102 protein-coding genes and 1 tRNA gene (1 of these 103 running past the window's edge) are annotated in these 115,343 nt (G+C 71.1%); 59 read left to right on the forward strand and 44 right to left on the reverse strand.

Annotated elements, in window-relative coordinates; all coding sequences use genetic code 11:
- Positions 1-164 precede the first annotated feature (164 nt).
- A complete protein-coding gene (locus ACFYNU_RS04995) occupies positions 165-461 on the forward strand; it encodes a hypothetical protein (RefSeq protein ID WP_356586400.1) in 297 nt (98 codons plus the stop codon).
- Between the two features lie 239 nt (positions 462-700).
- Here the strand turns inward: ACFYNU_RS04995 and ACFYNU_RS05000 are convergent, their stop codons facing one another.
- The 10 genes from ACFYNU_RS05000 to ACFYNU_RS05045 form a co-directional block, all read right to left on the reverse strand.
- Positions 701-1,252 (reverse strand): Clp protease N-terminal domain-containing protein, encoded by a 552-nt coding sequence (locus ACFYNU_RS05000; protein ID WP_356586402.1) that lies wholly within the window; start codon positions 1,250-1,252, stop codon positions 701-703.
- Positions 1,252-1,461, reverse strand: coding sequence for a helix-turn-helix domain-containing protein (locus tag ACFYNU_RS05005; protein ID WP_189105502.1), 210 nt, complete (start codon positions 1,459-1,461; stop codon positions 1,252-1,254). Before ACFYNU_RS05005 ends, ACFYNU_RS05000 begins: the two co-directional genes overlap by 1 nt.
- Positions 1,462-1,471: 10 nt before the next feature.
- A complete protein-coding gene (locus ACFYNU_RS05010; RefSeq protein WP_356586404.1) occupies positions 1,472-1,846 on the reverse strand; it encodes a hypothetical protein in 375 nt (124 codons plus the stop codon).
- A 10-nt stretch (positions 1,847-1,856) separates the two neighbouring features.
- The gene (locus tag ACFYNU_RS05015; RefSeq protein WP_356586406.1) at positions 1,857-2,819 is read right to left on the reverse strand and encodes a zinc-binding dehydrogenase; all 963 of its coding nucleotides are present in this window, start codon (positions 2,817-2,819) and stop codon (positions 1,857-1,859) included.
- A gap of 79 nt (positions 2,820-2,898) precedes the next feature.
- Positions 2,899-4,455 carry an alkaline phosphatase D family protein gene (locus ACFYNU_RS05020; protein ID WP_356586408.1) on the reverse strand — a complete coding sequence of 519 codons (1,557 nt, stop codon included), beginning with the start codon at positions 4,453-4,455 and terminating at the stop codon, positions 2,899-2,901.
- Positions 4,452-5,033, reverse strand: coding sequence for a phosphoesterase (locus tag ACFYNU_RS05025; protein WP_356586410.1), 582 nt, complete (start codon positions 5,031-5,033; stop codon positions 4,452-4,454). Before ACFYNU_RS05025 ends, ACFYNU_RS05020 begins: the two co-directional genes overlap by 4 nt.
- Before the next feature lie 319 nt (positions 5,034-5,352).
- Positions 5,353-5,886, reverse strand: a complete 534-nt coding sequence (locus ACFYNU_RS05030; RefSeq protein ID WP_356586412.1) for a hypothetical protein — start codon at positions 5,884-5,886, stop codon at positions 5,353-5,355.
- Between the two features lie 366 nt (positions 5,887-6,252).
- Complete coding sequence (locus ACFYNU_RS05035; RefSeq protein ID WP_356586414.1) at positions 6,253-7,257, reverse strand: helix-turn-helix transcriptional regulator; 1,005 nt, start codon at positions 7,255-7,257, stop codon at positions 6,253-6,255.
- A 1-nt stretch (position 7,258) separates the two neighbouring features.
- The gene (locus ACFYNU_RS05040) at positions 7,259-8,164 is read right to left on the reverse strand and encodes a DUF4097 family beta strand repeat-containing protein (protein ID WP_356586416.1); all 906 of its coding nucleotides are present in this window, start codon (positions 8,162-8,164) and stop codon (positions 7,259-7,261) included.
- 135 nt (positions 8,165-8,299) lie between these two features.
- Positions 8,300-8,482 carry a DUF6104 family protein gene (locus ACFYNU_RS05045; RefSeq protein ID WP_023538710.1) on the reverse strand — a complete coding sequence of 61 codons (183 nt, stop codon included), beginning with the start codon at positions 8,480-8,482 and terminating at the stop codon, positions 8,300-8,302.
- 71 nt (positions 8,483-8,553) lie between these two features.
- On the opposite strand from ACFYNU_RS05045, the gene ACFYNU_RS05050 reads away from it, so the two are divergent.
- From ACFYNU_RS05050 to fxsT, 7 genes are all read left to right on the forward strand, one after another.
- Entirely contained in the window at positions 8,554-8,964 is a 411-nt protein-coding gene (locus ACFYNU_RS05050) for a CU044_2847 family protein (protein ID WP_356586418.1), read from the forward strand.
- 163 nt (positions 8,965-9,127) lie between these two features.
- The gene (locus ACFYNU_RS05055; RefSeq protein ID WP_356586420.1) at positions 9,128-11,194 is read left to right on the forward strand and encodes a trypsin-like peptidase domain-containing protein; all 2,067 of its coding nucleotides are present in this window, start codon (positions 9,128-9,130) and stop codon (positions 11,192-11,194) included.
- A 112-nt stretch (positions 11,195-11,306) separates the two neighbouring features.
- Positions 11,307-12,395 (forward strand): MoxR family ATPase, encoded by a 1,089-nt coding sequence (locus tag ACFYNU_RS05060; protein ID WP_356586422.1) that lies wholly within the window; start codon positions 11,307-11,309, stop codon positions 12,393-12,395.
- A gap of 4 nt (positions 12,396-12,399) precedes the next feature.
- Positions 12,400-15,450, forward strand: coding sequence for an SAV_2336 N-terminal domain-related protein (locus tag ACFYNU_RS05065; protein WP_356586424.1), 3,051 nt, complete (start codon positions 12,400-12,402; stop codon positions 15,448-15,450).
- A gap of 762 nt (positions 15,451-16,212) precedes the next feature.
- Positions 16,213-16,404: a hypothetical protein gene (locus ACFYNU_RS05070; RefSeq protein WP_356586426.1), complete on the forward strand. Its 192-nt coding sequence runs from the start codon at positions 16,213-16,215 to the stop codon at positions 16,402-16,404.
- Positions 16,405-16,456: 52 nt separating this feature from the next.
- Positions 16,457-17,731: an aKG-HExxH-type peptide beta-hydroxylase gene (locus tag ACFYNU_RS05075; protein WP_356586428.1), complete on the forward strand. Its 1,275-nt coding sequence runs from the start codon at positions 16,457-16,459 to the stop codon at positions 17,729-17,731.
- 56 nt (positions 17,732-17,787) lie between these two features.
- Positions 17,788-20,811: an FxSxx-COOH system tetratricopeptide repeat protein gene (fxsT, locus tag ACFYNU_RS05080; RefSeq protein ID WP_356586430.1), complete on the forward strand. Its 3,024-nt coding sequence runs from the start codon at positions 17,788-17,790 to the stop codon at positions 20,809-20,811.
- Positions 20,812-20,916: 105 nt separating this feature from the next.
- Here the strand turns inward: fxsT and ACFYNU_RS05085 are convergent, their stop codons facing one another.
- From ACFYNU_RS05085 to ACFYNU_RS05105, 5 genes are all read right to left on the reverse strand, one after another.
- A complete protein-coding gene (locus tag ACFYNU_RS05085; protein ID WP_356586432.1) occupies positions 20,917-24,801 on the reverse strand; it encodes a multifunctional oxoglutarate decarboxylase/oxoglutarate dehydrogenase thiamine pyrophosphate-binding subunit/dihydrolipoyllysine-residue succinyltransferase subunit in 3,885 nt (1,294 codons plus the stop codon).
- Positions 24,802-25,103: 302 nt separating this feature from the next.
- A complete protein-coding gene (locus ACFYNU_RS05090; protein WP_051433837.1) occupies positions 25,104-26,126 on the reverse strand; it encodes an ATP-binding protein in 1,023 nt (340 codons plus the stop codon).
- A 242-nt stretch (positions 26,127-26,368) separates the two neighbouring features.
- Complete coding sequence (locus ACFYNU_RS05095) at positions 26,369-27,106, reverse strand: response regulator transcription factor (protein WP_023538700.1); 738 nt, start codon at positions 27,104-27,106, stop codon at positions 26,369-26,371.
- 110 nt (positions 27,107-27,216) lie between these two features.
- Positions 27,217-27,990, reverse strand: coding sequence for a spermidine synthase (locus tag ACFYNU_RS05100; protein WP_356586435.1), 774 nt, complete (start codon positions 27,988-27,990; stop codon positions 27,217-27,219).
- A 286-nt stretch (positions 27,991-28,276) separates the two neighbouring features.
- The gene (locus ACFYNU_RS05105; protein ID WP_356586437.1) at positions 28,277-29,050 is read right to left on the reverse strand and encodes an alpha/beta hydrolase; all 774 of its coding nucleotides are present in this window, start codon (positions 29,048-29,050) and stop codon (positions 28,277-28,279) included.
- A 272-nt stretch (positions 29,051-29,322) separates the two neighbouring features.
- Here ACFYNU_RS05105 and ACFYNU_RS05110 point away from each other — a divergent pair, with 272 nt between their 5' ends.
- The 7 genes from ACFYNU_RS05110 to ACFYNU_RS05140 all read left to right on the forward strand — a co-directional run bounded on the left by ACFYNU_RS05110 (position 29,323) and on the right by ACFYNU_RS05140 (position 35,022).
- Positions 29,323-29,649, forward strand: a complete 327-nt coding sequence (locus ACFYNU_RS05110) for a hypothetical protein (RefSeq protein ID WP_388765161.1) — start codon at positions 29,323-29,325, stop codon at positions 29,647-29,649.
- 202 nt (positions 29,650-29,851) lie between these two features.
- Entirely contained in the window at positions 29,852-30,823 is a 972-nt protein-coding gene (locus ACFYNU_RS05115; protein WP_356586441.1) for an aldo/keto reductase, read from the forward strand.
- A 114-nt stretch (positions 30,824-30,937) separates the two neighbouring features.
- Positions 30,938-32,062, forward strand: coding sequence for a Gfo/Idh/MocA family oxidoreductase (locus tag ACFYNU_RS05120; protein WP_356586443.1), 1,125 nt, complete (start codon positions 30,938-30,940; stop codon positions 32,060-32,062).
- 159 nt (positions 32,063-32,221) lie between these two features.
- Positions 32,222-32,992 carry an SDR family oxidoreductase gene (locus tag ACFYNU_RS05125; RefSeq protein WP_356586445.1) on the forward strand — a complete coding sequence of 257 codons (771 nt, stop codon included), beginning with the start codon at positions 32,222-32,224 and terminating at the stop codon, positions 32,990-32,992.
- A 258-nt stretch (positions 32,993-33,250) separates the two neighbouring features.
- The gene (locus ACFYNU_RS05130; protein WP_356586447.1) at positions 33,251-33,940 is read left to right on the forward strand and encodes a type 1 glutamine amidotransferase domain-containing protein; all 690 of its coding nucleotides are present in this window, start codon (positions 33,251-33,253) and stop codon (positions 33,938-33,940) included.
- Positions 33,941-34,005: 65 nt separating this feature from the next.
- Entirely contained in the window at positions 34,006-34,386 is a 381-nt protein-coding gene (locus tag ACFYNU_RS05135) for a nuclear transport factor 2 family protein (RefSeq protein ID WP_356586449.1), read from the forward strand.
- A 192-nt stretch (positions 34,387-34,578) separates the two neighbouring features.
- Positions 34,579-35,022 carry a MarR family transcriptional regulator gene (locus tag ACFYNU_RS05140; protein WP_356586593.1) on the forward strand — a complete coding sequence of 148 codons (444 nt, stop codon included), beginning with the start codon at positions 34,579-34,581 and terminating at the stop codon, positions 35,020-35,022.
- 13 nt (positions 35,023-35,035) lie between these two features.
- Here ACFYNU_RS05140 and ACFYNU_RS05145 read toward each other — a convergent pair whose 3' ends face one another.
- Positions 35,036-36,187, reverse strand: coding sequence for an FAD-dependent oxidoreductase (locus ACFYNU_RS05145; protein ID WP_356586451.1), 1,152 nt, complete (start codon positions 36,185-36,187; stop codon positions 35,036-35,038).
- 213 nt (positions 36,188-36,400) lie between these two features.
- Between ACFYNU_RS05145 and lon the strand changes: the two genes are divergently transcribed.
- Positions 36,401-38,818: an endopeptidase La gene (gene lon, locus ACFYNU_RS05150; RefSeq protein WP_356586453.1), complete on the forward strand. Its 2,418-nt coding sequence runs from the start codon at positions 36,401-36,403 to the stop codon at positions 38,816-38,818.
- A 155-nt stretch (positions 38,819-38,973) separates the two neighbouring features.
- Here lon and ACFYNU_RS05155 read toward each other — a convergent pair whose 3' ends face one another.
- Entirely contained in the window at positions 38,974-39,819 is an 846-nt protein-coding gene (locus tag ACFYNU_RS05155) for a lysozyme (protein WP_356586455.1), read from the reverse strand.
- Between the two features lie 229 nt (positions 39,820-40,048).
- On the opposite strand from ACFYNU_RS05155, the gene ACFYNU_RS05160 reads away from it, so the two are divergent.
- Positions 40,049-40,543, forward strand: a complete 495-nt coding sequence (locus ACFYNU_RS05160) for a MarR family transcriptional regulator (RefSeq protein WP_356586595.1) — start codon at positions 40,049-40,051, stop codon at positions 40,541-40,543.
- A gap of 78 nt (positions 40,544-40,621) precedes the next feature.
- Here the strand turns inward: ACFYNU_RS05160 and ACFYNU_RS05165 are convergent, their stop codons facing one another.
- Positions 40,622-41,404 carry a protein phosphatase 2C domain-containing protein gene (locus tag ACFYNU_RS05165; protein WP_356586457.1) on the reverse strand — a complete coding sequence of 261 codons (783 nt, stop codon included), beginning with the start codon at positions 41,402-41,404 and terminating at the stop codon, positions 40,622-40,624.
- Between the two features lie 443 nt (positions 41,405-41,847).
- Between ACFYNU_RS05165 and ACFYNU_RS05170 the strand changes: the two genes are divergently transcribed.
- Genes ACFYNU_RS05170 through ACFYNU_RS05190 form a run of 5 tightly spaced genes read left to right on the forward strand, consistent with a single transcriptional unit; the run spans position 41,848 to position 47,687 of the window.
- On the forward strand, positions 41,848-44,748 hold the full coding sequence (locus ACFYNU_RS05170; RefSeq protein WP_388765337.1) for a nitrate- and nitrite sensing domain-containing protein: 2,901 nt from the start codon (positions 41,848-41,850) through the stop codon (positions 44,746-44,748).
- Positions 44,745-45,227, forward strand: a complete 483-nt coding sequence (locus ACFYNU_RS05175; RefSeq protein ID WP_356586461.1) for a roadblock/LC7 domain-containing protein — start codon at positions 44,745-44,747, stop codon at positions 45,225-45,227. Before ACFYNU_RS05170 ends, ACFYNU_RS05175 begins: the two co-directional genes overlap by 4 nt.
- Positions 45,224-45,685, forward strand: coding sequence for a DUF742 domain-containing protein (locus tag ACFYNU_RS05180; RefSeq protein WP_356586463.1), 462 nt, complete (start codon positions 45,224-45,226; stop codon positions 45,683-45,685). Before ACFYNU_RS05175 ends, ACFYNU_RS05180 begins: the two co-directional genes overlap by 4 nt.
- Entirely contained in the window at positions 45,666-46,343 is a 678-nt protein-coding gene (locus ACFYNU_RS05185; protein ID WP_356586465.1) for an ATP/GTP-binding protein, read from the forward strand. Before ACFYNU_RS05180 ends, ACFYNU_RS05185 begins: the two co-directional genes overlap by 20 nt.
- 48 nt (positions 46,344-46,391) lie before the next feature.
- A complete protein-coding gene (locus ACFYNU_RS05190; RefSeq protein ID WP_356586467.1) occupies positions 46,392-47,687 on the forward strand; it encodes a styrene monooxygenase/indole monooxygenase family protein in 1,296 nt (431 codons plus the stop codon).
- 10 nt (positions 47,688-47,697) lie between these two features.
- Here the strand turns inward: ACFYNU_RS05190 and ACFYNU_RS05195 are convergent, their stop codons facing one another.
- The 3 genes from ACFYNU_RS05195 to ACFYNU_RS05205 form a co-directional block, all read right to left on the reverse strand.
- Positions 47,698-48,945: an NlpC/P60 family protein gene (locus ACFYNU_RS05195; RefSeq protein WP_356586469.1), complete on the reverse strand. Its 1,248-nt coding sequence runs from the start codon at positions 48,943-48,945 to the stop codon at positions 47,698-47,700.
- Between the two features lie 214 nt (positions 48,946-49,159).
- Positions 49,160-51,706 (reverse strand): PQQ-binding-like beta-propeller repeat protein, encoded by a 2,547-nt coding sequence (locus tag ACFYNU_RS05200; RefSeq protein ID WP_356586471.1) that lies wholly within the window; start codon positions 51,704-51,706, stop codon positions 49,160-49,162.
- 317 nt (positions 51,707-52,023) lie between these two features.
- Complete coding sequence (locus ACFYNU_RS05205; RefSeq protein WP_356586473.1) at positions 52,024-52,296, reverse strand: hypothetical protein; 273 nt, start codon at positions 52,294-52,296, stop codon at positions 52,024-52,026.
- 258 nt (positions 52,297-52,554) lie between these two features.
- On the opposite strand from ACFYNU_RS05205, the gene ACFYNU_RS05210 reads away from it, so the two are divergent.
- Entirely contained in the window at positions 52,555-53,049 is a 495-nt protein-coding gene (locus ACFYNU_RS05210) for a hypothetical protein (protein ID WP_356586475.1), read from the forward strand.
- A 29-nt stretch (positions 53,050-53,078) separates the two neighbouring features.
- Here the strand turns inward: ACFYNU_RS05210 and ACFYNU_RS05215 are convergent, their stop codons facing one another.
- Positions 53,079-54,038, reverse strand: a complete 960-nt coding sequence (locus tag ACFYNU_RS05215; RefSeq protein ID WP_356586477.1) for a diiron oxygenase — start codon at positions 54,036-54,038, stop codon at positions 53,079-53,081.
- A 170-nt stretch (positions 54,039-54,208) separates the two neighbouring features.
- Between ACFYNU_RS05215 and ACFYNU_RS05220 the strand changes: the two genes are divergently transcribed.
- Positions 54,209-55,375 carry a ferritin-like domain-containing protein gene (locus tag ACFYNU_RS05220; protein ID WP_356586479.1) on the forward strand — a complete coding sequence of 389 codons (1,167 nt, stop codon included), beginning with the start codon at positions 54,209-54,211 and terminating at the stop codon, positions 55,373-55,375.
- Here the strand turns inward: ACFYNU_RS05220 and ACFYNU_RS05225 are convergent.
- Both ACFYNU_RS05225 and ACFYNU_RS05230 read right to left on the reverse strand, forming a co-directional pair.
- Entirely contained in the window at positions 55,359-56,222 is an 864-nt protein-coding gene (locus ACFYNU_RS05225) for an alpha/beta hydrolase (RefSeq protein ID WP_356586481.1), read from the reverse strand. The genes ACFYNU_RS05220 and ACFYNU_RS05225 overlap by 17 nt on opposite strands.
- A 34-nt stretch (positions 56,223-56,256) precedes the next feature.
- Positions 56,257-57,405 carry an amidase family protein gene (locus tag ACFYNU_RS05230; RefSeq protein ID WP_356586483.1) on the reverse strand — a complete coding sequence of 383 codons (1,149 nt, stop codon included), beginning with the start codon at positions 57,403-57,405 and terminating at the stop codon, positions 56,257-56,259.
- Between the two features lie 96 nt (positions 57,406-57,501).
- On the opposite strand from ACFYNU_RS05230, the gene ACFYNU_RS05235 reads away from it, so the two are divergent.
- On the forward strand, positions 57,502-57,789 hold the full coding sequence (locus tag ACFYNU_RS05235) for a hypothetical protein (RefSeq protein ID WP_356586485.1): 288 nt from the start codon (positions 57,502-57,504) through the stop codon (positions 57,787-57,789).
- Between the two features lie 33 nt (positions 57,790-57,822).
- Here ACFYNU_RS05235 and ACFYNU_RS05240 read toward each other — a convergent pair whose 3' ends face one another.
- The 5 genes from ACFYNU_RS05240 to ligD form a co-directional block, all read right to left on the reverse strand.
- Complete coding sequence (locus ACFYNU_RS05240) at positions 57,823-59,280, reverse strand: penicillin-binding transpeptidase domain-containing protein (protein ID WP_356586487.1); 1,458 nt, start codon at positions 59,278-59,280, stop codon at positions 57,823-57,825.
- Positions 59,277-60,758 (reverse strand): FtsW/RodA/SpoVE family cell cycle protein, encoded by a 1,482-nt coding sequence (locus tag ACFYNU_RS05245; RefSeq protein ID WP_356586489.1) that lies wholly within the window; start codon positions 60,756-60,758, stop codon positions 59,277-59,279. The genes ACFYNU_RS05240 and ACFYNU_RS05245 overlap by 4 nt, the downstream gene beginning before the upstream one ends.
- A 150-nt stretch (positions 60,759-60,908) precedes the next feature.
- The gene (locus ACFYNU_RS05250; RefSeq protein WP_356586491.1) at positions 60,909-61,424 is read right to left on the reverse strand and encodes an SH3 domain-containing protein; all 516 of its coding nucleotides are present in this window, start codon (positions 61,422-61,424) and stop codon (positions 60,909-60,911) included.
- A gap of 133 nt (positions 61,425-61,557) precedes the next feature.
- Positions 61,558-61,959 carry a zinc-ribbon domain-containing protein gene (locus ACFYNU_RS05255; RefSeq protein WP_356586493.1) on the reverse strand — a complete coding sequence of 134 codons (402 nt, stop codon included), beginning with the start codon at positions 61,957-61,959 and terminating at the stop codon, positions 61,558-61,560.
- 92 nt (positions 61,960-62,051) lie between these two features.
- On the reverse strand, positions 62,052-62,936 hold the full coding sequence (gene ligD / locus ACFYNU_RS05260) for a non-homologous end-joining DNA ligase (protein WP_356586495.1): 885 nt from the start codon (positions 62,934-62,936) through the stop codon (positions 62,052-62,054).
- 40 nt (positions 62,937-62,976) lie between these two features.
- Between ligD and ACFYNU_RS05265 the strand changes: the two genes are divergently transcribed.
- Positions 62,977-64,017, forward strand: coding sequence for a Ku protein (locus ACFYNU_RS05265; RefSeq protein WP_356586497.1), 1,041 nt, complete (start codon positions 62,977-62,979; stop codon positions 64,015-64,017).
- A gap of 52 nt (positions 64,018-64,069) precedes the next feature.
- On the opposite strand, the gene ACFYNU_RS05270 is transcribed toward ACFYNU_RS05265, so the two are convergent.
- Complete coding sequence (locus ACFYNU_RS05270) at positions 64,070-64,576, reverse strand: hemerythrin domain-containing protein (RefSeq protein ID WP_356586499.1); 507 nt, start codon at positions 64,574-64,576, stop codon at positions 64,070-64,072.
- Positions 64,577-64,761: 185 nt separating this feature from the next.
- Between ACFYNU_RS05270 and ACFYNU_RS05275 the strand changes: the two genes are divergently transcribed.
- A complete protein-coding gene (locus ACFYNU_RS05275; protein ID WP_356586501.1) occupies positions 64,762-67,446 on the forward strand; it encodes a glycoside hydrolase family 97 catalytic domain-containing protein in 2,685 nt (894 codons plus the stop codon).
- A 31-nt stretch (positions 67,447-67,477) separates the two neighbouring features.
- Here the strand turns inward: ACFYNU_RS05275 and ACFYNU_RS05280 are convergent, their stop codons facing one another.
- Positions 67,478-67,762: a hypothetical protein gene (locus ACFYNU_RS05280; RefSeq protein ID WP_356586503.1), complete on the reverse strand. Its 285-nt coding sequence runs from the start codon at positions 67,760-67,762 to the stop codon at positions 67,478-67,480.
- 123 nt (positions 67,763-67,885) lie between these two features.
- On the opposite strand from ACFYNU_RS05280, the gene ACFYNU_RS05285 reads away from it, so the two are divergent.
- Positions 67,886-69,103 (forward strand): FAD-dependent monooxygenase, encoded by a 1,218-nt coding sequence (locus ACFYNU_RS05285; protein WP_356586505.1) that lies wholly within the window; start codon positions 67,886-67,888, stop codon positions 69,101-69,103.
- 99 nt (positions 69,104-69,202) lie between these two features.
- Here ACFYNU_RS05285 and ACFYNU_RS05290 read toward each other — a convergent pair whose 3' ends face one another.
- The 6 genes from ACFYNU_RS05290 to ACFYNU_RS05315 form a co-directional block, all read right to left on the reverse strand.
- Complete coding sequence (locus ACFYNU_RS05290) at positions 69,203-69,940, reverse strand: ABC transporter ATP-binding protein (protein ID WP_356586507.1); 738 nt, start codon at positions 69,938-69,940, stop codon at positions 69,203-69,205.
- Positions 69,941-69,950: 10 nt separating this feature from the next.
- Entirely contained in the window at positions 69,951-70,781 is an 831-nt protein-coding gene (locus ACFYNU_RS05295; RefSeq protein ID WP_356586509.1) for an ABC transporter ATP-binding protein, read from the reverse strand.
- Positions 70,778-72,910 (reverse strand): ABC transporter permease, encoded by a 2,133-nt coding sequence (locus ACFYNU_RS05300; RefSeq protein WP_356586511.1) that lies wholly within the window; start codon positions 72,908-72,910, stop codon positions 70,778-70,780. The genes ACFYNU_RS05295 and ACFYNU_RS05300 overlap by 4 nt, the downstream gene beginning before the upstream one ends.
- Before the next feature lie 2 nt (positions 72,911-72,912).
- Positions 72,913-74,118: an ABC transporter substrate-binding protein gene (locus ACFYNU_RS05305; RefSeq protein WP_356586513.1), complete on the reverse strand. Its 1,206-nt coding sequence runs from the start codon at positions 74,116-74,118 to the stop codon at positions 72,913-72,915.
- Between the two features lie 109 nt (positions 74,119-74,227).
- Entirely contained in the window at positions 74,228-74,632 is a 405-nt protein-coding gene (locus tag ACFYNU_RS05310) for a roadblock/LC7 domain-containing protein (protein WP_023538660.1), read from the reverse strand.
- Positions 74,629-77,112 carry a nitrate- and nitrite sensing domain-containing protein gene (locus ACFYNU_RS05315; RefSeq protein WP_356586516.1) on the reverse strand — a complete coding sequence of 828 codons (2,484 nt, stop codon included), beginning with the start codon at positions 77,110-77,112 and terminating at the stop codon, positions 74,629-74,631. The genes ACFYNU_RS05310 and ACFYNU_RS05315 overlap by 4 nt, the downstream gene beginning before the upstream one ends.
- 655 nt (positions 77,113-77,767) lie before the next feature.
- On the opposite strand from ACFYNU_RS05315, the gene ACFYNU_RS05320 reads away from it, so the two are divergent.
- Positions 77,768-78,259 carry a hypothetical protein gene (locus ACFYNU_RS05320; RefSeq protein ID WP_356586518.1) on the forward strand — a complete coding sequence of 164 codons (492 nt, stop codon included), beginning with the start codon at positions 77,768-77,770 and terminating at the stop codon, positions 78,257-78,259.
- A 122-nt stretch (positions 78,260-78,381) separates the two neighbouring features.
- Here the strand turns inward: ACFYNU_RS05320 and ACFYNU_RS05325 are convergent.
- Positions 78,382-78,453 (reverse strand) — tRNA-Arg (locus tag ACFYNU_RS05325).
- 126 nt (positions 78,454-78,579) lie between these two features.
- Between ACFYNU_RS05325 and ACFYNU_RS05330 the strand changes: the two genes are divergently transcribed.
- The 25 genes from ACFYNU_RS05330 to ACFYNU_RS05450 all read left to right on the forward strand — a co-directional run bounded on the left by ACFYNU_RS05330 (position 78,580) and on the right by ACFYNU_RS05450 (position 105,291).
- On the forward strand, positions 78,580-79,074 hold the full coding sequence (locus tag ACFYNU_RS05330) for a response regulator (protein ID WP_356586520.1): 495 nt from the start codon (positions 78,580-78,582) through the stop codon (positions 79,072-79,074).
- Positions 79,075-79,184: 110 nt separating this feature from the next.
- Positions 79,185-80,213 carry an ArgS-related anticodon-binding protein NrtL gene (gene nrtL, locus ACFYNU_RS05335; protein ID WP_356586522.1) on the forward strand — a complete coding sequence of 343 codons (1,029 nt, stop codon included), beginning with the start codon at positions 79,185-79,187 and terminating at the stop codon, positions 80,211-80,213.
- 15 nt (positions 80,214-80,228) lie between these two features.
- The gene (gene lysA / locus ACFYNU_RS05340; RefSeq protein ID WP_356586524.1) at positions 80,229-81,620 is read left to right on the forward strand and encodes a diaminopimelate decarboxylase; all 1,392 of its coding nucleotides are present in this window, start codon (positions 80,229-80,231) and stop codon (positions 81,618-81,620) included.
- Positions 81,621-81,761: 141 nt separating this feature from the next.
- A complete protein-coding gene (locus ACFYNU_RS05345; protein ID WP_356586526.1) occupies positions 81,762-83,072 on the forward strand; it encodes a homoserine dehydrogenase in 1,311 nt (436 codons plus the stop codon).
- Positions 83,073-83,079: 7 nt separating this feature from the next.
- Entirely contained in the window at positions 83,080-84,150 is a 1,071-nt protein-coding gene (gene thrC / locus ACFYNU_RS05350) for a threonine synthase (protein WP_356586529.1), read from the forward strand.
- A 323-nt stretch (positions 84,151-84,473) separates the two neighbouring features.
- Positions 84,474-85,394: a homoserine kinase gene (thrB, locus tag ACFYNU_RS05355; RefSeq protein WP_356586531.1), complete on the forward strand. Its 921-nt coding sequence runs from the start codon at positions 84,474-84,476 to the stop codon at positions 85,392-85,394.
- A gap of 392 nt (positions 85,395-85,786) precedes the next feature.
- Positions 85,787-87,859 (forward strand): transcription termination factor Rho, encoded by a 2,073-nt coding sequence (gene rho / locus ACFYNU_RS05360; protein WP_356586533.1) that lies wholly within the window; start codon positions 85,787-85,789, stop codon positions 87,857-87,859.
- 231 nt (positions 87,860-88,090) lie between these two features.
- Entirely contained in the window at positions 88,091-89,725 is a 1,635-nt protein-coding gene (locus ACFYNU_RS05365; protein WP_356586535.1) for a trypsin-like serine protease, read from the forward strand.
- A gap of 122 nt (positions 89,726-89,847) precedes the next feature.
- A complete protein-coding gene (locus ACFYNU_RS05370) occupies positions 89,848-90,948 on the forward strand; it encodes an LCP family protein (protein ID WP_356586537.1) in 1,101 nt (366 codons plus the stop codon).
- 209 nt (positions 90,949-91,157) lie between these two features.
- Positions 91,158-91,385 (forward strand): 50S ribosomal protein L31, encoded by a 228-nt coding sequence (rpmE, locus tag ACFYNU_RS05375; RefSeq protein ID WP_023538649.1) that lies wholly within the window; start codon positions 91,158-91,160, stop codon positions 91,383-91,385.
- 113 nt (positions 91,386-91,498) lie between these two features.
- The gene (gene prfA / locus ACFYNU_RS05380) at positions 91,499-92,590 is read left to right on the forward strand and encodes a peptide chain release factor 1 (protein ID WP_356586540.1); all 1,092 of its coding nucleotides are present in this window, start codon (positions 91,499-91,501) and stop codon (positions 92,588-92,590) included.
- 131 nt (positions 92,591-92,721) lie between these two features.
- A complete protein-coding gene (gene prmC, locus ACFYNU_RS05385) occupies positions 92,722-93,561 on the forward strand; it encodes a peptide chain release factor N(5)-glutamine methyltransferase (RefSeq protein ID WP_356586597.1) in 840 nt (279 codons plus the stop codon).
- Between the two features lie 89 nt (positions 93,562-93,650).
- On the forward strand, positions 93,651-94,298 hold the full coding sequence (locus tag ACFYNU_RS05390; RefSeq protein ID WP_023538646.1) for an L-threonylcarbamoyladenylate synthase: 648 nt from the start codon (positions 93,651-93,653) through the stop codon (positions 94,296-94,298).
- Positions 94,295-94,936, forward strand: a complete 642-nt coding sequence (locus tag ACFYNU_RS05395; protein ID WP_023538645.1) for a low molecular weight phosphatase family protein — start codon at positions 94,295-94,297, stop codon at positions 94,934-94,936. Before ACFYNU_RS05390 ends, ACFYNU_RS05395 begins: the two co-directional genes overlap by 4 nt.
- Before the next feature lie 187 nt (positions 94,937-95,123).
- Entirely contained in the window at positions 95,124-96,539 is a 1,416-nt protein-coding gene (locus tag ACFYNU_RS05400) for an MraY family glycosyltransferase (RefSeq protein WP_356586543.1), read from the forward strand.
- A 265-nt stretch (positions 96,540-96,804) separates the two neighbouring features.
- On the forward strand, positions 96,805-97,242 hold the full coding sequence (locus ACFYNU_RS05405) for a hypothetical protein (protein WP_356586545.1): 438 nt from the start codon (positions 96,805-96,807) through the stop codon (positions 97,240-97,242).
- Between the two features lie 210 nt (positions 97,243-97,452).
- Positions 97,453-98,280, forward strand: coding sequence for a F0F1 ATP synthase subunit A (atpB, locus tag ACFYNU_RS05410; RefSeq protein WP_388765341.1), 828 nt, complete (start codon positions 97,453-97,455; stop codon positions 98,278-98,280).
- Between the two features lie 92 nt (positions 98,281-98,372).
- On the forward strand, positions 98,373-98,627 hold the full coding sequence (atpE, locus tag ACFYNU_RS05415; protein ID WP_078075070.1) for an ATP synthase F0 subunit C: 255 nt from the start codon (positions 98,373-98,375) through the stop codon (positions 98,625-98,627).
- A 41-nt stretch (positions 98,628-98,668) separates the two neighbouring features.
- On the forward strand, positions 98,669-99,223 hold the full coding sequence (locus ACFYNU_RS05420; protein WP_356586549.1) for a F0F1 ATP synthase subunit B: 555 nt from the start codon (positions 98,669-98,671) through the stop codon (positions 99,221-99,223).
- Positions 99,220-100,035 carry a F0F1 ATP synthase subunit delta gene (locus tag ACFYNU_RS05425; RefSeq protein ID WP_356586551.1) on the forward strand — a complete coding sequence of 272 codons (816 nt, stop codon included), beginning with the start codon at positions 99,220-99,222 and terminating at the stop codon, positions 100,033-100,035. Before ACFYNU_RS05420 ends, ACFYNU_RS05425 begins: the two co-directional genes overlap by 4 nt.
- 161 nt (positions 100,036-100,196) lie before the next feature.
- Positions 100,197-101,795: a F0F1 ATP synthase subunit alpha gene (gene atpA, locus ACFYNU_RS05430; RefSeq protein ID WP_356586553.1), complete on the forward strand. Its 1,599-nt coding sequence runs from the start codon at positions 100,197-100,199 to the stop codon at positions 101,793-101,795.
- A gap of 20 nt (positions 101,796-101,815) precedes the next feature.
- Positions 101,816-102,739: a F0F1 ATP synthase subunit gamma gene (locus tag ACFYNU_RS05435; RefSeq protein WP_356586555.1), complete on the forward strand. Its 924-nt coding sequence runs from the start codon at positions 101,816-101,818 to the stop codon at positions 102,737-102,739.
- Complete coding sequence (gene atpD, locus ACFYNU_RS05440) at positions 102,739-104,193, forward strand: F0F1 ATP synthase subunit beta (RefSeq protein WP_356586557.1); 1,455 nt, start codon at positions 102,739-102,741, stop codon at positions 104,191-104,193. The genes ACFYNU_RS05435 and atpD overlap by 1 nt, the downstream gene beginning before the upstream one ends.
- 141 nt (positions 104,194-104,334) lie before the next feature.
- Positions 104,335-104,709, forward strand: a complete 375-nt coding sequence (locus tag ACFYNU_RS05445; protein WP_023538635.1) for a F0F1 ATP synthase subunit epsilon — start codon at positions 104,335-104,337, stop codon at positions 104,707-104,709.
- A gap of 135 nt (positions 104,710-104,844) precedes the next feature.
- Positions 104,845-105,291: a DUF2550 domain-containing protein gene (locus ACFYNU_RS05450; protein WP_356586560.1), complete on the forward strand. Its 447-nt coding sequence runs from the start codon at positions 104,845-104,847 to the stop codon at positions 105,289-105,291.
- Positions 105,292-105,363: 72 nt separating this feature from the next.
- Here the strand turns inward: ACFYNU_RS05450 and ACFYNU_RS05455 are convergent, their stop codons facing one another.
- From ACFYNU_RS05455 to ACFYNU_RS05465, 3 genes are all read right to left on the reverse strand, one after another.
- Positions 105,364-107,226: a glycosyl hydrolase family 18 protein gene (locus ACFYNU_RS05455; protein ID WP_388765193.1), complete on the reverse strand. Its 1,863-nt coding sequence runs from the start codon at positions 107,224-107,226 to the stop codon at positions 105,364-105,366.
- 162 nt (positions 107,227-107,388) lie between these two features.
- Complete coding sequence (locus ACFYNU_RS05460; protein WP_356586562.1) at positions 107,389-108,039, reverse strand: response regulator transcription factor; 651 nt, start codon at positions 108,037-108,039, stop codon at positions 107,389-107,391.
- The gene (locus ACFYNU_RS05465; RefSeq protein WP_356586564.1) at positions 108,036-109,268 is read right to left on the reverse strand and encodes a histidine kinase; all 1,233 of its coding nucleotides are present in this window, start codon (positions 109,266-109,268) and stop codon (positions 108,036-108,038) included. The genes ACFYNU_RS05460 and ACFYNU_RS05465 overlap by 4 nt, the downstream gene beginning before the upstream one ends.
- Positions 109,269-109,419: 151 nt before the next feature.
- Between ACFYNU_RS05465 and ACFYNU_RS05470 the strand changes: the two genes are divergently transcribed.
- Entirely contained in the window at positions 109,420-109,998 is a 579-nt protein-coding gene (locus tag ACFYNU_RS05470; RefSeq protein WP_356586566.1) for a hypothetical protein, read from the forward strand.
- A gap of 12 nt (positions 109,999-110,010) precedes the next feature.
- Here ACFYNU_RS05470 and ACFYNU_RS05475 read toward each other — a convergent pair whose 3' ends face one another.
- The 3 genes from ACFYNU_RS05475 to ACFYNU_RS05485 form a co-directional block, all read right to left on the reverse strand.
- Positions 110,011-110,583: a cob(I)yrinic acid a,c-diamide adenosyltransferase gene (locus ACFYNU_RS05475; protein WP_356586568.1), complete on the reverse strand. Its 573-nt coding sequence runs from the start codon at positions 110,581-110,583 to the stop codon at positions 110,011-110,013.
- 93 nt (positions 110,584-110,676) lie between these two features.
- Entirely contained in the window at positions 110,677-111,432 is a 756-nt protein-coding gene (locus ACFYNU_RS05480; RefSeq protein ID WP_356586601.1) for an ABC transporter permease, read from the reverse strand.
- 24 nt (positions 111,433-111,456) lie between these two features.
- Complete coding sequence (locus ACFYNU_RS05485) at positions 111,457-112,239, reverse strand: ATP-binding cassette domain-containing protein (protein WP_356586570.1); 783 nt, start codon at positions 112,237-112,239, stop codon at positions 111,457-111,459.
- A 105-nt stretch (positions 112,240-112,344) separates the two neighbouring features.
- Here ACFYNU_RS05485 and ACFYNU_RS05490 point away from each other — a divergent pair, with 105 nt between their 5' ends.
- The 4 genes from ACFYNU_RS05490 to ACFYNU_RS05505 all read left to right on the forward strand — a co-directional run.
- Complete coding sequence (locus ACFYNU_RS05490; protein WP_356586572.1) at positions 112,345-112,983, forward strand: TetR/AcrR family transcriptional regulator; 639 nt, start codon at positions 112,345-112,347, stop codon at positions 112,981-112,983.
- 166 nt (positions 112,984-113,149) lie between these two features.
- Positions 113,150-113,998 (forward strand): 3-hydroxyacyl-CoA dehydrogenase family protein, encoded by an 849-nt coding sequence (locus ACFYNU_RS05495; protein ID WP_356586574.1) that lies wholly within the window; start codon positions 113,150-113,152, stop codon positions 113,996-113,998.
- A gap of 223 nt (positions 113,999-114,221) precedes the next feature.
- Positions 114,222-114,545, forward strand: a complete 324-nt coding sequence (locus ACFYNU_RS05500; RefSeq protein WP_356586576.1) for an STAS domain-containing protein — start codon at positions 114,222-114,224, stop codon at positions 114,543-114,545.
- A gap of 272 nt (positions 114,546-114,817) precedes the next feature.
- A protein-coding gene (locus tag ACFYNU_RS05505; protein WP_356586578.1) for an ATP-binding protein crosses the window boundary here: on the forward strand, positions 114,818-115,343 show its 5' end (the start). 1,982 nt of this gene lie beyond the right edge of the window; only the first 526 of its 2,508 coding nucleotides appear in the window; its start codon is at positions 114,818-114,820; its stop codon lies beyond the right edge, outside the window.

Consider the following 115,343-nt stretch of genomic DNA (forward strand, 5'->3'; position numbering starts at 1 on the left):
ATTCCTCGCCGAGGCGCAGTGCCGCCTGGTCCACGGCGTGGACCGGGAAGGCGTAGCGTCCGGCGCATTCGGCGATGGCGGGGCCGCGGCGGCCGCCACGCCCCGGACCCCTGCGGGAGCACGTACGACCGGCGCCCAACTCCCGGGCGTGGAAGACTCCTTGGGTGCCCACCTGGATAACCGCGCGCCGTCTCGGCGCCACCGCCGTTCTGTACGCCGTCTTCGTCGGCGGCTGGTATCTCGGCCAGCCGCTCGCGGGCGTCGGCTGTGACAGCCCCGAGCCGGCGTACGTGGCCGAGGGGCCGAACAGGATCGTGGAGCCCGGCGAGATCTCCGACGGAATCACCTCGACGGTCAGGCAGGTCGCCACCATCACGGTCATCGACACCGCCTCGGTCGTGGACTGCGGCCCGACGCCCCGGCCCCGGCTGATGGCCTGGGTGGTCGGGGACTGGCGCTGAGGCGTACGCGCGCCAGGACCCGGGGGCGGGTCCGGAACGTCGCGTCTGGCCCGCGACGCCTGGCACGGCGCCTCTCCCCCGTGGGCCCCAGGGGGCCACGGGAGGTGCCCCGGTGTCGGAGTCGGCCGAGTACGCCCGGTACGAGGCCGATCCTCCGCCTCGCGACGCACCGCACCAGCCGCTGCGGGCCCCGCCCCGCGGGCGGACGACGCCACTTGCCGGACGCGCCCCAGGACCGGCTAGCCGGGTGCTCCGAACAGCGCCCGTTCCACCGCGCCGTACGTCCCCCCGTGGTCCGCGAGCACGTCCGACACCACGCCCGGCCGGGCCGTCAGCGCCAGCAGGATGTGGCCGTCGCTGATCTCCTTGTCGCCCCGGCCCAGCGCGACCCGCAGCGACTGCTCCAGCGTCTTCTTCGCGTCGGGCGTGAACTTCTTGTGCGACGACCACCCCCGCTTCGCCGTCCCTCCGCGTCCCATCGCGCCCGCGCCGTGCGTCTCCTCGACCTTCGAGACGATCCGCCCGACGTCGATCCCGATCCCGGCGAGCGCGGCCTCGTCGGCCTGTGACATGCCGCCCCGTCGGCGCGCTTCCGCCAGCGCCGCCTCCACCGAGGCGCGCCGGTCCAGGATGCCGAGCGAGGCGAAGGCGAACGCCGAGCGCGTCCCCTCCGATTCGAGCAGGGCGAGCAGCATGTGCTCGTCGGTGATCCGGGGCGACCCCGTACGTTCGGCCTGGCCGACGGCGCCCGTCACCACGGCGCGGGCGCCCTTCGTGAAGCGTTCGAACATCACTGCCTCCCGTACTTCTTGTGTACCGCCTGCCTGCTGACACCGAGCTGGGTCGCGATCTCCTGCCACGACCAGCCCTGGTTGCGGGCGCTGCGTACCTGCACCGCTTCGAGCTGTTCGAGCAGCCGCCGCAGGGCGGCGACCGCTCTCAGCCCGACGCGGGGGTCGCGGTCGCCCGCCCGTTCGGCGAGATCCGTTGCGTCGGTCATGGCTGTCAATCTACGTTGACAAGCCATCCGTGTCAATCAAAGTTGACACTCGGCCGCGCAGAAGCCGCCCCAGGCGCCGCAGTACGGAGCGGCGGCGGGCGACGGGCCGGCGGCGCGGACCCGCGTACGAGAAACCGGCCGCCGGGTCACGGCCCGCCGGATCGTCCGGCGACGGCAGCGGCGACTGCCGCTCCGCCGCCGCCTGGATCTCGTAGTGCGCGTCGTGCGCGGTCACCCGGAACGCCTCGTCGTAGCTGGCCATCGCCGCCGTGATCGCGGCGCCCGCGCTGCCCCGGCGCCGCACGAGCAGCGCGAGCCAGCTGAAGAAGCCCATGACCACCGCGAGACAGCCGGCGACCACCAGCAACGGCAGCAGTGAGTTCACCGGTGGCTCCTCAGCCGGTCAGTACGATCTTGCCGAACAGATCGCCCGCCGCCATCCGTTCGAAGCCCTCGCGGGCCCGGTCCAGCGGCAGGACGGTGTCGATCACCGGGCGGATGCCCGTCGCCGTACAGAAGGCCAGCAGGTCCTCCAGCTCGTCCTTCGTGCCCATCGTCGAGCCGACGATCCTCAGCTCCAGGAAGAAGACCCGGGTCAGCTCCGCGTGCGAGGGCCGGTCACCGCTGGTGGCGCCGGAGATCACCAAAGTGCCGCCGGGACGGAGGGACTTGATCGAGTGCGACCACGTCGCGGCGCCGACCGTCTCCATGACGGCGTCCACCCGGTGCGGCAGCCGGGCGCCCGGCTCGAAGGCGTCGGTGGCGCCCAGTTCGACGGCGCGCTTGCGCTTCGCCTCGTCGCGGCTGGTCGCGTACACCCGCAGCCCCGCGGCCTTGCCGAGGACGATCGCGGCGGTCGCGACACCGCCGCCGGCGCCCTGGACGAGGACCGAGTCCCCGGGGCGTACACCGGCGTTGGTGAACAGCATTCGGTACGCGGTCAGCCAGGCCGTCGGCAGACAGGTGGCTTCCTCGAAGCTCAGCCCGGCGGGCTTGGGCAGCAGATTCCAGGTGGGGACCGAGACCTGCTCGGCGAAGGTGCCCTGGTAGACCTCGGTGAGCAGCGAGCGGGGTTCGCGGGGACCGACGCCGTGGCCGGTCTGTCCGATGACGGAGTGGATGACGACCTCGTTGCCGTCCTCGTCGATCCCGGCGGCGTCGCAGCCGAGGATCATGGGCAACCGGTCCTGCGAGAACCCCACCCCGCGCAGGGTCCAGAGATCGTGATGGTTGAGCGAGGCGGCCTTGACGGTCACGGTGGACCAGCCGGGGCGCGGCTCGGGAGCCGGGCGTTCGCCCAACTCAAGGCCGGTCAGGGGCTGGTCGGGGTCGATGCGGGCTGCGTAGGCGGCGAACATGACCCCGACCCTAGAGCGGGGGCGGGACGCGCGGAACCACACGGGCGTGTGAGTCGGGTCCCGCCCCCCTCGTAAGGCCTCAGTCCCTGCGGTACTGCGCGGGCGACGACTTCGTCGCCGGGTCCTCGTACGCGCCCGCCGTGCCCCGGTCCACATGGAACGTGGTCAGGGTGGAGACGGGCGAGGCCGGGTCGCGGCGGTCCTCGATGACCCGCATATGGGTGCTGAACCGTTCCGGCGTGACCTCGTACACGTCGTAGCCGTAACGATTCCCCTCGAAGTACTGGAGGTGCGGGTTGCCCGCGCCCATCAGCGGCCCGTTGGTGGCGTTCCACTGCGCGTCGTACGCGCTGGAGCTCACCGAGTGGGCCGTGAACTCCGTGCCGAGGACCGGCGATTCGGTGTTGTCGTAGTCCGGCCGGATGTCGTCCACGAACGCGGAGTGCCAGTCACCCGTGAGGACCACGAGGTCTTCGAGGCCGCTGTTGTGGACATGCCCCAGCACCTCCTCGCGCTCGGCGAGGAAGCCGTCCCACTGGTCGGTGAACATGAAGCCGCCGCCTGGACGGCCGCGCAGCTGGCTGAGCATGATCGAGTTGGCCCAGATGTGCCAGCTGTCGGGCGCGCGGTCGACGGTCCTCTTCAGCCAGGCCTTCTGGTCGGCGCCCAGGATGGTGCCGTCGGGCAGGTTCTGCGCGGAGCGGTACTGCCGCAGGTCGAGCACGGCCAGCTCCAGCAGATCGCCCCAGCGGCGCACCCGGTGGACGTCGATGTCCGGCAGCACCGAGTCACCGGCGCCGCGGTGCGGCAGGTGCTCGTACCACGCCTGGTACGCCGCGGCCCGGCGCTGCATGAACGGGGCCCCGCCGCCCGTACCGCTGTAGTCGTTCGCGACCTCGTGGTCGTCCCACGTCAGGAACCACGGGTGCGCGGCGTGCGCGGCGCGCAGCGACGGGTCGCCCTTGTAGAGGGCGTGACGCATCCGGTAGTCGTGCAGCGAATAGATGGCCGGACCGTTGTGGTCCCGGATGTCGCTGCCCTCGGGGCCGTGCTCGTATATGTAGTCGCCGAGGTGGATGACGAAGTCCAGGTCCTCGCGGGCGAGGGCGGCCAGCGCGGCGTAATGACCCTGCGGATAGTTCTGGCAGTTGGCGGTGGCGAAGCGGGCGCTCCGCACCCGGCCGGTGGGGGCGGTACGGGTACGGCCCACGCGGCTGGTCCTGCCCAGCGCGGTGAACGCGTAGTAGTACGTACGGCCCGGCCGCAGACCGCCCACCGGCACATGCACGCTGTGCGCGAGCGTCGCGGACGCGGGGACGGTGCCGCGCGCGACGACGCGGCGCAGGGCGCGGTCCTCGGCGACGACCCAGCGTACGTCGACGACCTCGGCGAGCGGCTGCTCGCCCGGCTCGGCGAACGGCTCGGGCGCGAGCCGCGTCCAGAGCACCACGCTCGTGGGCTGCGGGTCGCCGGACCCGACCCCGAGCGTGAACGGCGCGGCGTCGTACGTCGAACCGAGCGCCTCCGCCGCCTCCCGGGCCTGGGCGGGCGAGAGTCCGGAGGCCAGCGGCCAGACCACGTTGAGCGCGCCGGCGGCGCCGGCCGCCTTGAGCAGATCACGTCTGTTGAGGGTCACGAGCGCCTTCCCGAGGCCGCGAGGCTGAGTGAGATCGCGTCGGCGTAGCCGTCGTTGGACGTACCCCCGCCGCTGCGCGTGAACGAGAGCTGTACGCGGGCGGACCGCGCGCCCGGCGGCACGGCGGCCTCGGCGCGCCGCTCCAACAGGCCGGTGGCGCCGCCCCGTTCGCCGGCGGTGACGGGGCCGAGGACGGACAGCGCGAGCGGGGTCCCGGCCCGGTCCCGGAACTCGACGGACAGCCTGACACCGTCCTCCTGCCCGGCGTACCCCCCGAGCCAGCCGCTCAGCACGTACCGCACGCGCCCGGCGTCGACGGCCCCGTGCCCGGTGGAGCCGGCGGCGGGCAGGGCCACCTCCTGGACGAGCGTGGTGAGGGGACTGTTCCCGCCGGAGAAGAACCGCGCCCCGGCGCCGCCGCCCGGCCCGGGATCGGCGGGCGTGGGATAGCCCTCGCCGACGTCGTACCCGACGATCGCGGGCGCCCCCTGCCGCACCCCCCACCCGACGACCCGCTCGACGGGCTCGGCGGTACCTCCGGACCCCTTCTCGGCGTCACCGTTGACCAGCAGATTCACAAGCGCCTCCTCGAACGGGATGTGTAGCGCGAGGATCCCACCAGGCGTGGGTGAATGGGCGGGGTCGGTTGGGTTGCGCGGGCGGGGCGGCGCCTTCCCCGCCCCCTACACCGACGGGGGATCGGCGGCGGCCAACCGCAGCACCGCCTGGTAGTCGGGCAGGGCCAACTCCTCGGCGCCGGCGGGGACATGACCGCCCCGGGGGGTCCTCCGGTTCTCCCACGCAGAGCTGGACGGCCTCCCACGCGGTGAAGCCGGCGTCCCGTGCCTGCTTCAGACGTCTCCGCCACGGGCCGTGGCCACGGGCAGTGCCGGGTGTTCAGTCGGTGACGAACCAGTTGTCCTTGAGGTACTCCACGGTGGAGCTGCCCAGCTCGTCCTCCGCGAACGTCGCGGAGGACTTGACCGACTCGGTCGGCATCTCGAACTTGTCGGGCGCCAGCTCCACCACACGCCCCGGGTCGACCGTCGCCGTTTGCAGGGCCTTCTTCTGCGCCGGGGAGATCATCTGGAAGGTGATGAGGAACGTCGACGTGCACGGACCGAACCCCTGGTCCTCGGCCTGCTTCGCCGCGGGGCCGGCCACCTCGCAGACCGTGTCGATGTCCTCCCGGCCCACGGCGTGCAGGAACTCCTCGTACCGCTCGATCGCCCCCGCCTTCGTCCTGGGCGCGGGCTGATCGCCGGTCGGGGTCGCTGACGGTGTGATCGACGGCTTCGCGGGCGGCGTGGACGCGGCCGGCGTGGACGTGGTCGCCCGCGTCGGCTTCGTGTCCGCGTCACTCGGCGATTTCTCGGGACCGCACGCGGACGTCACCAGCACCACACCGGCCGCCATCGCCACGCTCGCCATCGTCCGCGCCTTCATCGGGTCCCCCGCTCGCCTCCGACCGACAACACATCAAGACCTCACGCAGGATCCGGGGGAACGGTTCCCGGGCCGCGCGAGGGGAGGGGGACGCGCAGGGGGCGTGGTCGGACACTCAGGCTGACTTGTGCCGCGTGGACGACCTGGGTCGTCGGGTCCAACGAGCGTTGCACGCGGCGTAAGTCACGCCGTCCGGCCATGGCCCCGGAGCGGCACCCGGCAACGCACCGCAACCCACCCAGCCCGTCCGGCGCTTGAGGACGAGACCGACCACCGGGCGGCACCGGGAAACGAAACCCCGGCCACCACCCGCCCCGGCGCCCGCGCCCCAGCGCCCGCGCCCCCGCGCCCCTACGCCGGAGGCTTCCGCAGCAGCGCCCCGATGTGGGCCGCCGCCGTCGACAAGTGGCGGCGGGCCTCTGCCAGTTGGGCCTCCGTCACACCGTGGTCCCGGGCCGCGTCGCGTACGTCGTCGCGGAAGCGGTCCAGCAGCCGGTCCAGGTCGCGGGCCGGGTCGCCGGTCGGCGGGGTGTCCGCCGCCCAGGCGGGGTCGGGGTCCGGGGCCGCCGCGTCCGGTTTGGCGTACCCCGGCCACGCCGAGCCCTTCGCCAGACCGCCGAGGTGCGTCGACAGTTCGGACAGGCCCTCCCGTACGCCCGTCGGCCAGTCGCCGCGCGAGAAGTGGCCCTGGACCTGGTCCTGGACCTGCTTGGCGATACGCAGCATCTCCTCGCGCGCCGTCTCCTGCGCCTCCTTGGCCTGGCGGCGCGCCTGCTGTGCGTCCTCACGCGCCCGGCGCGACTCGTCCTTCGCCCGGCGCGCCTGTTCCTTCCACTCCTGCTTCGCGCGGCGCAGTTCCTCCTTCGCCGCCCGCCAGGACTCGCCGTCCCCCGGCCAGCCGTCCTTGTCGCCGGCCGCGCCGGCCGCGCCCGACGCACCGGCCGCACCGCCCGGCCCGCCCCCCGACGCCGACGCGGACGCCGCCGCCGCGCGCATCTCATCGCGCAACTGGCCCGCCGCGCCCCGTACGTCGTCGCGGATCTCCGCGGCGAGTTCGGAGACGGACTCGCGGATCTCCAGTTCCAGGTCCGCCAGTTCACCGCTGCGGCCCGCCAACTCGTCGCGGCCCGCCTCCGTGATCGAGTAGACCTTGCGGCCCCCCTCGGTGGCGTGTGTGACCAGGCCCTCGGCCTCCAGTTTGGACAGCCGCGGGTAGACCGTGCCGGCCGAGGGCGCGTACAGGCCCTGGAAGCGCTCCTCCAGCAGCCGGATCACCTCGTAGCCGTGGCGCGGTGCCTCGTCGAGCAGCTTGAGCAGGTAGAGGCGGAGGCGGCCGTGGGCGAAGACCGGGGGCATGTCAGAGCTCCTTCGTGGCGGCGGGGGACGGGTGGCCGGTGTCGTACGTGTCGTCCGTCGGTGCTTCCGTCGGTTCTTCCGCTGGTGGCCTGCGGAGCAGCGCGATCGAGCCGGACACCGTCACCGCTCTGAGCCGGCCGGTACCCGCCCCGAGCGTCCCGGTGATCTTCTTCGCGCCCCACTGCCCGCCGACCCGCAGATCGTCGAACGCGTTGGAGACGGATCCGCTCGCCGTGTTCGCCTCGACCGTGGCGTCCGTCGGGTGCGGCAGCCGGATGGCGACCTCGCCCGAGACCGTGTTGACCTGGATGTCGGTGGGCTTGCCGGGTTGCAGGTCGATGACCATGTCACCGCTGATGCTGTCCGCCCGTACCGCGGGTCCCGCGCAGTCCACGACGGTCAGATCGCCCGAGACCGAGTGGAAGTGCAGGTCGCCGGTGACGGCCTGGGCCTCCACGTTCCCGGCGACGGTCTCCGCGTCGACCCGGCCGGCCAGACCGACGAGGGTCGTGTCGCCGTTCACGCCGCGTACCTCCGTGCGCCCCTTGATGCCGGAGATCACGGTCCCGGCCCCGACGGCACCGACCTCGACGTCGGCCCCGGCCGGGACGGTGAGCGAGACGACGGCGTGGCGCCGGCGGCTCTTCTGGTCGAGCCACTTGAGGACGTTCTGCCAGTGCAGATCCTCGTACGTGAGGGTGAGCGTGCCGCCCGAGCGGGTCACGATCAGCGGCGGGCCGTGGATCTCGGAGACTTCCAGGCGCGCGCCGCGCTGTCCGTCGGGCGCGGTGTCGTCGACGCCGACGACATTGACGGTGCCGTTCACGAGGCGCACCCTGAGCGCCGTCACCGGATCGTCGAACGTGAGCCTCGAAGGCTCGCTGACTTCCCACGTCGACTCTGCCATGGTGCTGACTCCCCTGTACCCGGCCGCCATGACGCAACATATCGCGTCTCTTGCTGAACACGATATATCGTGGATGGGGGAAGTCAAGACCTATCGCGATGGGCGGTCGGCAAGACTGCTGAGCTGCCCGCGGTCCTACTCGTCATCCTCTTCGTCGTCGAGACGCGCGAGCCACGTCGCCAGCCGCTCCACCGGAACCTCGAAGTCCGGGTTGAGATCGACGAACGTACGCAGCTGCTCGGCCAGCCACTCGAAGGTGACCTCCTCCTCGCCGCGCCGCTTCTCCAGCTCCTCGATCCCGCGATCAGTGAAATACATACGACCAGCGTAACTACCTGATGAGGAGGGGAGGTATCGCACAACAGGCCGGACGGCGCGAGGGGGGAGACGTGGCGTTGGAGCACGACGTACAGGAGGTGGTCCTGCCCGGTGGGCAGGTCATTCTCGCCAGGGTCGCGGTGCTGCGGCCGGACGAGTCGGCGTTCGAGGACGTCGGGGCCGTCGACCGGCTCCGGTCGGGTGTCGCCCGCGTCAACGAGGTGATCGCCGCCGTCGGCGCGACCGTGGTGGACGCCGCGCGGGCGGCGGGACCGAGCGAGATCAGTGCCACGTTCGGGATCGAACTGGCGGTCAAACCGGGCCTCGGGGTGGCCGCCGTCCTCGCCGACGGGGAGGCGAAGGCCTCCATCTCCGTCACCCTCACCTGGCAGCCGGGCCGGGAGTCGGGGCAGCCGGCGCCGGACGGTCCACCGGACCCGCCGGGGGCGGAACCACTCCACACTTCGGGATCATCCGGCTAGCCTCGTCCCACTTGCCTCAACTTCGGGGGAACGGGGTGCGGATGAAAGAGGCTCGGACCGGCCGCGGATCGCGGCGCGCGGGGGTATCGGCGGGGCGACGCGCCGGGCGACGCGCGGGACAACGCGCCCTTCCAACGCCCTCGTACTCCCCGTGTGTTGACGCATGAGCTCCCTCGAAGACCCCGTGAGCCGGGGAGTCGTCCGCATCGGCCCCGGGGCCGACGGGTATGACGCAGGCAGTGCCGATTTCTGGGGCAGCGGCTTCTTTGTCGCCCCCGAATGGGTCGTGACCTGCGCGCATGTCGTGGACAAGAGGGTGGGTGCGATGGAGCGGGAGCCAGGGGGCGCAGTCACGGTCACCACCCACGACGACGACCGTCTGGACGGCGAGATCGCCCATGTCCTGCCCGGTCACGACCTCGCGCTCGTCCGGGTGCCGGGCGCGGATTTCGCCGACTGCCTCTGGCTCAGCGACCGTTCGGCGTCCACACCCGCCGAGGTCGAGCTGTACGGCTGGGCGGCGACGCTGGGGGCGCACGGCGGCGAGGAGTTCGTCGCCACGACGGCGATCGCCACCGGCGGACGCCGGGGCAAGGCGCTGTGGCTCAAGAGCGCCCTGGTGCTGCCGGGTTGCTCGGGCGGCCCCGTCATCGACACCCGCTACGGGTCGGTCGTCGGCGTCATCAAGGGCAAGAAGCAGGGTGACGCGACGCTCGGCCGCGCCGAGCCCATCACCGTGCTGCGCACCCTCGGCGACGAGGTGGCGGGCGGGGCCGGATCCCCGTGGGCGGAGGTCGTCGGCGCCCATGACCGGTATCACCTGCGGCGGTTCGAGGGCCGCGGCGACTGCTGGCCCCGGCTGCACCACCGTCTCGCGCTGGCCCAGGGCCGCCCGCACAGCTTCACACCGCAGTCACGCGCCCAGTTGTACGGGCTGTTCGCCGAGGCCGAACCGCCCTCGGGGCCCGGAGAGGTGCTGCATCTGGTGAACGGCGCGATGCGCCGCATGCTGCGCAGCACCCAGCGCATCGAGTCCAACGACCCCCGCACCTGGCGTGAGGGCGCGGGGCTGCTGCACGATCCGCGCGAGGGCACCGAGGCCGTGCCGGCGGGACAGGACCTCGAACAGGAAGGTGTGGTCCTGTACGCGGCGATGGTCCATCTGACCCTGCGCGCGCGCCGGGGCGCCGCCGGTTCGCAGAGACTCCGCGACTGGGTCCACAAGGCCGCCGACGCGCTGGAGAACGAGGTCATCCGCGAGGAGATCCTGGAGATACTCGCCGGCGCCGACCGCGAGGACGGCGACCACGACGACAACGACACCGACGGCAACGGCACGGCCGCCGGTCTGGAGGCCGCCCACGACGACGTCCTCGTCGTCATCGAGCCCGAGATCTACGGCACCCACCCCTGGCGGGTGCAACTGCTGGACTCCGACGGCGGTACGACCACCGTCAGATACGACGAGGAGGGCGTCCCGCGCCACGGCCTTGAGGCCGCCGTACGCCAAGGGCTGAGCGAGGCCCTGGCCCGTGCCGACGCCGGGAGTTACGTCGCGGCCGTCGACTTCCTGCTGCCCCGCGCGCTCTTCGACGAGCCCGTCGACGAATGGCGCTCCCGGCTGCCGCGCGCCGACGAGCCACCCAGCGTGCACACGCTCCCGATCGGGCTGCGCAGGGTCGTCGCCCTGCGCGACCAGTTGCGCCGGCGCGACGGGGTGACACCGGAGTGGAACCGCGGCAGACGCGCCACCGACCGGGGCCCCCTGGAGGCCGTACCGCTCTGTCTGGACGTACCGGACCGGGGGCACACGGCCACGGCGCCGGAGGGCGAGGAGGCGGCGTACGCGCGGCTGTCGGTCAGCACGGCGGGCGTCGCGGGCGCGTCCCTGCCGGTGTACTGCGCCAGTACGGCCACCGGACGCGGATCGCGGGTCCTGACCCGAGCCTTCCACGCCGGCCATGTCGCGGTGCTGTGCCGGCGCACCGGCGAGGACGGCCACGACGACTGCGCGGAATTCCACCGCAGGGCCGCCCAGTTGGTACGGGAGGCCCCCACCGGCAGCGAACTGCGCGAGCGCGTAAGGGTGTTGCGCAACCTCAGCTCCGGCCCCGACCGGGACGGGCGGGCCGATCCGGACGCCGCCTGGGCACGGGACCTCGTCCTCATCTACGATCCGCCACACAGGCCGGCGCTTCCCGACGAACCACTGCACGCTCCACCGCTATGACAGACGTATGCCCCCAACTCACCTGCTGCGGACGGGGTACGGACGGCCAGGCGGGGTACGGACGTCCAGGATGCCGGGCGCACGCCGGGCTGACATCGATGAGGAGCCTACTGTGAGCGACTGGCGCATCTACCGGGGAGCGGGGCTGCCGCACGACGGTGCGCGGCAATTACCGGACCCGCCCCCCTGGCGAGAGTTCACCGCGCGAAGCCCCGACGGCGCGCCGGCCGGCCCCGACGGTCTCGACGGGGGCCCCGACGGCGACCTCGACGGTGCGAACGGCACGCCCGCCGGACCCGACACCGAAGAGGTCGACAACGCCCGCCGGCTGGGCGTCAAACGCCGCCTCGTAGAGTCGTTCCACCCCCGCCCCGAAGAGGTCGAGGCCGTCAACGCGGCCCTCCAGCTGCGCCGTCCGCTGCTCGTCACCGGCAACCCCGGCACCGGAAAGTCGACCCTCGCGCACGCCGTCGCCCACGAACTGCGGCTCGGCCGCGTGCTCCGCTGGCCCATCGTCAGCCGCACCACCCTCCAGGACGGCCTCTACCACTACGACGCGATCGGCCGGCTCCAGGACGTACAGCTCGACCGCGCGGTCTCCGGCGACGGAGTACGGCAGCCGCCCATCGGGTCGTACATAAGGCTCGGCCCGCTCGGTACGGCGCTGCTGCCGTCCGCCGACGGACTGCCCCGCGTGCTCCTCATCGACGAGTTCGACAAGAGCGACATCGACCTGCCGAACGATCTCCTGAACGTCCTGGAAGAGGGCGAGTTCACGATCCGTGAGCTGGAGCGGCGCGTCGAGCGCGAGCCGGCCACCGACGTCCTCACCGACGACGGGACCACGGTGACCGTCACGGGTGGCCGGGTACGGTGCACCGCCTTCCCGTTCATCGTCCTCACCTCCAACGGCGAACGGGACTTCCCCGCCGCCCTGTTGCGCCGCTGCATCCAGCACGAGCTGAAACCGCCCGGCGAGAAACAGCTCGCCGCGATGGTCGCGGCGCATCTCGGCGAGGAGGCCCTGGAGGAGGGCGCCGAGCTGATCGAGCGGTTCCTCCAGCGCGAGCCCGGCGAGGTCGTCGCCACCGACCAGCTGCTCAACGCGCTGTACGTGACCCAGCGGGCGGCCGACGCCGAACAGGTCACCCGCAAGAGGCTCGCCGAGATGCTGCTCCGCCCTCTCGACCGTCCGAGGTGATGGCGTGACCACTCCGGGCGCCACCCCCGACCCGCCCCCCGGTGCCACGCCACGCCCGCCCCCGGACCCATCGCCGCCGGACCCCTCGCCGCAGACCGCCCCGTCGTCCGCACCGTCGACCACCCGGTCCGACGGGCTGGCCGAGCTGGTCGGCCGGCTGCGCGCGGCGGGCCGCGAGGTGTCCGCCAGAGAGCTGGCCGAGGCCGTCTGGCTGGCGCGTCTGACGGCCCCGCAGCCGCGGACAGGGGATCGTCCGGAGCATCATGAACCGCCGCCCGCCCGCCCGACCGGGTCCGACGAGGCCGTCCGGCCGCCCGCCGACGAGCCGGAGCACCGGCCCGAACCGCCGCCCCGCAGCGCCGAACACACCGCGCCGCTCTCGCTGTACGCCCCGTCGCCCACCGACGCCGTCCCGACCAGGTCCTTCCCGATACGGGCCCCCGCCACCGGCGCCCTCTCCGGCCTGCTCGGTCTGCAACGCGCGCTGCGACCGCTGCGCGGCTACCGCCCGCCCGTCCCCCCGGCCCTCGGCACGGAACTGGACGAGGAGGCGACCGCCGAGCGCAGCGCCGCCGACGGCTTCCTGCGCCCCGTACGCCGCCCGGCCGCGCACCGGGAGGCCGAGATCCAGCTCCTGATGGACGCCTCCCCGACCGCGTCCGTGTGGCAACCGACCCTGGATCGGCTGCGCCAGGCCTGCGAACGGCTCGGCGCGTTCCGCGACGTCCAGGTGCACTATCTGCACCAGGGACCGGACGGCTCCGCGATGGCCGGCACCGGACCCGACCCCCATCTGACCCGGCTGCGCCCCGCCGACCAGCACCGCGACGTCACCGGGCGCCGGCTCACCCTCGTCATCAGCGACTGCGTGGGCCCGCTGTGGCAGTCCGGCGGCGCCCAACGCCTGCTGCACCGCTGGGCCGAGGTCTCCCAGATCGCCGTCGTCCAGCCGCTGCCGCCACGCCTGTGGGACCGTACAGCGCTGCCCGCCGACCCGGGGATGCTCGTGCACGAGCCCGGCGTGGGGCGCGGCATGCGATTCGTCGCCGACGAGCGGCACGGCCGCGCCGCGCCGCCCGCCGGGGCGCTCCCGGTGCCCGTCCTGCTGCCCACCGACCGGGTGCTCGGGCGCTGGGCCCAGCTGCTCGGCGGCACCGGCACCCGTACGATGCGCGGCGCGGCGGGCTGGGTGCTGCCGCACCACCCGGCGCAGTCGGCGTCAGGGCCGTACGCCGGAGCGCGCACCCCGCAGGCGCGGCTACGCGACTTCCGCTCCGGCGCGTCGCCCGGCGCGCTGGAGCTGGCGGTGCATCTCGCGGCCGTACCGCTCTATCTGCCTGTCATGCAGCTCGTCCAGGAGGCGCTGCTCCCCGACACCGGCCCCATGCAGCTGGCCGAAGTGCTCCTCGGCGGGCTCCTGGAGCGGCTGCCCGACACCGTCGACGTACCGGGGCCGCGTTACGACTTCGCGCCCGGCGTACGTGAACTGCTGCTGGAGATGCTCGACCGGGGCGCCGCCGAACTGGTCCTCAAATACCTGTCGGAGTACGTCACCCGGCGCTTCGGCAAGGGCATGCGCAACTTCCCGGCGCTGGCCGTCGCCCGCCTCCAGGGGCAGGACATCGGCGAGCCGACGGTGCCGGAGGACCCGGACGGCGGGCCGCAGGCCGAGGAGGAGCTGTTCGCCCAGGTCCCGGCGCGCGTGGTGCGCTGGTACCGGCCCGTACGGCCGGTGCCCGGCAGGCTGGACGAGGTGGAGCGGCTGCTCGGGCTGTGGCGCGACCGGCGCGACCGGCAGATGCTCTTCGACGCGCAGGCGCTCGCCGAGGCTGCGCTGGCCGCCGACGGCGACGGGCGCTCCCGGCATCTGCTGGGGCGGGTGCTGTTCGCCCGCGCCAACACGGCGGAGGCGCGTCGCGATCCCAAAGAGGCGCACAAGCTGCTCGTACGCGCCGAGGGGCTGCTGACCGGGCACGAGCCGGCGACGGCGGTCGCCCGCGCGGACGTCCGGCACGAGCTGTGGCGCCAGGACCACGACATCCGCTGGCTGCGCGCGGCGGTGGCCGGACTGGCCGAGATGCCCGACGGGGGAGACCTCGCCACCGAGACCGCACGGCGGCTGCGGATGGGCCGGGTCCTGCTCGACCTCGCGAGGACGGTGCCCGAACGCGACGAGCCCGCCGCCGCGGCGGTGGCCGAACTACGGCTCGCCATCGGCCTGCTGGACGACCTGGAGGCGCCGCCGCACCGGCGCGCCGGCGCACTCCTCGACCTGGTGGCCGCCCTGCGGCTGACACGCGGGCACGACACGGCGGAACTGCTCACGCTCAACGAGGCGGCGGAGTCGGCGGCCGAGGACAGTGCCCCGCTGCTGCTGCGCGCCCGGCGCCAGCGGGCCCGGATCCACCGCGAGGCGCGGGACTGGGAGGCGGCGGCGACCGCGTACCGGCAGGCCGAGCACAGCTCTCCGCGCGACAGCCACGTCCGGTGCGAACTCCTCGCCGAATGGGGCGAGATGCTGCTCATCGAGACCGGCCGCCCCGACCGGGCGGAGGGCATCCTGCGCGAGGCCCTCACGAACGTCTCGTCCAAGGCCCCGCTGCGCTGGAACCTCCATCTGCTGCTCGGTACCGCCCTGTTGGACCGCTACCGCGACAGCCGGCTGGGGGGCTTCCTGCCCGACGTGTACGAGGGCTGCCACCTCCTTGAGCTGTCCGCCCGCCGCGCCGCCGACCCGGCCACCCGGGCCCGCTCCTGGCTGACGCTGGCGGGCGCGCGCCTCGAACTGCCGGACCCGCAGGCGCACCTCGCCTCGGCGGAGTCGGACTACGGGCGGGCGCTGCGCGAGATCTCCGAACCGCCCTCGCTCACCGCCGCCCGCGCGCTGCACGGCCGCGGCGAACTGTACGAGCGGATGGCCCGTCCCTTCGCGGCTCTGGCCGACTACCGCGCGGCGGACCGCCACTGGCGCGGCCTGACGGAACAGGGCACCCCCATCCCGGAGGACGAGGCCCGGGCGACCCGCGAACGGGCGGCGGCACTGAGCCGCGTCTGATACCCGACGCCGGCCGGTGAGTGCGTGTCGGCGCCGGACCGGGGTCGCCCCGGCGCCGGGTGGGTGCGTACGCGCGCCTGCGGCCCGCAGGCCATCCTCGTGCGACGCGGGGCGCCTTCCGTGCCCGGTCGGGTACGAGGGGAGTGCCTGCCGTAGCGGCGGCTCCCGTGCCGAGTGGGTGCGTGCCTGCGGCCCGCTTTCGGGCGGGCCGTCGGTGCGGGGCGTCGGCGTGCGACGCGAGGTGATGCGCTCCTGTGCCCGGATGGCTACGGGAGGGGTGCCTGCCGTAGCGGCGGCTCCCGTGCCGGGTGGGTGCGTGCCTGCCGGCGTCGGCCGGGGGCCGGAACCCACGTGCGAGGTGCCTCCCGCGCACCCCTCGGCCGGCCCGGCGCCCGCCCGGCCGAGGGGTTCCGGGGGCCCGGCGCCGGGTCGGTAGGCGGGGTGACCGGCTTGTCTTGGCGCTCGTGGGCGTACGCGACCGGCGCATGCATCCGCGCGCCCGGTATGCGCTCCCCATCGGTGTCCCCGAAGTCACCTCAAGCGGCCGGAACACCAACTCCCCGCGTGGCGAACGGGTTTCCGAATCGTGACCGTCGGGAAGTACAACCCTCACGGCATCGCCTCCTGGGGCGTGTGGTGAAAGTAGCGTCGTCCGCCCACCGGGCGGGGCTCACGCCCGCCGCGCGGGTCGCACGCCCTGATCCGGGCGGGACTTTCAGCACCAGGCGTCGGGGGCATCGGGGGTACTGGGAGGAGCAGGGCGTGCTGGAGCAACGTATGGCCGGATCCGCGGCGCAGGTCGGTAGGATTCCGGGCAACCCGGTGCTCCCCGATCTCACCGGTGTCGACCTGCGCACCCTTCAGTGCCTGGACGACGCCGCGCTGACGGCCGCCGTCGAGGACGTGCTCCGCTGCCCCGGCTCGTTCACCGACATGTGGAAAGACTCGGAGTGAACCGGCTGACGGGGCAGCGGGATCCGGCCAGTCTCGCAGCGGAGCGGAGGTAATGGCTCCGGCTCCTGGGGCCTTCACGGTCCCGCCCGACACCCTCGTACGGATCGCCGCCACCCGTCAGCGGTCGTGCGACCTGGATCTGCTGCACGCCGCACTGCACAGCCGCCGGCTGGTCCTGTTCAAAGCCCTCCTCGCCCGGGTCGGCCGGGGCGAGTTACCGCCCGCCGCCCGTGCCGCGTTCGACCGGGACTGGCGCCTTCTGGAGCGGGCCGAGTCGCCCGCACCGGCCGCCGCCCGCCGCCTCCTCGACTATCCCGCCGTCGGCGGCTGGATCGTGGACGCCCTCAACGCGCCCGGCCCGGAGGGCCTCACCGCCGCGCTCCACCCCCTCGGCGGCATCGCCGTCGGGACGGCGCTGCGCACCGGAGCCCGGCTCGACACCGTGCTGCCCACGGCCGGCGGGCGGCTCGTGCTGCCCGGCGTCGGCGCCCAGGACGCCCGCGCACCCCGCGTACGGGTCCGCTCGGGCCCGCACGGCACCCTGCTCACCCCCGTGGGCAACTCGGCCCGGTCCGTGCTGCTGCGCCCCGACGGCCGGGGCGCGGGGGCGGGCTGGAGCTGTCTGGCCGTGCTGCCCGGCAGCGCCGGCCGGCTGGACGACCTCGGCACCGGACAGACCCTCGTCCCGGACACGGGACCCCGCCCCTCCCGCGCCGCCTGGCTCGCGCGCTGGCGCGCCGCCGTCGCGCTCCTGACGTCCGCCGACCCGTGGCGCGCCGCCGAAGTCACCGGGCTCGTACGGTCCGTGGTCCCGATGACACCGGCCGGCGACGGCGCCTCCAGCGGCACCCTCAGGGCCGCCCCCTGGGCCGTACACACCGCGCTGCCCGACACCGCGCGGCGGTTCGCGGAGGTGCTCGTGCACGAACTCGCCCACAGCAAGCTCGCCGTCCTCGCCGACCTCGTCGCGCTGCACCGCGCCGACGGCTCGGCCGTCCACCACGTTCCGTGGCGCAAGGACCCGCGCCCGCTCGACGGCGTGCTCCAGGGGACCTACGCGCATCTCGCCCTCGCCGACCTCTGGTCGCGCGTCGCCGAGCGCCCCGGCGCCGCCCCCGCCGCCCGCCATGTGGCCCGCGCGCGCCGCGAGGAGTACCGGGCACAGGTCGCCGAAGCGCTCCCCGTTCTGCTGGACAGTCACCAACTGACCGAGCACGGTGTGCGGTTCACCGTGTCGATGAAACAGCATCTGACCTCGCTGGGCAGGGGCTCGAATAGCCCGTACGCACTGTCCGATTCCCTGTCCGGTGACGGTGACGTTCGGTAACCTTTCAGACGCGCCGTCAGGGAATGGCGCAGCTCGATGATTGAGGAGACGCGCGCATGGTCGCTCAGCGGCACCAGACGGGGGACGGCGGCCCGGATCAGGAGTCCCAGCATTTCGTCATCGCCTTCCCGGGCCATCACCGTCCGTGGGCCACCTGGATCGCCCGCCGGCTCGAAGCCCACGGCCATCGCGTCACGTCGCACCGCTGGGACCCGGACCGCGACCAGGCGCTGGAGGACGCGCTCGGTGACCTGCTGCTGGCCAGAGGCCGGGTCCTGCTGGTGCTCAGCGAGTGGTTCTTCCAGCTGGGACCGCGCCCCGAGGGCGAGTGGAACGACGTGCTGCGCGGCTTCGTCGCGGCCAACGCCGACCGGTTCGCCGCCGTCAACCTGACCAACCGCTCGCTGCTCCCCGCCACCGCCGTCCTCGAACCGGTCGACCTGTGGGGCATCGGCGAGCAGGAGGCCGAGCGGCGCCTGCTCGTACGTCTCTCCCTCGAACCGACCGCGCCGCGCGCCGACGCCCTGCCCGCGCCCTCCCGCTACCCCAGCGACCCGCCCGCCGTCTGGGGAGAAGTGCCGCGCCGCAACGCACGGTTCACCGGCCGGGAGGATCTGCTCAACCGCGTCCAGGAATCCCTCACGGACGTCGAGCCCGGCGCCTCCGTATGCGCCCTGGTCGGTATGTCGGGCATCGGCAAGACCCAGCTCGCCGCCGAGTACGCCCACCGCTTCAGCCCCGACTACGACGTCGTGTGGTGGGTCAACTCCGACCAGCGCGGCACCCAGCGCGACCGGTACGGCGAGCTGGCACCGGCGCTCGGACTGCGCAGCGGCTCCGAGCCCGGCGAGCGGATCCGCGCGGTGCGCGACGCGCTGCGCCGCGGCGACCCGCACAGCCGCTGGCTGGTGATCTTCGACGGCTGGGAGGACGTGGAGGAGGCCGCCGCCATCCTGCCGCGCGGCGGCACCGGCCATGTGCTGATCACCTCCCGCAACCACGGCTGGCGCACCGTCGGCGAGGTCGTGGAGGTGCCCGTCTTCAGCCGCGCCGAGTCGACCGGCTATCTGATGCGCAGGGCCCCGCACATCACGGCGGCGGAGGCCGACGCGGTCGCCGTGGAGTACCAGGACCTGCCGCTCCAGATGGCCCACGCGGCGGCCCTGCTGGGCGAGTTGCGGATGCCCGTACCGGACTATCTCGACAAGGTCCACAGCGGCGAGATCAACCCCCTGGACGAGGTGTCCGAGCTGGGCGACTACCCCAGCTCCTCGCTCACCTCGTGGTCCATGCTCTTCAACCGGGTCCGTGAGTCCGAGCCGCGCGCGCTCGAACTTCTGAAGCTGTGCGCCTGTTTCGCGCCCGGCCGGATCCCCATCGGCCTGGTGCGCGGCGTGGCCCCCGACGACCTCCCGGAGCAGCTGCGCTGGATCGCCGACAACACCCCCGACTGGCCGCGCGCGCTGGACACTCTCGCCAACTACTCGGTCATCACCAAGGATTCACGCAGCCCCTCCGTCTCGGAGGGCCGCGACGCGGGACCCCGCCAGGAGTCCGTCCATATGCACCGCGTCGTGCACGGCATCGTCAGCCGGCTCACCGCGGGCGACGACCGCGAGATCCACCGCGGCGTGGTGCGTCAGGTGCTCGTCGGCAGTGACCCCGGCGACCCCTCCGACAGCAGGAACTGGCCGCGCTACGCGGAGATCCTGCCCCAGCTCGACTTCTCGGGCGCGCTGGAGAGCACCCATCCGCGCACCCTCCAACTCGTCCTGGGCTGCCTGCGGTACTGCTACATGAGCGGCGAGTACACCGTCGGCATGGACCTGTCCCGGCGGGTCCGGGACAAGTGGGTCGACCTGTTCGCCCCCGACTCCGAGCACATGCTGGAGCTGGCCGCGCGGACCACGGTGATCCTGCGCGCCAGCGGCCGGTTCCACGAGGCGTACGACCGGGACAGCTCCGTCCTCGACCTGCTGCTCGCCCAGCCGGAGCCCGACCCGATCAGGCTGATGGCCGCCAACAGCGGTCTCAGCTCCGACCTGCGCTTCCTCGGCCGCTACCCGGAGGCGTACCGGCTCCAGCGCGATGTGGTCGACGTCAGCCGGGAGTTGCTGGGCGCCGACGAGTGGACCACCCTGCGGGCCCAGCACCAGATGGGCGTGGCCCTGCGGCTCCTCGGCCAGTTCGACAAGGCGTACGAGATCGACCTCGACACCTTGCGCAAACGGGAGTCCGTGCTGCGCGCCCGGCACCCCGACACGCTGCACTCCGTCAACGCCTGCGCGCGCGACCTGCGGCTCCTCGGGCGCTACCACGACGCCCTCGCCCGCCAGGAGCTGGGCGTACGGACCCAGATCCAGGTCCTCGGCGAGCTGCACCCGCAGACGCTGTGGGCGCAGCACAACCTCGTCCTGTGCAGGCGCAGGGCGGGCACGAAGGGTGAGGACATCGGCCCGCTGATGGCCGACCTGCTCGCCCGCCACGAGCGGGTGTACGGCAAGGGCCACCACAACAACCTGATGCTCGTCACCGACTACGGCAACTACCTGCGCGTCCACGGTGATCTGGGCCAGGCCCGGGATCTGCTGGCCGAGGCCGAGGACACCTACCGCTCCCTGGTCGGCCAGGCCCACCCCGTACCGACCGGCATGCAGTCCAACGTCGGCCTCCTCATGCAGGCGGAGGGCAACAGGGACGGCGCGCTCGTCCTCTTCGAGCAGGCGCTGACCGGCCTGCGCACCCTCCTGGGCGACGACCACCCGTGGACGCTGGGCTGTGCGCTCAACGCGGCGGGCGGGCGCAATCTCACCGGCCGGCTGGAGGAGGCCGCCGAGCTGAGCCGGGAGACGCTGCGGCGCTCCCGGGCCGCGCTGGGCGACGACCATCCGATGACGCTCTCCAGCCAGACGGCGCTCGCGGCCGATCTGCGGGCGCTCCAGCAGCGCGAGGAGGCCGACAAGGTCGAGGAGGACGCGCTCCAGAAGCTGACACGCACCATGGGCGCGCAGCACCAGCACACGCTGTCGGCGCGCCAACGGGTGCGGCCCTACTGGGACTTCGAGCCGTATCTGGGCTGAGTTCCGGGCCGGGTTTTGGGCCGGGTCCACCGCGTACGCGGAAGGGCCCGGCACCGCTTTCGCGCGGTGCCGGGCCCTTCTACGTACTACGTGTCACGGCCTCCGTCAGGCGTCGAAGACCTCGGCGCACAGCTGCGCCTGCTCCGCCTGGTGCCGCTTGGCGGAACCGACCGCCGGCGACGAGGACGCGGTGCGCGAGATACGGCGCAGCCGCTCCTCGTGCGGGATGTCCGCGCCGACCGCCAGGTCCAGGTGGTCGATCAGGTTGAGCGCGATGAACGGCCACGCACCCTGGTTCGCCGGCTCCTCCTGCGCCCACAGGTACTTCTCGGCGTTCGGGTACTTCGCGATCTCCGCCTGCAACTCCGCGCCCGGCAGCGGGTACAGCCGCTCCAGCCGGATGATCACCGTGTCCGTCAGTTCGCGCTTCTGCCGCTCGGCGTCCAGGTCGTAGTAGACCTTGCCCGCGCAGAAGACGACCTTGCGGACGGCTCCCGGATCGATCGTGCCCGCCTCGGTCATCGAGTCGCCGATCACCGGGCGGAAACCGCCGGTGGTGAACTCCTCGATCTTCGACGTCGCCGCCTTCAGCCGCAGCAGCAGCTTCGGGGTGAAGACGACGAGCGGCTTGTGGTGCGGGTTGTGGACCTGCCAGCGCAGCAGATGGAAGTAGTTCGACGGCAGGGTCGGCATGGCGACCGTCATGTTGTTCTGCGCGCACATCTGGAGGAAGCGCTCCGGGCGGGCGGACGAGTGGTCCGGGCCCTGGCCCTCGTAGCCGTGCGGCAGCAGCAGCGTGACGCCCGAGGTCTGGCCCCACTTCTGCTCCGCCGACGAGATGAACTCGTCGACGACGGTCTGCGCCCCGTTGACGAAGTCGCCGAACTGGGCCTCCCACATGACCAGCGACTCAGGACGGGCCAGCGAGTAGCCGTACTCGAAGCCCATCGCCGCGTACTCGCTCAGCAGCGAGTCGTAGACGTTGTAGCGGGCCTGGTCCTCGCCCAGGTACAGCAGCGGGGTGTAGTCCTCGCCGGTCTCCTGGTCCACCAGCACCGCGTGGCGCTGGCCGAACGTGCCACGGCGGGTGTCCTGGCCCGACAGCCGGACCGGGGTGCCCTCCATCAGCAGCGAGCCGATGGCGAGCGTCTCGCCGGTGCCCCAGTCGATCGTGCCGTCCTCGACCGACGCCGCGCGCCGCTGCATCTGCGGCATCAGCCGCGGGTGCACCGTGATGTGGTCGGGGATGTTGACCTGGGACTCGGCGATCCGCTTGACGACCTCCTGCGAGATCGCCGTCGTGACCGCGACGGGGAACTCCGCCTGGGCGTCCGGGACATGGGTCGGAGCCGGGTGCGACGTGGCCTCGCGGACCTCGGCGAACACCTTCTCCAACTGCCCCTGGAAGTCCTGGAGCGCCTGCTCGGCCTCTTCCAGCGTGATGTCGCCGCGACCGATCAGCGACTCGGTGTAGAGCTTGCGCACCGAGCGCTTCTTGTCGATCAGGGTGACCATCTGCGGGTTGGTGAACTGCGGGTTGTCGCCCTCGTTGTGACCGCGGCGGCGGTAGCAGATGAGGTCGATCACGACGTCCTTGTTGAACGTCTGGCGGAACTCGAACGCGAGCCGCGCCACCCGGACACACGCCTCCGGGTCGTCACCGTTGACGTGGATGATCGGCGCCTCGATCATGCGCGCGACGTCGGTGGCGTACATCGAGGAGCGCGAGGCCTCCGGGGCGGCGGTGAAGCCGACCTGGTTGTTGATCACCACGTGCACCGTGCCGCCGGTGCGGTAGCCGCGCAGCTGCGACATGTTGAGCGTCTCGGCGACGACACCCTGGCCCGCGAAGGCCGCGTCGCCGTGCAGCGCGACGGGCAGCACGGTGAAGTCCGTGCCCGCCTTGTTGATGATGTCCTGCTTGGCGCGCGCGATGCCTTCGAGGACCGGGTCGACCGCCTCCAGGTGCGAGGGGTTCGCCGCCAGCGAGACCTTGATCTGCTCGCCGTCGAGACCGGTGAACGTGCCCTCGGCGCCCAGGTGGTACTTCACGTCGCCGGAGCCGTGCATCGACTTCGGGTCGAGGTTGCCCTCGAACTCGCGGAAGATCTGCGCGTACGACTTGCCGACGATGTTCGCCAGGACGTTGAGCCGGCCGCGGTGGGCCATGCCGATGACGACCTCGTCGAGCCGCGACTCGGCCGCCGAGTCGATGACCGCGTCGAGCAGCGGGATGACGGACTCGCCGCCCTCCAGCGAGAACCGCTTCTGGCCCACGTACTTGGTCTGGAGGAACGTCTCGAACGCCTCGGCGGCGTTGAGCCTGCGCAGGATCCGCAGCTGCTCCTCGCGCTCCGGCTTGGAGTTGGAGCGCTCGATGCGGTCCTGGAGCCACTTGCGCTGCTTCGGGTCCTGGATGTGCATGAACTCCACACCCGTGGTGCGGCAGTACGAGTTGCGCAGCACACCCAGGATGTCGCGCAGCTTCATCATCGACTGACCGGCGAAGCCGCCGACCGCGAACTCCCGCTCCAGGTCCCACAGGGTGAGGCCGTGCTCGGTGATGTCCAGGTCGGGGTGCTTGCGCTGGCGGTACTCCAACGGGTCGGTGTCGGCCATGACATGGCCGCGCACCCGGTAGGAGTGGATCAGCTCGAAGACGCGCGCGGGCTTGGTGACGTCCTCGTCGTGCGAGGCGTCGATGTCCTTGAGCCAGCGGACCGGCTCGTACGGGATCCGCAGCGCCTGGAAGATCTCGTCGTAGAACTCGTTCTCGCCGAGCAGCAGTTGACTGACGATCCGCAGGAACTCGCCGGACGCGGCGCCCTGGATGACCCGGTGGTCGTACGTGGAGGTCAGCGTCATGACCTTGGAGATGCCCAGCTTGTTCAGGGTGTCCTGCGACGTGCCCTGGAACTCCGCCGGGTAGTCCATCGATCCGACGCCCATGATGACCGACTGACCGGGCATCAGACGCGGCACGGAGTGCACCGTGCCGAGGCCGCCCGGGTTGGTCAGCGAGACGGTGACGCCCGTGAAGTCGTCCATCGTCAGCTTGTTGCCGCGGGCGCGGCGGACGATGTCCTCGTACGCCTGCCAGAACTCGAAGAAGTTGAGCGTCTCGGCCTTCTTGATGCCGGCGACGACGAGCTGGCGGTCGCCGTTCGGCTTCACCAGGTCGATGGCCAGACCGAAGTTGATGTGCTCCGGCTTGACCAGGGTCGGCTTGCCGTCCTTCTCCGTGAAGGAGTGGTTCATCATCGGCATGGCCTTGATGGCCTGCACCATCGCGTACCCGATGAGGTGCGTGAAGGAGATCTTGCCGCCGCGCGCCCGCTTCAGGTGGTTGTTGATGACGATGCGGTTGTCGAAGAGCAGCTTCACCGGGACGGCGCGCACGGACGTGGCCGTGGGCAGCTCCAGCGAGGCGTTCATGTTCTTCGCGACGGCGGCCGACGGGCCGCGCAGCGTCACGTACTCGGGGCCAGTGGGCTCCTCGGCCGGCGCCTGCGGCTCGGCCGCGGGCTTGGCGGCCGGCTTGGCGGCGGGCGCCGCCTTGGCCGGCGCGGGAGCCGCGGCGGCGGGCTTCGCCGGAGCGGCGGGGGCGGCGGCGGGCGCCTGGGACTCGGCCTTGGGGGCCTGGGCCTGCGCGGGAGCCGCCGCCACGGGACGCGCCGGGGCGGCGGGAGCCGTGGTGGTGGTCGTGGCGGCGCCGGTCGTGGCGGTCGGTGCGGCGCTCACAGCAGCCCCCGCGGCTGCGGTGGATGTCGCGGCCGGCTCCGGGGTCTTGTCCGCCGCACCGGTGTTGCCCGGCTTGTAGTCGGCGAAGAAGTCCCACCAGGCACGGTCGACCGAGTTCGGGTCCTGGAGGTACTGCTGGTAGATCTCGTCGACGAGCCATTCGTTCGGCCCGAAGGCGGCGGCAGGATTGCTTTCCTGCCCCGTTCGGTCGGTCGAGACGCTTGAGTTACTGGGGGACTGAGACGACACGGCGGCAACCGCCCTCTTCCGCTTCACAAGGTGATGGACAGCGGGAATCAAGGCTACGCCTACCGGACCGAGAGGAGCAGACCGGGCGGGGGCAACGTCATGCAAGTCACACCGGAAGGCGGGTTTCGGCGTAGGAATTGGCGGGAAACAAGCCAGGTTTCCTTGAAGCTGTCCTCGGAACTACGGACGCACCATGGGACCGACACCGCCTATTCCGCCCCTGAACAGGGGCCGCGTCGGCAACGCCTGACCGAAAAGCCCATGGAACGGGCTCTTCCGGTGCCTCCGGTCCGAACCCTACGTCAACCCCGCGCCCGGGGGATTCCCGGAAGTGTCACCTGGATGAGACACCCGCGTACGGATTCGGCCACCCCGATACGCCCGCCGTGCAGATCGACCGCCCAACTCGCGATCGCCAGCCCCAGTCCCGTACCGCCGTCACTGCCCGGACCGTGCGGCGACGGCGCGCTGCCCCGGTTGAAACGCTCGAAGACCCGGTGCCGCTCCGGCTCCGGAATCCCCGGCCCCTCGTCCTGGATCTCCAGATCCAGCGACTCCGGACCGTGCCCGCGCCGCGCCCGCACCGTCACCCGGCCGTGCGGCGGGCTGTGCTTGACCGCGTTGTCGATGAGATTCGCCACCACCTGGTGCAGCCGCTCCGCGTCCGCGTGCGCCGTCAGCTCCGGCGGCGACACATCCAGATGCAGATGCACGTCCGTACGGGTGTGATTGCCCGACCCCGAACTCAGCGCGCGCTGCGAGGCCGCGAGATTGGCCTCCTTCAGCACCCCGGACAGATACGGCCACACCTCGAAGCGCCGCGCCTTGAGCGGCAGTACGCCGTTGTCGAGCCGGGAGAGATCCAGCAGCGTCTCGACGAGCCTGCCCAGGCGCTCCGTCTGCTTCAGCGCGGTGCGCATCGTCTCCGGGTCGGCGGCGGACACCCCGTCCACCACGTTCTCCAGCACGGCGCGCAGCGCCGCGATCGGCGTACGCAGCTCGTGCGACACATTGGCGACCAGCTCCTTGCGGTGCCGGTCCACGGCCTCCAGGTCGTCCGCCATGCGATTGATGGTGGAGGCCAGGTCGCCCAGCTCGTCCCGGCGGTCCGCGCCGCTGACGCGCCGCGTGTAGTCACCGTGCGAGATGCCCTTCGCGACGGTGTTCATCTCGTCCAGCGGGGCCGTCAGACCGTGCGCCACGAACTGCGTGATCAACAGCGTCGCGATCATCGAGAACACCGTGATGAAGCGCAACTCCGTCTCGGTGCGCAGCGCCACCATCAGCAGGCCCGTGGTGATGAGCACGGAGACCACGACGAGCATGCCGAGCTTCGTCTTGATCGAGAACGGCCGCAGACCGCCGCCGTCGGGCCCGCCGAGCGACCCGTGACCGGCCCTGATGCGGGCCGGGCCCTTGCGCGCGGGACCCTGCGGGTCGTGCCGGGGGCCGCTCCTGGCGCCGCCCCTGACCGGCCGGGAGGCACGCGCGGAGCGCGGCGTACAGCCGGCCCGGCCCGTACGCCCCGAGCCCTCGTCCCGCTCGCCTCTGCCGCCCGGCGACCGGCTCATGGCGCCGGTGTCTCCAGGGCGTACCCCACCCCGTGCACCGTACGGATCCGCTCCGCGCCGATCTTCCGGCGCAGCGCCTTGATGTGGCTGTCGACCGTACGGGTGCCCGAGGCGTCCGCCCAGTCCCACACCTCCGCCAGCAGCTGCTCCCGCGAGAGCACCGCGCGCGGTGTGTTCGCCAGACAGACCAGCAGGTCGAACTCGGTGGGCGTCAGATGGACGTCCTCGCCGCGCACCCGCACCCGGCGCTGCGCGTGGTCGATCTCCAGCTCACCGAGCCGCAGGATGCCGCTGCGCGGCGTCACGGCGGCCAGCGCCGCGCGTTCCACCCTTCGCAGCAGCACATGCACCCGGGCCGCCAGCTCCCGCATCGAGAACGGCTTGGTCATGTAGTCGTCGGCCCCGACACCGAGCCCCACGAGCATGTCGGTCTCGTCGTCGCGCGCCGTCAGCATCAGCACCGGCACCGGACGCTGCGCCTGGACGCGGCGGCAGACCTCCAGACCGTCGAAGCCGGGCAGCATCACGTCGAGCACCATCAGATCCGGCTGCCACGCCTCGGCGGCGTCCACCGCGGCCGGGCCGTCGACGGCCGTCTGGACGACGAAGCCCTCGGCACGCAGCCGGGCCGCGATGGCGTCCACGATCGTCGCGTCGTCCTCGACCACGAGCACACGGCGCTGCGCGCCGGGAGTGGCCGCGACCCCGTTCTGGCTGGTGTGTGTCTGCTCCATCGCCCCGCCCCTGGTACGTTCCGCGATCCGTGTTCCTCGATCCACCGTCTGCGCGCAGTTGGTGGATCCCGTGTGTGAGGAGCAGCGTAGAGGCACCGGAGGGCTCCCGGCTACGCAGGGCGAACGGCGAGGTGGACCGCGTCAGGGACGCCCCGGGCAACTTGGATCTCTTCCGTCCTAACCCCGGTGAAACCGGCATTCCGCAGTGCTTCCTCGAAGGCCGGGGAGGGCTGCGCGGACCAGACGGCGAGCACTCCGCCGGGGTTGAGCCGGGCCCGGCAGGCGGCCAGTCCGCCAGGTGTGTAAAGGCTCGCGTTCTCGTCCGTGACGGTCCAGTCCGGCCCGTTGTCGATGTCGAGGCAGAGGGCGTCGTAGGTGTCGAAGGGCTCGTCGCCGGGCTCGCCGGGGGCCTCCGTCGTGTCGGAGTCCTCGACCTCCGTACGGATGTAGGCGACAAGATCGGTGTGGAGGATCACAGTGCGGGGGTCGCCGAGCGCGGCGCCGGAGATCCGGGCGAGCGGTCCCTGGTGGTGCCAGTCGATGACGGCCTGCTCGCGCTCGACCACCACGATCCGGCCCCAGCGCTCGTCGGCGGCGGCGTGTGCGAGGGAGAAGCCGACGCCGAGCCCGCCGATGAGCACGGAGGGCCGGCCGTCGCGGCGGTCGGGGGCGAGGGCGGCCTGCGCGGCGTCGATCAGCAGGCGCTCGGACCGGCCGTCGGAGGTGTCCATCAGGAACGTGCCGTTGGCGATGATCTCGTGGATGTCACCGCCGCCGGGATCGCTGCTCGGCCGCCTCCTCAGGACGACCTCGCCGTACGGGCCGTCACGCCGGTCGAGGGTGACGGGGCGGTCGTCGGCCGCTTCGGAGGTGGGGTCGGGCACGGGGGTGTCTCCTCGGTTCAGCGGCGGACATGTCCGCTGACATGCCCGCCGACATCCTCGCGGGGGGAGCGGGGCGACGACAAACGGGGGCGGTGAGGGGAGTGGTCGCGCGGGTGCGGGTGCGTCGTGCGGGTGCGCGTGTGGGTGTGCCGTGCGGGTACGGGCGCCCGGTCCGGGCGGAGCGACTGCGAGGCGTGGGAGGAGTCCGGCGCGCGCCCGGTTCCGCCTCGGTCTCCCCGAAGACGCGTGGGCCGGACCGGGCGCGGTACGTCACCTCCACGGGGTGTCACGCCGGGAGGCCCTCCCAGAACTCCGCGAGGACCTTCGCGCCCCGCGCGGGATCCTCCAGCATCCACCAGTGCCCGAGCCCCGTGAGCGTCGCCGACCGGGCGCCGGCCCGCTCGGCGGCCCGGTGCCGCTGCGCCGGACTGCCGACCGCGTGGTCCTCGGTGGCGATCAGTACCAGGCCCGGGCGGGCGGCGGCCGAGGCCAGGTCACGGCCTCTGTCCGCCAGCGCGGGCTGCCGGGCGGAACGGTAGAGGGAGAGGATGGCCTCACCCATCTCCGCGCCCTGACCGGCCGCGATCTTCCCGGCAGTCGGCGCCGGGATGCCCCACTGGGCCATGGTCGCCGCACGGTCGGGAAGCTCCGCCCCGAAGACTTCTGCGACGGTGCGCTCACCCTCGCCCGGCGTCAGCCAGATCTGCGCATGGGGGTGCCACACGTAGTCGGGCTCGAAGAGGCCGGCCACGTCCGAGACCCAGCTGTGCAGAAGATCCGGACGGCTGATCGCCACATTGACGGCGTGCACGCCGCCGAAGTCGTGACCGACAAGGTCCACAGGTGCGCCGAACGCGGAAAGCTCCCCCACCAGCCAGTCCCGGTAGCCCTCAACGGTGGCGCTGAAACCGTCGGGCCGGGGCGCTCCGAAAGCGGGCGGCGACAGCGGCACCACATCACGGTGCCCGAGCTTCTCAAGCTCCTCCAGCAGCGGCTCCCAGACGGCGGAGGTCTCGGGAACTCCGTGAACGAGAACCTTGGTACGTGTCTCCTTGCCCATCTTCGCTCCTGATGCTCGATGTGTTCGCTCCGGGGGCGTCCCGACGGCGCGCTGAAGCGGTCCGTGCGCCGCGCCCGGAGCAGCTGGTTGGAGTCGGGGTGTTGCTGTGGTGAGAGGGGATGAGCGGGAGGGCATCGGTCAGCCGAGACGGGAGATGGCCGAATCCCTCACTGTCTCGATGCCGTTCCGATCCGTTCGCTGTCGATCCTGCGGGAGATCGGGGAGACTATCCATGACGCACAGTCCGTCGTTCTTTACGTATCGTCCAGTAGGTGTCGTCGGTGCTCGGTGCTCGGTTTCGGAGATCCGGTGGCCGACTCGACGGCCCCGGCGGCGCACTGGTGCAGAACCACCTCGCACAGATCCTGCTCGTCCACATGCTCCGCGCCCACGCCGGCCAGACCGACCGGCCCACCGGCTGGCTGGGCGCCCTCAACGAGGACGGCATCGGCGCCGCCCTGCGCGCCGTGCATGAAAGCGCCTTCAGCACCGCCTTCCGCCGCGTCGTCGGCACATCACCCGCACAATTCCGCAACCAAGCACGACAGCCACCACGCCCGGCCGCGAACGGCAACCGGCGTGCCCGCCAACGCAGTTGAGCGTGGAACTGCCGACGCCGCAACGAGGCTGAGCGGGCGGTGCTTCCGCGGCAGGCGCGTCCGGCGCCGCCTTGTCTACCGCTGCGCTGTCTGTCGTGCGGCAACACCAACAGGAGTTGTTGACGCTTCAAGTCGACTGGTGTAATTATTGACGCATCAAGTTCGAACGGAACGCCACATCGATCCAGGAAAGGACTACGGGATGCAGGTCACATCATTGGGCGGGCTCGAGGTCTCGCGTATCGGGCTCGGTGCGATGGGCATGTCGGCGTTCTACACGGGCGCCGGACGTGAGGAAGCCCAGTCGATCCGCACCATCCACCGCGCGCTGGACCTCGGTGTCACGCATCTGGACACCGCTGAGGTGTACGGGCCCTACGTGAACGAGGAACTGGTGGGCCGCGCGATCAGGGGCCGCCGGGACCAGGTCGTGCTCGCCACCAAGTTCGGTCTCGTCTCCCACACCGGCCGACCCGGTCTCGACGGCACCCCCGCCAACATCCGAGCGGCCGTCGACGGCTCGCTCCGGCGGCTGGGAATCGACCACATCGACCTCTACTACCAGCACCGGACCGACCCCGGCACCCCCGTCGAGGAGACCGTGGGAGCACTGAGCGCCCTGGTGACGGCGGGCAAGGTGCGCCACATCGGACTGTCCGAGGCGTCCGCGGCGACGATCCGCCGCGCCCATGCCGTCCATCCGGTGTCCGCCGTCCAGACCGAGTACTCGCTGTGGACACGCGACCCCGAACCGGACGTGCTGCCCACGCTGCGAGAGCTCGGGATCGGACTGGTCCCCTACTCGCCGCTCGGGCACGGCTTCCTCACCGGCGACATCCGCTCCCTCGACGGCCTGGACACCAACGACTGGCGGCGCACCAATCCCCGTTTCACCGGGGACAACTTCGTACGCAACCTGCGCATCGTCGACCAGGTGGTCGAGATCGCCGCCGACGTCGGAGCGACGCCCGCGCAGGTCGCCCTGGCCTGGCTGCTCGCCCAGGGCGAGGGCATCGCGCCCATTCCGGGAACGAAGCGCATCGACCGGCTGGAGGAGAACACCGCCGCCGACAGCATCCGGCTCACTCCCGACCACCTCGCCCGCCTGCGGGATCTGACGCCCGCGTCCGGCGCCCGCCACGCCGAGCCCGACATGGCCGTGATCGACCTCTAGAAGCGACGCCTGGCACCCGCCCCCCCCATGAAGCAGGGGCGACCCTCGCGGCACGGCCCGCCCGTACCGCGACCGAAGCCAAACGAACGACGAACGACGAACGACGAACCACGAATGACGAACGACGAACGAACGGAACTGGACATCGTGCAGAACAAAGTGATCCGTGTCGGCATCATCGGAGCCGATACGAAAGCGAGCTGGGCAGGCGCATCCCACATCCCCGCACTCGCGGCGCAGCCGCAGTTCTCCCTGGAGGCCGTGGCGACCCGGCACGAAGACAGCGCACGCCGCGCCGCCGAGACCTTCGGCGCCAAGCGGTGGTTCGCCGACCCCTACGCGCTCATAGAAGACCCCTCGATCGACCTCGTCACCGTCGCGGTCAAGGTCCCGGCCCACCGCGAACTGGTCCTCGCCGCCCTGGCGGCGAACAAGGCCGTGTACTCGGAATCCCCCCTGGGCACCACCGTGGCACAGGCGGAAGAGATGGCCGGCGCGGCCGGCTCGCTCCACACCGCGATCGGCCTGCAAGGCCGCCTCAACCCCTCCGTACGCCGCGCCGCGGACATCATCGCGCAGGGCCGCCTCGGCCGGCTGCTCTCGGCACGGGTCACCGCGACGACCTTCGGAAACGGCCCGGAATCGGCCAGCGCCTACGAGTACTTCGACAAGGCAGCGGCAGGCGCCGGCTTCCTGACCATCGCGGCAGGCCACGTCCTGGACGTCATCGAAACGGTCCTCGGCGACATCACCGAAATCGACGCGCGCACCGAACTCCTCTGGCCGGAGGTCAAATTGGCCGACACCGGCGCCACAACCGTCCGCGAGGTCCCGGACCACCTCGACGCCATCCTGAAGACCGCGTCAGGCGCTCCGGTCGGAGTACAGATCCTGGCCGGCGTGCCCGTACCGGACGCCCACTTCAGCATGGAGATTCGCGGAGCCGACGGCTGGCTGAAACTGACCGGCAACCACCCCGCGGGCGTCCAGGTCGGCGACCTCGCACTGTCGTCAAGCGCGGACTTCACCCCACCCGACAGCCCCGTCGCCACCGGCACCGGACCCACCGCCGCCGACATCTGGACAGGCGCGTCCATCAACGTCGGCGAGGTCTACGCCAGCCTCGCCCGCGACATCACCAACGGCACCCACCACACCCCGGGCTTCACCCACGCCGCCCACAACAGCCGCCTCATCGCCCGAGTCGAACAAGCCGCGCGAACCGGCGTCCGGCACTGACGGCACTGACGGCACTGACGGCAAATGTCTCGCTTCACGCCTCGGCCGGCCCGGCCGACCGGTCCTCCCGGACAGGCATGAGCGACGCCGGCGACATCTCGGCCGGATGTCCGCGGTCACCTCGCGGACATCCGGCCCGGCCGCGAGAACCGTGAGGAATTGCAGATCGACTCCGTAGAGGAAAGAAGCATGAAAGAGCTGGAAGGCAAACAAGTTCTGGTGACGGGTGGCTCACGCGGTATCGGCGCCGCGATCGCCCTGGCACTCGCCAGAGACGGCGCCGACGTCGCCATCAGCTACGAACGCGCCGCCGACCGAGCACAGGACGTCGTCGATCAGATCGAACGTGAGGGGCGGCGCGGCATTGCTCTTCAGGCGGACAGCGCCGATCCCGACGCCAACGAACGGTTGGTGGAACACGCGGTCCGCGAGCTGGGCGGCCTCGATGTGCTCGTCAACAACGCCGGAACCATCCGCCATGGCGACCTCGTCGACCTCAGCCCGGACGACATCAGCACCGTTCTGCACGTCAACGTGCGCGGAACCGTGCTGACCACGCGGGCTGCCATCCCTCATCTGAAAGACGGGGGTCGCATCATCACCATCGGCTCGACGCACGGAGACCGTGTGCCGTTCTCCGGAGTGACCCTCTATGCGCTGACCAAGTCCGCCCACCACTCATTCACCCGAGGTCTGGCGCGTGAACTCGGCCCGGCCAACATAACTGTCAATCTGGTGCAGCCCGGCCCTGTAGACACCGCGCTGAACCCCGGCGACGGCGCCGACGCCGACTACATCCGCAGCCTTGTGCCACTCGGGCGATACGGCACGACCGACGAGGTGGCGGCCCTCGTGGCTTTCCTGGCAAGCCCGGCCTCCTCATACATGACCGGTTCAGTCCTCACCATCGACGGAGGGATGAACGCCTGACAGAGGGTGCCCGCTGAACCGTCCGGGGTGGGCCATGATTGTCGTGGCATCAGCAGTGGTTCGCGGATGCGGGCAGCGACGCACAGTCGCCTGGGCAAGGCCGGAGGTTCATTTCTCTGCGGAGTCATTTCGCCGCGTCACGACCAGGAGTCCGACCGCCTTCACCGAACCATTGAAGGACCGCGGGAAATCCACCCGTACGCCCCGTGCAATGGGGCTCAGTCGGCAGCAGACCCATCTCATCAATTGGAGCGCGCCATGAAGGTTCTCATCGTTCTCACCTCGCACGACGAGCTCGGCGACACCGGCCGTAAGACCGGGTTCTGGCTGGAGGAACTGGCGGCGCCGTACTACCGCTTCAAGGAGACCGGCGCGCAGATCACGCTTGCTTCCCCGAAGGGCGGGCAGCCGCCGCTGGACCCCAAGAGCAATGAGCCCGACTTCCAGACCGACGCCACCCGGCGCTTCGAGGCCGACCCGGAGGCGACCGAGGCACTGGCGAACACCGTGCGCCTGGACGCGGTTTCGGCCGGCGACTTCGACGCGGTCTTCTACTCCGGCGGGCACGGACCGCTGTGGGACCTGGCCGAGGACACCGTCTCCGCGCGGCTGATCGAGTCGACCCTGCGCTCGGGCAAGCCGGTGGCACTTGTGTGCCACGCGCCCGGCGTGCTGCGGCACACCGTCAACGAGGACGGCACCGCGCTGGTGGCGGGCCGGAAGGTCACCGGATTCGCCAACTCCGAGGAGGCGGCCGTCCAGCTCACCGATGTCGTCCCCTTCCTTGTCGAGGACGAGCTGACCAGGCTCGGCGGCCTCTACTCCAAGACCGACGACTGGCAGCCCTACGTCCTGAAGGACGGTCTGCTGATCACCGGCCAGAACCCGGCCTCCTCCGCGCCCGCGGCGGACGCCCTGATCAAGCTGATCACCACGGGCGACGTGTAGGCGCCTGCTTCGTCCTGCTCAGCGAACCAGACCCAAGAAGTCAATTCGTGGAACGGTGAAGCACTATGTCCGCCACAGAAGTACTCAAGCGCCTGGAACAGGCCATAACCAGCCACGATCTCGATGGGATGGTCGACTGCTACACCGAGGACTACCGCTCGGACCTGCCCCTCCACCCGCAGCGCAGCTTCGTCGGGCGCGAGAACGTACGGAGAACCTGGACGGGTCTCTTCGAGCACGTACCGGATCTGGTGGCCGAGGTGCTCCGGTCGGTCGAGAACGGCGACGAGTTGTGGAGCGAATGGGAGATCCGGGGAACGACTCGCGACGGGCAGCGGTTCCTCACCCGGGGTGTGGTCATTCTGTGGGTCGACGGGACGCGTATCACCTCGACCAGGTTCTATCTCGACAACGTCGACCCTGAGAACCCCGACACCACAAGCTGAGGGCCCGTAAAGAGCTGGCGCTGTAACCGGCGACAGGGGGAGTGGCCGGTGAGCCCAGTTCTTGCCCCGGTCGATCGGCCTCTCCACCTCCTTACGGCGCTGCCGCCCCGGCCCTTACGGCGCTGCCGGGCCGGATTCGCCGCCGTCCCGGAGCCGTACCCTGGCCGTATGGCAAAGGCTGAGGCTGACCGTATGGGGGTCGTCACCGCGCTCGTACGTTCCTCGTTCCTGGTGAACGCCGTCTACGCGAAGGTCAGCCGGGAGTACGGACTGCCCCCGCAGCAGGGGCAGTTGCTCTGCGTGCTGATGCCTCAGCCGTACGGGATGAGCGAGCTGGGCGCGATGCTCGGGCTCGCGAAGTCGAGCCTCACCGGTCTGGTCGACCGGACCGCCCAGCGCGGCCTCGTGCGGCGTGAGCCGGAACCGCACGACGCGCGCGCGGTGCGGGTCGCGCTCACCGAGGAGGGGCGGGTGCTCGTGGACGCGTTCTACGAGGCGACCCGCCGCGCCGTCGACGCGCTGCCCTCGGGTCTCGACGCGGGCGACCGCGACCGGCTCGCGGAGCTGCTCGCCCGGGTGGTGCGCGACAACGAGGTGCCGGCGGTCTTCGCGGAGACCCCGGCCGCCGGCGGCTGAGTCCCCGGGGCTTTCACGCGGTGCCGAACAGTTCCACGAACCGCGCGGTCCCCAGATCCGCCCCCTTGTACTGAGAGACCGCCGCCGCGCTCAGTACGGACGGCCCGTCGGGCGACGGCACCTGACCGACACCGCCGTGCGGGCCGAGCGGCAGCAGGATCGAGGGGACGGGGGACGGCCGGTACACGGAGGCCGCGTCCTCGCCCCGTATCTGCGCGAGGATGTTCGCCGCGACGACGGCGGCGTGCCGCACCGCGTGGCCGGCCATCTTCGACTCGGCGAGAGCGGCGAGGTCGCCGAGCGCGTAGACGTGCCGGTGCACCTGGCCGCGCGCGTCGACGTTGAGCGTGTCCGTCACGCTCACCTGGCCCCGCGGTGTCCGGGCCGGGGCCAGCTCCTCGCCGAGGTAGTCCCCACTGGTGGTCACCCCGTGGCAGCGGAACCAGATGTCGGCGGCCAGCTCCCCGCCCCCCACCGTCGGGACGGTGAACGCCCCCGCCCGCCCCGGCACGGCCGACGGCTCCCGCGCGAGCGCCGTGCCCAGCCGCAGCTCCACGTCCAGCGCGTCGAGCTGTCGGCGCAGGTCGTCCCGCATCTCCGGCGCGAAGGCGGGCATCAGCTGCTCGGCCGGGTCCACGACCGTCACCGCCTTCTTCGGCCATACGGCCTTGATCTCGCCCGCCAGCTCCAGCCCCACGGGCCCGGCGCCGACGATCAGCACCCGCTCGGCGCCCGCCAGTTCCTTGTGCGCCGCGCGTATCCGCTCCAGCGCCTCGGCGGTGACGTCCGTGTCCATCTTGGCCGGAAAGGGATAGCCGGAGCCCGAGGCCAGGACGAGGTAGTCGGCGTCCACGCGCGCGCCGGACGCCAGGGTGACGCCGCCCGTGTCCACGGAGACGGCACGCTCGCGGACGACCCTGCCGCGCTTCAGGAGTCTGTCGTACGGAAAGAAGATGTTGCCCGCCCAGTCCGGCCGCACCAGCGCGCGCAACGATCCGGCGGCGTGCACGAACGCGTCCTTCGGCTCGACGAGGACGACATCGGCCCCCTCGTCCAGCGCCTTGGCGACGGTCGCCCCGCCGTACCCGCCACCGACGACCACGACAACCGCCCGCGCACCGTCCGCCGCGCGCCCGCTCTCATCGGTGCTGTCTGTCCCGCTCATCACATCGGCTCCCCACGCACAGGAAAATTAGTTCGTGCCACGAACGATATTGGTTCGTAGTGCGAACTTCAAGCGCCCACCGACAGGCCGCCGCGCGCCCCGGCGGTCCGATCGCTCAGAGCGAACACCCACCCCGGGTATCCGGGGAACAACCGCAGGCTCACAAGCATTGAGTCCACATAGCTCAACTTTTTGACTGCCGAAGGGGAGACCATGGCTGCCACGTCCACACCGCTCACCCTGCCCGTGCTGCCGCTCGACGACGAGGTCGTGCTGCCGGGGATGGTGGTGCCGCTGGACCTGTCCGACACCGAAGTACGTGCCGCCGTGGAGGCCGCCCAGGCTGCCGCCGGCGACGACTCCGACGGGGGAAAGCCGAAGGTGCTGCTCGTGCCGCGCCTCGACGGGGCATACGCGGGGACCGGCGTCCTCGGGACCGTCGAGCAGGTCGGCAGGCTCTCCGACGGCGACCCCGGCGCCCTGATCCGCGGCAGGGGCCGCGTCAGGATCGGCGCCGGTACGTCCGGGCCCGGCCGGGCCCTGTGGGTCGAGGGGCTGCGCGTCGAGGAGACCGTGCCCGACCCGCTGCCCGGGTCCGTCACCGAACTGATCAAGGAATACAAGGCTCTCGCCACCGACTGGCTGAAGAAGCGCGGCGCCTGGCAGGTCGTGGACCGTGTCCAGCAGATCGAGGACGTCTCGCAGCTCGCCGACAACGCCGGCTACTCGCCGTTCCTCAGCACGGCCCAGAAGGTCGAGCTGCTGGAGACCGCCGACCCGGTGGCCCGGCTGAAGACGGCGACCGACCAGCTCCGCGAGCACTTCGCCGAGCAGGACGTCGCCGAGTCCATCGCCAAGGACGTCCAGGAGGGCGTGGACAAGCAGCAGCGTGAGTTCCTGCTGCGGCGCCAGCTCGACGCCGTACGCAAGGAACTGTCCGAGCTGAACGGCGACCCCGGGGACGAGTCCGACGACTACCGCTCCCGTGTGGAGGCCGCCGATCTGCCGGAGCACGTCCGCGAGGCCGCCCTCAAGGAGGTCGACAAGCTGGAGCGGTCGTCCGACCAGAGCCCCGAGGGCTCGTGGATCCGCACCTGGCTGGACACCGTCCTCGAACTGCCGTGGAACGAGCGGTCCAAGGACGCGTACGACATCCGGGGCGCCCAGCGCGTCCTCGACGCCGAGCACGCGGGCCTGGAGGACGTGAAGGAACGGATCACGGAGTATCTGGCCGTCCGCAAGCGCCGTGACGACCGCGGACTCGGTGTGGTCGGAGGCCGCCGCGGCGGCGCCGTCCTCGCTCTCGTCGGCCCGCCCGGCGTCGGCAAGACCTCCTTGGGAGAGTCCGTCGCGCACGCCATGGGACGCTCCTTCGTCCGTGTCGCGCTCGGCGGTGTCCGGGACGAGGCGGAGATCCGGGGCCACCGGCGTACGTACGTGGGCGCGCTGCCCGGCCGTATCGTCCGGGCGATCAAGGAGGCCGGTTCGATGAACCCGGTCGTCCTGCTCGACGAGATCGACAAGGTCGGCTCCGACTACCGGGGCGACCCGGCCGCCGCCCTCCTCGAAGTCCTCGACCCGGCACAGAACCACACCTTCCGCGACCACTACCTGGAGGTCGAACTCGACCTCTCCGACGTGGTCTTCCTCGCCACCGCGAACGTCCTGGAAGCCATCCCGGAGGCCCTGCTCGACCGTATGGAGCTGGTCCGGCTCGACGGCTACACCGAGGACGAGAAGGTCGTCATCGCACGCGACCACCTGCTGCCCCGGCAGCTGGAGCGGGCCGGTCTGGAGACCGGCGAGGTCACACTTGAGGACGACGCGCTGCGCAAGCTCGCGGGCGAGTACACCCGCGAGGCGGGCGTACGTAACCTGGAGCGCTCCATCGCCCGACTGCTCCGCAAGGTCGCCGCACAGCACGAGCTGGGCGAGCGCGAACTGCCCTTCTCCGTAGGAGACGGCGATCTGCGCGCTCTGATCGGCCGGCCGCACCATGTGCCCGAGTCCGCCCAGGACCCGGCCGAGCGGCGCACCGCGGTGCCGGGCGTGGCCACCGGCCTCGCCGTCACCGGCGCGGGCGGAGACGTCCTCTTTGTGGAGGCGTCGCTGGCCGACCCGGAGACGGGTGGTTCGGGTCTGACCCTGACCGGCCAGCTGGGCGACGTCATGAAGGAGTCCGCGCAGATCGCGCTCTCCTTCCTGCGCTCGCACGGCGCCGAACTGGAGCTGCCCGTGGCCGATCTGAAGGACCGGGGCGTGCACATCCACTTCCCGGCGGGCGCGGTGCCCAAGGACGGTCCGAGCGCGGGCATCACGATGACGACGGCGCTCGCCTCGCTGCTGAGCGGACGCCAGGTCCGTACGGATGTCGCCATGACCGGCGAGGTCTCGCTGACCGGGCGGGTCCTGCCCATCGGCGGTCTGAAGCAGAAGCTGCTGGCCGCGCACCGGGCGGGCATCACGACCGTCGTGATCCCGAAGCGGAACGAGGCGGACCTGGACGACGTCCCCGCCGAGATCCTGGAGAAGCTCCAGGTGCACCCGGTGACGGATGTACGCCAGGTCCTGGACATCGCCCTGTCCTCGGCGACGGCGGCAACGGCGACGGAGATCCCCGTCGCGGCGTGAGCGCCCGCGTCACCCGCGCCGCACGTAGCGCGCGGAACGACCGAGAGGGACCCCCCGGCACTCGGCGCCGGGGGGTCCCTCCCGTTCTTCCACGGCTGCCGGCGATCCGCCTCGACCGGCCCTCCGTTTCCGGTCGAGGCCGCCGTCGCCCGGTGTCAGCCGTTCGCGAGAGCCACGACCCGGTCGAGCGCGCCGTTGAACCTGTTGTGGTCGCCCACGATGGGCCCCGTGGAGGTGTACTGCCACATCGTGTAGAAGCCCCAGCCGGCCGGGAGTTCACCCACCGTGGTGTTGTAACGCGCCACCCAGAGCGGGTTCGTGGCGCCGAAGCCCGCGTAGTTGCCCGTGCACTGGGTCCACCAGCTGGTCGCCGTGTAGATCACGGCGTCACGGCCGGTACGCGCCTTGTACGTGTTCAGGAACTCCCGTATCCACGCGACCATCTGCGCCTGCGTCTTGCCGTAGCAGGCGGCGCCGTACGGATTCCACTCGATGTCCAGCACACCAGGAAGGGTCTTGCCGTCGCGCGACCAGCCGCCGCCGCCGTCGACGAAGTAGTTGGCCTGGTTGGCACCGCTGGAGTCGTTCGGCGTCGCGAAGTGGTAGGCGCCGCGGATCATGCCGATGTTGTACGAGCCGTTGTACTGCTGCGCGAAGTACGGGTTCTTGTAGTAGTTGCCTTCCGTGGCCTTCACGTACGACCACTTCACGCCGCTGCTCCACAGGGACGACCAGTTGACGTTCCCCTGGTGGCTGGAGACGTCGACGCCCTCGGTCTGCACCGCCCGGTTCGCGGGCGCCGGGACGCCGCCCTGGCCGTCGTGCTCGATGACGCCCATGCCCATGTGGGCCGAGCCGCGCGGGGGGATGTCCGAGGTGCGGGGGGTGCCGTCGGCGCTCGCCGCGCCCGGCAGAGTGAGGAGAAGAGCGAGAGCCGCGAGGAGGGCGCCCGCCAGGGTGAGGCGGCGGCGCCCTGAGGTTCTGGATCTGTGCACGGACATGTTCGTGCCTCCGAGAACGTTCGAGGGGGGAGCTCATGACATGTCGACATGTCTAGGAGTGGACATGCCAACACTCGCGCTGTGTATGACGCTACGGGGGGCCGACGGAGCGGCGGAAGGGGCGCAAGCCGGTGCCGTTGGTATAAACCTGCGAAATAATGACGGAGCTGCGGCAATGGGCCGCGGCGACGGAAAACTTTCAGGAGCGGGAAAGCGCGCGATGGGTGTTATGGGTGCTGACGTGCACGGGGACAGTACGGCGAATGAACCCGAACCGGCCGCAAAAAGTGATGTGGACCACGAATTCCTGGCGCTGGAACGGGAGTTGGCCGTCTTTCTGCGCCGCGCCCGAGCCAATTCCGGTGAAATGGCGCGCGAAGTCCACCCCGAACTGGAGCCGGCCGCCTACGGACTTCTTGTACGCCTGGAGGAGACCGGTCATCAGCGCGCCACCGATCTCGCCGTCTATTTCGGCGTCGGCAAGGCGACGATGAGCCGTCAACTGCACGCCCTGGAGGCACTCGGACTGGTCACACGCGAGCCCGACCCGGCCGACGGGCGCGCCTCGCTGGTCCGGCTCACCGGCGAGGGGGTCGCACGCTTCCGCCGGGTGCGCGACGCACGGCGCGAGCGGTACGTGCGCAAACTCGCGGACTGGGACCGGGCGGAGGTCGCCGAACTGGCACGGCTGCTGCATCACTTGAACGCGCGCGCGGAGAGCTGAAGCCGATCACGGCCGCGGGCCGATCGACGGGGGCGACCAGCGGGGGCGGCGGCGCTACGGCACAACGGCGCTACGTGGCTACGGCTCGACGTACACGACCGTCGCGTCGTCGTACGGCTTGCCCCGCCGGAAGGCGGTCCCGTCCGGGTCGGCGGACTCCGCCGCCCGCACCCGGTCGATCAGCTCCTGCGGTCCGCTCTTCCTGACCAGCGCCAGACAGTCCGCCCAGTCGCCCTCCCGGAACACCTCCACCCAGCGCGCCGCCCCGTCGGTGAGCCCCACGAAGGCCCGAACCTCCGAGACGGGCGTCCGCCCCGTCACGGCCTTCGCCGCCACACCCGGGTCGACGGCGGCTGTGAAGAAGCCGCCCTCCGCGTTGCGCAGGGCGTCCGTCGCGGCGGCCCGGCGGCGCACCTCGCGCGGGACCCGGTCCAGCCGGTCGTCCACGACGGCCCGCACCTCGCCGTCCGGCGACTCCACGAGAAGGGTCGAGTCCGAGAGGACCAGATGCTCGACCGTGTCCGCGTTCCAGCGCGCCATGACCACGGTCGCCTGAGGCGTTCGTGGGTGAGAAAGGTCACACGTCGCGCGGTGGGCGTCGGCCGTACGCCGGATGGACTCCGCCAGGACATCGGCGAGGCTCATCTCCCGCCGTGAAGCGGACAGTTCGGTCAGCGCCCCGCCCAGTCGCGCGGTGAACCACGGCACGCCGTGCACACAGCCGTCGTCGCCCGGCGGAGGCGTCACGCCGTCCAGTACGACGAGCGTGCCGCCGCTGCCGGCGGAGGGCGCGGCCACGGCGGTCCAGTCCTCGTTCGGGCGGGGGTGGCTGCCGGGGGCGGTGGCGATGTCGATGCGCATGAATCCCAGTCTGCCCGAGCTGCCCCGTACGCCCTCGTACGCCCCCGCCCGGTGCCGCGCCCGCCCGTGCGGCCCCGTCCGGTGCCCGCACCGCGACGTGCCCGGCGTACGCTCTCCTGCGCAGGGCGTCGGCGTCGTGCCTACGGATGGCCGGAACGATGGCCGGAATGAGCCGTTCCGCGACGATGTGGCCCGGCATCCTGCCAAAGCTGACGCCTAAGTTCCAACCGCCCCACCCTGCACATCCGTGCCGTGCGCCCGCGCGAGTTGTTCGCCAACTCCTCCTTGATGTTCACTCGTTCAGGTGGCGGAGCGGCCGATACGCGCCCCCTCCGAGAAACGCTGGAATGGTCGGAAGCCGTGCCAGGGGTGGAGGGGTTATCCGGGTGTGACCGGACGTCATCTCCGCTCCATGGGCGGACGAGTCGAGAATGCGAGCACCGGTGCAGAAGAAGCGGCCTCGGGGCAAGAGCGGCACGCGCGGCGGGTCCCAGGGCTCGGCCGAGCCCCGTAAGGCGGTACCGACCGGTGCGACCGGTGCGGCCGACGTGACCGCGGCCCCCGCCGGGAAGCCCGTACGCGTACGCAGTCGGCTGGTCGTCGCGGTCGCCGTCGTCGGCGCCACCGTCGTCGCGGCGGGCCTGCCCGCGGTCCTGGCTTCCTCGTCCGAACTGACCGACGCCCAGCGCCTGGTCACCCTCGCCGAGCTGAACCGGCAGACGGCCGTGCTCGCCCATTCCCTCGCCGACGAGCGCGACGAGGTCGTCGTCCATATCGCCGGAGGCCGCGAGGAGCCCGAGGGCGACAGCGGCGACGACGCCGACAACGTGCCCGGCGGCGCCCCCGCCACCCGCGTCGACCGGCAGATCGACGAGATCGACGCCGCGGCCTCTCCCGGCCTGCGCAGGGACCTCTCCACCGTCCCGTCCATCCGCCGCACCGCCCTCACCGGCAAGGGCACCGCGCTTGAGGCGTACCAGGCGTACACGGACGTCATCGCCAAACTGCACGCCATCAGCGACGAGGTCGCGGAGAAGACGCCGCCCGAGGCCGCCGACGGCACCCGCGCCCCCGCCGCCCTCGGCCGCGCCGTCGAGCAGGCGTCGGCCACCCGTGGTCTGCTGCTGGCCGCGCTCGCCGTACCGGAGCCCAAGAGCACCGCACCGCAGTACGACCCGGTCACCGGTCTCCCCGTCCAGCCCGACGACGGCGGCGAGGCCGCCGAGAACGACCGCACGCGCGACGCGCTCAGCGCCGCCGCCCAGCAGTCCCGCGTCCATGAACTGGCCTCACTCGCCGACTTCGACCAGTCCGCGGGCACCGTGGCGCGCGACTCCCTCGCCACGACCGTCACCGGGCCCGAGGTCAGCGCGGCCGAGAAGTACCTCTCCAGCCTTGCCGACAGCCCCGAACTCTCCGACAAGGACCGCGACGCCGATCAGGAGAAGGTCGCCTCGTCACTGTCCAGCCGTATCGAGCAGATGCGCGGCGTCGAGTCCGGCATCGGCTCCGGTGAACTCAAGCGGCTGGAGCGGCTACGCGACGACGGGGTCACCTCCCTGGAGCTGAGCATCGCGCTCCTCGGCGGGCTGCTGATCGTCGCCGTCGGCGCGTCCACCGCCGTCGCGCGCACGCTCACCCGGCCGCTCGCCGTCGTCCGGATCGGCGCCGCCCGCCTCGCCTCCGAGCCCACGACCGAGGAACCGGTCCGCTTCACCGGCCGCAACGACGAGTTCGGTCAGGTCGTACGGTCCCTCAACAGCCTGCACGCCACGCTCCTCGACGTGTCGGCCCGCGCCGACAAGCTCAACAACGAGCGCACCGGACTGATCGGCGCCCGGCAGGCGATGGCCGACCAGCGCGACGAACTCCAGCAGCGGATCGCCGACATCAACGCGCAACTGGAAGCGCTTCGGGACACCGTCCACCACACGTTCGTGAATCTCTCGCTGCGCACGCTCGGCCTCGTGGAACGCCAACTCGGCGTCATCGAGAGCCTGGAGGAGCGCGAGCAGGACCCGGACCGGCTCGGTGTCCTCTTCAAGATCGACCACCTGGCCACGGTCATGCGCCGGCACAGCGAGAACCTGCTGGTGCTCGCCGGGCACGAGCCCGGCGGGGGATACCCGGGGCCCGTGCCGCTCGTCGACGTGCTGCGCGCGGCCGTGAGCGAGATCGAGGAGTACGAGCGGGTCTCCATCCAGTCGCTGCCCCCGCGCGCCCAGCTGGCGGGCTTCGCCGCCGACGACATCAGCCATCTCGTCGCCGAACTCCTCGAGAACGCCACGTCGTTCTCGCCGCCCGACGCCCAGGTCGAGCTGTCGGGCTGGCTGCTGGAGAGCGGTGACGTGATGCTCTCGGTGCAGGACAAGGGCATCGGCATGCCCGCGGCGCGGATCGCCGAACTCAACGAACGGCTCACCGGCCCGGAGAAGACCGACAAGCAGCCGGGCGGGGCAGGGAAGCCGGGCAAGGCGGCGAAGGCGGCGAAGAAGGCGGCCAACGACGGCAAGGGCAAGGGCAGGAGCAACGGCAACGAAGCCGGTGCCGGCGACGGCACCGGCGAGGACGGGCTCGGCCTGCGCGTCGCCGTGCTGCTCGCCTCGCGCCACGGCGTCGAGATCACACTGCGCGAGCACCAGCAGGGCGGACTCGTGGCGGTCGTCGTACTGCCGCAGGCCCTGCTCCCGACGGTCCCGCCGCTCGCTGCCCCGCCCCGGTCGACGGTGGGCGGCACGGCGCCGACGCTGCTGCTGCCGGGGTCGGTCGCGGAGGCCAACTCCAATGAGCTGCACAGCCGTTCGGGCCGTGACCCGCTGACGGCGCCGCCGGTCGCCGACCCGTACGCCATCGGCCCGGACGCGCACGAGCGCGTCGCGGACATCGCGGACGAGGCGGACCTGGTTACGGAGCCGGTCACGGACGCGCAGGCGGATCCGGTCACGGACGCGCCCGTGGAGCCCGCCGCCGAGCCCGTCACCGAGTCTGTCTCCGACCCGGCCACGGACCCCGTCACGGACCCGGTCACCGAGCCCGTCGTCGACGCCGTCACGGACAAGGGACTGCCCAAGCGCACCCCGAAACTCCTCAAGCCCGCCGCCACGACGCCCGATCGGCCGGGTAGCGTCGACGCGGACGCGTTGCGCCGCAGGCTCGGTGGTTTCCACCGAGGGGTCAAGGACGGCAGGCGCGACGCCGACGCCGAGCTTTTGGAGCAGACCGACGTGGGGAAGCAGAGCAGTTCAGAGCAGACCAGTTCAGTACCACGGCAGCAGGACGCGGCGGAGGGGACCGGCGCTCGTACGGATGAGACGGGGGAAACTGTCGAGGAGGCACGCAGTTGACGGCGACCGGCACATTCGGACTGAGCAGTGAAGCCCGCAATCTCCACTGGCTGTTGACGAATCTCGTGGAGGAGGTACGCGGAGCACGCTCCGTCGCGGTCGTCTCGTCGGACGGGCTGCTGCTTCTCTCCTCGGACCCGGCACAGCACGACGCGGCGGACAGCGCGGGCGCGAACGAGAGCCCGCGCGGCTCCAGCGCCGACCTCGCGACCATCATCTCCGGCATCAGCAGTCTCACCCTCGGTGCGGCCGAACTGATGGACAGCGGCGGTGTGAAGCACACCATGGTCGCGATGGAGGAGGGCAGTGTCTTCGTCATGTCGATCAGCGACGGTTCGCTGCTCGGCCTGCACGCGGGCGCCGACTGCGACATGCATGTCGTGGCGTACCACATGGCGATGTTCGTGGGCCGGGCCGGACACGTACTGACCCCCGAACTCCGCAGCGAGCTGCGCAAGTCGATGGAGAGCGCCCGATGACATCGGTGCCCGCGACCGGATCGGCCCGCGGGCTCCCCGCCCGCGGCCCGTCCGGACGCGGCGCCGACCGCCGTGTCGCGCGCGTACGCCCGTACTCGCTGACCGGCGGCAGGACGCGCTTCGGCCATGTGCTGCTGGTCGAGACGTTCGTCGCCGCGCTGGAGGCGTCCGAGGAGCGCAAGGAACTGGCGGCGAGCGGTGCGGGCGCCACAGGCGGTCCCGGTGGCGCCGCGTCACGCGTCATGCCGGAGATGCGCGCCATCGTCGAACTGTGCCGGCGGATGCGGACCGTCGCCGAGATCTCGGCGCTGCTCAGAATTCCGCTGGGCGTCGTCCGGGTGCTGCTCAGCGATCTGGCCGACCAGGGAAAGATCCGTGTGTACGGGACCGGCCACGACAGCGGTCACCCGGACCGGGCGCTGCTGGAGAGGGTGCTGGGTGGACTCCGCCGTCTCTGACACGTCCGACGACGCGTCCGTCGCCCCGTCCGACGATGCGTCCGCCGCCCCGGCCCACGCGCCGACCGTCGCCGAAGAAGCCCCGCGCGACTGGCAGTTGGACCGCACCAGGGCCCCTGTCGCGACCAAGATAGTGGTCGCGGGCGGCTTCGGCGTGGGCAAGACGACCTTCGTCGGTTCGGTCTCCGAGGTCAGGCCGCTGCGCACCGAGGCGGTGATGACGCGCGCCAGCGAGGGGATCGACGATCTCGCGGCCACCCCCGAGAAGACGTCCACCACCGTCGCGATGGACTTCGGCCGCCTCACGCTCGACGACGACCTCGTGCTGTACGTCTTCGGCACCCCCGGCCAGCAGCGTTTCTGGTTCATGTGGGACGACCTGGTCCGGGGCGCGATCGGCGCCGTCGTCCTGGCCGACACCCGCAGGCTCTCCGACTGCTTCCCGGCGCTCGACTACTTCGAGAGTTGCGGCCTGCCGTACGTCGTCGCCGTCAACCACTTCGAGGGCACCGAGTCGTTCGAGGCCGAGGACGTACGGGAAGCGCTCACCGTACCGGCGCACGTTCCCGTGATGATCATGGACGCGCGCCGGCGGATCACCGTCGTCGAGACGCTGCTGGCCCTGGTGGCCCATGCCCTCGAAGCGGTATCCACATAGCCTGACAGCAGGCAGGCAAGCAGGCAGCAACATACGGAGAAACCCGCCATGCGGAAGATACTCGTCGTCGGCGCCGGACAGTCCGGCCTCCAGCTCGCCCTCGGACTCCAGGCGCACGGGTACGAGATCACCCTGCTGTCCAACCGCACGCCCGACGAACTCCGGTCCGGCCGCGTCATGTCCACCCAGTGCATGTTCCACACCGCGCTCCAGCACGAGCGCGATCTCCAACTGGCCTTCTGGGAGCCCCAGGCCCCGCGCGTCGAGGGCCTCGGCGTCTCGGTCGCCACGCCCGACTCGTCGCTCTCCTCCCTCTCCTCGCTCTCGTCCCTCTCCTCCGGCCACTCACGCGCGGTCGACTGGGTGGGCAGGCTCGACGGGATCGCCCAGTCCGTCGACCAGCGGATCAAGATGGCCGGCTGGATGGAGACGTTCGCCGAGCGCGGCGGCCAACTCGTCATCCACGGTGCGGCCGTGTCCGACCTGGACTACTTCTCCCGCCTGTACGACCTCGTCCTCGTCTCGGCCGGCAAGGGCGAGCTGGTCGCGATGTTCGGCAGGGACGCCGCCCGTTCCCCGTACGCCGCACCGCAGCGGGCGCTCTCCGTCGCGTACGTGCATGGGCTGGGCCCGCGCCCCGAACACCCCGAGTTCGACGCCGTCCGCTGCAATCTCGTGCCGGGCGTGGGGGAGTTCTTCGTGATGCCGACGCTGACCGTCTCCGGCCGCGCGGACATCCTGTTCTGGGAGGGCGTGCCCGGTGGCCCGGTCGACGTCTTCCAGGGCGTCGACGACCCGGCAGACCATCTCTCGCTGACGCTGGAGCTGATGGAGCGCTACACGCCCTGGGAGTACGCCCGCGCCATGAAGGTCGAGCTGACCGACGCGAACGCCACACTGACCGGCCGCTACACGCCCACCGTCCGCCACCCCGTCGGACGGCTGCCGGGCGGCGGACTCGTCCTCGGTGTCGCCGACGTCGTCGTGGCGAACGACCCCCTCACCGGACAGGGCTCCAACTCGGCCTCCAAATGCGCCGCTTCGTATCTGGAGTCGATCGTGGCGCACGGTGACCGGGAGTTCGACGAGGCGTGGATGCGGGCGACGTTCGACCGCCACTGGGAGAGCGCGCGGCACACCACCCGGTGGACGAACGCGATGCTCGCCCCGGCGCCGGAGCATGTGCTGAGACTGTTCGACGCGGCGGGCCGGCACCAGCCGATCGCCGACCGGTTCGCGAACGGCTTCAACGACCCGTCGGACTTCGAGCACTTCTTCTACGACGCCGAAAAGACCGACGCGTATCTCGCGGCCGTCGGCGGCGAAAGCGTCACGACCGGCTGACGCGCCGCGCTCAACCGGTCCGTCCCGACTGCGTGTCGTTGCCGGTGTCGGTGCCCTCGGTCGCGTCCGGCGGCAGCTCCGGAGGCTCGTACGACTTGCTGTCCAGCGACACCGCGTCCGGATCGGGGCGTACGGCGCCGAGCAGCGGGTTCGACGCGAGGGGGGAGACCTTCACACGGCCGCCGGGGCGCGGTGCGTGGATCACCCTTCCCTCGCCGAGGTACATCGCCACATGGGTGGCCTTCGGGAAGTACACCACCAGGTCGCCGGGGCGCAGTTCGCTCAGCTTCACCTTGGTCAGCCGCGCCCACTGCTCCTGGCTCGTACGGGGCACGGTCACCCCGGCGCGCGCCCATGCCTGTGAGGTGAGCCCCGAGCAGTCGTACGAGTCCGGGCCCTCCGCGCCCCACAGATACGGCTTGCCGATCTGCTCGACGGCGTAGGTCAGTGCCTCGCCGCCACCGGTCGACGGCGCCCGCAGACCGCGCGCCAGACTCCTCGTCGCGGTCCCCGTCCCCGTCCCCGTCCCCGCCCCCGTCTCCGTTGCCGTCTCCCTCTCCGTCGCCGCGTCACCGAGCGCGCCCGAAGTGATCAGCTCCTTCTGGGCCTTGTCGGTGTCGGCCTCCTCGCGCTCGGCGATCGCCGCGATCTGCTCGGCGGTGAGCGAGGCGAGCATCTTCTCGACGTCGGCCAGCTTCGCCCGGACCGCGTCGCGCTGCCTCTTCTGCTTCGCGGCGAGCGCCTGCTGTTCGGTGAGCATCTTCCGGGACTGGGCGGCGAGGGCGTCGGCGCGCCTCTCGCCGTTGGTGTAGCGGGCGACGGTCGACAGCCGGTCGCGCTGTGCGCGCTCCATCAGATGCTGCTGATCCAGCGCGTGTTGGGGGTCGTCGGCGAGCAACAGCTGGACGTAGGAGGAGAGTTCGGAGGTGCCCTGGTACTGCTGGCGGGCCAGTTGCCCGATCTGGGTCCGGCTGCGCACCAGGGCCTCGCGCGCGCCGGTGAGACCGGCGCCCACGCTCTTCGCCTTGGCCTGCTGCGCCTTCAGCTTCACCTCGGTGGCGTTGTAGTCCTCGGTCGCCTCCTCGGCCTGCTGATACAGCTTCCGCATCTCGGTGAGCAGTTCGGAGACGCTGCGCGGGGCGCTGCTGTCGGGTGCCGGTGCCGGCGCCGGTGCCGCGCCGGCCGGTGCGGCGTACGGCATCGCGACCAGGACGGCGAGCGCCGCCGTACAGACGGACCGCAGAAGTCTGCCTGACACACCATCACCTCCACTCGTGGGGCGGCCTGTCCGGCCCCAGGGCGATGATGCGGCGTCAATTGTCCGGCTCCCGTGTGCTTACCGCACAATTGGGCGAGATGGCGGCACGCCACCACCCCCGCGGGGCCGATGTCGCGGCCCCCGGCGTGGCGGTTTGCGGCACCGGCGGCGCGAGCGGCGCCCGCGGCGCGGTCGACAGGGTCGGAGCTGGCGCTCAGTCCACCGGCAGCGCGTAGAAAGTGCCCCCGCGCCGGATCACCGCGGACTTCCCCGCCATCAGCGGCTGATAGACGGGCGGGGCCACGGCCGCGCCGTCGGCGGCGGGGGAGGGGGCGGGCCCGCCGGCGTTCTGGAACTTCCAGAGCCGTCTGCCGTCCGTCGCCGCGAACGCCGTCACCTGAAGCCCGTCCGCCGCGAGCACCGTCCGGCCGCTCGCGCTCAGCGAGATCCGGGGGACACCGTTCCAGGCCGGGCCCTCCGTCGTGCCCTTCCAGCGCTCGTCGCCGGACTCCGGGTCGACCGCGTACACCTCCTGGGCGCGGTTCGCAACGTACAGCGTGGAGCCGGCCAGCGTCCCGGTGCCGAAGGCGAACGAGTTCTGGCCCGCCACCCTGGGCGCGCCCGCCCTGCGCCACAGCTGCTTCGCGTCGGCGGTGTCGTACGCGTACAACTGGTCCGCCGCGGCGGCGAACAGCCGGCCCTTCGCGTCGCCGACCGACCCGCCCGTGGGCGGCACGGCGCCGAACGACTTCGACCAGGCCCGCTCGCCGTCGGCGCGGCTGAAGCAGTGGTACACCGATCTGCCCTTGCCCGTCCTGACCTGGGCGGGCAGCAGCGACTTGGCGTCCTGACGGACCACGATGTCCGCCTCCCGTACCGCGATCAGCTGGTACACGGGCGTCAACGGGGCGCGGCCGTTGGAGACCGTGGCGCGCCACAGCTCCTTACGGGTCGTCAGATCGAAGGCGAAGAGGTACGTGCTGACCTCGGCCGCCTTCCCCGTGCCCGTGCTGTGCGCCCCGGTGAACCAGACCTGGCCGTCAGCGGTCCCGGTGACGCCCGCGACGGTCAGGCCTGGCGCGTCCGCGAAGCCGTCCGCGTACGCCACACGGTGCTCGACCTTGCCGGTCGCGGTGGAGATCCAGAGCAGACCGCTCGTCCCCGCGACGAAGGCGAGGCCGCCGGGCGCGGGCAGCGCCGGGTGGAGCGCGGCGGCGTCGGCGTTGCGCCAGAGCCGCTTGCCGGTGCGGACGTCGACACCGGTGGCGCCCGAGTCCGTCGTGACGACGAGGGTGCGGCCACCGATGACGGCGGCGTTCAGGGTCTCGTCCGCGGCCGGCTTGTGCTCGTACGCCCACAGGGCCGCGGGCGGCAGTCCGGTCAGGCCCTTCGGGGTGTCGTTGCCGGGCTTGCCGTCGGTGTCGTCGGACGGTTCGTCGTCGTCGGCCAGCGCGAGTACGCCTCCGCCGCCGATGACCAGCCCGGCGGCACCGGCGACGATCCCGGTGAGGAGCGCGCGCCGCCCGAGCGGCTGCCCGAGAGCGGCGAACCGGCCCGAGCCGGACGCGGTGGGCGCGCCCGACGGGGCGCCGGCCGCGGGCGGCAGCGCGGGCGGCCCGGCCGGTGTGGACAGTGCGGACGGTCCGGCCGGGAGGGGCTGGATCTGCTGCGGCACCGGGGCGGCGGCCGGAGGCAGCGGGAACGCCGTCGGCTCGGGCCTGGCGTGCGGCACCGAGAGGGCGGTGGTCGGCCGGTCGCCGGGCGCGGCACGGGGCCGGCCGATACGCGTCGTACGGGTGTCGGGCTCACCGGGAACGGCGTCGGCGGGCCCCTCGGCCGTGCCGTCCATCGGACGGTGCAGGGCGTCAACTCGGGCGGCCTGTTCGGCGATCGACGCCGACAGCGCGGCGGGCAGCCAGCCGTCCGGCGCGGCGCCCGCCGCCGCGGCGGCGCCCTCCAGGGCCAGTTCCGCCGCGACGGCACCGGCCGTCGGCCGCTCGCCCGGCTCCTTCGCCAGACAGCGCGCGACGATCGGCCGCAACTCCTCCGGCACACCGTCGAGTTCGGCCGTCCCGTGCGCGATACGGTCGGCCGCCGCGTCGGGCGGCCCGTCGGCGAGCGGGGTCGTACCGGTGGCGGCGTACGCGAGCAGCAGCCCCAGCACGAAGATGTCGGCGGGCGGCCCCGGCTCCTCGCCCTCCAACTGCTCCGGGGTGAGATACCCGAGCCGTACGGACAGCCGCCCGTCCTCGGCGGCCTCCGCCGACGCCGCCGCGCCCAGCGCCCCGAAGGCGGTCAGGCGCGGCCCGTCGGCGGCGAGCGTCACGGTGTCGGGGGCGAGCCCGTGCAGGACCGCCCCGGTCGCGTGGACCCGCGACAGCGTCTCGGCGAGCGCGGCGCCCAGTATCCGCAGCGAACGCTCGGGCAGCGGTCCGGCGGAGGCGACGGCCTCACCGAGGGTGAGCGCGGGGACGTAGGCGGTCGCGGTCCAGAGCATGTCCTGACCGGCCGCGTCCGTACGGGAGTCGAGCAGCGGCTGCACCCAGCCCCCGGCCAGCCTCTCGGCGGCGCGGGCCTCGGCCTGGAAGCGGCGTCGGAAGGCGGGCAGCGCGGCGAGTGCGGGGCGGGCCACCGCGACGACAGCGGCGGCGCCGTTCGCGCCGTACGCCAGATACCGCACGGCGCTCGCCGACTCCCGGTACCGCGCCAGCACGGTGTAGGGACCGACAAGACGCGGGTCGTCGTGCTGTAGCGGTTCCATCACGAGAATGCCCCCTGGTGGCTCTGCCGGGAGGTCGTCTCCGGCTGGTCGATCCTAGGGGGTTTCGTGCCGATCTTGCCGGGCTCGCCGTGCCTGGCACACACTCGCCGCGTTGTCTCCCTCCTCCGCCTTGCGATCGCACGCACCAACGTGACATCAACCGCTGCGCGGCGGGCGCTCCCTGATCCGGCCTGATCGACAAGACACCGCTAGGGGGTGCCCGACAAATCCCGCCCGCGGCGCCATGGGTGACGGCCACGGGCGTCCGCTCGCCTGCCCGTCCGCTCGTCTGCCCATCCGCCCGTCGGCGCGTCCGCTCATCCCCGGTCGGGCTTGGACCAGGGCCACTTGAGGGCGCGCCGCTCACGACCCCCGGGGACGTACTCGTACTTCCAGCCGCGCTGGAGCCCGAGCCGCTTGCTGTACCCGGCGGGGGCGCGCCGGTAGGTGAACACGGTGGGCGGCCCGCCGGCGTCGTCCGGCACGGGGACCTCGTACCACTTGGGCGGGTGCCCGGTCGTTCCGGTCAGCACGGGCAGTACGCGACCGTCGAGCGGCCCACCGACAAAGACGGTCTCTTCGCTTCTCACGCCGCCAGTGTCGCGCAGCGCCCGGCCGGCCGTGGTCGCCGGTCACCCCCGCGGCGTACGGCCCCGCCTCCGCCGTCCCGCCGCCGGCCCGCCGCCACGACCAGCGGCTTAACGATCGGTACTGGTCCGTCCGAGGGAACGGGGACGGCTGTCTCGGCGCGCCGCTTGACGGTGCGTCTGCCTTTCATGAAGGCCACGGCTCGGTTTCCCGAGCGGGCGCCGGACGCCCGCACCGCGCCAAGGAAGCGGAGATTCACCATGCGCGTTGCTCGCATCCTCGCCACCGCAGCCCTGTCCTCCCTGGTCCTGGGCGCGGGTGCGACGACGGCCCACGCCGGCGGCACCGGCGGCCGGCCGACCCTCACGGTCAGCCCGAGCCCGGCGCCCGCCGGCTCGTCGGTCACGATCTCCCTCAACGGCGGCTGCCAGGCCGGCTCGGTGACGGCCTCCTCAGGAGCGTTCACCGGTTCGGTCACCCTCACCAAGGGCGCGACGACGGGCACCTACCGCGGCACGGCCACCATTCGCCGCGACGCCCGTACGGGCTCCCACTCGATCAACATCGCCTGCCCGAACGGCGGCCCGTCGACGTTCACGTTCACGGTCGGCACGACCCCGTCGGGCGGCACCACCGGTGGCCTCGGCGGCAGCATCACGGACATGGACGCCCCGAAGATCGCGACGGGGGCGGCGCTGGTGACGCTCGCGGCGGCGGGCACGACGCTGGTCCTGCGCCGCCGGGCGAGGAGCTGAGCCGCGGCCCCCGCCGGGGGCCGGCCCCCTCAGGCCAGCAGTCCCGACGCCTTCCACAGCCGCCGCCCCGTTCCGCGCATCACCCCGATGTCGTCCAGGAAGTCCGTCAGGCGTTTGGCGCCCGACTGCATCACCTCTCGGCGGTGGGCGCTCGCGCGGACCTGGGCGATGGCTTCGCGGCGGTTCAGGCCCACGTTGTCGTAGACCTGGGGGTTGACGAAGCAGACCGAGAAGACGCGCGCCGCCTCGCCCGCCGTGAGGCGGGTCAGTTCCCGCTCCCAGCGGGGGGCCGTGACCATCTGGCGGCGCAACTCCTCGCGGGCGTACCGGACATGGCGCGCCTCCTCCACCACATGAATGCGCGTCACGCCGCGCACCAGCGGCTGGACCCGCTCGTCCGGGAATGTCAGGCGCTGCATCCAGTCCAGGATCTCCTCGCCCAGGAGCGTCGCGGCGAAGGAACCCGGTGTCGTGGAGACCGTCTTCAGCAGGCGCGCCACGTTGTGGTAGACGCGGGGGACGGGGTACGCGGGGGCGCCGCCCTTCTGGATCATGCGGGCGAACATCATCGAGTGGCGGCACTCGTCCGCGATCTCGGTGAGCGCGTAGCGGACGTGGTCGCTGGTCACCGACTTGTCGTAGATGTGCCTGACCAGTAGCTGCATCAGGATGATCTCGAACCAGATGCCGAGCGAGGCGAGTGACGCGGCCTCGTGCCGGGCCAGGTCCATCCGCTGTTCCTCGGACATCCGGTGCCACAGCGGGGTGTCGTAGAGGGAGACCAGCTCCGGCGGCCAGTACCACTTGCCGTCCTCCGGCGGGGCGTCCCAGTCGAGGTCCTTGTCCGGGTCGAAGGAGTGCTTCGCCGAGGCTTCGAGCAGCCGCCGCGCCACCTGCTCGCGGTCCCGCAGTGGGCCCAGCGCGTCGTGGAGGAGCTGGATGCCGTGCGGCTCGGAAGCGGACGAGGGGAGTTCGTGTGCTGTCGTCATGGCTGAGACACCTCGTGTTACCGGGGGTACGGGGCTCGACCCTCTTATGAGACTTCCTGTCAGCAGCTCCCGTCAATCCCCTCCGCGCCACTTGTTGACTCGACGTCTAGCAGCGTGTGAACCTGCCAAATGTCCATGGTTCATACGGGGTTGAGGCGAAGGAGCCGCCAGTGTCGAGCCGTGATCTCTACGTCCACGCCCCCGACCGGCCGGTCTGGGCCGTCCCCGCCACCGGCGCCGCCCGCTTCCAGTGGGACTACGACGACGGCCGCGAACGCCTCCTCGCCCTCTACCAGAAGGGCAAGGACAAGCAGTGGGACAGCTCCCGGCGCATCGACTGGGACCTGGAGGTCGACCCGTACGACCCGCTCGGCGCCCCCGACGAGGCCCTGACCCTGTACGGCTCCCGCCACTGGGCGAAGATGACCGCGAAGGACAAGGCGGAGCTGCGCCGGCACTACGCGTCCTGGCAGTTCAGCCAGTTCCTGCACGGCGAGCAGGGCGCGATGGTGTGCGCCGCGCGGATCGTCGAGTCCGTACCGGACCTCGACGCGAAGCTGTACTCCGCCACCCAGACCATGGACGAGGCGCGGCACGCCGAGATCTACGGGCGGTTCCTGCACGAGAAGGTCGGGATGCTCTACCCGGTCAACGACAGCCTCCAGGGGCTGCTCGGGGACACCCTGCGCGACTCCCGCTGGGACATCCCCTACCTCGGCATGCAGGTCCTCATCGAAGGGCTCGCCCTCGCCGCCTTCGGCATGATCCGGGACACCACGAACAAGCCGCTGCCCAAACAGATCCTGGCGTACGTCATGCAGGACGAGGCCCGCCATGTGGCCTTCGGGCGGATGGCCCTGCGCGACTACTACCGGCAGCTCTCCGACGCCGAACTGCGCGAACGCGAGGAGTTCGTCATCGAGGGCTGCTATCTGATGCGCGACCGGCTGCGCGGCGTCGAGGTCCTGGAGAACTTCGGCGTGCCCCGGGCCGAGGCCGACGAGCTGTCCGAGCGGTCCGAATTCCTGCACCTCTTCCGCAAGTTGCTCTTCAGCCGCATCGTGCCGTGCGTCAAGGACATCGGGCTGTGGGGGACACGGCTCCAGAAGGCGTATCTGGACATGGGCGTCTTCGACCTCGGCGACTCCAGCCTCGATCTCCTCATGTCGCAGGACGAGGAGATCGCCGAACAGCTCGACCGCGAAAGGTTCGCCACCGAGGAGCGGGCCAGGGTCGCCGAGGTCGAGGACGCCATCGCCCAGGGAGCCCAGGGAGCCCAGGGAGCCGAGGGAGCCGAGGACGACGCGGCGGCCGGCGGGTCTATACCGGTCGCGTGAACGCCAGCACCGCCCGCGTCACCGCCTCCGGCTCCTCCAGCAGCATCGCGTGCGTCGCGTCCACGTCCACCGTCCGGGCCGTCGGCCGGTCACGCACCAGCGCGGCCAACTCCGCTTCCTTGCGGCGCATATGAGTGGCCGTCAGTTTCTCGAACCACTCCATTCCAGGCGTCGGCGGCTGCTTCCTGCGCCCCACGACCACCAGCAGCGGACACGTCAGACGGCGCAGCGTCGCGAACAGGTCCAGCCCGTCCAGGGCGTCGAGCACCTCCAGCCACCGCTCCCGCTGCGGCAGCATCTGCCAGCGGCCGTCGGGGAGTTCACGGGCGGAGGCCCGTGCCGACGCCTCCGCCCGAGCGGCCGGAATGCCGAACAGGCCCGCGTACGCGACCTGTTGTTCCACATACTCGGGCGGCGCCACCTGACCGCCGCCCGCCCGTGTCATCTCGTCCATGCGCTCCCGGCTCGCGCGTTCCTCGCCCTCGTAGGACTCGGCGGGGTCCCACCACACGCCGTCGAGATCCACCACGCCCGGTGTCACCCCGGGATGCCGGTCGGCGTAGACGGCGGCGAGCATGCCGCCCAGTGAGTGGCCGACCAGGAACGCGTCGGGCATGTCGTACGCGCGCAGCGTCTCCTCGATCACGGCGACCGCCGAGTCGAAGGTCCAGGGCTCGTCGGCGCCGACGCCGGAGGTGCCGTGCGCCGGGAGATCGGCCGCGAGGACCCGGTGGTACGGGGTGAGCAGGGGTACGGCGGCGTCCCAGTCGGCGAGCGAACGCCCGGCGCCGTGCAGCAACAGTATGGGCGGGCCTTCGCCGCCGTGGTCGTGAAGGTGAAGTGGCATGGCTCAACGGTAGGGGCGGCGCGGAGGCTCAAGATCATCCGCCGGGAGGAAGGAATCCGGGCCCCCGGCGGTCCATAATGGATGAGGGGCGGGACAGCGCGTGAGGCGCGGGGCGCACGACCGGCAGAACGTTCTCGGCGGTCCGCGCGAATTCCAGCAGTGAGACGTCGGCCCCCCGCTCCGCGACCAGTTGGAGCCCCACCGGGCAGCCGTCCGGCGTGAAACCGGCCGGCAGACTCGCCGCCGGATGGCCGCTCAGATTGAACGCCCAGGTCAGCGCGGTCGAGTAGACATCCGGCCCCGGCCCCTCATGGCCGTGCGGGCGGTTCGGCGTCACCGGGGTGAGCAGCAGCGGCGTACGCGCGAAGTACGCGTCGAGCCGCCGGTCGTTCTCCTCGCGTACGGCTGCGCCCGCCGCCGGGTCACCGCCGCGTATCGCCAGCCATGCCTCGCACGGGTCCAGCAGCGACAGCTCCGGGGCACGGCCGAGCCGCACCACCCCGGCCGCCACCAACCGGTCCACCGCGCCCCGTACCACCCTCTCCACCGCCGGATCGGTGCGCGCGAAACCGAGATCCGGCGAGTACGCGGCGAGCACCGGCGCCTCCACGGGGGGCGGCTCCTCGTACTCCGTCAGCACCCACCGCAGCCAGCTCCACGCGTCCGCCGCCCGCCGCGTCAGCACCCCCGCCGTCGCCAGCCCCGTCCGGTCCGGCGACGGCAGCAGCCCCTTCGTCGTCTTCAGACCGAACACCCCGCACCACGCCGCCGGGATCCGCACCGACCCCGCCCCGTCGCTGCCCGTCGCCAGCGGCACCAGCCCCGCCGCGACGGCCACCGCCGAACCCGCCGACGAACCACCGGGCGTGCGGTCGGCGCGGTAGGGATTGACCGTACGGCCGTGGGCGCCCAGCCCCCAGGTCTGCCAGTACGTCCCCGGCCCCGGCACCGCCGTCGAACCGACCGGCACCGCCCCGGCCGCGACCAGCCGCCGCGCCGCGTACGAACGGATACCCGCCGGGCCCTTCACCCCGAACGGCAGCCCGGCCAGCGGCAGTTGACCGTCCACCGTGCGCGCCCGCTCCAGCGCCCGCGCGTGCCACACCTCGACGAAGGCGCACAACTGCGGGTCGAGCCGGTCGATCCGTCTCAGTGCCTCGTCCACCGACCACCAGTGCGTCACTCCGATGCCCTTCCCCGGTTGCCGCCCCCGCACGCCGCGCCCACGCTTGGCGGGCGGCACGGGTGTGCCGGAGCGCTGCTGAGAGGCGGGATAACGATGAGGGTGCTGCTGACGGTCCGGATGGACACCGCGAAGGCGAACAAGGCGATCACGGATCGGACGCTGCCCGCCACCATGAAGTCGGTGTTCGACCGGATCAAGCCGGAGGCCGCGTACTTCGGGAGCGAGGAGGGGCTGCGCACCGCGTACATCGTCTTCGACCTCAAGGACGCCTCCGACATCCCGAGCGTCGCCGAGCCGTTCTTCCAGGACCTCGACGCCAAGGTGACCTTCGCGCCGGTGATGAACTTCGACGACGTCCAGGCGGGCCTGCAAGCCCTCTGACTCTCCGGACCGGCCCGATCGACAGGACACCGCCTAGCGCCGCAGCGCCGCCTCCATCACCGCCCGTGCGATCGGCGCCGCGTCCCCGCCCCCGCTGATGTCGTCCCGCACCGCCTCCGCGTCCTCCACCACCACGGCCACCGCCACCGCGGGCCGCCCCGTGCCCTCCGCCTGCGCCCAGGAGATGAACCAGGCGTACGGCGTACCGGAGTTGCCCACCCCGTGCTGCGCCGTCCCCGTCTTCCCGCCCACCGTCGCGCCGTCGATCCCGGCGCTCATCCCGGTACCGGTCTCCACGACGTCCACCATCAACTGCCGCAGCCGGTACGCCGTCGACGGGCTCATCGCCTGCTGGTAGGTGTGCTCGCCCGTACGGGAGACGACATCGCCGTCGGCGGCGAGCGTCCGCTCCACCAGATACGGGTACTTGAGATCGCCGCCGTTCGCGACGGCCGCCGCGACCATCGCCATCTGGAGCGGCGTCGCCGTCGTGTCGAACTGGCCGATCGAGGAGAGCGCGAGCTGGTCCTCGCTCATCCGCCGGTCGAAGTTGGACGGCGCGACACCCGACGGGATCCGCAACGTCCGGTCGTTGAAGCCGAATCGGCCCACCGCCTCCACCATCCGGTCGAGCCCCACCCGCACCCCCAGCCCGGCCAGCACCGAATTGCAGGACCATTTGATGGCGTACGCCAGCGACTCCTTGTCGCAGCCCCGCGCGTCGTTCGGCAGCGTGGTGCGGGTGCCCGGCAGGACGTACGGCTCGGGGACACCCGTCGGCTCGTCCACGTCATCGACCACCCCGGCGTCCAGCGCGGCGGCGGCCGTCACGATCTTGAAGGCCGAACCGGGCGGATACGTCTGCCGGATGGCCCGGTTGAGCATCGGCTGGGCGTACGCGCCGTTGTACCGCCGCCACGCGTCGGCCACCACCCTGCCCGTGCCCGACAGCTCTCCGGGGTCGTACGACGGGCTGCTGACCAGCGCGAGGATCCTGCCGGACGACGGCTCGATCGCGGCGACCGCGCCGCGTCGGCCGGCGAGTCCGGTGTAAGCGGCGCGCTGCAAGGCCGACTTGACGGTCGTGACGACCTTGCCGCCCGGCTCGTGGGCGCGGGTGACGTCGTTCCAGAACGGCAGCGGGGCCAGCATCGGGTCGGTGCCGGACAGGATGCCGTCCTCGGCGTTCTCCAGCAGGGTGGTGCCGTACGTCTGGGAGGCGTAGCCGGTCACCGGGGCGTACAACGGGCCCTGGCGGTAGGTGCGTTCGTGGCGCAGCTGCTGGCCGGTGTCCTTGGAGCCGGTCACCGGTCTGCCGTCGACAAGGATCTGTCCGCGCGGCTGCTCGTAACGGTCGATGGTCTTACGGCGGTTGGCCGGGTTGTCGTCGAGGGAGCCGGCCTGGATGACCTGGATCCGGGCCGCGTTGACGAGGAGCGCGACCAGGAGCAGCAGACAGAACGCGGCGGCGAGACGGATATGGCTGATCATCGCTCGCCGCCCCCCGGCGAGGACTCCGGTGAGGACTCCGGCGCGGAGTCCGGCGCGGAGTCCGGCGTGGACTCCGGCGCGGACGGTCCGCGGTCCGTCGGCCGCACCGTCACCACCGTCGGCGCGATCACGCCCGTCTCCACCGTCTCCGGGCGCGGCCTGCGCGCCGAGTCGCTGAGCCGGATCAGCAGCGCCACGATGACCCAGTTCGTCACGACCGACGAACCGCCCTGCGCCAGGAACGGCATCGCCATGCCGGTGAGCGGGATCAGCCCCGTCACCCCGCCCGCGATCACGAACACCTGGAGCGCCACGATCGACGCCAGACCGACCGCGAGCAGCCGCCCGAACGGGTCGAGCAGCGCGAGCCCGGTGCGGTAGCCACGGGCCACGAGCAGCGCGTACAGCAGGAAGATCGCCGTCAGCCCGATCAGCCCCAGCTCCTCGCCCGCCGTGGCGAGGATGAAGTCGGACTTGGCGGCGAAGCCGATGAGTACGGACCGGCCGAGCCCCAGCCCCGTACCGAACATGCCGCCCGCCGCGAACGCGAAGAGGGACTGGGCCAGTTGGCCGGGGCCCCGGCCGGCGTCGATGGACGCGAACGGGTCGAGCCAGTCCTGCACCCGGCTGTGCACATGCGGTTCGAGCCAGCCGACGGCCACCGCGCCGACGCCGGCCAGCAGCAGCCCGACGGCGATCCAGCCGGTGCGGCCCGTGGCCACGTACAGCAGGATCACGAAGAGCCCGAAGAACAGCAGCGATGTGCCGAGATCGCGCTCCAGGACCAGGACCAGGACGCTGAGCAGCCAGATCGCGACGATGGGGCCCAGCACCCGGCCGGTGGGCAGCTGGAGTCTCCAGATCCGGCGGCCGGTGTAGGCGAGGGCGCTGTGGTTGGCCGCGAGGTAGGCGGCGAAGAAGACGGCGAGCAGGATCTTGGCGAACTCACCCGGCTGGAAGGAGAGTTCGTCGATCCGGATCCAGATCCGGGCGCCGTTCACGGCGGGGAAGAAGATCGGCACGGTCATCAGCAGCAGCGCGGCGACCACCGACAGATACGCGTACCGCTGGAGCACCCGGTGGTCGCGCAGCAGCACGACGACGGCGATGAACAGCGCCACACCGAACGTCGACCAGACGAGCTGCGCGGGAGCGTCCCGATCACCGGGCGTCGCCAGGTCGAGACGGTGCAGCAGTACGAGCCCGATGCCGTTGAGCAGGACCGCGATCGGGAGCAGGAGAGGGTCCGCGTACGGGGCGCGGAACCGGACCGCGAGATGCGCGACGAGGGCGAGCAGACCGAGCCCCGCGCCGTGGGCGAGGGCGTCCGGCGGGGCGGCGTCGTCATGGGCGAAGCCGACGGCGACATAACCGAGCACGGAGATGAGGACGGCGCACACGAGGAGCGAGAGCTCGACTCCGCGCCGCTTGCGGAGGCGTAGTTCGGGCGGGGGCGAGTCCGCCGTCGTTGCGGTCATGGAGCGCAACGTAGCAACCCGACATGCCTTATGTCCGCTTATGTAAAGACATAAAGCATGTCGGGTCAGCCCGTGCGCGAGGTCGGGCCACGCGTGAGGTCAGGCCATGTGTGAGATCAGGCCATGTGTGAGGTCAGGCCGTGCGCGGGGTCAGCACCAGCGGGGCGCCTGGCCGATGTTCTCGATGTACGCGGCCGAGCCCCAGGCCCAGGTGCCGTCCGTGAAGAGGTACCAGCGGTTGTTGCCGTTCACGTTGTCGCCCGGCGTCTTGCAGAAGATGTGCACGATCTGGCCGTACGCGGCGCTGCCGATGACCCGGCTGCCGCGGGTGGGCTTGTCGCGCAGCAGGAGCCCGCTCCTGGCGATGACGCGCCCCTTGTACTCGCGGGGGGCGGAGGTGGCCGCGGTCTCGTTCTCGGCGGCGGTCTCGTTCCCGGCGGTTCCGCCGGCCTCGGTGGCGCCGTTGGTGTCGGTGACATCGACGGGCGCCGGGCCTTCGGTGGGGGTGTCGACGTGGCCGTTCCAGCTGACGGGCGGCGGGGTCGGTACCGCCGCCAGCGCGGGGGTCGCGGTGAGGGCCGCGACGGCGACGGCGAGGGCGGCGGCGTACGGGCCGAAGGAACCCCGGAGGCGCGGGGCAGAGGAACGCAGGGGGCGCTGGGACATGCGTGACTCCTGATGTTCGGGAAGGGGGCGGGAAGCCGACGGAGAACTGCTCGACCCTCGCCCGATTTACCCTAGTTTCGTCACATTCTGTCCGCAACCGTAACTCTGCGTCGCCCGTGCCCCGGCGCCGTCGTCAGCGCTGGTACGGGTTGCCGCCCTGGCCCGGCTGCTGACCCTGGCCGCCCTGGCTGAACGGGTTCCCGCCGCCCGGCTGACCGCCCTGGCCACCCTGCGCGCCCTGACCGCCCTGCGCGAACGGGTTGGCGCCGTGCTGCTGGCCGACACCCTGCTGGGCCTGCGTCGCGCTCTGCGCGAGCAGCTGCTCGGCCTGCTCGTTCGGCACCTGGTGCTCCACACCGCAGAACGTGCACTGCGTGTAGTGCTTCGTCGAGTACGGGAACAGCGGCACGAAGAAGAGGGTGAACTTGGAGACGCGCTTGCGCAGCGTGTGCGCCGACGGATTGCCGCACTGGCCGCAGACGAGCGTCAGTATCGCCAGCTGGTAGATGTAGCCCTTGGTGCCGAAGATGATCATGCGTGGTTCCTTCTCTGCTCATGACGCTTCACGGCGCCCCATCACGCTCATGACTGGCGTGCCTCCATGGTGCCTGCCGCCGACGTCGGCTGTCAGGGCAGGCGGCCCGCCCGGTTGAGATTGATGAGCGGGCCGAGGAGGTCCCCGTACCGCTCCAGCCGCCCCGCGATGTCGCCGACCCGGAAGACCAGGTCCTCCGGCGCCGCGCAATCCGCGACCTCTTCCCAGGACACCGGGGTGGAGACGGTCGGTTCCGGCCGCGCCCGCACCGTGTACGGCGCCGCCGTCGTCTTCGCCGCCGAGTTCTGGCTGTGATCGACGAAGACCTTGCCGGGGCGCAGCGCCCGGGTCATCCGGTGGACCACGAGCCGTGGCAGCTCGGCCTCGGCCTCGACGGCGAGCGACTTGGCGTACGCGGAGACCTCGGGCGAAGGGGTCGGCTCCAGCGGTACGAGCAGATGCAGGCCCTTCGAACCGGATGTCTTGGCGTACGCGCTCAGCCCGTCCGCCGCCAGCCTCTCGCGCAGCCAGAGCGCCGCCACGCAGCACTCCACCACGGTGGCGGGCTCGCCGGGGTCCAGGTCGAAGACGATGCGGTCGGCGCGGGCCGGGTTGTCGACCTGCCACTGCGGGGTGTGGAACTCCACCACCAGGTTCGCCGCCCACATCAGCGTCGCCAGATCCTCCACCAGCACCTGTTTGGCGATCTGGCCCGCCGAACGCGGCACCGCCGCCGTACGCACCCAGGAGGGCGCTCCCGGCGGCGGATTCTTGGTGAAGAAGCGCTGGCCGTCCGGGCCGTCCGGGTAGCGGAGGAAGGAGACGGGGCGGCCCGCCAGATGGGCGAGCAGGGCGCCGGCCGAGGTCGCGCAGTAGTGCAGCAGCTCGCCCTTGGTGGTCCCGGTGGCCGGATAGAGGACCTTGTCCAGATTGCTGAGGGCGATCCGTCGCCCCTCCACCTCCGCGATTGGCGTCATACGATGAGAATCCCACGAATTCGGATGTAAGGGATTAACCGTGCGATCCATATGGAACGGCGCAATCTCCTTCGGCCTGGTCAGCATCCCGATCAAGCTGGTGAACGCCACCGAGAGCCACTCGATCTCCTTCCGGCAGATCCATTTGGCCGACGGCGGCCGGATTCGTTACCGGAAGGTCTGCGAGCTGGACGAGGAGGAGGTCACCTCCGCCGAGATCGGCAAGGCGTACGAGGACGCGGACGGCTCGATGATCCCGATCACGGACGACGACCTGGCCCAGCTCCCGCTGCCGACGGCGAAGACGATCGACATCGTGGGGTTCGTGCCGGAGTCGTCCATCGACCCGCTCCAGGTGGGCTCGGCGTACTACATCGCGGCGAACGGCGTACCCGCCGCGAAGCCGTACACCCTGCTGCGTGAGGCGCTGAAGCGGAGCGAGAAGGTCGCGATCGCGAAATTCGCCCTCCGGGGGCGCGAGCGGCTCGGCATGGTGCGGGTTCTCGGTGACGTCATCGCCCTGCACGGGCTGCTCTGGCCGGACGAGATCCGGCAGCCGGAGGGGGTGGCGCCGGAGACCGACGTCAGCATCCGCGACGCCGAACTCGACCTGGCCGACGCCCTGATGGACACGCTCGGCGAGGTCGAACTGGAGTCGCTGCACGACGACTACCGCGAGGCCGTCGAGGAACTGATCGCCTCCAAGGCGGGCGGCGCCGCGCTGCCGGCGCCCGAGGCGGGGGAGCGGCGTGGGGGAAAGGTGCTGGACCTGATGGCGGCGCTGGAGGGCAGCGTGCGGGCGGCGAAGGAGTCGCGGGGCGAGGGCGAGGGTTCGGGCGCGGGTGGGGGCGACGCCGAGCATGCCGAGGTGACGCATCTGCCGACCCGCAAGAAGGCGGCGGGCGCGAAGAAGTCCACGGCGAAGACCACCTCGAAGACGGCCTCGAAGTCCACGGGGAAGACGACAGCCGCGAAGAAGACGACGGCGAGCAAGAGCGCCGCGAAGAAGACGACGGCCAAGAAGACGGCCGCGAAGAAGACGACGACGAAGAAGGCTCCCGCGAAGAAGCGCGCCTCCTAGCGGTTGCCGGTTGCCCGTGACAAGCCGGCGGCTGCCGGTTGCGGGCTGCCGGCTAGCGGCCCGGTGCGTCCCGCAGGGCGAAGTTGTCGGGCGGCGGGACGCGCAGCGCGTTGAGCGCGTCGACGAGCTTCTTCTCCTCGTACGTGAAGTGGGACTCCACCAGCGCGACGAGACCGTCCAGTTCGCCCCGTACGCGGCGCGCCTCGGCGGCGTCCGGCGCGGGGGCGACGCCGTTCAGCAGGTCCTGGAGCCGGCCGAGCATGCCGGTCACCATGTGGTGGTCGTGCGCGAGCTGTTGGAGTACGGGCCCCAGTTCGGGGAATTCCCGTGCCAGCGCCGGGAAGACGCCGTCGTCCTCCGCCGTGTGGTGCCGGGTCAGCGCGGAGCAGAACGCGAGGCAGTGCGCCTGTAGTTCGCGCGGGCGCCCGCCGTCGCCCGTGAGGTAGTCGTCGACGTCGTCCTGAAGCCGGGCAAGCTCCTCGCGGAGCCAGATGTGCACATCGATCAGCTGATTGCCGAACGCCGCGAGGCGGTCGTCCGGTCCGGTGGCGGTCCCCATGCTCCGCATCGTAATCGGCCGCGCATTATGGATTCTGTTGGATTCTGTGCGACAGACCCTGGCGGTTCCGGGGAATTCCGGTGGACAATCCGGGTCGCGGGCGCTCGTCACGCTCAGCCCAGTCCGCACCAACTCGCGCCCCGTCTTTGCCCGTTGAGCCCGGCTCCGAGTGAGAGGGACAAACGATGACGCACAGCAGACCAGGATCAGCGAACCGGTGGCGTGCCGCCTGTGCGACCGCGCTCGCGGGGGTGCTCTGCCTGGGCACCCCGGCGGTGGCCCAGGGCGACGGCCCCGGCGCCCGGCCCGGCGCCGCCGACTGGACCGTGTCCCGTGGCGGGCCCACCGCCGACGTACGGCTCGACCCCGCCGACGGCACGCTTACCCTCGCCGTACGGGGCGAGGCCCGCACCCTCGTGGAGCCCTCACCCGTCGGCATCGTCACCGAGGACGCCGACCTGACGCGCGGACTGCGCCTGGTGGACCGTCAGGACCGCCGCGTCGCCGAGCGGTACACCACCCTCGTCGGCAAGGAGCGCCGTCGTACCGTCGACATGGCCGAGTCGCGCTTCGCGCTGGAGGGCGCCGGTGGCGCGCGGGTCGACCTGGTCGTACGCGCGGCGGACGACGGGGTCGCGTACCGCTACGTGCTCCCCGGTGGCTCGGGGGCCGTGCTGCGTGAGGCGTCCGGCTTCGTGCTGCCGGGCGACGCGCCCGCCCGGCTGAGTAAGTACTCGGTCAACTACGAGCAGCCGTACGACGGTTCGACCGCCGCCGGGGCCGCGGACGGACAGTACGCCTACCCCGCGCTCTTCCAGGTCGGGGACGACCACGTCCTGCTCTCCGAGGCCGACGTCGACGGCCGCTACCCCGCGAGCAGGCTCACGCACACCCAGGGCGGCGGCCGTTACGACGTCACGCTCGCCGACCCCGCCGTGCCCATGCCCGCCGACGGGCCGCTCGCCACCCCCTGGCGGACCGTGATCGCCGGCGACCTGGCGACGGTGACGGGGTCCACGCTCGTGGACGACCTCGCCCCGCCCTCGCAGATCGCCGACACCTCCTGGATCCGCCCCGGCACGGTCGCGTGGTCCTGGCTCGCCGGATTCGGGGCGGCGCAGCGCAGCCTGGAGACCCAGCAGCGGTTCGTGGACTACGCGGCGGCGCACGGCTGGGAGTACTCCCTGGTGGACGACGGCTGGAACACCACCGACTGGATGCCGCAGCTGATGGAGTACGCCGAACGGCGCGACGTGGGCGTCCTGTTGTGGATGCACTGGACCGATCTCGACACCGCCGCCGAGCGCACCGCCCAGCTCGACAAGGTCAAGAAGTGGGGCGCCGCCGGGCTGAAGATCGACTTCATGGACTCCGACTCCCGCGAACGCATGGGCTGGTACGACGAGATCCTGCGCGCGACGGCCGACCGCGAGCTGATGGTCAACTTCCACGGTTCGACGCTCCCGCACGGCATTCAGCGCACCTGGCCGCATGTCATGACGATGGAGGGCGTGCACGGCGCCGAGCAGGGAGATGTCCGGGCCGACGACATGGCGACACTGCCCTACACCCGCAACGTGGTGGGCTCCATGGACTTCACACCCATGGGTTTCCAGTTCGGGCGGCGCGACAACACCGAGGCCGCCGAACTGGCGCTGTCCGTCGTGTACGAGTCCGGCTTCCAGAACTACGCGGGCAGCGTCGAGGCGTACCGCTCCCGCCCCGAGGTGGCCCGCTTCCTGGAGCAGGTGCCGACCGTCTGGGACGAGAGCCGGCTCGTCGCCGGTGCGCCCGGTGACGGGGCGACCTTCGCGCGCAGGACCGGCGACCGGTGGTTCGTCGGCTCCGTACGGGCGGGCGACGGGGGTACGGAGCGGGTGCCGCTGACGTTCCTGGGAGCCGGGTCGTGGCGGGTCGACACGGTGCGGGACGGCGCGTCCGGTCTGGTCAGGGAGAGCCGTGTGACGGACCGTCAAGATGCGATCACGGTGCCGGTGTTGGCGAACGGCGGCTTCGTCGCACAGATCTGCCGCGCCGTGCCGGGCCGGGGCAGCTGCGACCGGCCGGTGGACACGGTGCCGGCCGGCACCCTGTCCGTCACCCCCGCGAAGGCCGACGCCCGGCCGGGGACGACGGTCGACGTCGAGGCGAGCTTCGTGCTGGACGAGGCGGGCCCCGCCGAGGACGTGACGCTGCGCGCCCGTACCCCCGAGGGCTGGGCGGTCGACGGCGCGGGCGCGACGGCGGACGAACTGGCCGACGGCGCCGCACTCGACGCGTCCTGGCGCGTCACGGTCCCCGCCGACCCGGCGTACGGGACGACGGAGATCCCGGTCACGGTGACCTACCGCGACCCGGACGCCCGCCGGGGCGCGCCGCCGCTGACGGTCGAACGCACCGTCCGTGTCTTCGTCGCGCGCGAAGGCGTCGTATACGTCAGCTCGTTGCCGTTCACCGCCGAGACGAACGGCTGGGGCCCCGTCGAACGCGACCTCTCCAACGGCGAGAACGCCCCGGCGGACGGCGGTCCGCTGCGGCTCGGCGACACGACGTACGACAAGGGACTCGGTGTCCACGCCCGGTCCGAGGTGACGGTCGACCTGAACGGCGCCTACGACCGCTTCACGGCCCAGGCCGGGATCGACGAGGAGAAGCCGGACAAGGGCACGGTGGTCTTCGAGGTCCTCGGCGACGGCCAGGTACTGGCCCGCAGCGGCGTCCTGGGACCGGCGGACGCGCCGTACGCCTTCGACGTCGACGTGAGCGGCGTACGCCAACTGACGCTGCGCGTCACGGACGGCGGCGACGGCATCGACTCGGACCACGCGGACTGGGCGGACGCCCAGCTGAGGGAGAAGCGGGCCGCGTAGTCACCGCGCCGGCCGGGCTTCTGACACTCCGTCAGGGGCTCGGCCGGTCTGTTCTCCCCGGAACTCGCCCCGCCGCGGCGTCGGGGACGAAGACACTCAGCCGGTACGTCGTCGGCAGCACCGTCCGGCCGCACAGCGTGTCCAGCCGGAACATCGAGGGGTCCTTCACCTCATGCGCGGCGATACGGCGGCGGACCTCGGCGCGCCACCGCGCCTCGTCGGCGGTCTCGTAGAGGACCGTCCAGCGGCCCGGCCCCAACTCGGCGGCCGACGAGCGCCGTTCGACGCCCCTTCTGCGCTTCCGCTGTCCCGGCATGTGCCCACCACCGCCAACTCCTGCCCCACCGGCAATCGTAGGGGCGTACGTCACTCGAATAGGATTCCACACCAGGGTCACCACCAGCAGCACCAACAACTTCGACCGAGTGGAGAGTCCGGTATGCGTGGAGGCAGCGTCGCCGTCATCGGCGGCAGCATCGCGGGATGTGCCACAGCCCTGGCCGTGTCCCGCGGCGGAGCCGAGAAGGTCACCGTCTTCGAACGGGCCGACGCCGAACTCCGCGACAGAGGCGTCGGGATAGCTCTCCACGGTGACCGGTACACCGAACTGGAGAGCGCCGGATATGTGGCCCCCGAGATGCCATGGGCGCCGCTGACCCACCGGGTGTGGACCGTACGGGACGGCGAGTCCGAGTACGGACGCGGCATCGCCGCGCAGAACTTCCCGTTCCGCGCCTACAACTGGGGCTCCCTGTGGAGCGAGTTGCGGCGACGGGTGCCCGAAGAGGTCACCTACCGCTCGGGAGCGCTCGTCACCGCCGTGGAGCCCGACTCCGACGGCGTGACCGTCCAACTCGCCGGCGGAGAGCGGGAACGCTTCGACGCCGTCGTCGGCGCCGACGGCTACCGCTCCGTCGTACGCGACGCCATGTTCCCCGGCCTCGACGCCACGTACGCCGGCTACATCGGCTGGCGCGGCACCTCCGCCGACGTCGCCGACCTCCCCCAGGACGGCAAGGAAGCGCACAACGTCGCCTTCCCCGGCGGCCACTGCATGATCTACCGCATCCCGGACGGCTTCGGCGGCCACCGGCTCAACTGGGTCCTCTACACCGCCCCGCCCGAGTCCGAGGACCTGCACCCGGACCTGCGGACCCCGACCTCGCTGCCGCCCGGCAGGCTCAACTCGGCGCTCACCGACCACCTCCGGGCCCTGGTCGCCGACAACTTCCCGCCCTTCTGGGCGGCCAAGGTGCTGCGTACGCCGCCCGAGACCACGTTCATCCAGCCCATCTACGACCTGGAGGTGCCGCACTACACCTCGGGCCGGATGCTGCTCGTCGGCGACGCCGCCAGCGTCGCCCGGCCGCACATCGGCGGCGGCAGCGTGAAGGCCCTCCAGGACGCCAGCGCCCTGGAGGCCGCCGCGGTGGCCGGGGGCAGCTGGAAGGAGATCCTGGAGGCGTACGACATGAGCCGTGGCCCCGTCGGCGCGGCCATGGTCGCGCTCGCCCGCAGGATGGGCGCCGCGCAGGTGGAGAACACGCCGGACTGGAGCGCCATGGACAAGGCGGAGTTCGACGGGTGGTGGCAGGACCAGAACAGCGGCTCCGACCGCAACAGCGGCTTCGGCGGACACAGCATGAAGCGCCCGTAAGTGCCGTGACGGTAGGCGCTGTGACAGCGCGCCGGGCCGACCGCCTCCGCGGCCGGCCCGGCGAAACGGTTCAGCGCGGCGCCCCGCCGTGCACCGGACTCAGCGCGCGGCGGACCGCACCGGCGCCAGCTCCAGCGCCTCGTGCAGGGCACTGGGATCCTTGCGGGCGTCCGCCCCGTCCACCTGGAGCGTCACCCGCCCCGACGTGAGAACCGTGACCGTACGGGCGCACTCGGCCGCCTGCGCGGGACTCGGCGACACCAGCAGCACACCGATGCCCTCCTCCGCCAGCGTGCCGACCAACGCGTAGATCTGCTTGGCCAGTCCGGGCGCCAGCCCCTCCGTGGGCTCGTCCAGCAGCAGCACACTCGGCGAGCCGAGCAGCGCGCGCGCCAGGGCGAGCATCTGCTGCTCGCCGCCGGACAGATCGGTGCCCCGGTTGCCCCGGCGCTCGCCCAGCCGGGGCAGCAGCTCCAGGACCCGCGCCGGGGTCCACTCGCTGGGGCGGGTCGCGTCGCCACGGCCCGGGGGCCGGTGGGAGAGCCGCAGATGCTCCGCGACGGTGAGTCCGGCGAAGACCCGGCGGCCCTGCGGTACGAGCCCGATACCGGCGCGCGCCACCGTGTGCGCGGGCTGCCCGGTGATGTCGCGGCCGTTCAGCCGCACCGATCCGGCGGAGGGGCGGATGAAGCCCGCCACGGTGTGGACGAGCGTGGTCTTGCCCGCCCCGTTGTGGCCCACGATCGCGTGGACGGAGCCGGCGGGGACGGTCAGGTCGAGGTCGTGCAGGACGGTGCCGCCGTGATAGCCCGCCGTCAGGCCGGTGAGTTCCAGCATCGGTGGTCGGTCACCCTCTCGCTTCCGCGGTGTCACGTACGGTCGTGCCGGGTACGGCGCCGCTCCCGCCGCCACCGGTGGCACTCGTGGCGTGGTACGCGTCGCGGACCTCCGGATGGGCGAGCGCCTCCGCCGTGGGCCCGGTGATCAGGACCCGGCCCGCCGCCAACACGGTCACCGTTTCCGCGAGTTCGGCGACGACCTCGACATGGTGCTCCACCAGGATGATGGCGACGCTGTCCGGGAGACCGCCCAGGATCGAGAGCAGCCGGCCGATGTCGCCGTCCGTCAGACCGGCCGCGGGCTCGTCCAGCAGCAGCAGCCTCGGGTCGCCCGCGAGGGCCGCCGCGAGGTCGAGCATGCGCCGCTGACCGTGCGACAGGTCGGCGGCCGGCCTGCGGGCGGAGTCGGCGAGGCCGACGGCCTCCAGATGGCGGGCGGCGGACTCCGCGTGCTGCCGGTAGCGGGACGGCCGCCGCCACGCGCCCCGGCGCAGCGGATGGTGCAGCCAGCCCGCCAGCACGATGTTGTCCAGGACCGACAACTCGCCGATGACGGACGGCTGCTGGAAGCTGCGGGCGATCCCGAGGCGGCTGCGTCTGGCGGTGGCCGTACGGGTGATGTCGGCGCCGCCCAGGGCGATGGTGCCGTGGTCGGGGCGGTCGGTACCGGCGATCAGGTTCAACAGGGTGGTCTTGCCCGCGCCGTTGGGCCCGATGACGGCGTGCCGCGCCCCGGCGGGGAGCCGGAGACTGACATCGTCGACGGCGGTGAGGCTCCCGTAGCGCCGGGTGAGGTTCTTCAGATCCAGTACGTCCGGCACATCCGGTACGGCTGTCATGGGGCGACCTTCCCGGCCGGAACGCGTGCGTGGTCGGGCGGGAGTCCGGCGCCCTTGGCGGGGCCCCGCGTACCGGGCCCGCCGCGCAGCCCGGCCAGCCCGCGCGGCAGCAGATAGACGGCGGCGACGAACAGCGCGCCGAGCAGCAGCGGCCCGTGACCCGGCCACGAACTGGCCACCCAGTCACGGGTGAAGACGATGAGACCGGCACCGAGCAGACCGCCGATCACCGACGTGCTGCCGCCGATCACGGCCGCCAGCAGCGCGAACGCCGCGATCTCGAAGCCGACGTCGGCGGGGGAGAGGTACTGCTGGACCGTGACCATCAGCGAACCGCCGATCCCGGCCAGCGCACCGGCGCCGATGTGCGCCATGAAGAGATAGCGCCCCACCGGGTGGCCGGACGCCCGCATCCGCGCCTCGGCGTTACGGCTGCCGGTCAGCAGCTTTCCGGCGGGGGAGCGCAGCACGGCCAGCGTGACGACGACGGCGACGACCGCGACGGCGAGCGCGTAGTTGTAGACCTGGCTCTCGTCGATCATCCCCTCCCCGCCCCACAGCGCCTGCGTGGGCGGGAAGCCGACGAGACCGTCGGCGCCGCCGGTGACGGACTTCATCTGGTTGATGGCGGCGCTGGCCAGCTCACCGATGGCGAGCGTGATCATCAGGACCGTGGTGCCCCGGGCCCGGATCACCGCCGGCCCCGTCACGACGGAGAACAGCGCGGCGGCGATCGCCGCGACGACGATCTGCACCGGGCCGACCGTCCAGCCCGCGTCGGCGAGATTCGCGGTGGCGTACGCGCCGACGGCGAACGGCGCGGTCTGGCCCAGGGTGGGCAGCCCGGCGTAGCCGGTCAGGATGGTGACGCTGACGGCGAGCAGCCCGAGGGCGAGCGCGGAGCCCGCCAGCGAGATGCTGTACGCGTCGAGCAGCGTCGGCAGGGCGATGAGTACGCCCAGCAGGATGAGCAGCGGCGCGGCCCGGCGGCCCCGCGAGGCGAGCGTGCTCTCGTCGGGTCCGCCGCGCAGCAGCCGCGCCAACGGCCCGCCGCGCCCGGCGGGCCGGACGGGCGGCGCCTTGACGGCCGCGGAGCCCTTGACGGCGGTGGAGTCCTTGACGGTCGCGGAGTCCGTGACGGCGGCGGAATCCGTGACGGCGGCGGCCGGAGCCGCGCCCCGCCCGCGCGCGCCGAACGACGCGGACAGCCGCCGCCGTAGCCAGGTCACCGGGTCCGAGCCCGCGTCCTCGCCCCCGTGCCCGGCCGTCGCCGGCTCGGTGAACTGGGACCGCAGGATCAGTACGGCGGCCATGGCCGCGAACAGCAGGTACGGCGCCCAGTCCGGTGCCAGCGAGACACCGAGCGTCTGCACCTCACCGACGGCGATCGCCGCGAAGAACGTCATCCACAGCGACCGCAGCCCGCCGAGCACGACCACCACGAGCGACAGCATCAGGACCGTGTCGGCCGTGCCGGCCCCCGGCCCGATGATGGGCGCGCCCAGCACCCCGGCGGCCCCGGCCAGCGCTCCCGCGGCGGCCAGGACCCCGGTGTGCACGGCGCGCGGGCTGTGCCCGGTGGTGGCCAGCATCTGCGGGTCGTCGGCGGAGGCGCGTACGGCCGCCCCCACCCGGGTGCGGGTGAGCACCCACGTACCGAACGCCGCGAGCAGCACGGCCATCAGGATGAAGCAGAGCCGGTACGCGGGGTACCGGTGGCCCAGCAGCGTCACCGAGGAGTCGAGCGCCTCGGGGACGCGTACCGGTAGTTCGTCGGCCCCGAAGAACTCGATGAGCAGATTGCCACCGATCAGGGCCAGTCCGAACGTGAGCAGTGCCTGCGCGAGATGCCCACGACGGGCCAGGGGGATCGTGGCCGCGGACAGACCGGCCCCGGCGGCGGCTGCCGCGGCGGTGCCGGCCGCGAGCCCGACGGCGAGTCCGCCCCAGGTCCCGTCACTCAACTCGGCGCCGGTGTAGGCACCGATCGCGTACAGCGTGCCGTGCGAGAGGTTCAGCACGCCCGCGGTGCCGAAGGCGAGACTCAGGCCGGCGGCGACGACGAACAGCAGCAGCCCGTAGGCCACGCCGTCGACCGCCGGCACGAGGTGGGCATCAAGGAGATTCATGCTCAGCTGCCGAGTGTCGCCAGGTCCTGGACCATGACGTTGGCCAGCTGGTCACCGTCCTTGCGCACCTGGCGCAGGTACCACTGCTGCACCGGCGAGTGCGCCTTGTCGCCGAACTCCCAGGAGCCGCGCGGGCTGTCGATCTGGCCGAGTCCGCCGATGGCGGTGTTGATCGTCTCGGGCGTGACCTCGCCCTTCTCGGCGGCGTCCGCGATCGCCTGGTCCAGCACGGCGGCGGCGTCGTACGAGGCCATCGCGTAGGTCGTCGGCTGGGTGTCGTGCTTGGCGGTCCAGTCGGCGGCGAACTTGCGGTTGGCCTCGTTGTCGAGGTCGGCCGCGTAGTTCAGGACCGAGTAGACGTCCTTGGCCGCGTCGCCCTGCGCCTGGAGCACACTGCCCTCGGTCACGAAGGCCGTGTACAGCGGGATGTCGGCGACGTCGGACTGCGCGTACTGCTTGGCGAAGTCGATCGCGGCCTTGCCCGCGTAGAAGCAGTACACCGCCTTGGCGTCAGTCTTGGCGATGTCGGCGAAGTACGGCATGAAGTTCGTGGTCTTCGGGAACGGCGTCCACTTGGTCTTGCCGTCCGGGTTGGCGAGCTCGCCGCCGACCTTCTTGAACTCGTCGGTGAAACCGCGCAGTTCGTCGTAGCCACCCTGGTAGTCCGGGCCGATCGCGTAGACCGGGCCGTCCACCTTCTCCTTGATGTACGGGGCGATGGCCTTGCCCGGCTCGTCGGAGAGGAAGCTCGTCGTCCAGACGTACTTCATGTCCTTGACCGGCGGGCGGGCGTTCGAGCCGAGCAGCGGGATCTTGGCCTGGTTGATCAGCGGCAGCACCGCGTTGACCGAACCACCGCCGACGAGACCGGTCAGCGCGTCGACCTTGTCCTTCTTGATGAGCTTGGTGGCCGCGGGGACCGCGGTGGGCGGACCGTCGCCCTCGTCCGCGACGACCAGCTCGACCTCACGGCCGCCCAGCTTGTTGTCGTGGGTCGCCAGATACAGCTCGAAGCCCTTCCGCAGCTCCGTGCCGACCGGCTCGTACGTGCCTGACAGCGAAGCCACCAGGCCGACCTTCACGGTGTCGTCGCCGGCGCCGCTGTCGCTGCTGCACCCGGTGACGGCTGCCAGGCCGAGTGCGACGGCGGCTGCGCCGACCGGCCGGACTCTGCGGCGGCCTCGCGGGAGGGATATGTCGAAGAACATGAGGGCTCTCATCGGGAGGAAGTGAAAAACGGACGGAACGGACGAGCGGGAACTGCACGTGCACGAACGGCAAACGAACCGAACGGTGGGGCGTGGTACGACCCGGACGTCAGCGCGAGGGCTGCGCGTTCGCGTCGCGGACCTGGGGAGTCAAGGAGTCGCCGACCTGGTTGATCAGCTCGGACATCATGTAGCTGACCTCACCGATGTCCGCGTCCCTGGTGGTCGTCACCAGCAGCGAGGCGCCGCTGGAGACCGCCATCGAGAACATGTAGCCGCCCTCCATGGCGGTCAGGCTGTGCTCGACGGGGTCGGTGTTGGTCAACTGGGCCGCTGCGGAGAGCAGGTTGACGACACCCGACGCGATGGCGGCCAGCCGGTCGGCGTCGTCCCGCTCCACCCCCGTGTAGGCCAGCGCGAGGCCGTCCACGGACACGGCTATGGCCTGGGTGACCTCTGGAATACGTCCGGCGAAGCCGCTCAGGATCCAGCTGAGGTCGTTGGGTGACGTCATTTCTTGCTCCGTTGGGTGTCGTCGTCGGTGGCGGAGCGCCCGCGGTGGCTCGTGCTCCTGTTGATCCCCTGTGCGTAGGCCGCGAGGACGTCAGAGACCTGACGCGAGTCCCGGCGGCGGGGCGACGGTTTGGGGGCGGCGCCGGATCGCTGGTCGGCGCCGTCGCGTTTGCCCAAGGTGGGCCACTGCTTGGGCGTGTTGCGCTGCCGCAGCGGAAGTCCCGAGGAACTGACCCCGGCGATACGGGAGACAGGCTCGGCGTGGACGGGGTGCTGGGAAGGCGCGGTGGCGCCGGCGCGGTCGTCGCTCCGGGGGCTCGGCGATTCCTGCGCGCCGCCGGACCCGTTGGAACCGGTCGAACCGCCCGCCCCCGCCGATCCGTTGGACCCCTGGGGGCCCGCCCCGCCCGGGTTGTAGTCGCCGGCCTCGGCGGCGTCGCCGTTGCTGCCGATGCCGCCCCGGCCGGCCGGGGCGCCCGCCCCGGCGGTCGTACGGCGGCCGAGCTGACCGGGCCCGGTGATCGGGCGCGGTGTCTCGTACCGTACGCCGGGACGCTCACCGAGCGAGCCCTGCGCGGGCGGTGTGGTCTCCTGCGGGGCCGCGGCCAGTACGTTCGCCGGGAGGGTGACCTCGGCGATGGTGCCCGGACCCGAGGAGTCCCGCAGCTCGACCACGATGCCGTGCCGGGCGGCGAGCCGCGCGACCACGTGCAGACCCATGGAACGCACGTCGCCGATACCGGACTTCGGCTCCAGCAGGCCCTTGTTGAGGTTGGCGCGGCGCTCGGCGGTGATACCCACGCCCTCGTCGACTATCTGGACGACGGCCCGGTCCCACAGCCGCCAGACCGCGACCCCGACCTGCTTGTCCGGGGGCGAGAAGCGCGTCGCGTTGTCGAGGAGTTCGGCCAGGATGTGCGCGACGTCATGGACGACGCGCGCGGCTATGCCGATGCCCGACTCGATGACTCCGAGGGAGACCCGGTCGAAACGCTCGATCTGCTGCGCGGCGGCCACGATCACCGTCGAGCAGGAGATGTCCGCCGACCGGACCCGGCCGTGCCCGTAACCACCCAGCACCAGCAGGTTGTTGGTGTTGCGCTCCATGCGGATCGCGAGGTGGTCGAGCGCGAACAGCGTCTTCATACGCTCGGGGTCGGCCTCGTCGCGCTGCACCGTGTCCAGCTCGGACACCATGACGGTGGTCAACTGGGCGCCCCTGCGGGCGACACCGACCAGCGTCTCGGCGAACTGCTCGTGGATGTGCGCCTGTTGCGCCGCGAGTCGTACGGCCTCGTGGTGGACGGCGTTGAACGCCTCACCGACCTCGCCGATCTCGTCGAGGCCGGTGGTCTTGACCGGGTTGCCCGACCGCTCGGCGACCTGCTCGGGGGTGGCGCCGCTGAGCGCGCCGGGCTGGGACAGCTCCGTCATCACCCGCGGCAGACCCGTGTGGGCCACCTCGTGGGCGGCGTTGCGCAGATCCCGCAGCCGGCGGATCATCACGCGGCCGAGCCGGATGGCGACGACGACCGCGCCGACCAGGGTGAGCAGCACCAGCGCCACCTCGGCGCCGGCCACCCACGCGAGCGTGGTGCGCGTGTCGGTGACGGTCTTGAGCACCGACGCGTCGATCCGGCTCTCGACCGAGCGGAGCAGGGTCAGCCGGTCGGCCGTCGCCTTCTGCCATTCCTCCGGCTCGACGGTGAGTTCCTCGTCCGGCGCCGTACGGCTGACCGTGTCCTCAAGCCGGCGCGCCTCCAGGGCCTTCGGGCCGGAGAGGGTGCGCTCCAGCCAGGTCCGCCACTGCTGCGGTCCGAGGTCGAAGAGGGAGCCGGTCGCTTCGGTGTAGCCGAGCCTGGTGGCGTCGAAGGTCCGCTTGGAAGCCTCGGTGAAACCGCCCGTGGCCTGAGCCTTCATCACCGCGACCTGCTGCTGGCCCATGTGCTCGGAGGCCCGCGAGAGCGCGGCGGCGGCGCGGATCCGGTCAGCGACGTCGGCGTCGACACCGTCGGCCTGGGCGATACCGTCGCGGTAGTCGATCAGGTCGGCGATCACGATCCGGTAGCCGAACGTCAGCGCCGTGACGGTGCTTCCTCCGGAGCGCACCTGGGCGCGCAGCGAGGGCATCTCGTCGATGAAGCGGTCGATCCGGTCGAGCGCGCGCTGCGCGTTGCCCGGCACGGACGACAACCGACCGAGCTGGGACCGGAATTCGGCGACACTCTTGTCTGTCGCACTGGATGTTTCGCGGAACGCTTCGGGATCTCCCTGGGTGGAGACGAGCGCGGTCGCTGCCGCCCGCTCACGCTGGAGATGGTGGGTCAACTCGCTGACGGACGAGGCGACATCGACCATGGCCGTGAGCCGGTTGGCCTGGAGCGCCTGTTGGGTCGCGGGGGCGAGGGCCAGTACCGCGAAGGTGACGGCCACTACGAGCGGCACGGTGACCAGCAGGACGAGGCGACGATTGATTTTCACTGCGCGGCTCCATCGCCGGAACCGGTGCTGAGTATCGGTGACACGCAGATACCTATTAACGGGTTGGGGGGTGTCGGTGGGGATCGCGAGTAGATCGTGTGCAACGTTACGGAAGGGACTGGCGAGGCCCCCGTGGCGCGGCTTGATCCTATGCCGTAGCACCTCACTACGGATGCGTACATCCTCGAAAAATGCAGGTGTCCAACCAGCCACGAACGATCCAACTCGGCCATTTCCAACGACACAAGCCCCACGCGGAACCGTAAGCGGAATCACCAAATCGTTTCATCCTCACCATATCTGACCTGCCCTTAGTTGCCTCAGGCACCTCCCTTCAGCCGGGCACCGGAACGCCCCGGCGGGATGCTTCGGCGTGTCGACTTGACTGGGGCCGAGGCAGTCAGAATGTCGTTAGGGACGAGTGCGCCCCCGGAGTTGAACAGGCCTGCCACGGACGGCATTTCGGTCATAAACGCCCACCGCGCATGGCGGTCGCGGGCGGCTTCCCGCGTTGGTTGGCCTCCGTCAGGGGCCCGTTCGAGCGGGACTCGTCCGCATGGATGAGGGGGAACCGCGGGATGAGTACGGAACCGGAAGCCGACAACGACGACGAGCCAACGCCGTCCCTGACCGAGCGCATCCCCGGGACAAGCCGATGAGCGGTGCCGCCCGGCCGCCGGGAGGCCGGTGTGGGCTGCTGGCCGTCGGCGTGGTGCTGGGTGTGGTGGTGTCGTCGGTCGGCGGTTGTTCGGAGGGGGGCGGGCGGTGCGGTCCCCGTCCGGTCGGGGATGTCTTCAGGAAGGATCTGTACGGGACTTACTCGGGTCCCCACGGCGCCCGCCTCGCGCTGCGCGACAACGGAGACAACACAGTTGGTTTCACGGCGACCGACTGGCCGGTGACCGGCGATCCGGAGATTCTGGAGACGAAGCCCGCCGCCTTCGACGGTGACGGCACCTGGCGGATCGAGGGTGGTTCGGGCGGGGGCGATGGCGTCGGGCTTCAGTTCGACGGGGAACCACCGGAGCGCGCCGGGCTGCCGGTCGAGCGGCTTCAGGTCGGCGAGAGGGACGGCCGCGTCGTGCTGTTCGACCAGCTCGGTGATCCCGACGTGTGCCGGGTGTTCGAACTGACCCGGTCGTCGTGACGGACCCAAGCGGAACCGGCGGCCGAAGTCCGTGGCGCGCCACGCGCGTTGGGAATCGGCGCACGGTGACGCAAAGAAGGCCCTGACCGGCATTTCTGCTGGTCAGAGCCTTGTTCCGGAAGTGCCCCCGGCAGGATTCGAACCTGCGCACCCGGCTCCGGAGGCCGATGCTCTATCCCCTGAGCTACGGGGGCGTATCGCCGTGAATATCTTGGCGACGGGTGAAACCTTACCAGCCCCGACAGGGTCGTCGTGAACAGGTATTTGGCGAGCGCCGCGCGGCCGGCCCGTCCCCGGTGGTCCCTCGCGCGGGGGGAGAAGTGGGGAAAACCCGGACGCGGCCCGGGAGGCCGACCTACTCTCAAGCTGTGTCAGGCGCGTCAGGCCGGGTGCTCGTTGTCGACGACAACAGGGTCATCCGGCAGTTGATCAGGGTCAACCTGGAGCTGGAGGGCTTCGAGGTCGTGACCGCGGCCGATGGTGCCGAGTGTCTGGACGTCGTTCACCAGGTCGAGCCCGATGTGATCACCCTCGACGTCGTCATGCCGCGCCTCGACGGCATCCGCACCGCCGCTCGGCTGCGGGCCGATCCGGCGACCTCGCACCTGCCCGTGGCGATCATCAGCGCCTGTACGCGGCACGAGGTGGAGACCGGAATGGTCGCCGGGGTGGACGCCTTCCTCGCCAAGCCCTTCGAGCCGTCCGAGTTGGTCAGGGTCGTACGCCAGCTGATGCGCCGGGAGGGCCCGCCGTCCGTGGACGGCAGGCATGGGGCCGGGCGTGCGGGAAGCACGCCCGGAAGCGCACGAGGCTGAGCGGGCGACGCGAGCCCCGCCGGACCCACGGGACCCACCGGCCCCGGGGAGCCGCCCATATCGCGAAACCGGTTCGCGAAGACGCCCCCCTCCTCCCATACGCTGGTGCCGTGACCCCCGCCGACCTCTCCCGAACCGTGCTGCGCGCCGTGCGCCGCGCGGTCGACGGGGGCGTGCTGGCCGGGCCCGTACCGGACAGCGTCCAGGTGGCGCGCCCCGGCCCCGGCGGCAGCGGCGACTACGCGACCTCCGTGGCGCTCCGGCTCGCGGGCCCCGCCCGCCGCAGCCCCCGCGACGTCGCGGAGATCCTGCGCACCGAGATCCTGCGGGCCGCCCCGGACCTGAGCCGCGTCGACGTCACCGGGCCGGGTTTCCTGAACTTCACCCTCACCCCCGGCAGCCGCGCCGACCTCGTCCGCGCCGTCCTCGACGCCGGGATCCGGTACGGGCACGGGGACACCCTCGCCGGCACCACCGTGGTCCTCGCCCCCGCCGACGAGCCGCGCGCCGCCGTCTGGGCCGAGACCGTCGTACGGCTGCTGCGCGCGCAGGGAGCCGACGCCCGCACGGACGGCAACGGCAACGGCAACGGCGACGGCGACGGCGACGGCGCGGAGCGGGTCACCGTACGCCCGGTGCCCACCCCCCTCGCGGCGGACCTCTTCGCCCGCCTCGGGCCCGACGCCGCCCGCTGGGGCCTGCTGCGGCCCGCCGCCCACGACCTGCCCCGCACGGGCGACGACCTCCTCGTCCAGCACGAGAGCAACGCCCTGTTCACGGTGCGCTACGCCCACGCCCGTACCCGCGCCCTCGTCCGCAACGGCGCCGCCCTCGGCGTGCCGGCGAGCGGCGGTCACCCGGACGAAGCCGGCGCGCGCCCGCTCATCGACAGCATCGGCGACCACCCCGGCGTACTCGCCGCCGCCGCCCGCCATCGCGCCCCCGACCGGGTCGCCCGCCATCTCGAACGCACAGCGGAGGCGTTCCTGCACTTCCAGGAGACGTGCCGCCCGCTGCCCGCCGGCGACGAGAAACCCTCGGCCGCCCACCGTTCCCGGCTCGCACTCGCCGAAGCCGCCGGGACGGTGCTGGCCGGTGGCCTGACCCTCCTCGGCATCGACGCGCCCGAACATCTCTGAGAGAGCCACAAGACCATGAGCCGTTCCGCCCACCCCGCCGGGCCCCGCTACGCCGACGTGCACACCGAGGGCCACTACTCCCCGCCGCCCGCCGACCTCAACGTGCTGGACGACAAGATCTGGTCGCGTACGGTCCGCCGCGACGAGGACGGTGTCGCCACCGTCGCCGGTCTGCCGGTCACCCGCCTCGCCGAGGAGTTCGGCACCCCCGCGTACTTCCTCGACGAGGCCGACTTCCGGGCTCGCTGCCGCGCCTGGACCGACGCCTTCGGCAAGGACGCCGACGTCTTCTACGCGGGCAAGGCCTTCCTGTCGCGCGCCGTCGTCCACTGGCTCAAGGAGGAGGGGCTCAACCTCGACGTCTGCTCCGGCGGCGAGCTGGCCACCGCGCTCGACGCCGGCATGCCGCCCGAGCGCATCGCGCTGCACGGCAACAACAAGTCCGTGGCGGAGATCGAGCGCGCCGTCTCCGCGGGCGTCGGACGCATCGTCCTCGACTCGTTCCAGGAGATGGTGCGCGTCGCGCACATCGCGCAGAGCCTCGGCCGCGTCCAGCCCGTGCAGATCCGCGTCACCGTCGGCGTCGAGGCACACACCCACGAGTTCATCGCCACCGCCCACGAGGACCAGAAGTTCGGCATCGCGCTGGCCGACGGCCAGGCCGCCGAGGCCGTCCGCCGGGCGCTGCGGCTCGACGGCATCGAACTCATCGGAATCCACTCGCACATCGGCTCGCAGATCTTCGACATGGCGGGCTTCGAGGTCTCCGCGCGCCGCGTCGTCGAGCTGCTGGCCGAGGTCCGCGACGAACACGGCGTCGAACTCCCGGAGATCGACCTCGGCGGCGGCCTCGGTATCGCGTACACCCCCGAGGACGACCCGCGCGAGCCGCACGAGATCGCCAAGTCCCTGACCGCGATCGTCACCCGCGAGTGCGAGTCCGCCGGACTGCGCACCCCCCGGATCTCCGTCGAGCCCGGCCGCGCGATCGTCGGCCCGACCGCCTTCACGCTGTACGAGGTCGGCACCGTCAAGCCGCTGCCGGGGCTCCGGACGTATGTGAGCGTCGACGGCGGCATGTCGGACAACATCCGCACCGCGCTGTACGACGCCGAGTACAGCGTCGCGCTCGTCTCCCGCCGCTCCGACGCCGAGCCGATGCTGTCCCGCGTCGTCGGCAAGCACTGCGAGAGCGGCGACATCGTCGTACGCGACGCGTTCCTGCCCGCCGACCTGGCGCCGGGCGACCTGATCGCGGTGCCCGCCACCGGCGCGTACTGCCGCTCGATGGCGAGCAACTACAACCACGCGCTGCGCCCGCCCGTCGTCGCCGTCAAGGACGGCGGGGCACGGGTGATCGTCCGGCGTGAGACGGAGGAGGATCTCCTGCGGCTCGACGTCGGTTAGGCGCCCGGCAGGCACCGGGTGGGCACCCGCCAGGCACCCGGAAAAACTGAGATAGACGTCTCGCATGACGGACGGAGGGGTGAAACTTCCGTCCGGTGCGTGAGACTGGTCCACATTGCTGAGTGAAGGAATCGAGGTCGCATGATGCGTACGCGTCCGCTGAAGGTGGCGCTGCTGGGCTGTGGGGTTGTCGGCTCAGAGGTGGCGCGCATCATGACGACGCACGCCGACGACCTGGCCGCGCGGATCGGCGCCCCCCTGGAACTCGCCGGGGTCGCCGTCCGCCGCCCGTCCAAGGTGCGCGAGGGCATCGATCCCGCGCTGATCACCACGGACGCGACCGCGCTGGTCAAACGCGGCGACATCGACGTCGTGGTCGAGGTCATCGGCGGCATCGAGCCCGCCCGCACACTGATCACCACCGCCTTCGAGCACGGCGCGTCCGTCGTCTCGGCCAACAAGGCGCTGCTCGCCGAGGACGGCGCGACGCTCTTCGCGGCGGCCGAGAAACACGGCAAGGACCTCTACTACGAGGCCGCCGTCGCCGGCGCCATCCCGCTGCTGCGCCCGCTGCGCGAATCCCTCGCGGGCGACAAGGTCAACCGGGTGCTCGGCATCGTCAACGGCACCACGAACTTCATCCTCGACCGGATGGACTCCTCCGGCGCCGGCTACTCGGAGGCGCTGGACGAGGCGACGGCGCTCGGTTACGCGGAGGCCGACCCGACCGCCGACGTCGAGGGCTTCGACGCCGCCGCCAAGGCCGCGATCCTCGCCGGGATCGCCTTCCACACCCGCGTACGCCTCGACGACGTCCACCGCGAGGGACTGACCGAGGTCACCTCCGCCGACATCGCCTCCGCGCGGCGCATGGGCTGCACCGTCAAGCTCCTGGCCATCTGCGAGCGCGCCGCCGACGGCAAGTCGGTCACCGCCCGCGTGCACCCGGCGATGATCCCGCTGAGCCACCCGCTCGCCTCCGTGCGCGAGGCGTACAACGCGGTCTTCGTGGAGGCCGAGGCGGCCGGTCAGCTGATGTTCTACGGCCCCGGCGCGGGCGGCGCGCCCACCGCGTCCGCCGTGCTCGGCGACCTCGTCGCGGTGTGCCGCAACCGGCTCGGCGGGTCGACGGGGCCCGGCGAGTCCGCGTACACACGGCTGCCCGTCAGCTCGATGGCCGAGGTCGTCACGCGCTACCACATCAGCCTCGACGTGGCCGACAAGCCGGGCGTACTGGCCCAGGTCGCCACGGTCTTCGCCGAGCACGACGTGTCGATCGACACCGTGCGCCAGCAGGGCCGGCTGGACAGTGAAGGACTCGGCGGCGAGGCATCTCTCGTCGTCGTCACCCACCGCGCGCCCGACGCCGCCCTCTCGGGGACCGTCGAAGCGCTGCGCAAGCTCGACACCGTGCGCGGTGTCGCCAGCATCATGCGTGTTGAAGGGGAGTAAGGGACCCATGACGAGCATTGGCACCCACCAGTGGCGCGGCATCATCGAGGAGTACCGGGACCGGCTGCCGGTCACCGACACGACGGCGGTGGTGACGCTCCGCGAGGGCGGTACACCGCTCGTCCCCGCCCAGGTCCTCTCCGAACTCACGGGCTGCGAGGTGCACCTCAAGGTCGAGGGCGCCAACCCGACCGGGTCGTTCAAGGACCGCGGCATGACGATGGCCATCACGCACGCCAAGGAGGCGGGCGCGCAGGCCGTCATCTGCGCCTCCACCGGCAACACCTCGGCGTCGGCCGCCGCGTACGCGGTACGGGCCGGCATGGTCTGCGCCGTCCTGGTGCCGCAGGGCAAGATCGCGCTGGGCAAGATGGGCCAGGCGCTGGTGCACGGCGCGAAGATCCTCCAGGTCGACGGGAACTTCGACGACTGTCTGACGCTGGCGCGCGGACTGTCCGACAACTACCCGGTGGCGCTGGTCAATTCGGTCAATCCGTCCCGTATCGAGGGACAGAAGACCGCGGCCTTCGAGATCGTCGACGCGCTCGGCGACGCCCCCGACATCCATGTGCTGCCCGTCGGCAACGCCGGCAACATCACGGCGTACTGGAAGGGCTACACGGAGTACGAGGCCGACGGTCCGGCGGCCCGCAAGCCGCGCATGTGGGGCTTCCAGGCGTCCGGTTCGGCGCCGATCGTCCGCGGTGAGGTCGTCAAGGACCCGCACACCGTGGCCACGGCGATCCGGATCGGCAATCCGGCGTCCTGGCAGCAGGCGCTCGCCGCCCGCGACGAGTCGGGCGGCTTCATCGACGAGGTGACGGACCGACAGATCCTGCGCGCCTACCGGCTGTTGGCCGCGCAGGAGGGTGTTTTCGTCGAGCCCGCGTCGGCGGCGTCCGTCGCCGGCCTGCTCAAGGCCGCCGAGGAGGGCAAGGTCGATCCCGGGCAGCGGATCGTCTGCACCGTCACCGGGAACGGACTGAAGGACCCGGACTGGGCGGTCGCGGGAGCCCCGCAGCCGGTCACCGTGCCGGTGGACGCGGTGACGGCGGCGGAGCGGCTCGGACTCGCGTAGCGCGCGCCCCCGGGGCCACGGAGGCCGGCCCCACACCCGCACAAAGCACACCAAGACGCTTCATAGGCGCACAGGAAGCCACGCGACACGCATCGTGCGCCTCCTGTGCGCCCTATGTCGCCACAGAACCTTCCTTCGATAAGCTGTGCCCGACCCGCCCCGCCGCATATGCCGCGGTGTTGTTGCCCTCGTGGCCGTCGGGTGTCTGACGTATCTCGCCGAAACCCCGCAGTTCTCGCAGCCTCGTCTCCGTCCGTCCCGCCCTGTTCGCCTCGTCTCCGTTCAGCCTTCCTCGCAGTCACACAAGGAGAGTCGTCTAAGCGATGGCCGGTCCAGCTTTCCGCGCCGCCGCCGTACGGGTGCGCGTCCCCGCCACCAGCGCCAACCTCGGGCCGGGATTCGACGCCCTCGGCCTGTCGTTGGGGCTCTACGACGACGTCGTGGTGCGCGTCGCCGACTCCGGGCTGCACGTCGACATCGCCGGCGAGGGCGCCGGGACACTGCCCCGCGACGAGAACCACCTCCTCGTACGGTCCCTGCGCACCGCGTTCGACCTGCTCGGCGGCCAGCCGCGCGGCCTGGAGGTCGTCTGCGCCAACAGGATCCCGCACGGCCGCGGCCTGGGCTCCTCGTCCGCCGCCATCTGCGCCGGGATCGTCGCCGCGCGCGCCGTGACGATAGGCGGTGACGCCAGGCTCGACGACACGGCGCTGCTGGAGCTGGCCACCGAGATCGAGGGCCATCCCGACAATGTGGCGGCCTGTCTGCTCGGCGGATTCACCCTCGCCTGGACCGACGGGGGAGCGGCGCGCGCCATCCGTATGGAGGCCGCCGATTCCGTGGTCCCCGTGGTGTTCGTGCCCGACCGGCCCGTCCTCACCGAGACCGCGCGCGGGCTCCTGCCGCGCGCCGTCCCCCATGTGGACGCGAGCTTCAACGCGGGCCGGGCGGCGCTGCTCGTGGAGGCCCTGACCAGGCGTCCCGAGCTGCTGCTGGCCGCCACCGAGGACCGGCTGCACCAGGAGTACCGCGCCCCGGCGATGCCGCAGAGCGTGGAACTCGTCAACCGACTGCGGGCCGACGGCGTCCCGGCGGTCATCTCCGGCGCGGGCCCCACGGTCCTGGCGCTGACCGAGGACAGTGCGGCCGACAAGGTCGCACGGCTGGCCGGCGAGGGCTGGGCGGCGAACAGGCTCGGCCTCGACGGCACGGGAGCGAGCGTTCTGCCGCTGGGTTCTCAGTGACGGTGGATTGCCGGTGAGTGAGAGGGGGAATGTTTGTTGGAGCCGGTAGTGTTAACCTCAAGTCTGCACCCGACGTCTTTGTGGCTCGGTGCTTCGCGTCCCCATTCGGGACCACCATTCTTCCGGGAGCCTCCCCGACTGCCTGAGCAGCCTGCCTGAGCAGTTTTGAGCACGCCCCGGAACCGGCACGACACCCCTCGCTATGTCCAGGAGTGGGCCGAGCAGGGGGACCTCGGGCCGGACCCATTGCACGTACGCAAGTCTTCCGCCGTACCCGGCGGGACCATCGCCCCGACTTCGGCCGGTGATCGACACGATCACAACCCGCGGTCGGACAGCACAACCGGTCGCCGAGCCAGAAGGCCGACGTCCGCTCCAGGGAAGGACCCTTCGTGAGCGACACCACCGATCTGATGGGCGTGAGCGCCGACAACAGCGTCGACACCACCGCGCCCGCCGAAGGTGCTGCCACTGGCACCACCTCACGGCGCCGCCGCTCCGGCACCGGCCTCGACGGCATGGTCCTGGCCGAGCTGCAGCAGGTCGCGTCAGGCCTCGGGATCAGGGGCACCGCGCGGATGCGCAAGAGCCAGCTGATCGAGGTCATCAAGGAGGCGCAGGGCGGCGGTTCGTCCGCGCCGAAGAGCGCCGACGCCTCCGGCGGCGACGTAGAGGCGAAGCCCAAGCGGCGCGCCACCTCCAAGGCCCGTACGGGCGACGCGGCCCCGGCCGCCGACGCCCCGGCCGACCAGGCCCCGGCCAAGGCGGAGAAGACGGAGAAGGCCGACAAGGCCGACTCCTCGATCGACATCCCGGGCCAGCCGGCCAGTGACGACCAGCCCGCGGGCGAGCGTCGTCGGCGCAGGGCCACCGCGCAGGCGGGCAGCCCGGACGGCAAGACCGAGAGCCGCGAGTCGGGTACCGACACCGTCGTGGACGAGCGGCCCGACGCCAAGGCCGAGGCCGCCGTCTCCGCCTCCGACCGGGGCGACGCCGACGGACGCCGCGGCGACCGCCAGGAGCGCGGCCAGCGGGGCGAGCGCGGCGACCGCGAGCGCGGTGAGCGCGGGGACCGGCAGAGCCGCCAGCGCGACCGCCGTGGCAAGGGCGACGACCAGCAGGGCGGCGGTGGCCAGCAGGCCGGCGGCGGTCAGCGCCAGCAGCGCCAGGGCCAGAACCAGAACCAGAACAACGGCCCGCAGGACGACTTCGACGACGAGGCGGGCGGCCGGCGCGGCAGGCGCGGCCGGTACCGCGACCGCCGGGGCCGTCGTGGCCGCGAGGAGTTCGGTGGCGGCGGCGAGCCGCAGGTCGCCGACGACGACGTGCTGATCCCCGTCGCGGGCATCCTCGACATCCTCGACAACTACGCGTTCATCCGGACCTCCGGCTATCTGCCGGGCCCGAACGACGTGTACGTGTCGCTCGCCCAGGTCCGTAAGAACGGCCTGCGCAAGGGTGACCACGTCACCGGCGCGGTGCGCCAGCCCAAGGACGGCGAGCGCCGCGAGAAGTTCAACGCGCTCGTGCGCCTGGACTCGGCGAACGGCATGGCGGCCGAATCGGGCCGCGGGCGGCCGGAGTTCCAGAAGCTCACCCCGCTCTACCCGCAGGACCGGCTCCGGCTGGAGACCGACCCGGGTGTGCTGACGACCCGGATCATCGACCTCGTCGCACCGATCGGCAAGGGCCAGCGCGGTCTGATCGTGGCCCCGCCGAAGACCGGCAAGACCATGATCCTCCAGGCCATCGCCAACGCGATCACGGTCAACAGTCCCGAGTGCCACCTGATGGTCGTCCTCGTCGACGAGCGTCCGGAAGAGGTCACCGACATGCAGCGGTCGGTGAAGGGCGAGGTCATCTCCTCGACCTTCGACCGCCCCGCCGAGGACCACACCACCGTCGCCGAGCTGGCCATCGAGCGCGCCAAGCGCCTCGTGGAGCTGGGTCACGACGTGGTCGTCCTGCTGGACTCCATCACCCGCCTGGGCCGCGCGTACAACCTCGCCGCCCCGGCCTCCGGACGCATCCTGTCCGGTGGTGTCGACTCGACCGCGCTCTACCCGCCGAAGCGCTTCTTCGGCGCGGCGCGCAACATCGAGGACGGCGGTTCGCTGACCATCCTGGCCACCGCGCTCGTCGAGACCGGCTCGCGCATGGACGAGGTGATCTTCGAGGAGTTCAAGGGCACCGGCAATATGGAGCTCAAGCTCGACCGCAAGCTCTCGGACAAGCGCATCTTCCCGGCGGTCGACGTGGACGCGTCCTCCACCCGTAAGGAAGAGATCCTGCTCGGCAGTGACGAGCTGGCCGTCGTCTGGAAGCTGCGCCGGGTGCTGCACGCGCTCGACCAGCAGCAGGCCATTGAGTTGCTGCTGGACAAAATGAAGAAGACGAAGTCGAACGCGGAGTTCCTGCTTCAGATCCAGAAGACGACTCCGTCCCCCGGAAACGGCAACGACTGACGTCCGTTTGCTCAACTTCCGTATGGATCCGCCCCGTTACTCCGGTGACGGGGCGGATTTCTGCATGTAATAATCGATCAGCCGTTCCATCCCCCCACACGGCGCCAAACCAATTCCCTTGATCAGCGGGAGATTTGCGTGCGTGTGTCGCCTCATGGCAGACCTGTTTCGAAACTGCGAAGACTGATTGCCGTAGGTACGGCGGCGGTTGCCGTTCTCGCCGGCGGACTGGTGGGCACGGCCCAGGCCGACGACGACGGCGGAGCCCAGAGGTTCCTGCCGCCCAAGGACTCCAAGGTCGTCAGTTCCAAGGACGTCTCGCCGCGAATCATCGGCGGTACGAACACCTCGATCAGCAGCGCCCCCTGGATGGTGCAGCTGCTCTTCGAGTGGGACAACGACGGCTACTTCTACTTCACCTGTGGTGGCACGCTCGTCGCGCCCAACAAGGTTCTCACCGCGGCGCACTGCGTCACCGACGAGAACGGCAAGGCGCTCGACATGGCCGGCCGCGGCATGATCCTGGCCAACACGGCCAAGCTCGCCGGCGGTCCGAACGACGAGGGCACCGCGGTCTCCATCAGCCGCTCGTACTACGCCGGCTCGTACAACGCCGACACGATCGACAACGACGTCGCGCTGCTGACGCTCGCCAAGCCCCTCACGGGCACCCCGGCGCAGCCCGCGCCGTACCGCGAGACCACCCGCTACGCGCCGGGCACCACCGCCACCACCTACGGCTGGGGCATGACCGGCTCGGACCCGGACTTCGACACGCTGTCGGACACCCTTCAGCGCGTCACCCAGCCGCTGCGCTCGGACGCCGAGTGCAGCGAGAACCTCGACACCTCGCTCGGTGTCCCGGGCGCGTTCAAGGCCGGGCACATGATCTGCGCCGGCAACGGCGGCACGGGCGACAACTCCACGGGCAAGGCGACCTGCCCCGGTGACTCCGGCAGCCCGATGATGGTCAACGGCCGGATCATCGGCGTCACCTCCTGGGGTGTCGCCACCCAGTCCGAGCTGTGCAACTTCGGTGGCACGTACGACGTGTACACCAAGGTGTCGACCTACATGCCGGCCCTCCAGCCGCGCATCGAGGACACCAACTTCAGCCGTGACACCAAGGCCGACCTGTGGGCCCGTACCAGCTCGGACGGCAAGGCCTACACCTTCAACTCCACCGGCTCGACGTTCGCGTCCCGCAAGGCGTTCACCGGCACCTTCAGCGCGTACAACCTGGTCGTCCAGACCGACCTGAACAGGGACGGTTACGAGGACCTCGTCGCCCGCGGCAACTCCGGCGACGTGTACTGGCTGCACCGCTCGGCCACCAGCTCCACCTACGCGAAGACCAAGATCTTCAGCGCCTGGAGCACGTTCCGCGCCATCGTCACCCCCGGTGACGTGACCGGCGACGGCAAGCCCGACCTGCTCGCGGTCGCCTCCACCGGACAGCTGCGGCTCTACCCGGGCCAGGGCAACGGCAAGTTCGACGCCTCCACCGCGGTCGGCACCGGCTACCAGCTCCACAACCAGGTCCGCGGTCACGGTGACTTCACCAACGACGGCAAGCCCGACCTGCTGGTCCGCCGGGGCAGCACCGGTGACCTCCTGCTGGCCAAGGGCACCGGCGACGCCGCCGCCCCGTTCGAGACGCCCGTCGTGGTCCGCACCAACTGGTCCGCGTACACCACCATCGCCACCCCGGGTGATGTGACCGGCGACGCCAAGCCCGACGTCGTCGTCCGCAACGCGGCCGGCAGCCTGTACCTCCTCAAGGGCACCGGCAAGGCCACTTCCGAGATCTTCGCCACAGGCGTGAAGATCGGCTCCGGCTGGACCGGCTACCACACCATCGCGTGAAACCGCAGGTGAGGACCGGCTGACCGGTCTCCGACCGGTATGTCTCTGTGGCCCCCGCCCCCGGCGGGGGCCACAGCTCGTTGTGCGACCCTGCCAGCTTGCCGACGAGAGCTGAGGAGCACATGTCCGATCAGAGCAGGGGCGGCCGAATACGGGCGACCGGGTCACGCCGCAGGAAGCCCAGCACGCGCCGACGCGCCACGACCCTGGCGGCCTGGTCGGCCGCCGCCCTGGTCCTGGTCGGCGGATCCGGTCTCGGTTACGTGTACTTCAAGCTCAACGGCAACATCCAGGGCGTCGACATCAACGCCAGGCTCGGCACGGACCGCCCCGTGAACGTCGACAACGGCTCGATGGACATCCTCGTCCTCGGCTCCGACTCGCGCTCCGGTGCCAATTCCGAGTACGGCTCCGACCAGGGCGGAGCCCGTTCGGACACCGCGATGATCGTGCACGTCGACGAGGGGCACAGAAGCGCCAGCGTCGTCTCCGTACCGAGGGACACGCTCGTCGAGCGCCCCGACTGCGAGACCGACAAGGGCACCGCCGAGGGCGCGCGGCGGGCCATGTTCAACACGGCGTACGAGGTCGGCGGCCCGGCCTGCGCGGTGAAGACCGTCGAGAAGATGTCCGGCATCCGCATGGACCACTACATCGAGGTCGACTTCACCGGGTTCAAGCAGCTCATCGACGATCTCGGCGGGGTGGAGATCACCACCAAGGAGCCCATCGACGACCCCGAGAGCCATCTGAAACTCGAACCCGGCCCCCACACCCTCGACGGCGAGCAGGCGCTCGGCCTCGTCCGTACCCGCCACAGCGTCGGCGACGGCAGCGACCTGGGCCGGATCCAGCTCCAGCAGGCCTTCATCAAGGCGCTGATCACCCAGGTCAAGGAGATCGGCCTGCTCAGCAGCCCCAAGAAGCTGTACGAGATCGGCGACACCGCGACCCGCGCGATCACCCCCGACTCCGAGCTGGACTCGGTCAAGGAACTCGTGGGCTTCGCCGGCGGTCTCAAGAGCCTCGGGGCCTCGGACGTCAACATGATCACCCTGCCCGTCGAGTACGACCCGGCGGACCCGAACCGCGTCGTACCGCTGGAGAAGGCGTCCCGGCAGGTGTGGACCGCCCTCCGATCGGACAGGCCGATCCCCGCGTCGGCGACCGAGGACTCCGCCGGTGACAAGGGGGACGCGGCCGAGGTGGTCACGGGCGGATGACCGTGGATGAGCGCCCCGTGGCGGAGGAAACGCACCCCGTGGCGACGGGAACGCGCCCCGTGGCGGTGGAATAGATCCGCGGCCACCCCGGTTTTGGAGATACGCCCGGTCCTGGCAGACTGGTCCGTCGGCCCCGGTTCACGTACGAGCATCCGCGCGTGCGACCCGGCGCCTTCCTCGCCTGGCGAGGATGTTCCCTAGGAGACACCTTGAAGCGCGACATCCACCCCACGTACGTCGAGACCCAGGTCAGCTGTACCTGCGGTGCGTCGTTCACCACTCGCAGCACCATCGAATCGGGCTCGGTCCGTGCCGAAATCTGCTCCGAGTGCCACCCGTTCTACACGGGCAAGCAGAAGATCCTCGACACCGGTGGCCGCGTGGCCCGCTTCGAGGCCCGCTTCGGCAAGGCTGCCGCCGGCTCCGCCAACAAGTAGCGAGCCAACTGCGCCGGTCCCCGACGCCCCAGCACTGGGGCGTCGGGACCGGCGCTTTGCCGTCCCGCAGCACCTTCGCGCAGCATTTCCGTACGCAACCCAGGAGCCCCCGAATGTTCGAGGCGGTCGAGGAACTGGTCGGCGAGCACGCCGACCTGGAGAAGAAGCTCGCCGACCCGTCGGTCCACGCGGACCAGGCGCATGCCCGCAAGCTCAACAAGCGGTACGCCGAACTCACCCCGATCATCGGGACGTTCCGCGCCTGGAAGCAGACCGGCGACGACATCGAGACGGCCCGTGAGTTCGCGGCGGACCCCACCGACGCGTCGGCCGGCGAGTTCGCCGCCGAGGTCAAGGTGCTGGAGAAGCAGCGCGACGAGCTGACCGAGAAGCTTCGGCTGCTGCTCGTCCCGCGCGACCCCAGCGACGACAAGGACGTCATCCTGGAGATCAAGGCGGGCGCGGGCGGCGACGAGTCGGCGCTGTTCGCCGGCGACCTCCTGCGGATGTATCTGCGCTACGCCGAGCGCGTCGGCTGGAAGACCGAGATCATCGACGCCACCGAGTCCGAGCTGGGCGGCTACAAGGACGTCCAGGTCGCCGTGAAGACCAAGGGCGGCAACGGGGCCACCGAGCCGGGACAGGGCGTCTGGGCGCGGCTGAAGTACGAGGGCGGGGTGCACCGTGTGCAGCGGGTGCCCTCCACCGAGTCGCAGGGCCGGATCCACACCTCGGCGGCCGGTGTCCTCGTGACGCCGGAGGCCGAGGAGGTCGACGTCGAGATCCACGCCAACGACCTGCGGATCGACGTCTACCGCTCGTCGGGCCCCGGCGGCCAGTCCGTCAACACGACCGACTCCGCCGTCCGGATCACGCATCTGCCCACCGGCGTCGTCGCTTCCTGCCAGAACGAGAAGAGCCAGCTCCAGAACAAGGAGCAGGCCATGCGTATCCTGCGCTCGCGGCTGCTCGCCGCGGCACAGGAGGAGGCGGAGAAGAACGCGGCGGACGTCCGGCGCAGCCAGGTGCGTACCGTCGACCGGTCCGAGAAGATCCGTACGTACAACTTCCCGGAAAACCGGATCTCGGACCACCGCGTCGGCTTCAAGGCGTACAACTTGGACCAAGTGCTCGACGGTGAGCTGGCGGCAGTGATCCAGGCCTGCGTCGACGCCGACTCGGCGGCGAAGCTCGCGGCGGCCTGAGCGCCACCGCCCCGTCCGTACCGATCACGTCCCCCTCCCCGTCCACGTCTGAAGGAGGAACCAGCGTGCAGCCACCTTCCGGGGGGCCCAGCGACCCCCAGCGGCTCCGCCGCGGGCCCGCCCCCCGCAGTCTGCTGCTTGCCGAGGTGGCCCAGGCCACCCAGCGGCTGGCCGACGCGGGTGTGCCGTCGCCGCGGTTCGACGCGGAGGAACTCGCCGCGTTCGTGCACGGCGTCAAGCGCGGAGAGCTGCACAGCGTCGTGGACGAGGAGTTCGACGCCCGCTACTGGGAGACCGTCGCGCGCCGCGAGGCCCGCGAACCGCTCCAGCACATCACCGGGCGGGTGTTCTTCCGGTATCTGGAACTCCAGGTCGGGCCAGGGGTGTTCGTACCCCGGCCGGAGACCGAGTCCGTCGTCGGCTGGGCCATAGACGCGGTCCGCGCGATGGATGTCGTCGAGCCGCTGATCGTCGATCTCTGCTCGGGATCAGGCGCGATCGCGCTCGCCATGGCCCAGGAGGTGCCGCGCTCGCGTGTGCACGCCGTGGAGCTGTCCGAGGACGCCCTCACCTGGACGCGGAGGAACGCCGAGGGGTCCAGGGTCACCGTGCACCGCGGAGACGCTCTGACGGCCCTCCCGGACTTCGACGGCCAGGTCGACCTGGTGATCTCCAACCCGCCGTACATCCCGCTCACCGAGTGGGAGTACGTGGCGCCCGAGGCCCGTGACCACGACCCGCAGATGGCGCTCTTCTCCGGTGAGGACGGCCTCGACACGATCCGCGGCATCGAGCGCACCGCGCACCGGCTGCTGCGGCCCGGCGGTCTCGTCGTCGTGGAGCACGCGGACACCCAGGGCGGACAGGTCCCGTGGATCTTCAGCGAGGAGGCCGGCTGGGCGGACGCGGCGGACCACCCGGACCTGAACAAGCGCCCGCGCTTCGCGACGGCCCGCAAGGCCATGCCGTGACCGCCGCGACCGTCCCCGCGAGTGCGCCGGAGGGGCGCGCCCCGGAGGCGAACCGAGCACACAAAATGACACAGAAAGAGGGCAGTTAGATGGCACGGCGATACGACTGCAACGACGCGACCGACCGTACGACCGGTCTGCGTGAAGCCGCGTCCGCCGTCCGTCGCGGCGAGCTCGTCGTCCTGCCCACCGACACCGTGTACGGGCTCGGTGCCGACGCCTTCAGCTCCGAGGCCGTCGCCGACCTCCTCGACGCCAAGGGCCGGGGCCGCAACATGCCCACACCCGTGCTCATCGGCTCCCCGAACACCCTGCACGGCCTGGTCACGGACTTCTCGGAGCAGGCCTGGGAGCTCGTCGACGCCTTCTGGCCCGGTGCGCTCACCCTCGTCGCCAAGCACCAGCCCTCGCTCCAGTGGGACCTCGGTGACACCCGTGGCACCGTCGCGATCCGGATGCCGCTGCACCCCGTCGCCATCGAGCTGCTGACCGAGGTCGGCCCGATGGCCGTCTCCTCCGCCAATCTGACCGGACACCCCGCGCCGGAGGACTGCGACGCGGCGCAGGAGATGCTGGCGGACGCCGTCTCGGTCTACCTCGACGGCGGGAAGACTCCCGGCATCGTGCCGTCCTCGATCGTGGACGTGACCGGCAAGGTCCCGCTGCTGCTGCGCGCGGGCGCCGTCGACGCCGACGAGCTGCGCAAGGTCGTACCCGACCTCGAGGTGGCCAATTGACCGCCCCTGAGGGGCGTGGCATAGCGGGACTCCCCGACACCTTCCGCATCCTCCACGTCAGTACCGGCAACGTGTGCCGCTCGCCCATCACCGAGCGGCTGAACCGCCATGCCCTCAGCGACCGCCTCGGCGAGCGGCTGACGGGCGGGCTGATCGTGGAGAGCGCGGGCACCTGGGGGCACGAGGGGGCCTCGATGGAGGCCAACGCGGAGGCCGTCCTGGCGGATTTCGGCGCGGACCCGTCCGGCTTCGTCGGGCGGGAACTGCTGGACGAGCACGTCATCCGCGCCGATCTGGTCCTCACCGCGACGCGTGACCACCGGGCGCAGGTCATCTCGATGGGGCACTCGGCGGGGCTGCGGACCTTCACGCTGAAGGAGTTCACGCGTCTCGTACGGGCCATAGACCCGGCGACGCTGCCCGACCCGCTCGACGAGGGCGTGGTCGAGCGCGCCCGCGCGCTGGTGCGTGCCGCCGCCGCGCTGCGCGGCTGGCTGCTGGCCCCGAACGCGGAGGCGGACGAGGTCTACGACCCGTACGGCGCCCCGATCACGTTCTTCCGCTCCATCGGCGACGAGATCCACCAGGCGCTGGACCCGGTGGTGACGGCGCTCACGGGCGTACCGACCCGGCACTGACACCGGCCCCCTCGCACACCGTTGAACTGCGGCGACGTACGGTGAGAAACGCGGCGGGGCATAGGGTGTGACGAGTTTGTGCAACCATCGCGCCGCCGTGTATGTCCTTACCTCATGTGGCTACGCGCATTCCAACAGCCGTCCTTCTCCGAGTTAGTGTGTGTGGCTCAGATGGTCGGCGATTCCTGTGGGGCAGCCTGTGCGTGATTACCTGCTGACGCTCTGCGTGACGGCCGCGGTGACTTATTTGCTGACCGGTCCGGTGCGGAAGTTCGCCATCGCGATCGGCGCGATGCCCGCGATCCGCGCCCGCGACGTCCACCGCGAACCGACACCGCGTCTCGGCGGTATCGCCATGTTCTTCGGCCTGTGCGCCGGACTTCTGGTCGCGAGCAACCTCCAGAACCTCAGCGGGGTCTTCGAGCAGTCCAACGAGCCCCGCGCGCTGCTCTCCGGGGCCGCGCTGATCTGGCTGATCGGCGTCCTGGACGACAAGTTCGAGATCGACGCCCTGATCAAGCTCGGCGGCCAGATGATCGCCGCCGGTGTGATGGTGATGCAGGGTCTGACGATCCTGTGGATCCCGGTGCCCGGTGTCGGCACCGTCGCGCTGACCTCCTGGCAGGGCACGCTGCTGACCGTCGCCCTCGTCGTCATCACCATCAACGCGGTCAACTTCGTCGACGGGCTCGACGGGCTGGCCTCCGGCATGGTCTGCATCGCCGCCGCGGCGTTCTTCCTCTACGCGTACCGGATCTGGTACGGCTACGGCATCGAGGCCGCCGCCCCCGCCACGCTCTTCGCCGCGATCCTGATGGGCATGGGGATCGGCTTCCTGCCGCACAACATGCATCCGGCGCGGATCTTCATGGGCGACTCGGGCTCGATGCTGATCGGTCTGGTCCTCGCGACGGGTGCCATCTCCGTGACGGGGCAGGTCGATCCGGACGCCCTGAAGATCTACGCGGACGGCTCGACGCGTGAGGCGACGCACGCCGCGCTGCCGGTCTTCATCCCGCTGCTGCTGCCGCTGACGATCATCGCGATCCCGGTTGCCGACCTGGTCCTGGCGATCGTGCGCCGTACCTGGAACGGCCAGTCGCCGTTCGCCGCCGACCGGGGCCATCTCCACCACCGGCTGCTGGAGATCGGGCACTCGCACAGCAGGGCCGTACTGATCATGTACTTCTGGTCGGCGCTGATCGCCTTCGGTGTGGTGCTGTACTCGGTCCACTCCTCGTCCACCAAGTCCACGATGTGGATCGTGTTCGCTGTGGTCGTGCTGAGCGCCCTGGGTCTGCTGCTCCTGCTGCTGCCCCGCTTCACACCGCGCGCCCCGCGCTGGGCGGAGGCGGTCGTGCCGCCCCGCTACCGGCGCCGCCGGCGGCGTGGCCAGGGGGAGTTGGCGGACGGCGTCCAGGAGGCGCCCGAGCCGCGGGAGAGCGCCCGGGGCGGCGGGTCACAGGTGCCTCACGATTCACACGGGACCGACGGCGTCACGGCGGACGGGCCGGCCCCGGTCCCGGCGGGCGTCAACGGAGCGACCGCGATCGGCCCGCGATCTCACTTTCCCGACCGACGTAAAGCGGATTCGTCGCATTGAGAATTGCCTCAACGGGCCCCATTACCAGACAAGACGGAACGATGTCCGGCTCAGGCGCGCGAATTACGCCTCATGTGTGACGGTAAGCACACGTTCATGGTAAAGACCTCATCAAATAGTTTGTGATACCGTTCACGAGACCCGGCGCCAGAGCCGAAGGACCGTAGTGCGACGGTCCGTTGGCCCGAGAATCCAACTCTCGGACCGGGCCTACGCTCGTCCATGACGACACCATCTGCCCCACCCAGCAAGCGGAGCTGCCGCCATGCCGACCAACGACGTCCGGATCCTGCTCAATTCCGCCGTACCCACCGCCGCCGTCGGCGTCATCGCCGCGGTGATCAGCGGTGTGGTCAGTGGCGGCAAGGGCGCTCTGGGAGCCGCTGTCGGTGTGCTGGTCGTCATCCTCTTCATGGGTGTCGGGCTCACCGTCCTCCAGCGCACGGCGAAGTCGCTCCCGCATCTCTTCCAGGCGATGGGGCTGATGCTCTACACCGCCCAGTTGTTGCTGCTGCTGGTCTTCCTGGCGGTCTTCAAGGACACCACGCTGTTCAACCCGAAGGCTTTCGGCTTCACCCTCCTCGCGGCCACCCTCGTCTGGATCGCCGCGCAGGCCCGTGCGTACATGAAGGCCAAGATCCTCTACGTCGAACCCGAGTCCTCGACCGCCGGAAAAGCGGAGAAGACGGGGTCCTCGGCGTGAAGGGTAGGGCCGGGATAAGTGCCCGTTCGGGATCCTGCTATCGTCCGGTTCCAACTGCGGCATTGCGGGCGCGGGCATCCGAGCTGACGCCTGTTCCATCGCGAGGCTCCATGCCTGAGAGCCGCCCCCACATCTGTCACACCAGTCCAGTGCCGAACCGCGGCTTCGTGCCGCGCCGACACAACGAGGTTGCCGTACCTATGCGCCACGCTGAAGGAGCCCGCGGTGAGTGCTGAGCCCCAGACCCTCGCCTTCGATGCGAGCTGCCATATCTTTTCCGGCTGCGGGTTCCCGGCTCCGGGCCTCCATACGTTCATGTACAAGCCCATTTTCGAGGTGGGCGGGTTCGAATTCAACAAGCCGATGCTGCTCGCGCTGCTGAGCACCATCGTGGTCATTGGGTTCTTCTGGGCGGCCTTCAACAAGCCGAAGCTGGTGCCGGGCAAGGTCCAGATGATCGGCGAGGCCGGTTACGACTTCGTCCGCCGCGGCATCGTCTACGAGATCATCGGCAAGAAGGACGGTGAGAAGTACGTCCCCTTGATGGTGTCGATCTTCTTCTTCGTCTGGCTGATGAATCTCTGGTCGATCATCCCGGTCGCCCAGTTCCCGGTCACCTCACTGATCGCCTTCCCCGCCGCTCTCGCGATCATCGTGTACATCCTGTGGGTCAGCCTGACCTTCAAGACGCACGGATTCGTCGGCGGCTGGAAGAACATCACGGGCTACGACAAGTCGCTCGGCTGGGTCCTGCCGCTCGTCGTCGTGATCGAGTTCTTCTCGAACCTGCTGATCCGGCCCTTCACCCACGCGGTCCGACTGTTCGCGAACATGTTCGCCGGTCACCTGCTCATCGTCATGTTCACGCTGGCGACGTACTACCTGCTGAACGGACTGGGCTTCGTCTACGCCGGCGCCTCGTTCGCGATGGTGCTCATCATGACCGTCTTCGAACTTTTCATCCAGGCTGTCCAGGCGTACGTCTTCGTGCTCCTGGCCTGCAGCTACATCCAGGGCGCGCTCGCCAAGAGCCACTGAGTCCAGCCCCGTAATTCCAGCACGACACCAGAACCAACAGACGTCGGGTGGCCAACCCCCATCCGGTCCGTGAAAGAGAAGGAAGTAACGGCATGTCCGCTGCTCTCGAATTGGTCAACCTCGCCTCCGCCAAGACCACGGTCGTCGGCAACGTGGCCTCGATCGGCTACGGCCTGGCCGCGATCGGTCCCGGCGTCGGCGTCGGCATCATCTTCGGTAACGGCACCCAGGCCCTCGCCCGTCAGCCCGAAGCGGCCGGCCTGATCCGCACCAACCAGATCATGGGTTTCGCCTTCTGTGAGGCGCTCGCCCTCATCGGCATCGTCATGGGCTTCGTCTACCAGTAAGCCGGACCGACAGCCCTACCCCTTTCACGGAAGGCATTGATGTGAACGCTCTCTATGTTGCGGCAGCGGCGGAGCCTCAGAATCCGCTCATCCCGCACCTTGACGAGCTCGTCATCGGCCTGATCGCCTTCGTCATCGTCTTCGGCTTCCTCGCCAAGAAGCTCCTCCCGAACATCAACAAGGTTCTGGAGCAGCGCCGTGAGGCCATCGAGGGCGGCATCGAGAAGGCGGAGGAGGCCAAGACCGAGGCGCAGAGCGTCCTGGAGCAGTACAAGGCCCAGCTCGCCGAAGCACGTCACGAGGCGGCTCGTCTCCGCCAGGAGGCGACCGAGCAGGGCGCCACCATCATCCAGGAGATGAAGGCGGAAGGGCAGCGGCAGCGCGAGGAGATCGTCGCCGCCGGTCACGCCCAGATCGAGGCGGACCGCAAGGCCGCGGCCTCGGCGCTGCGCCAGGACGTGGGCAAGCTCGCCACCGACCTCGCCGGCAAGCTCGTGGGTGAGTCCCTTGAGGACAGCGCCCGGCAGAGCCGCACCATCGACCGCTTCCTCGACGAGCTGGAAGACGGCGCGTCGAAGGCCGAGGCGGCCCGATGAATGGCGCGAGCCGCGCGGCGCTGGCCGCCGCACGCGAGCGTCTCGAAGCGCTGACCGACAACACCTCGGTCGACGCTTCGAAGCTCGCCGAGGAGCTGACCGCCGTCACGGCGCTGCTTCACCGCGAGGTGTCGCTGCGCCGGGTCCTGACCGACCCGGCGCGGTCGGGCGAGTCCAAGGCCGACCTGGCCGGCGGACTGCTCCGCGGGCAGGTCGGCGGCGAGAGCTCCGACCTGATCACCGGCATGGTCCGGTCCCGCTGGTCGCAGCCGCGTGACCTGGTCGACGCGGTGGAGGAGCTGGCGGCTCTCGCCGAGCTGACCGCCGCGCAGCGGTCCGGTGGCCTCGACGACGTCGAGGACGAGCTGTTCCGGTTCGGCCGGATCGTCGAGTCGAGCACCGGTCTGCGGGCCGCGCTGACCGACCAGGCGGCGACGGTGCCCGCCAAGACGGCGCTGCTGACCAGCCTGCTGGGCGGCCGGGCCAACCCGAGCACCGAGCGACTGGTCGTCCGCCTCGTCACCCAGCCCCGTGGACGTAGCCTGGAAGCGGGTCTCCAGACCCTGTCCCGGCTCGCCGCGGCGCGCAGGGAGCGGATGGTGGCGGTCGTCACATCGGCGGTGCCTCTCACCGAGGGCCAGAAGCAGCGTCTCGGCGCGGCCCTGGCCAGGCTGTACGGCCACCCGATGCATCTGAACCTCGACGTGGACCCCGAGGTCCTCGGCGGAGTCTCGGTCCGCGTCGGTGACGAGGTGGTCGACGGCACCGTCGCCGAACGTCTCGACGAGGCGGCACGGCGGCTGGCCGGCTGACGACCGACGGTCGGTACGTCATAGCCCGATTACAGACACACATATACAGAGATCAAGAACTGCGGCCCGGTTGGGCCGTGCAGAAATTGCAGAAGATTCCTGGGGGTCGCCCCCAGACCCCCATAGAACTTCGGGCCCAACAAGGAGAGCAGGGAATCCAGATGGCGGAGCTCACGATCCGGCCGGAGGAGATCCGGGATGCGCTGGAGAACTTTGTCCAGTCGTACAAGCCGGACGCGGCCTCGCGCGAGGAGGTCGGGACGGTCAGCGTTGCCGGTGACGGCATCGCGAAGGTCGAGGGTCTGCCCTCGGCCATGGCGAACGAACTGCTGAAGTTCGAGGACGGGACCCTCGGTCTCGCCCTGAACCTGGAGGAGCGCGAGATCGGCGCGGTCGTCCTCGGTGAGTTCAGCGGTATCGAGGAGGGTCAGTCGGTCACCCGTACCGGCGAAGTGCTCTCCGTCGGCGTCGGCGAGGGTTACCTCGGCCGTGTCGTCGACCCGCTCGGCACCCCGATCGACGGTCTCGGCGAGATCGCGACCGACGGCCGCCGCGCCCTGGAGCTCCAGGCTCCGGGCGTCATGGTCCGTAAGTCGGTGCACGAGCCGATGCAGACCGGCTACAAGGCCGTCGACTCGATGGTGCCGATCGGCCGTGGCCAGCGTCAGCTGATCATCGGCGACCGCCAGACCGGCAAGACCGCCCTGGCCGTCGACACCATCATCAACCAGCGCGACAACTGGCGCTCGGGCGACGTGAACAAGCAGGTGCGCTGCATCTACGTCGCCATCGGCCAGAAGGGCTCCACCATCGCGTCCGTACGCGGTGCCCTGGAGGAGGCCGGCGCCCTTGAGTACACGACGATCGTCGCCGCCCCGGCGTCCGACCCGGCGGGCTTCAAGTACCTGGCCCCGTACACCGGTTCGGCCATCGGCCAGCACTGGATGTACCAGGGCAAGCACGTCCTGATCATCTTCGACGACCTGTCGAAGCAGGCCGACGCCTACCGCGCCGTGTCGCTGCTGCTGCGCCGTCCGCCGGGCCGCGAGGCCTACCCGGGCGACGTCTTCTACCTGCACTCGCGTCTGCTGGAGCGCTGCGCCAAGCTCTCCGACGACATGGGCGCCGGTTCGATGACGGGCCTGCCCATCGTCGAGACCAAGGCGAACGACGTGTCGGCGTTCATCCCGACCAACGTCATCTCCATCACCGACGGCCAGTGCTTCCTGGAGTCCGACCTGTTCAACGCCGGCCAGCGGCCCGCGCTGAACGTCGGTATCTCGGTCTCCCGAGTCGGCGGCTCCGCCCAGCACCGGGCCATGCGCCAGGTGTCGGGTCGTCTGCGCGTGGACCTCGCCCAGTACCGCGAGCTGGAGGCGTTCGCCGCCTTCGGTTCCGACCTGGACGCCGCGTCGAAGGCGTCGCTCCAGCGTGGTCAGCGCATGGTCGAGCTGCTGAAGCAGCCGCAGTACGCGCCGTACCCCGTCGAGGAGCAGGTCGTCTCCATCTTCGCCGGCACCACCGGCAAGATGGACGATGTCCCGGTCGAGGACATCAGCCGTTTCGAGACGGAGCTGCTGGAGCACCTGCGCCGCGAGCGCAAGGAGCTGCTGACCAGCATCGCCGAGGGCGGCAAGATGTCGGACGACACGGTCGAGTCCATCGGTGACGCCATCGCCAACTTCAAGAAGCAGTTCGAGACCTCGGACGGCAAGCTTCTGGGCGACGACGCCCCGGCCGGCGTCAACGTCTCCAAGTGACGACGGAAGGGACCTGACTCATGGGAGCCCAGCTCCGGGTCTACAAGCGTCGCATCAAATCCGTCACCGCGACCAAGAAGATCACCAAGGCGATGGAGATGATCGCCGCCTCGCGCATCGTCAAGGCGCAGCGCCAGGTGACGGCCTCCACGCCGTACGCGACCGAGCTCACCCGCGCGGTCACGGCGGTGGCGACCGGATCCAACACCAAGCACCCCCTGACCACGGAGGTCGAGTCTCCGGTCCGGGCCGCGGTCCTGCTCATCACGAGCGACCGCGGACTGGCCGGCGGCTACTCCTCCAACGCCATCAAGGCGGCGGAGCGGCTCACCGAGCGGCTCCGGAGTGAGGGCAAGGAGGTCGACACGTACATCGTCGGCCGCAAGGGTGTCGCCTACTACGGCTTCCGTGAGCGCGAGGTCACGGAGTCGTGGACCGGCTTCACCGACAGTCCGACCTACGCGGACGCCAAGAACGTCGCCGGACCGCTGATCGCGGCGGTCCAGCGGGAGACGGCCGAGGGCGGCGTGGACGAACTCCACATCGTCTTCACCGAGTTCGTCTCGATGCTGACGCAGACGCCGGTGGAGAAGCGGCTGCTGCCCCTCTCCCTCGACGACACGTCGGTGGACGAGGAAGCGGAGCAGAAGCACGAGATCCTGCCGCTGTTCGACTTCGAGCCGTCGGCGGAGGACGTCCTCGACGCCCTGCTGCCGCGCTACGTCGAGAGCCGTATCTACAACGCGCTGCTCCAGGCCGCCGCCTCCAAGCACGCGGCCACCCGCCGCGCGATGAAGTCGGCGACCGACAACGCCGGGGATCTCATCAAGAGCCTCTCCCGGCTTGCCAACGCGGCCCGCCAGGCCGAAATCACCCAGGAAATCAGCGAGATCGTCGGTGGCGCCAGCGCCCTGGCCGACGCGACCGCGGGGAGTGAAAAGTAATGACGACCACTGTTGAGGCGGCCACCCCGGGAAGCACGGCCACGGGCCGCGTGTCCCGGGTCATCGGCCCGGTCGTCGACGTGGAGTTCCCCGTCGACGCGATGCCGGAGATCTACAACGCACTGCACGTCGAGGTGGCGGACCCCGCCGAGGACGGCAAGAAGAAGACGCTGACGCTCGAAGTCGCCCAGCACCTGGGTGACGGAGTCGTCCGCGCCGTCTCGATGCAGCCGACCGACGGCCTGGTCCGCCAGGCCGTGGTGACCGACACCGGCTCCGGCATCTCGGTGCCCGTCGGCGATGTCACCAAGGGCAAGGTGTTCAACACCCTCGGCGAGATCCTGAACGACCCGGAGGGCACCGCTCAGATCACCGAGCGCTGGCCGATCCACCGCAAGGCCCCGGCCTTCGACCAGCTCGAGTCGAAGACCGAGATGTTCGAGACCGGACTGAAGGTCGTCGACCTGCTGACCCCGTACGTCAAGGGCGGCAAGATCGGTCTCTTCGGTGGAGCGGGCGTCGGCAAGACGGTCCTCATCCAGGAAATGATCATGCGTGTGGCGAAGCTGCACGACGGTGTTTCCGTGTTCGCCGGTGTCGGTGAGCGCACCCGTGAGGGCAACGACCTCATCGACGAGATGACCGAGTCGGGCGTTCTGGACAAGACCGCGCTGGTCTTCGGCCAGATGGACGAGCCGCCGGGCACCCGTCTGCGGGTCGCCCTGTCCGCCCTGACCATGGCGGAGTACTTCCGCGATGTGCAGAAGCAGGACGTGCTGCTCTTCATCGACAACATCTTCCGCTTCACCCAGGCCGGTTCCGAGGTCTCCACGCTGCTCGGCCGTATGCCGTCCGCGGTGGGTTACCAGCCGACCCTGGCGGACGAGATGGGTGTGCTCCAGGAGCGCATCACCTCGACCCGTGGCCACTCGATCACCTCGATGCAGGCGATCTACGTGCCGGCGGACGACCTGACCGACCCGGCCCCGGCCACGACCTTCGCGCACCTCGACGCGACGACCGTGCTGTCGCGTCCGATCTCGGAGAAGGGCATCTACCCGGCGGTCGACCCGCTGGACTCGACGTCCCGCATCCTGGACCCGCGTTACATCTCGCAGGCGCACTACGACGCGGCCAGCCGCGTCAAGGGGATCCTTCAGAAGAACAAGGACCTCCAGGACATCATCGCGATCCTCGGTATCGACGAACTGGGCGAGGAGGACAAGCTCGTTGTCCACCGTGCCCGTCGTGTCGAGCGCTTCCTGTCGCAGAACACCCACGCCGCCAAGCAGTTCACCGGCCTGGACGGTTCCGACGTGCCGCTCGACGAGTCGATCTCCGCGTTCAACGCGATCTGCGACGGGGACTACGACCACTTCCCCGAGCAGGCGTTCTTCATGTGCGGTGGTATCGAGGACCTGAAGGCGAACGCCAAGGAGCTCGGCGTCTCCTGAGCCGTCGACTCCCCGGAGTCCTCGGTTCGTTCGGCGGGGGGCGGGCTCGAACCGCCCCCCTCCGGACCGCCGATCGTGAACCCCATAGAATCAAGACCAACACCCGGCGACAGAGCCGGGTGGTGACCCGAGGAGCCACCCTTGGCTGCTGAGCTGCACGTCGAGCTGGTCGCCGCGGACCGCAGTGTCTGGTCCGGCGAGGCCACCCTGGTCGTCGCGCGCACCACGTCCGGCGACATCGGCGTCATGCCCGGTCACCAGCCGCTGCTCGGTGTGCTGGAGTCGGGCCCCGTGACCATCCGTACGAGCGAGGGCGGCACCGTCGTCGCCGCTGTGCACGGCGGTTTCCTCTCGTTCGCGGACAACAAGCTCTCGCTGCTCGCGGAGATCGCCGAGCTGGCGGACGAGATCGATGCCCAGCGCGCCGAGCGCGCGCTGGAGCGTGCGAAGTCGGGTGAGGACGACGCCGCCGAGCGTCGCGCCGATGTCCGACTGCGCGCTGTGGCGGTGCGTTGACGCACCGCTTCTGGAATTACCCTCAGCCGCGGCCCGTTCTGGAGTCATCCAGACCGTGTCGCGGCTGAGGCGATGCGGCAGCTGTTTGTAGTTCGTTCGTACGGGTTACTCGATGAGGCGAGGAGGTCGGTATTGATGGTCCTCGCTCTGCTTGTCTGCGGACTGGTCGTCGTACTGGTTGCGGTGGGGCTCTTCGTCTTCGGGCTGCGCCGACGGCTGATCCAGCGGTCCGGAGGGACCTTCGACTGTTCGCTGCGCTGGAACGTGGCCGAGGAGCCCGACACGTCGGGCAAGGGCTGGGTGTACGGCGTGGCGCGCTACAGCGGCGACCGGATCAACTGGTTCCGGGTGTTCTCGTACTCCCCGCGGCCCCGCCGCAGCCTTGAGCGCTCCGCCATCGAGGTGCGCGCCCGGCGCGCGCCCGAGGGCGAGGAGGAACTGGCGCTGCTCTCCGACTCCGTCGTGCTCGGCTGCGTCCATCAGGGGACGCGCCTGGAGCTGGCGATGAGCGAGGACGCGCTGACCGGCTTTCTGGCCTGGCTGGAGGCGGCGCCGCCCGGCCAGCGGGTGAATGTCGCCTGAGCCGCCCGGACCATGACGAGGGGGACGGTGCCCGTGGGCGCCGTCCCCCTCGCTGTGCGCTGCCGCCCGGTGTTACTTCAGACCGTTGCTGATCGCGGTCACGAGTTCGCCGTTCGCGGTGTCACCGGTGAAGTCCCAGAAGAACGCACCGCCCAGACCCTGGCTCTTCGCCCAGGTCATCTTGCCCGCGATCGTCGCCGGGGTGTCGTAACTCCACCAGTTGCTGCCGCACTTGGCGTACGCGGTGCCGCCGACGGTGCCGGTGACGGGGCAGGTGTTCTTCAGGACCTTGTAGTCCTCGATGCCCGCCTCGTACGTGCCGGGCGCCGCGCCCGTGGCGGTGCCGCCCGGAGCGGCCTGGGTGACGCCGGTCCAGCCGCGTCCGTAGAAGCCGATGCCCAGCAGCAGCTTCTTCGCCGGGACGCCCTGCGCCTTGTACTTGGCGATCGCGTCGGCGGAGTTGAAGCCGGCCTGCGGGATGCCCGGGTACGAGGTGAGCGGGGAGTGCGGGGCCGTGGGGCCCTGCGCGGCGAAGGCGCCGAAGAAGTCGTACGTCATGACGTTGAGCCAGTTCATGTACTGCGAGGCGCCGGCGTAGTCGGTGGCGTCGATCTTGCCGCCGCTGGAGGCGTCGGCGGTGACGGCCGCGGTGACCAGGTAGCTGGCACCGAACTTGGCACGCATGGCCTGCATCATGTTCTTCATCGCCGCCGGGCCGCTGGTGTCACAGCTCAGACCGCAGGCGTTCGGGTACTCCCAGTCCAGGTCGATGCCGTCGAAGACATCGGCCCAGCGCGGGTCCTCGACCAGGTCGTAGCAGGACTGCGCGAAGGCGGCCGGGTTCTTCACCGCGTCACCGAAGCCGCCGGACCAGGTCCAGCCGCCGAAGGACCAGAGGACCTTGATGTTCGGGTTGGCGGCCTTGAGCTTGCGCAGCTGGTTGAAGTTGCCGCGCAGCGGCTGGTCCCAGGTGTCGGCGACCCCGTCGACGGCCTGGTCGGCCGTGTACGCCTTGTCCGTCGCGGCGTAGGCGTCGCCCATGGTGCACTTGCCGCCCTGGACGTTGCCGAACGAGTAGTTGATGTGGGTGATCTTGGAGGCGCTGCCGGACGTCACCAGGTTCTTGACGTGGTAGTTGCGGTCGTAGACGCCCCACTCGGTGAAGTAGCCGAGCTTGATCTGGTCGCCGGGCGGGGTGCCCGGGTCCGTACCGCCGCCGGTGGTCTTGACGGCGACCGAGCCGCTGACCGGTCCGGTCTGGTCGGCCGTGTCACGGGCCTGGACGCTGTAGGAGTAGCTGGTGCCCGCGGTCAGGCCGGTGCTGGTGTACGTCGTACCGGTGACCGTGGCGATCTTCGCGCCGTCCCGCAGGACGTCGTAGTTCTTGATGCCCTTGTCGTCGGTGGCCGCGCTCCAGCTGAGCTTCGCCGAGGTATTGGTGATCTCGCTCGCCGTGGGTGTGCCCGGGGCGGTCGGGGCCGTGTCGCCGGGGACGCTGCCGCCGTCGCAGGAGGCGCCGTTGAGCTTGCAGTTGGTGGGGGAACCGGCGCCGGAGCCGGTGCCGTTGAAGCCGAAGGTGACGGAGGCGCCCGGGTTGAGGGTGCCGTTCCAGCCGACGTTCTTGGCGGTCCAGTGGTTGGTGCCGCTCTTGGTGACCGTGGCGTCCCAGGCGGAGCCGACGCCGGTGCCGGCGGGGAAGTCCCACTCGACGGTCCAGGAGCTGAGGGTGGTGGTGCCGGTGTTCTTCACCGTCCACGAGCCCTCGAAGCCGCTGCCCCAGTCGGACTTCTTGGTGTACGTGGCGGTCGCGGACGTGGCCGCCTCGGCGGGGGACGCGAGGCCGACCATGGCGGCGAGGGGGAGGAGGAGCGCGGTCAGCGCCGCGACGGATCTGGATCTGAATCTGCTTCTTCGGACGGTCGTCTTCGTGCTCAAGGGGTACTCCTCGACGAGTGGGTTCGGAGCAGTTCGGGGGTGGTCCGGGTGGGTCCGTGAGAGCCGACTCCTGCGACAGCTCGCGTACGAGTCAGTGGCGTGAGAGTAAGGAGGTCTGGACCAATCGTCAATAGGTCCAGACCAAAGGCGGGCCCGGCTGGGTCAGATCCCCAACTCCTGCGCCAGCACCGCCGCTTGCACCCGGCTGCGCAGCTCCAGTTTCCCCAGCAGCCTGCTGACATGCGTCTTGACCGTCGCCTCGGCCATGTCCAGCCGCACCGCGATCTCGGCGTTCGACAGCCCGCCGCCCAGGCACGACAGCACCTCGCGCTCGCGCCGGGTCAGGGAGTCGAGCGCCGTGAGATCGGGCGCGTCCGCCGTCCGTACGGCCCGCGGCGAGGCGAACTCCGCGATCAGCCGGCGCGTCACGGCCGGCGCGATCAGACCCTCGCCACGCGCCACCGTCCGTACGGCCTCGATGAGGTCCCGCGCCTCGGTGTTCTTCAGCAGGAACCCTGACGCGCCGGCGCGCAGCGCGCCGAAGACGTACTCGTCGAGGTCGAACGTCGTCAGTACGAGGACATCGGCCAGCTTCTCGCCGACCACCTGCCGGGTCGCCGACACCCCGTCGAGACGCGGCATCTGAATGTCCATCAGCACCAGGTCCGGGCGCAGTTCACGGGCCAGGCGAACGGCCTCCTCGCCGTCGCCCGCCTCGCCCACGACCTCGATCTCCGGCGAGCTGCGCAGGATCAGCACCAGACCCGCCCGTACCGCCGACTGGTCCTCGGCCACCAGAACCCGGATCGTCATGACGCGCCGTTCCCCTCGTCGACGGGCAGTTCGGCCCGTACCCGCCAGATCTTGCCGCTGTCGCCGCCGCCGCCGGCGCCGTCGCTGTCCCCGCCGGTCTCTTCCGCCACCACCGGCCCCGCCTCGAACTCGCCGTCCAGCAGCGCCACCCGCTCGCGCATCCCGACCAGCCCGGCGCCGGAGCCCGGCGCCCGGGGGCCCGGCCGGTCACCGTACGGGCTGACGATCTCGACGCACAGGGCGCGCCGTGAGCGGTCCAGCGTCACGGTCACCGGCCCTCGCGCCGCGTGCTTGAGCGCGTTGGTCAGCGACTCCTGGACGATGCGGTACGCCGCCATCTCCACCGGCGTGGGCAGCGGCGTCCCCTCGTCCCGCCGGTCCACGAGGGTGAACGTGAGCCCGCTGGACGCGCCGTTCGTACGGGCCTGCTCCACGAGCGAGTCGAGCGCGTGCAGCGTCGGCGCGGGGGCGGGCTCCCCGTCCACCCCGGCGTCCCGCAGCAGCCCGATCAGCCGGCGCATCTCGGCCAGCCCGGCGACGCTGTTCTCCCGGATCACCGTCAGCGCGTCCTTCGTGGTCCGCGCGTCGTCGAGGGAGAGCGCGGCGGTGGAGTGGATCGCGATGGCCGACAGATGGTTGGCGACCATGTCGTGCAACTCGCGCGCCATCCGCGCGCGTTCGGCCATCACGGCCTGTGTGCGGTCGACCTCGGCGAGCAGCGCGGTCTGCTCGGCTCGCAGCCGGGCGGCCTCGGCGGCGTCGCGGTGGTTGCGCACCAGCAGACCGGTGGTGGCCGGGGCGACACCGATCGCGGCGGCGACGACACCGAGCAGCAGCGCCTCGGCCGAACGGAGCCAGCTCAGGGCGCCCACGGTGACGGCGATCGTGATCAGCGCCGTGCCCCAGGGGATCCGGCGGGCGGCGGACGGACTCCCGTACAGCACCGCCGCGTACACGAGATCCGTGAACATCGCGATCGTCGCGACACTGCCGGTGGTGAACTGGTCGGCGACCAGCGCGACGGTGCCGACGGCCAGGGCCGTGCGGGGCGCGCTCCTGCGCACCAGCTCCACCAGCGAGACGGCGACCAGCGGCACCAGCACCCAGAGGCCGGACAGCTCACGGCCGCCCTGGGTGTGCAGCCCGAGTGACCACAGCAGCAGACCGCCCAGCAGACCGCCCGCGCCGATCAGGACGTCCTCGCGGTGCGGGCGCGGGAAATCGGTCATCCCACCATCAAACACGGTGCCGCGCGCGGGCACCTCCACGTACCGGCCGAGGCGGCGGTACATCGAAGGATGCAGTCACGGTTCGTCACTGCTGACGACGATCCAAGCCCGGCGGGGCGGGAGGCTTGGAAGGAGCTGGAAGGGGGCTGTCGTGATCGTCACGCTGATCATCATCTGTGAGGTCGGATTCTGGGTCCTGCTGGGCCTCGGTCTGTCCTTGCGGTACTTCGCCAAGATGCCGCGCGCGTCGGTGGCGGTGCTGCTGTGCGAGCCACTGCTGGAGGTCCTGCTGCTGGTCGTGACGGCGATCGACCTCAAGAACGGCGCCGAGCCCGACTGGAAGCACGGCCTCGCCGCCGTCTACATCGGCTTCTCCGTGGCCCTCGGCCCACAGCTGATCAAGTGGGCCGACGCGCGCTTCGCCCATCGCTTCGCGGGTGGCCCGCCGCCGCCGGTGACGCCGAAGTACGGCAAGGCCCGCATGGTCTACGAGTGGAAGACGGCGGCCCGCTGGATCGTGGCGTCGGCCATCGCCGTCGCGCTGCTCCAGGCGGCCATCTGGTACGTCGGCTCCGACGGCGAGATCGGGTCGCTCCAGATGTGGCAGCAGAAGATGCTCTTCCTGATCGGCATCAACGTGGTGTGGGCGTCGAGCTACACGCTCTTCCCGAAGAAGGCCCCGGGCGGGACCGCCGAGGCGGAGCGGACCAAGTCCCTCAGCGACCGCTGAGCGGCGTACGGTCTACCGCTCGCCGCCCGGCACCCAGAGCACGTCTCCGACCTCCTTGTTGGCCACCCTGGCCAGGATGAACAGGAGGTCGGAGAGCCGGTTGAGATAGGTCGCCGTCAGCGGGTTCATGATCTCCCCGTGCGTCTCGAACGCCGCCCACGTCGAGCGCTCCGCGCGCCGTACGACGGTGCACGCCTGGTGCAGCAGCGCCGCCCCCGCCGTACCGCCCGGCAGGATGAAGCTCCGCAGCTTCTCGACCTCCTCAAGGAAGCGGTCGCAGTCCGACTCCAGCTTGTCGATGTACGACTGCTCGACCCGCAGCGGCGGGTACTCCGGCGCCTCGACCACCGGGGTGGAGAGGTCGGCGCCGACGTCGAAGAGGTCGTTCTGGACCCGGACGAGGACCTTCACGACATCGTCCCTGAGCTGCCCCAGCGCGATCGCCGTACCGAGGGCGGCGTTCGCCTCGTTGGCGTCGGCGTAGGCGCCGATCCGCGGATCGGTCTTGGCGGTACGGCTCATGTCGCCGAGCGCCGTGGTGCCCTGGTCGCCGGTACGGGTGTAGATACGCGTCAGATTGACCATGGGCCCAGCCTAGGACCTGTCTGCGAAGTCCCGCCCGGCCCGCGACGCCTGGCACGGCGCCTCGCCGCGTTGTAGGCCGCGGGGGCTCCGCGGTCAGGCGTCGGCCTTGCGGAAGACCCGGGTGCCGGCGATGAGCGACAGCGCCGCGAGTGCCACCGCCACCAGGCAGCCGTACAGCATCGCGGCGCTCGCGTAGTCGCCCACGTAACCGGCCCGTACCGCGTCCACCAGGTACCGCAGCGGCACGACGCGCGACAGCAGGTCCAGCCAGCCGGGGGCCAGGGTCATCGGCAGCACCAGACCGGAGAGCAGCATCACCGGCATCGTGAGCGCGTTGATGACGGGGCCGAACTCCTGCGGCGTCGACACGTTCATCGCCAGGGCGTACGAGAGCGAGGCCAGCGCGGCGGCCAGCACCCCGACGAACGCGAACCCGATCAGCACCCCGCCCAGCGGCGCCCGCAACCCCATCACCAGCGCGGCGAGGACCAGCAGCACGGACTGGAAGACGAAGAGCGCCGCGTCCCGCAGCACCCTTCCCAGCAGCAGGGCCAGCCGGCTGACCGGTGTCACCCGCATCCGTTCGAGGACCCCGGTCTGCTTCTCGATCAGGATCGAGAAGCCCGCGAACGAGGCGCCGAGCAGGGCGAGTTGGAGCACCAGCCCGGGGACCAGGATCTGCCAGGAGTCGGTCTTCGCGCCGAGCGGCAGATCGGTCAGCAGGGGTCCGAAGAAGAACAGGAACAGCAGCGGCATCAGGGTGCCGAAGAGGATCTGGAACTTGGACCGCACGGTCTGGCGGGCGTACCGGCCGAAGACGAGCGCGGTGTCCGAGAGCAACGGTGACAGGTGTGGGGACAGCACGGGAGCCTCCTAGACGGCTACGGGGACGGTGTCGTCCGGCGCGGGGGCCCGGCCGGTGATCGCGAGGAAGGTGTCCTGGAGCGAGGCGCCGGGGGAGCCGCCGTACTCGCTCTTCAGCGCGGCGGGGGTGCCCTCGGCCACCACCACGCCGTGGTCGACGACCACGAGCCGGTCGGACAGTTCGTCGGCCTCGTCCAGGTAGTGCGTGGTGAGGACGACGGTCGTGCCGTGCTCGTCGCGGATACGGCGGACCAGGTCCCACAGCCCGGCCCTGCTGCCCGGGTCGAGACCGGTGGTCGGCTCGTCCAGGAACAGCACCTCGGGGCGGTGGGTCAGCCCCATCGCGATGTCCAGGCGCCGCCGTTGCCCGCCGGAGAGCGTCGCGCACGGGCGGTCGAGCAGGTCGGCGAGGTCCAGGTCGTGCGCCAACTCCTCGGCGCGGGCCGCCGCCTGCGGTTTCGTCAGCCGGTAGAGCCGGGCCTGGGTGATCAGTTCCTCGCGTACGGAGAGCTGGGGGTCGACGCCGCCGGACTGCGCCACGTAGCCGATCCGGCGCCGTACCCCCGCGGGCTCCCGGACGAGGTCGAACCCGGCGACCGTCGCGGCGCCGCCGGTGGGCGCCAGCAGCGTGGTGAGCATCCGCAGGGTGGTGGTCTTGCCCGCGCCGTTGGGACCGAGGAGGCCGAGGATCTCCCCGGCGCGCACGGTCAGGTCGATGCCGCGCACCGCTTCGACGGTGCCCCGCTTGGTGGAGAAGGACCGGGCGAGCCCGGCCGTACTGATGATTGCCATGACCCCAGAAAAACAGAGTCACTTAAATTTTGCAACGACTTAAAAAATGCAGCGAGCCCAGTGACCCATCCCGCCGGGCGCGCCGCGCGCCCTAAGCTGTGGGGCATGTCCGAAGGGCTCAGGGAGCGCAAGAAGCGCCAGACCAGGCAGTACATCTCCGACGTCGCCACGCATCTGTTCATCGAGCGCGGCTTCGACGCGGTGACCATCGCCGAGGTCGCCGAGGCGTCGGACGTCTCCGTCAACACCGTCTACAACTACTTCTCGACGAAGGAAGATCTCTTCCTCGACCGGAGTCAGGGCGTTGTCGAGCGGCTCTCCCGTTTCGTACGCGCCCGTGATCCCGGCGAGTCGGCGGCCGACGCCGTCCTGCGCGAACTGCGCGAGGCGACCGAGGCCGTCTCGCCCGCCCTCGGCCTGCACACCGGCTACGACCGCTTCATGAAGGTGGTTCAGGAGTCGCACTCGCTCCGGTCCCGGCTCTGGTTCATCCAGCAGGATCTGCTGGTCCATCTGGAGAAGACGCTCCGCGAGGAGACCGGCGCCGCCGATTCGGACTCGCTGCCGACCCTGGTGGCCGGTCAGCTCGCCTGGGCGCACGGCACGCTCATGGCGTTCATCGGCCGTCTGATGCTCGCCGGCAAGGCCCCCGAGGAGACCTCGCGCGAGGCCCTGGCGCTGCTGGACGACATCGAGGAGGTACTGGGCGCGAAAGTGCTCAAGTACGCTGTACGGCAAGGCTGATGAGCCGCCCCGGCGCCCTGCCGGATGTGATGTCCGTCATGTGAGACGTGACGCGCATCTCTTCGCCACCACAGGGCAGCTCACGACCGATAACCTCCGGCTGAGGGAAATGTAAAGCGCGTGTTAAGCCGCGCGCCGTTCCGGAGCGGAAATCAAGGGGTACGTCGTGGCCAGGAAGCTCGCCGTCATCGGTGCCGGACTCATGGGGTCCGGAATCGCGCAGGTCTCGGCCCAGGCGGGCTGGGACGTCGTCCTGCGAGATGTGACCGACGAGGCCCTGACCCGCGGCAAGGACGCGATCCGCGCCTCGTACGCCAAATTCGTCACCAAGGGCAAGCTCGAAGAGGCGGACGCGGACGCCGCGCTCGCCCGGATCACCACGACCACCGACCTGGACGCCGCGGCCGACGCCGACATCGTCGTCGAGGCCGTGTTCGAGAAGCTCGACATCAAGCACGAGATCTTCCGGACGCTCGACGGACTCGTCCGCGACGACACCGTCCTCGCCTCCAACACCTCGGCCATCCCGATCACGAAGATCGCCGCGGTCACGGAGCGCCCCGACCGGGTCGTGGGCGCGCACTTCTTCTCGCCCGTACCGATGATGAACCTCTGCGAACTGGTACGCGGCTACAAGACCAGCGACGAAACTCTCGCCACCACACGGGAGTTCGCCGAATCGGTCGGCAAGACCTGCATCGTCGTCAACCGTGACGTCGCGGGCTTCGTCACCACCCGGCTGATCACCGCCCTCGTCGTCGAGGCCGCCAAGCTCCAGGAGTCGGGCGTCGCCACGGCCGAGGACATCGACATCGCGTGCAAGCTCGGCTTCGGCCACGCCATGGGGCCGCTCGCCACCGCCGACCTCACCGGCGTCGACATCCTGCTGCACGCCGCCGACAACATCTACACCGAGTCGCAGGACGAGAAGTTCGCGGCGCCCGAGCTGATGCGCCGGATGGTGGACGCGGGTGACATCGGGCGCAAGAGCGGGCAGGGCTTCTACAAGCACTGACATCGGCCGTTCCGCCCTCACCCCACCGGGTGAATTCGGTATCGGTTCGCTCACGAACGACAACTTCCTCAGCCGCGCGGCTGTCAGTTGTTGCACAAAGACATCGCACAAAGGCATCGCAAGAAGACCTGGCACGAAGACATCGCACGAAGACATCGCACGACGACCTGGCACACAGACCGAGAAGACGAACGCGGAGCACATAAGCATTCGGGGAGCGCATATGTACATCAGGGGCGACCACGCCGAGCTGGTCGTCGAGGGCCGCCTCGACGTCCGCAGCGCGGCGGACGCCCGTACGGTCCTGCACTCGGCCGTCGACGACGGAGCCGGCGACCTGGTGCTCGATCTGACCGGACTCGATTCCTGGGACGCCACCGGCCTCGGCGTCATCATGGGCGCGCACCGACGGGCCGGCCGGTGCGGGCGCAGACTCGTCCTGCGCGGCGTGCCGGCCCAGATGCAGCGCCTGCTGGTGGCCACCCGGCTGCACCGCATCCTCGCCATCGAGGGCGGCATCGCAGCAGAATCGCTTCCGCGCGTCTGAACCGGCCGTACCGCTCGACCGACCGACCCCGCCCGGAAGACCCCGCCCGGAAGCGACCCGTGCAGCCGCCCGCGGGACCGCGCACAATCCTCACGAGACCGTGACGTCTCGGACGGGGTGGCACCCCGGCTGTTCCTGGATACTGTGCGGAGGTTTAGGGTTTCGGCCGTCGGCCGACCGACGACCCATACGGCGGCACCCGACCAGAAGAGACGGCGGGGCGTGCGAGGCCGGGAGGGCAACCCGCACGCCACGATCTGGGGGCTTTGACGATGAACCCGACCGACCCGACCCACCCGACGGACCCCGCCGACGCCGGGCGCGCCGACGAGAGACCCGCGGAGCCCGCCGACCGGCCGAACCCGTGGCTCACCCACCCGACGCCCGCGCGCACCGTCGAACTGATCTCGGGCGACTTCCTCATCACCGTCAACCCCGTCGACGGCAGCGAGATCGAGCCGTGCCCGCCGGGCTCGCAGCCGTCCACCCCCGTCCGGCTCGACGCCGACGAGCGCGCCGAACTGCGCCGCGCCGGCCGGCCGCCCATACCGCCGGGCCCCGGCGCGCCCCCGCTCCCGCTGCTGGAGCGCCAGGAGGAGCGCGAACAACTCGTCGCACTGCTGGGCCGCGGACGCTCCGTACGCCTCACGGGATCGGCGGGCTCCGGCCGTACCGCACTCCTCGAAGCCGTCGCCGCCGACTGCGAAGACCTCGCGCCCGACGGGGTCGTACGGCTCTCCGGCCACCACCGCACCGTCACCGAGCTGCTGTACGAGCTGTACGCGGCCGTGTACCGGT

This window comes from Streptomyces sp. NPDC006643 (assembly GCF_042870175.1).
Classification (GTDB): Bacteria; Actinomycetota; Actinomycetes; order Streptomycetales; family Streptomycetaceae; genus Streptomyces.

What these genes read in the sequence shown, in the direction of transcription:
- ACFYNU_RS05450 (WP_356586560.1), top strand. Translation starts at nt 104,845, where the DNA reads ATGGTCCTCGCTCTGCTTGTCTGCGGACTGGTCGTCGTACTGGTTGCG.
- ACFYNU_RS05215 (WP_356586477.1), bottom strand. Translation starts at nt 54,038, where the DNA reads ATGACGACAGCACACGAACTCCCCTCGTCCGCTTCCGAGCCGCACGGC.
- prfA (WP_356586540.1), top strand. Translation starts at nt 91,499, where the DNA reads ATGTTCGAGGCGGTCGAGGAACTGGTCGGCGAGCACGCCGACCTGGAG.
- ACFYNU_RS05255 (WP_356586493.1), bottom strand. Translation starts at nt 61,959, where the DNA reads ATGATCATCTTCGGCACCAAGGGCTACATCTACCAGCTGGCGATACTG.
- ACFYNU_RS05120 (WP_356586443.1), top strand. Translation starts at nt 30,938, where the DNA reads ATGACGAACGACGAACGAACGGAACTGGACATCGTGCAGAACAAAGTG.
- ACFYNU_RS05465 (WP_356586564.1), bottom strand. Translation starts at nt 109,268, where the DNA reads ATGACCGATTTCCCGCGCCCGCACCGCGAGGACGTCCTGATCGGCGCG.
- ACFYNU_RS05250 (WP_356586491.1), bottom strand. Translation starts at nt 61,424, where the DNA reads ATGTCCCAGCGCCCCCTGCGTTCCTCTGCCCCGCGCCTCCGGGGTTCC.
- ACFYNU_RS05095 (WP_023538700.1), bottom strand. Translation starts at nt 27,106, where the DNA reads ATGGAGCAGACACACACCAGCCAGAACGGGGTCGCGGCCACTCCCGGC.
- ACFYNU_RS05370 (WP_356586537.1), top strand. Translation starts at nt 89,848, where the DNA reads ATGTCCGATCAGAGCAGGGGCGGCCGAATACGGGCGACCGGGTCACGC.
- lysA (WP_356586524.1), top strand. Translation starts at nt 80,229, where the DNA reads ATGAGCCGTTCCGCCCACCCCGCCGGGCCCCGCTACGCCGACGTGCAC.
- ACFYNU_RS05165 (WP_356586457.1), bottom strand. Translation starts at nt 41,404, where the DNA reads ATGCGCATCGACATCGCCACCGCCCCCGGCAGCCACCCCCGCCCGAAC.
- ACFYNU_RS05490 (WP_356586572.1), top strand. Translation starts at nt 112,345, where the DNA reads ATGTCCGAAGGGCTCAGGGAGCGCAAGAAGCGCCAGACCAGGCAGTAC.
- ACFYNU_RS05160 (WP_356586595.1), top strand. Translation starts at nt 40,049, where the DNA reads ATGGGTGCTGACGTGCACGGGGACAGTACGGCGAATGAACCCGAACCG.
- ACFYNU_RS05180 (WP_356586463.1), top strand. Translation starts at nt 45,224, where the DNA reads ATGACATCGGTGCCCGCGACCGGATCGGCCCGCGGGCTCCCCGCCCGC.
- ACFYNU_RS05040 (WP_356586416.1), bottom strand. Translation starts at nt 8,164, where the DNA reads ATGGCAGAGTCGACGTGGGAAGTCAGCGAGCCTTCGAGGCTCACGTTC.
- ACFYNU_RS05135 (WP_356586449.1), top strand. Translation starts at nt 34,006, where the DNA reads ATGTCCGCCACAGAAGTACTCAAGCGCCTGGAACAGGCCATAACCAGC.
- ACFYNU_RS05295 (WP_356586509.1), bottom strand. Translation starts at nt 70,781, where the DNA reads ATGACAGCCGTACCGGATGTGCCGGACGTACTGGATCTGAAGAACCTC.
- ACFYNU_RS05435 (WP_356586555.1), top strand. Translation starts at nt 101,816, where the DNA reads ATGGGAGCCCAGCTCCGGGTCTACAAGCGTCGCATCAAATCCGTCACC.
- ACFYNU_RS05475 (WP_356586568.1), bottom strand. Translation starts at nt 110,583, where the DNA reads ATGGTCAATCTGACGCGTATCTACACCCGTACCGGCGACCAGGGCACC.
- ACFYNU_RS05145 (WP_356586451.1), bottom strand. Translation starts at nt 36,187, where the DNA reads ATGAGCGGGACAGACAGCACCGATGAGAGCGGGCGCGCGGCGGACGGT.
- atpD (WP_356586557.1), top strand. Translation starts at nt 102,739, where the DNA reads ATGACGACCACTGTTGAGGCGGCCACCCCGGGAAGCACGGCCACGGGC.
- ACFYNU_RS05140 (WP_356586593.1), top strand. Translation starts at nt 34,579, where the DNA reads ATGGGGGTCGTCACCGCGCTCGTACGTTCCTCGTTCCTGGTGAACGCC.
- ACFYNU_RS05425 (WP_356586551.1), top strand. Translation starts at nt 99,220, where the DNA reads ATGAATGGCGCGAGCCGCGCGGCGCTGGCCGCCGCACGCGAGCGTCTC.
- ACFYNU_RS05155 (WP_356586455.1), bottom strand. Translation starts at nt 39,819, where the DNA reads ATGTCCGTGCACAGATCCAGAACCTCAGGGCGCCGCCGCCTCACCCTG.
- ACFYNU_RS05270 (WP_356586499.1), bottom strand. Translation starts at nt 64,576, where the DNA reads ATGGGGACCGCCACCGGACCGGACGACCGCCTCGCGGCGTTCGGCAAT.
- ACFYNU_RS05105 (WP_356586437.1), bottom strand. Translation starts at nt 29,050, where the DNA reads ATGGGCAAGGAGACACGTACCAAGGTTCTCGTTCACGGAGTTCCCGAG.
- ACFYNU_RS05045 (WP_023538710.1), bottom strand. Translation starts at nt 8,482, where the DNA reads ATGTATTTCACTGATCGCGGGATCGAGGAGCTGGAGAAGCGGCGCGGC.
- ACFYNU_RS05240 (WP_356586487.1), bottom strand. Translation starts at nt 59,280, where the DNA reads ATGATCAGCCATATCCGTCTCGCCGCCGCGTTCTGTCTGCTGCTCCTG.
- ligD (WP_356586495.1), bottom strand. Translation starts at nt 62,936, where the DNA reads ATGACGCCAATCGCGGAGGTGGAGGGGCGACGGATCGCCCTCAGCAAT.
- ACFYNU_RS05405 (WP_356586545.1), top strand. Translation starts at nt 96,805, where the DNA reads ATGCCGACCAACGACGTCCGGATCCTGCTCAATTCCGCCGTACCCACC.
- ACFYNU_RS05210 (WP_356586475.1), top strand. Translation starts at nt 52,555, where the DNA reads ATGCGCGTTGCTCGCATCCTCGCCACCGCAGCCCTGTCCTCCCTGGTC.
- ACFYNU_RS05115 (WP_356586441.1), top strand. Translation starts at nt 29,852, where the DNA reads ATGCAGGTCACATCATTGGGCGGGCTCGAGGTCTCGCGTATCGGGCTC.
- ACFYNU_RS05485 (WP_356586570.1), bottom strand. Translation starts at nt 112,239, where the DNA reads ATGGCAATCATCAGTACGGCCGGGCTCGCCCGGTCCTTCTCCACCAAG.
- ACFYNU_RS05300 (WP_356586511.1), bottom strand. Translation starts at nt 72,910, where the DNA reads ATGAATCTCCTTGATGCCCACCTCGTGCCGGCGGTCGACGGCGTGGCC.
- ACFYNU_RS05345 (WP_356586526.1), top strand. Translation starts at nt 81,762, where the DNA reads ATGATGCGTACGCGTCCGCTGAAGGTGGCGCTGCTGGGCTGTGGGGTT.
- ACFYNU_RS05015 (WP_356586406.1), bottom strand. Translation starts at nt 2,819, where the DNA reads ATGTTCGCCGCCTACGCAGCCCGCATCGACCCCGACCAGCCCCTGACC.
- ACFYNU_RS05225 (WP_356586481.1), bottom strand. Translation starts at nt 56,222, where the DNA reads ATGCCACTTCACCTTCACGACCACGGCGGCGAAGGCCCGCCCATACTG.
- ACFYNU_RS05055 (WP_356586420.1), top strand. Translation starts at nt 9,128, where the DNA reads ATGAGCTCCCTCGAAGACCCCGTGAGCCGGGGAGTCGTCCGCATCGGC.
- ACFYNU_RS05290 (WP_356586507.1), bottom strand. Translation starts at nt 69,940, where the DNA reads ATGCTGGAACTCACCGGCCTGACGGCGGGCTATCACGGCGGCACCGTC.
- ACFYNU_RS05090 (WP_051433837.1), bottom strand. Translation starts at nt 26,126, where the DNA reads ATGCTCGTCGTGGTCTCCGTGCTCATCACCACGGGCCTGCTGATGGTG.
- ACFYNU_RS05310 (WP_023538660.1), bottom strand. Translation starts at nt 74,632, where the DNA reads ATGACGTCACCCAACGACCTCAGCTGGATCCTGAGCGGCTTCGCCGGA.
- ACFYNU_RS05500 (WP_356586576.1), top strand. Translation starts at nt 114,222, where the DNA reads ATGTACATCAGGGGCGACCACGCCGAGCTGGTCGTCGAGGGCCGCCTC.
- ACFYNU_RS05245 (WP_356586489.1), bottom strand. Translation starts at nt 60,758, where the DNA reads ATGACCGCAACGACGGCGGACTCGCCCCCGCCCGAACTACGCCTCCGC.
- ACFYNU_RS05275 (WP_356586501.1), top strand. Translation starts at nt 64,762, where the DNA reads ATGACGCACAGCAGACCAGGATCAGCGAACCGGTGGCGTGCCGCCTGT.
- ACFYNU_RS05030 (WP_356586412.1), bottom strand. Translation starts at nt 5,886, where the DNA reads ATGGCGAGCGTGGCGATGGCGGCCGGTGTGGTGCTGGTGACGTCCGCG.
- ACFYNU_RS05320 (WP_356586518.1), top strand. Translation starts at nt 77,768, where the DNA reads ATGAGCGGTGCCGCCCGGCCGCCGGGAGGCCGGTGTGGGCTGCTGGCC.
- lon (WP_356586453.1), top strand. Translation starts at nt 36,401, where the DNA reads ATGGCTGCCACGTCCACACCGCTCACCCTGCCCGTGCTGCCGCTCGAC.
- ACFYNU_RS05035 (WP_356586414.1), bottom strand. Translation starts at nt 7,257, where the DNA reads ATGCCCCCGGTCTTCGCCCACGGCCGCCTCCGCCTCTACCTGCTCAAG.
- atpA (WP_356586553.1), top strand. Translation starts at nt 100,197, where the DNA reads ATGGCGGAGCTCACGATCCGGCCGGAGGAGATCCGGGATGCGCTGGAG.
- ACFYNU_RS05235 (WP_356586485.1), top strand. Translation starts at nt 57,502, where the DNA reads ATGAGGGTGCTGCTGACGGTCCGGATGGACACCGCGAAGGCGAACAAG.
- ACFYNU_RS05460 (WP_356586562.1), bottom strand. Translation starts at nt 108,039, where the DNA reads ATGACGATCCGGGTTCTGGTGGCCGAGGACCAGTCGGCGGTACGGGCG.
- thrC (WP_356586529.1), top strand. Translation starts at nt 83,080, where the DNA reads ATGACGAGCATTGGCACCCACCAGTGGCGCGGCATCATCGAGGAGTAC.
- thrB (WP_356586531.1), top strand. Translation starts at nt 84,474, where the DNA reads ATGGCCGGTCCAGCTTTCCGCGCCGCCGCCGTACGGGTGCGCGTCCCC.
- ACFYNU_RS05305 (WP_356586513.1), bottom strand. Translation starts at nt 74,118, where the DNA reads ATGTTCTTCGACATATCCCTCCCGCGAGGCCGCCGCAGAGTCCGGCCG.
- ACFYNU_RS05200 (WP_356586471.1), bottom strand. Translation starts at nt 51,706, where the DNA reads ATGGAACCGCTACAGCACGACGACCCGCGTCTTGTCGGTCCCTACACC.
- ACFYNU_RS05130 (WP_356586447.1), top strand. Translation starts at nt 33,251, where the DNA reads ATGAAGGTTCTCATCGTTCTCACCTCGCACGACGAGCTCGGCGACACC.
- fxsT (WP_356586430.1), top strand. Translation starts at nt 17,788, where the DNA reads ATGGTCGCTCAGCGGCACCAGACGGGGGACGGCGGCCCGGATCAGGAG.
- ACFYNU_RS05390 (WP_023538646.1), top strand. Translation starts at nt 93,651, where the DNA reads ATGGCACGGCGATACGACTGCAACGACGCGACCGACCGTACGACCGGT.
- ACFYNU_RS05280 (WP_356586503.1), bottom strand. Translation starts at nt 67,762, where the DNA reads ATGCCGGGACAGCGGAAGCGCAGAAGGGGCGTCGAACGGCGCTCGTCG.
- atpE (WP_078075070.1), top strand. Translation starts at nt 98,373, where the DNA reads ATGTCCGCTGCTCTCGAATTGGTCAACCTCGCCTCCGCCAAGACCACG.
- ACFYNU_RS05005 (WP_189105502.1), bottom strand. Translation starts at nt 1,461, where the DNA reads ATGACCGACGCAACGGATCTCGCCGAACGGGCGGGCGACCGCGACCCC.
- ACFYNU_RS05075 (WP_356586428.1), top strand. Translation starts at nt 16,457, where the DNA reads ATGGCTCCGGCTCCTGGGGCCTTCACGGTCCCGCCCGACACCCTCGTA.
- ACFYNU_RS05190 (WP_356586467.1), top strand. Translation starts at nt 46,392, where the DNA reads ATGCGGAAGATACTCGTCGTCGGCGCCGGACAGTCCGGCCTCCAGCTC.
- ACFYNU_RS05285 (WP_356586505.1), top strand. Translation starts at nt 67,886, where the DNA reads ATGCGTGGAGGCAGCGTCGCCGTCATCGGCGGCAGCATCGCGGGATGT.
- ACFYNU_RS05000 (WP_356586402.1), bottom strand. Translation starts at nt 1,252, where the DNA reads ATGTTCGAACGCTTCACGAAGGGCGCCCGCGCCGTGGTGACGGGCGCC.